108 protein-coding genes, 1 tRNA gene, 1 pseudogene and 1 riboswitch (2 of these 111 only partly in view) are annotated in these 110,459 nt (G+C 60.9%); of the genes and pseudogenes, 57 read left to right on the forward strand and 53 right to left on the reverse strand.

Features of this window, described 5'->3' with window-relative positions; translation table 11 throughout:
- Window positions 1-153 carry the beginning of a LysR substrate-binding domain-containing protein gene (locus ACA046_RS06735; protein WP_497676147.1) on the reverse strand. It extends 720 nt beyond the left edge of the window, so only the first 153 of its 873 coding nucleotides appear in the window; it begins with the start codon at window positions 151-153; its stop codon lies beyond the left edge, outside the window.
- Between the two features lie 51 nt (window positions 154-204).
- Here ACA046_RS06735 and ACA046_RS06740 point away from each other — a divergent pair, with 51 nt between their 5' ends.
- Together ACA046_RS06740 and ccoM are read left to right on the forward strand one after the other, a co-directional pair.
- Entirely contained in the window at window positions 205-447 is a 243-nt protein-coding gene (locus ACA046_RS06740; protein ID WP_143503642.1) for a hypothetical protein, read from the forward strand.
- A gap of 143 nt (window positions 448-590) precedes the next feature.
- Window positions 591-707, forward strand: coding sequence for a cytochrome c oxidase subunit CcoM (ccoM, locus tag ACA046_RS06745; protein WP_010176679.1), 117 nt, complete (start codon window positions 591-593; stop codon window positions 705-707).
- Window positions 708-1,666: 959 nt separating this feature from the next.
- Here ccoM and ACA046_RS06750 read toward each other — a convergent pair.
- Both ACA046_RS06750 and ACA046_RS06755 read right to left on the reverse strand, forming a co-directional pair.
- Window positions 1,667-3,142 carry an inorganic phosphate transporter gene (locus ACA046_RS06750; protein ID WP_076016552.1) on the reverse strand — a complete coding sequence of 492 codons (1,476 nt, stop codon included), beginning with the start codon at window positions 3,140-3,142 and terminating at the stop codon, window positions 1,667-1,669.
- A gap of 310 nt (window positions 3,143-3,452) precedes the next feature.
- Window positions 3,453-3,653 (reverse strand): hypothetical protein, encoded by a 201-nt coding sequence (locus ACA046_RS06755; RefSeq protein ID WP_201121955.1) that lies wholly within the window; start codon window positions 3,651-3,653, stop codon window positions 3,453-3,455.
- Window positions 3,654-4,272: 619 nt separating this feature from the next.
- Here ACA046_RS06755 and pcaR point away from each other — a divergent pair.
- The 11 genes from pcaR to pcaC all read left to right on the forward strand — a co-directional run bounded on the left by pcaR (window position 4,273) and on the right by pcaC (window position 15,285).
- Window positions 4,273-5,115 carry a pca regulon transcriptional regulator PcaR gene (pcaR, locus tag ACA046_RS06760; RefSeq protein WP_003219833.1) on the forward strand — a complete coding sequence of 281 codons (843 nt, stop codon included), beginning with the start codon at window positions 4,273-4,275 and terminating at the stop codon, window positions 5,113-5,115.
- Window positions 5,116-5,263: 148 nt separating this feature from the next.
- Window positions 5,264-6,610 carry a 4-hydroxybenzoate transporter PcaK gene (gene pcaK / locus ACA046_RS06765; RefSeq protein ID WP_076016554.1) on the forward strand — a complete coding sequence of 449 codons (1,347 nt, stop codon included), beginning with the start codon at window positions 5,264-5,266 and terminating at the stop codon, window positions 6,608-6,610.
- 256 nt (window positions 6,611-6,866) lie between these two features.
- Complete coding sequence (locus ACA046_RS06770; protein WP_003219830.1) at window positions 6,867-7,724, forward strand: CoA transferase subunit A; 858 nt, start codon at window positions 6,867-6,869, stop codon at window positions 7,722-7,724.
- Entirely contained in the window at window positions 7,721-8,503 is a 783-nt protein-coding gene (locus ACA046_RS06775) for a CoA-transferase subunit beta (protein ID WP_497677050.1), read from the forward strand. Before ACA046_RS06770 ends, ACA046_RS06775 begins: the two co-directional genes overlap by 4 nt.
- On the forward strand, window positions 8,500-9,705 hold the full coding sequence (pcaF, locus tag ACA046_RS06780; protein ID WP_173860403.1) for a 3-oxoadipyl-CoA thiolase: 1,206 nt from the start codon (window positions 8,500-8,502) through the stop codon (window positions 9,703-9,705). Before ACA046_RS06775 ends, pcaF begins: the two co-directional genes overlap by 4 nt.
- Before the next feature lie 28 nt (window positions 9,706-9,733).
- Complete coding sequence (gene pcaH / locus ACA046_RS06785) at window positions 9,734-10,438, forward strand: protocatechuate 3,4-dioxygenase subunit beta (RefSeq protein ID WP_076016558.1); 705 nt, start codon at window positions 9,734-9,736, stop codon at window positions 10,436-10,438.
- A 1-nt stretch (window position 10,439) separates the two neighbouring features.
- Complete coding sequence (gene pcaG / locus ACA046_RS06790) at window positions 10,440-11,006, forward strand: protocatechuate 3,4-dioxygenase subunit alpha (RefSeq protein WP_003219820.1); 567 nt, start codon at window positions 10,440-10,442, stop codon at window positions 11,004-11,006.
- 180 nt (window positions 11,007-11,186) lie between these two features.
- The gene (locus tag ACA046_RS06795; RefSeq protein ID WP_497676148.1) at window positions 11,187-12,482 is read left to right on the forward strand and encodes an MFS family transporter; all 1,296 of its coding nucleotides are present in this window, start codon (window positions 11,187-11,189) and stop codon (window positions 12,480-12,482) included.
- 49 nt (window positions 12,483-12,531) lie between these two features.
- Entirely contained in the window at window positions 12,532-13,896 is a 1,365-nt protein-coding gene (locus ACA046_RS06800) for a 3-carboxy-cis,cis-muconate cycloisomerase (RefSeq protein WP_497676149.1), read from the forward strand.
- A 10-nt stretch (window positions 13,897-13,906) separates the two neighbouring features.
- Complete coding sequence (gene pcaD, locus ACA046_RS06805; RefSeq protein ID WP_497676150.1) at window positions 13,907-14,698, forward strand: 3-oxoadipate enol-lactonase; 792 nt, start codon at window positions 13,907-13,909, stop codon at window positions 14,696-14,698.
- A 188-nt stretch (window positions 14,699-14,886) separates the two neighbouring features.
- Complete coding sequence (gene pcaC / locus ACA046_RS06810; protein ID WP_497676151.1) at window positions 14,887-15,285, forward strand: 4-carboxymuconolactone decarboxylase; 399 nt, start codon at window positions 14,887-14,889, stop codon at window positions 15,283-15,285.
- Here the strand turns inward: pcaC and ACA046_RS06815 are convergent.
- The 6 genes from ACA046_RS06815 to ACA046_RS06840 all read right to left on the reverse strand — a co-directional run bounded on the left by ACA046_RS06815 (window position 15,273) and on the right by ACA046_RS06840 (window position 25,164).
- Window positions 15,273-16,883, reverse strand: coding sequence for a M91 family zinc metallopeptidase (locus ACA046_RS06815; RefSeq protein WP_497676152.1), 1,611 nt, complete (start codon window positions 16,881-16,883; stop codon window positions 15,273-15,275). The two genes, pcaC and ACA046_RS06815, sit on opposite strands and share 13 nt — an antisense overlap.
- A 113-nt stretch (window positions 16,884-16,996) precedes the next feature.
- A complete protein-coding gene (locus ACA046_RS06820; RefSeq protein WP_497676153.1) occupies window positions 16,997-17,896 on the reverse strand; it encodes a polysaccharide deacetylase family protein in 900 nt (299 codons plus the stop codon).
- A 78-nt stretch (window positions 17,897-17,974) separates the two neighbouring features.
- Entirely contained in the window at window positions 17,975-19,225 is a 1,251-nt protein-coding gene (locus tag ACA046_RS06825; protein WP_497676154.1) for an OprD family porin, read from the reverse strand.
- 171 nt (window positions 19,226-19,396) lie between these two features.
- Window positions 19,397-20,854: an AdeC/AdeK/OprM family multidrug efflux complex outer membrane factor gene (gene adeC / locus ACA046_RS06830; RefSeq protein ID WP_497676155.1), complete on the reverse strand. Its 1,458-nt coding sequence runs from the start codon at window positions 20,852-20,854 to the stop codon at window positions 19,397-19,399.
- Window positions 20,851-24,012, reverse strand: a complete 3,162-nt coding sequence (locus tag ACA046_RS06835; RefSeq protein ID WP_167662794.1) for an efflux RND transporter permease subunit — start codon at window positions 24,010-24,012, stop codon at window positions 20,851-20,853. The genes adeC and ACA046_RS06835 overlap by 4 nt, the downstream gene beginning before the upstream one ends.
- A gap of 3 nt (window positions 24,013-24,015) precedes the next feature.
- Window positions 24,016-25,164 (reverse strand): efflux RND transporter periplasmic adaptor subunit, encoded by a 1,149-nt coding sequence (locus ACA046_RS06840; RefSeq protein ID WP_497676156.1) that lies wholly within the window; start codon window positions 25,162-25,164, stop codon window positions 24,016-24,018.
- Window positions 25,165-25,450: 286 nt separating this feature from the next.
- Here ACA046_RS06840 and ACA046_RS06845 point away from each other — a divergent pair, with 286 nt between their 5' ends.
- Complete coding sequence (locus ACA046_RS06845) at window positions 25,451-26,083, forward strand: TetR family transcriptional regulator (RefSeq protein ID WP_003219798.1); 633 nt, start codon at window positions 25,451-25,453, stop codon at window positions 26,081-26,083.
- Between the two features lie 352 nt (window positions 26,084-26,435).
- Here the strand turns inward: ACA046_RS06845 and ACA046_RS06850 are convergent, their stop codons facing one another.
- The 3 genes from ACA046_RS06850 to ACA046_RS06860 are packed head-to-tail and all read right to left on the reverse strand — an operon-like array spanning window position 26,436 to window position 29,012.
- Window positions 26,436-27,491, reverse strand: a complete 1,056-nt coding sequence (locus tag ACA046_RS06850) for an alkene reductase (protein WP_076016001.1) — start codon at window positions 27,489-27,491, stop codon at window positions 26,436-26,438.
- Window positions 27,492-27,517: 26 nt separating this feature from the next.
- Window positions 27,518-28,684: an MFS transporter gene (locus ACA046_RS06855; protein WP_076016000.1), complete on the reverse strand. Its 1,167-nt coding sequence runs from the start codon at window positions 28,682-28,684 to the stop codon at window positions 27,518-27,520.
- Window positions 28,685-28,697: 13 nt separating this feature from the next.
- Window positions 28,698-29,012: an ArsR/SmtB family transcription factor gene (locus tag ACA046_RS06860; RefSeq protein ID WP_003219793.1), complete on the reverse strand. Its 315-nt coding sequence runs from the start codon at window positions 29,010-29,012 to the stop codon at window positions 28,698-28,700.
- Window positions 29,013-29,168: 156 nt separating this feature from the next.
- Here ACA046_RS06860 and ACA046_RS06865 point away from each other — a divergent pair, with 156 nt between their 5' ends.
- On the forward strand, window positions 29,169-29,756 hold the full coding sequence (locus ACA046_RS06865) for an acyl carrier protein phosphodiesterase (protein WP_076015999.1): 588 nt from the start codon (window positions 29,169-29,171) through the stop codon (window positions 29,754-29,756).
- A gap of 77 nt (window positions 29,757-29,833) precedes the next feature.
- Here the strand turns inward: ACA046_RS06865 and ACA046_RS06870 are convergent, their stop codons facing one another.
- On the reverse strand, window positions 29,834-30,628 hold the full coding sequence (locus ACA046_RS06870; protein WP_076015998.1) for a lysophospholipid acyltransferase family protein: 795 nt from the start codon (window positions 30,626-30,628) through the stop codon (window positions 29,834-29,836).
- Window positions 30,628-31,383 (reverse strand): L-ornithine N(alpha)-acyltransferase, encoded by a 756-nt coding sequence (olsB, locus tag ACA046_RS06875; RefSeq protein ID WP_010176659.1) that lies wholly within the window; start codon window positions 31,381-31,383, stop codon window positions 30,628-30,630. Before olsB ends, ACA046_RS06870 begins: the two co-directional genes overlap by 1 nt.
- A 1,054-nt stretch (window positions 31,384-32,437) precedes the next feature.
- Here olsB and ACA046_RS06880 point away from each other — a divergent pair.
- The 8 genes from ACA046_RS06880 (at window position 32,438) to ACA046_RS06915 (ending at window position 40,857) form a co-directional block, all read left to right on the forward strand.
- Window positions 32,438-33,517 (forward strand): serine hydrolase domain-containing protein, encoded by a 1,080-nt coding sequence (locus tag ACA046_RS06880; protein ID WP_497676157.1) that lies wholly within the window; start codon window positions 32,438-32,440, stop codon window positions 33,515-33,517.
- Window positions 33,514-33,828, forward strand: coding sequence for an amidase (locus tag ACA046_RS06885; RefSeq protein WP_459026609.1), 315 nt, complete (start codon window positions 33,514-33,516; stop codon window positions 33,826-33,828). The genes ACA046_RS06880 and ACA046_RS06885 overlap by 4 nt, the downstream gene beginning before the upstream one ends.
- Window positions 33,829-34,137: 309 nt before the next feature.
- On the forward strand, window positions 34,138-35,313 hold the full coding sequence (locus tag ACA046_RS06890) for a M20 aminoacylase family protein (protein ID WP_497676158.1): 1,176 nt from the start codon (window positions 34,138-34,140) through the stop codon (window positions 35,311-35,313).
- Between the two features lie 58 nt (window positions 35,314-35,371).
- Window positions 35,372-36,682 carry a citrate-proton symporter gene (locus ACA046_RS06895; protein ID WP_497676159.1) on the forward strand — a complete coding sequence of 437 codons (1,311 nt, stop codon included), beginning with the start codon at window positions 35,372-35,374 and terminating at the stop codon, window positions 36,680-36,682.
- A complete protein-coding gene (locus ACA046_RS06900; RefSeq protein WP_497676160.1) occupies window positions 36,679-38,121 on the forward strand; it encodes an amidase in 1,443 nt (480 codons plus the stop codon). The genes ACA046_RS06895 and ACA046_RS06900 overlap by 4 nt, the downstream gene beginning before the upstream one ends.
- A gap of 64 nt (window positions 38,122-38,185) precedes the next feature.
- A complete protein-coding gene (locus ACA046_RS06905; RefSeq protein WP_497676161.1) occupies window positions 38,186-38,956 on the forward strand; it encodes a helix-turn-helix domain-containing protein in 771 nt (256 codons plus the stop codon).
- A 160-nt stretch (window positions 38,957-39,116) separates the two neighbouring features.
- A complete protein-coding gene (locus ACA046_RS06910) occupies window positions 39,117-39,698 on the forward strand; it encodes a YceI family protein (protein ID WP_459026617.1) in 582 nt (193 codons plus the stop codon).
- A gap of 1 nt (window position 39,699) precedes the next feature.
- Entirely contained in the window at window positions 39,700-40,857 is a 1,158-nt protein-coding gene (locus tag ACA046_RS06915) for a phospholipase D-like domain-containing protein (RefSeq protein WP_459026619.1), read from the forward strand.
- A gap of 127 nt (window positions 40,858-40,984) precedes the next feature.
- On the opposite strand, the gene bglX is transcribed toward ACA046_RS06915, so the two are convergent.
- Complete coding sequence (gene bglX, locus ACA046_RS06920) at window positions 40,985-43,276, reverse strand: beta-glucosidase BglX (protein ID WP_497676162.1); 2,292 nt, start codon at window positions 43,274-43,276, stop codon at window positions 40,985-40,987.
- Window positions 43,277-43,490: 214 nt separating this feature from the next.
- Between bglX and ACA046_RS06925 the strand changes: the two genes are divergently transcribed.
- Genes ACA046_RS06925 through ACA046_RS06940 form a run of 4 tightly spaced genes read left to right on the forward strand, consistent with a single transcriptional unit; the run spans window position 43,491 to window position 46,729 of the window.
- Complete coding sequence (locus ACA046_RS06925; protein WP_003209150.1) at window positions 43,491-44,099, forward strand: LemA family protein; 609 nt, start codon at window positions 43,491-43,493, stop codon at window positions 44,097-44,099.
- Window positions 44,099-44,824: a TPM domain-containing protein gene (locus ACA046_RS06930; protein WP_497676163.1), complete on the forward strand. Its 726-nt coding sequence runs from the start codon at window positions 44,099-44,101 to the stop codon at window positions 44,822-44,824. Before ACA046_RS06925 ends, ACA046_RS06930 begins: the two co-directional genes overlap by 1 nt.
- 28 nt (window positions 44,825-44,852) lie before the next feature.
- On the forward strand, window positions 44,853-45,470 hold the full coding sequence (locus ACA046_RS06935) for a TPM domain-containing protein (RefSeq protein WP_063032728.1): 618 nt from the start codon (window positions 44,853-44,855) through the stop codon (window positions 45,468-45,470).
- Window positions 45,471-45,511: 41 nt separating this feature from the next.
- On the forward strand, window positions 45,512-46,729 hold the full coding sequence (locus ACA046_RS06940; protein WP_459026624.1) for a class I SAM-dependent methyltransferase: 1,218 nt from the start codon (window positions 45,512-45,514) through the stop codon (window positions 46,727-46,729).
- A gap of 12 nt (window positions 46,730-46,741) precedes the next feature.
- Here the strand turns inward: ACA046_RS06940 and ACA046_RS06945 are convergent.
- Window positions 46,742-47,738: pseudogene (locus ACA046_RS06945) on the reverse strand (DMT family transporter).
- A gap of 210 nt (window positions 47,739-47,948) precedes the next feature.
- On the opposite strand from ACA046_RS06945, the gene ACA046_RS06950 reads away from it, so the two are divergent.
- Both ACA046_RS06950 and ACA046_RS06955 read left to right on the forward strand, forming a co-directional pair.
- Window positions 47,949-48,530: a DJ-1/PfpI family protein gene (locus ACA046_RS06950; protein WP_459026626.1), complete on the forward strand. Its 582-nt coding sequence runs from the start codon at window positions 47,949-47,951 to the stop codon at window positions 48,528-48,530.
- 16 nt (window positions 48,531-48,546) lie between these two features.
- Complete coding sequence (locus ACA046_RS06955) at window positions 48,547-48,864, forward strand: ribbon-helix-helix domain-containing protein (RefSeq protein WP_318301320.1); 318 nt, start codon at window positions 48,547-48,549, stop codon at window positions 48,862-48,864.
- Between the two features lie 105 nt (window positions 48,865-48,969).
- On the opposite strand, the gene ACA046_RS06960 is transcribed toward ACA046_RS06955, so the two are convergent.
- From ACA046_RS06960 to ACA046_RS06980, 5 genes are all read right to left on the reverse strand, one after another.
- A complete protein-coding gene (locus tag ACA046_RS06960; RefSeq protein ID WP_497676164.1) occupies window positions 48,970-51,528 on the reverse strand; it encodes a TonB-dependent receptor in 2,559 nt (852 codons plus the stop codon).
- Between the two features lie 128 nt (window positions 51,529-51,656).
- On the reverse strand, window positions 51,657-52,625 hold the full coding sequence (locus ACA046_RS06965; RefSeq protein WP_459026630.1) for a FecR family protein: 969 nt from the start codon (window positions 52,623-52,625) through the stop codon (window positions 51,657-51,659).
- Window positions 52,622-53,161 carry an RNA polymerase sigma factor gene (locus ACA046_RS06970; RefSeq protein WP_258344097.1) on the reverse strand — a complete coding sequence of 180 codons (540 nt, stop codon included), beginning with the start codon at window positions 53,159-53,161 and terminating at the stop codon, window positions 52,622-52,624. The genes ACA046_RS06965 and ACA046_RS06970 overlap by 4 nt, the downstream gene beginning before the upstream one ends.
- A 206-nt stretch (window positions 53,162-53,367) precedes the next feature.
- Window positions 53,368-54,255 (reverse strand): dihydrodipicolinate synthase family protein, encoded by an 888-nt coding sequence (locus ACA046_RS06975; RefSeq protein WP_497676165.1) that lies wholly within the window; start codon window positions 54,253-54,255, stop codon window positions 53,368-53,370.
- Between the two features lie 28 nt (window positions 54,256-54,283).
- Window positions 54,284-55,066 (reverse strand): aldolase, encoded by a 783-nt coding sequence (locus ACA046_RS06980; protein ID WP_258344099.1) that lies wholly within the window; start codon window positions 55,064-55,066, stop codon window positions 54,284-54,286.
- A gap of 104 nt (window positions 55,067-55,170) precedes the next feature.
- Between ACA046_RS06980 and ACA046_RS06985 the strand changes: the two genes are divergently transcribed.
- On the forward strand, window positions 55,171-55,713 hold the full coding sequence (locus tag ACA046_RS06985) for a helix-turn-helix domain-containing protein (RefSeq protein WP_003209127.1): 543 nt from the start codon (window positions 55,171-55,173) through the stop codon (window positions 55,711-55,713).
- An 880-nt stretch (window positions 55,714-56,593) separates the two neighbouring features.
- Here ACA046_RS06985 and ACA046_RS06990 read toward each other — a convergent pair.
- On the reverse strand, window positions 56,594-57,610 hold the full coding sequence (locus ACA046_RS06990; RefSeq protein WP_497676166.1) for a DUF4917 family protein: 1,017 nt from the start codon (window positions 57,608-57,610) through the stop codon (window positions 56,594-56,596).
- Between the two features lie 127 nt (window positions 57,611-57,737).
- Here ACA046_RS06990 and yiaY point away from each other — a divergent pair, with 127 nt between their 5' ends.
- Window positions 57,738-58,886, forward strand: a complete 1,149-nt coding sequence (yiaY, locus tag ACA046_RS06995; protein WP_497676167.1) for an L-threonine dehydrogenase — start codon at window positions 57,738-57,740, stop codon at window positions 58,884-58,886.
- Here yiaY and ACA046_RS07000 read toward each other — a convergent pair.
- Entirely contained in the window at window positions 58,853-60,040 is a 1,188-nt protein-coding gene (locus ACA046_RS07000) for an MFS transporter (protein ID WP_497676168.1), read from the reverse strand. The two genes, yiaY and ACA046_RS07000, sit on opposite strands and share 34 nt — an antisense overlap.
- Before the next feature lie 115 nt (window positions 60,041-60,155).
- Between ACA046_RS07000 and ACA046_RS07005 the strand changes: the two genes are divergently transcribed.
- From ACA046_RS07005 to ACA046_RS07025, 5 genes are all read left to right on the forward strand, one after another.
- The gene (locus ACA046_RS07005) at window positions 60,156-60,830 is read left to right on the forward strand and encodes an NAD(P)H-binding protein (RefSeq protein ID WP_459026641.1); all 675 of its coding nucleotides are present in this window, start codon (window positions 60,156-60,158) and stop codon (window positions 60,828-60,830) included.
- Window positions 60,831-61,742 (forward strand): LysR family transcriptional regulator, encoded by a 912-nt coding sequence (locus ACA046_RS07010; RefSeq protein ID WP_102604146.1) that lies wholly within the window; start codon window positions 60,831-60,833, stop codon window positions 61,740-61,742. It begins immediately after the preceding gene.
- A gap of 223 nt (window positions 61,743-61,965) precedes the next feature.
- Window positions 61,966-63,159, forward strand: coding sequence for a CaiB/BaiF CoA transferase family protein (locus ACA046_RS07015; RefSeq protein ID WP_497676169.1), 1,194 nt, complete (start codon window positions 61,966-61,968; stop codon window positions 63,157-63,159).
- A complete protein-coding gene (locus tag ACA046_RS07020; protein WP_497676170.1) occupies window positions 63,156-64,094 on the forward strand; it encodes a hydroxymethylglutaryl-CoA lyase in 939 nt (312 codons plus the stop codon). Before ACA046_RS07015 ends, ACA046_RS07020 begins: the two co-directional genes overlap by 4 nt.
- 59 nt (window positions 64,095-64,153) lie before the next feature.
- Window positions 64,154-65,485 carry an MFS transporter gene (locus ACA046_RS07025; protein WP_076015972.1) on the forward strand — a complete coding sequence of 444 codons (1,332 nt, stop codon included), beginning with the start codon at window positions 64,154-64,156 and terminating at the stop codon, window positions 65,483-65,485.
- Here ACA046_RS07025 and ACA046_RS07030 read toward each other — a convergent pair whose 3' ends face one another.
- The gene (locus tag ACA046_RS07030) at window positions 65,486-65,974 is read right to left on the reverse strand and encodes a DMT family transporter (RefSeq protein WP_497676171.1); all 489 of its coding nucleotides are present in this window, start codon (window positions 65,972-65,974) and stop codon (window positions 65,486-65,488) included.
- Between the two features lie 77 nt (window positions 65,975-66,051).
- Between ACA046_RS07030 and ACA046_RS07035 the strand changes: the two genes are divergently transcribed.
- Window positions 66,052-66,960: a LysR family transcriptional regulator gene (locus ACA046_RS07035; protein WP_497676172.1), complete on the forward strand. Its 909-nt coding sequence runs from the start codon at window positions 66,052-66,054 to the stop codon at window positions 66,958-66,960.
- Window positions 66,961-66,966: 6 nt separating this feature from the next.
- Here ACA046_RS07035 and ACA046_RS07040 read toward each other — a convergent pair whose 3' ends face one another.
- Together ACA046_RS07040 and ACA046_RS07045 are read right to left on the reverse strand one after the other, a co-directional pair.
- A complete protein-coding gene (locus ACA046_RS07040; RefSeq protein WP_497676173.1) occupies window positions 66,967-67,251 on the reverse strand; it encodes a type II toxin-antitoxin system RelE/ParE family toxin in 285 nt (94 codons plus the stop codon).
- On the reverse strand, window positions 67,241-67,480 hold the full coding sequence (locus ACA046_RS07045) for a CopG family ribbon-helix-helix protein (RefSeq protein ID WP_459026654.1): 240 nt from the start codon (window positions 67,478-67,480) through the stop codon (window positions 67,241-67,243). Before ACA046_RS07045 ends, ACA046_RS07040 begins: the two co-directional genes overlap by 11 nt.
- A 106-nt stretch (window positions 67,481-67,586) precedes the next feature.
- Between ACA046_RS07045 and fos the strand changes: the two genes are divergently transcribed.
- Together fos and ACA046_RS07055 are read left to right on the forward strand one after the other, a co-directional pair.
- Entirely contained in the window at window positions 67,587-67,991 is a 405-nt protein-coding gene (fos, locus tag ACA046_RS07050) for a fosfomycin resistance glutathione transferase (RefSeq protein WP_497676174.1), read from the forward strand.
- Between the two features lie 200 nt (window positions 67,992-68,191).
- Window positions 68,192-68,719 carry a DUF4142 domain-containing protein gene (locus ACA046_RS07055; protein WP_003212082.1) on the forward strand — a complete coding sequence of 176 codons (528 nt, stop codon included), beginning with the start codon at window positions 68,192-68,194 and terminating at the stop codon, window positions 68,717-68,719.
- 56 nt (window positions 68,720-68,775) lie between these two features.
- Here ACA046_RS07055 and ACA046_RS07060 read toward each other — a convergent pair whose 3' ends face one another.
- From ACA046_RS07060 to ACA046_RS07085, 6 genes are all read right to left on the reverse strand, one after another.
- Window positions 68,776-69,189, reverse strand: a complete 414-nt coding sequence (locus ACA046_RS07060) for a low affinity iron permease family protein (protein WP_459026658.1) — start codon at window positions 69,187-69,189, stop codon at window positions 68,776-68,778.
- Window positions 69,190-69,301: 112 nt separating this feature from the next.
- Window positions 69,302-69,784: a methylated-DNA--[protein]-cysteine S-methyltransferase gene (locus ACA046_RS07065; protein ID WP_459026660.1), complete on the reverse strand. Its 483-nt coding sequence runs from the start codon at window positions 69,782-69,784 to the stop codon at window positions 69,302-69,304.
- Between the two features lie 89 nt (window positions 69,785-69,873).
- Window positions 69,874-70,206 (reverse strand): hypothetical protein, encoded by a 333-nt coding sequence (locus ACA046_RS07070; RefSeq protein WP_459026662.1) that lies wholly within the window; start codon window positions 70,204-70,206, stop codon window positions 69,874-69,876.
- Between the two features lie 22 nt (window positions 70,207-70,228).
- Entirely contained in the window at window positions 70,229-70,639 is a 411-nt protein-coding gene (locus ACA046_RS07075; RefSeq protein WP_003212074.1) for a type II toxin-antitoxin system HicB family antitoxin, read from the reverse strand.
- A gap of 23 nt (window positions 70,640-70,662) precedes the next feature.
- Window positions 70,663-70,845 carry a type II toxin-antitoxin system HicA family toxin gene (locus tag ACA046_RS07080; protein ID WP_003189411.1) on the reverse strand — a complete coding sequence of 61 codons (183 nt, stop codon included), beginning with the start codon at window positions 70,843-70,845 and terminating at the stop codon, window positions 70,663-70,665.
- Between the two features lie 171 nt (window positions 70,846-71,016).
- On the reverse strand, window positions 71,017-71,925 hold the full coding sequence (locus ACA046_RS07085; RefSeq protein ID WP_459026665.1) for a LysR family transcriptional regulator: 909 nt from the start codon (window positions 71,923-71,925) through the stop codon (window positions 71,017-71,019).
- Window positions 71,926-72,020: 95 nt separating this feature from the next.
- Here ACA046_RS07085 and ACA046_RS07090 point away from each other — a divergent pair, with 95 nt between their 5' ends.
- The 4 genes from ACA046_RS07090 to ACA046_RS07105 all read left to right on the forward strand — a co-directional run bounded on the left by ACA046_RS07090 (window position 72,021) and on the right by ACA046_RS07105 (window position 75,617).
- Complete coding sequence (locus ACA046_RS07090; protein ID WP_459026667.1) at window positions 72,021-73,184, forward strand: MFS transporter; 1,164 nt, start codon at window positions 72,021-72,023, stop codon at window positions 73,182-73,184.
- Window positions 73,181-74,374 carry an MFS transporter gene (locus tag ACA046_RS07095; protein WP_497676175.1) on the forward strand — a complete coding sequence of 398 codons (1,194 nt, stop codon included), beginning with the start codon at window positions 73,181-73,183 and terminating at the stop codon, window positions 74,372-74,374. The genes ACA046_RS07090 and ACA046_RS07095 overlap by 4 nt, the downstream gene beginning before the upstream one ends.
- Window positions 74,375-74,845: 471 nt before the next feature.
- Window positions 74,846-75,085, forward strand: a complete 240-nt coding sequence (locus ACA046_RS07100; RefSeq protein WP_497676176.1) for a DUF6124 family protein — start codon at window positions 74,846-74,848, stop codon at window positions 75,083-75,085.
- A gap of 82 nt (window positions 75,086-75,167) precedes the next feature.
- On the forward strand, window positions 75,168-75,617 hold the full coding sequence (locus ACA046_RS07105) for a GNAT family N-acetyltransferase (protein ID WP_459026673.1): 450 nt from the start codon (window positions 75,168-75,170) through the stop codon (window positions 75,615-75,617).
- A 45-nt stretch (window positions 75,618-75,662) separates the two neighbouring features.
- Here the strand turns inward: ACA046_RS07105 and ACA046_RS07110 are convergent, their stop codons facing one another.
- Window positions 75,663-76,589, reverse strand: coding sequence for a LysR family transcriptional regulator (locus ACA046_RS07110; protein ID WP_459026675.1), 927 nt, complete (start codon window positions 76,587-76,589; stop codon window positions 75,663-75,665).
- A gap of 128 nt (window positions 76,590-76,717) precedes the next feature.
- Between ACA046_RS07110 and lysA the strand changes: the two genes are divergently transcribed.
- Window positions 76,718-77,956, forward strand: a complete 1,239-nt coding sequence (lysA, locus tag ACA046_RS07115; protein WP_497676177.1) for a diaminopimelate decarboxylase — start codon at window positions 76,718-76,720, stop codon at window positions 77,954-77,956.
- 88 nt (window positions 77,957-78,044) lie between these two features.
- Here lysA and ACA046_RS07120 read toward each other — a convergent pair.
- The 10 genes from ACA046_RS07120 to ACA046_RS07165 form a co-directional block, all read right to left on the reverse strand.
- Window positions 78,045-78,118 (reverse strand) — tRNA-Gly (locus ACA046_RS07120).
- Between the two features lie 137 nt (window positions 78,119-78,255).
- Entirely contained in the window at window positions 78,256-79,140 is an 885-nt protein-coding gene (locus tag ACA046_RS07125; protein ID WP_497676178.1) for an alpha/beta fold hydrolase, read from the reverse strand.
- A 305-nt stretch (window positions 79,141-79,445) separates the two neighbouring features.
- Window positions 79,446-80,138 carry a pseudouridine synthase gene (locus ACA046_RS07130; protein WP_497676179.1) on the reverse strand — a complete coding sequence of 231 codons (693 nt, stop codon included), beginning with the start codon at window positions 80,136-80,138 and terminating at the stop codon, window positions 79,446-79,448.
- Window positions 80,138-80,350, reverse strand: a complete 213-nt coding sequence (locus ACA046_RS07135; RefSeq protein ID WP_076015955.1) for a cysteine-rich CWC family protein — start codon at window positions 80,348-80,350, stop codon at window positions 80,138-80,140. The genes ACA046_RS07130 and ACA046_RS07135 overlap by 1 nt, the downstream gene beginning before the upstream one ends.
- 73 nt (window positions 80,351-80,423) lie before the next feature.
- The gene (gene uca, locus ACA046_RS07140) at window positions 80,424-84,053 is read right to left on the reverse strand and encodes an urea carboxylase (RefSeq protein WP_497676180.1); all 3,630 of its coding nucleotides are present in this window, start codon (window positions 84,051-84,053) and stop codon (window positions 80,424-80,426) included.
- A gap of 305 nt (window positions 84,054-84,358) precedes the next feature.
- Window positions 84,359-84,991 (reverse strand): urea amidolyase associated protein UAAP2, encoded by a 633-nt coding sequence (locus ACA046_RS07145; protein WP_318301278.1) that lies wholly within the window; start codon window positions 84,989-84,991, stop codon window positions 84,359-84,361.
- Between the two features lie 9 nt (window positions 84,992-85,000).
- On the reverse strand, window positions 85,001-85,726 hold the full coding sequence (locus ACA046_RS07150) for an urea amidolyase associated protein UAAP1 (RefSeq protein WP_497676181.1): 726 nt from the start codon (window positions 85,724-85,726) through the stop codon (window positions 85,001-85,003).
- Window positions 85,723-86,487, reverse strand: coding sequence for an ABC transporter ATP-binding protein (locus tag ACA046_RS07155; protein ID WP_497676182.1), 765 nt, complete (start codon window positions 86,485-86,487; stop codon window positions 85,723-85,725). The genes ACA046_RS07150 and ACA046_RS07155 overlap by 4 nt, the downstream gene beginning before the upstream one ends.
- Window positions 86,484-87,299 (reverse strand): ABC transporter permease, encoded by an 816-nt coding sequence (locus ACA046_RS07160; protein WP_017479272.1) that lies wholly within the window; start codon window positions 87,297-87,299, stop codon window positions 86,484-86,486. The genes ACA046_RS07155 and ACA046_RS07160 overlap by 4 nt, the downstream gene beginning before the upstream one ends.
- Before the next feature lie 12 nt (window positions 87,300-87,311).
- Window positions 87,312-88,379: a putative urea ABC transporter substrate-binding protein gene (locus ACA046_RS07165; RefSeq protein WP_459026693.1), complete on the reverse strand. Its 1,068-nt coding sequence runs from the start codon at window positions 88,377-88,379 to the stop codon at window positions 87,312-87,314.
- 61 nt (window positions 88,380-88,440) lie between these two features.
- Window positions 88,441-88,541, reverse strand: a riboswitch (guanidine-I (ykkC/yxkD leader).
- 302 nt (window positions 88,542-88,843) lie between these two features.
- Here ACA046_RS07165 and ACA046_RS07170 point away from each other — a divergent pair.
- Both ACA046_RS07170 and ACA046_RS07175 read left to right on the forward strand, forming a co-directional pair.
- On the forward strand, window positions 88,844-89,215 hold the full coding sequence (locus ACA046_RS07170; RefSeq protein WP_497676183.1) for a hypothetical protein: 372 nt from the start codon (window positions 88,844-88,846) through the stop codon (window positions 89,213-89,215).
- 159 nt (window positions 89,216-89,374) lie between these two features.
- Entirely contained in the window at window positions 89,375-89,809 is a 435-nt protein-coding gene (locus ACA046_RS07175; protein ID WP_459026695.1) for a DUF3757 domain-containing protein, read from the forward strand.
- A gap of 10 nt (window positions 89,810-89,819) precedes the next feature.
- Here ACA046_RS07175 and dspII read toward each other — a convergent pair whose 3' ends face one another.
- Window positions 89,820-90,932 carry an enoyl-CoA hydratase/isomerase DspII gene (dspII, locus tag ACA046_RS07180; protein WP_459029211.1) on the reverse strand — a complete coding sequence of 371 codons (1,113 nt, stop codon included), beginning with the start codon at window positions 90,930-90,932 and terminating at the stop codon, window positions 89,820-89,822.
- 132 nt (window positions 90,933-91,064) lie between these two features.
- Here dspII and ung point away from each other — a divergent pair, with 132 nt between their 5' ends.
- Window positions 91,065-91,757, forward strand: coding sequence for a uracil-DNA glycosylase (gene ung, locus ACA046_RS07185; RefSeq protein ID WP_167662762.1), 693 nt, complete (start codon window positions 91,065-91,067; stop codon window positions 91,755-91,757).
- Between the two features lie 140 nt (window positions 91,758-91,897).
- On the opposite strand, the gene ACA046_RS07190 is transcribed toward ung, so the two are convergent.
- The 5 genes from ACA046_RS07190 to ACA046_RS07210 all read right to left on the reverse strand — a co-directional run bounded on the left by ACA046_RS07190 (window position 91,898) and on the right by ACA046_RS07210 (window position 97,328).
- Window positions 91,898-92,935, reverse strand: a complete 1,038-nt coding sequence (locus tag ACA046_RS07190) for an AbrB family transcriptional regulator (protein ID WP_497676184.1) — start codon at window positions 92,933-92,935, stop codon at window positions 91,898-91,900.
- Window positions 92,928-94,442, reverse strand: coding sequence for a tripartite tricarboxylate transporter permease (locus tag ACA046_RS07195; protein WP_318301274.1), 1,515 nt, complete (start codon window positions 94,440-94,442; stop codon window positions 92,928-92,930). Before ACA046_RS07195 ends, ACA046_RS07190 begins: the two co-directional genes overlap by 8 nt.
- Before the next feature lies 1 nt (window position 94,443).
- On the reverse strand, window positions 94,444-94,902 hold the full coding sequence (locus tag ACA046_RS07200; protein WP_076015943.1) for a tripartite tricarboxylate transporter TctB family protein: 459 nt from the start codon (window positions 94,900-94,902) through the stop codon (window positions 94,444-94,446).
- Window positions 94,903-95,032: 130 nt separating this feature from the next.
- Window positions 95,033-96,019 carry a Bug family tripartite tricarboxylate transporter substrate binding protein gene (locus tag ACA046_RS07205; RefSeq protein WP_167662759.1) on the reverse strand — a complete coding sequence of 329 codons (987 nt, stop codon included), beginning with the start codon at window positions 96,017-96,019 and terminating at the stop codon, window positions 95,033-95,035.
- Window positions 96,020-96,047: 28 nt separating this feature from the next.
- Complete coding sequence (locus ACA046_RS07210) at window positions 96,048-97,328, reverse strand: OprD family porin (RefSeq protein WP_459026701.1); 1,281 nt, start codon at window positions 97,326-97,328, stop codon at window positions 96,048-96,050.
- Between the two features lie 238 nt (window positions 97,329-97,566).
- On the opposite strand from ACA046_RS07210, the gene ACA046_RS07215 reads away from it, so the two are divergent.
- Both ACA046_RS07215 and ACA046_RS07220 read left to right on the forward strand, forming a co-directional pair.
- Complete coding sequence (locus ACA046_RS07215; protein WP_003212008.1) at window positions 97,567-98,238, forward strand: response regulator; 672 nt, start codon at window positions 97,567-97,569, stop codon at window positions 98,236-98,238.
- Entirely contained in the window at window positions 98,231-99,616 is a 1,386-nt protein-coding gene (locus ACA046_RS07220) for a sensor histidine kinase (protein ID WP_076015940.1), read from the forward strand. The genes ACA046_RS07215 and ACA046_RS07220 overlap by 8 nt, the downstream gene beginning before the upstream one ends.
- On the opposite strand, the gene ACA046_RS07225 is transcribed toward ACA046_RS07220, so the two are convergent.
- Window positions 99,617-100,438: an HDOD domain-containing protein gene (locus ACA046_RS07225; RefSeq protein WP_497676185.1), complete on the reverse strand. Its 822-nt coding sequence runs from the start codon at window positions 100,436-100,438 to the stop codon at window positions 99,617-99,619.
- Window positions 100,439-100,474: 36 nt separating this feature from the next.
- On the reverse strand, window positions 100,475-101,416 hold the full coding sequence (gene ygfZ / locus ACA046_RS07230; protein WP_497676186.1) for a CAF17-like 4Fe-4S cluster assembly/insertion protein YgfZ: 942 nt from the start codon (window positions 101,414-101,416) through the stop codon (window positions 100,475-100,477).
- Window positions 101,417-101,555: 139 nt separating this feature from the next.
- Here ygfZ and ACA046_RS07235 point away from each other — a divergent pair, with 139 nt between their 5' ends.
- The gene (locus ACA046_RS07235) at window positions 101,556-101,810 is read left to right on the forward strand and encodes an FAD assembly factor SdhE (protein ID WP_003212000.1); all 255 of its coding nucleotides are present in this window, start codon (window positions 101,556-101,558) and stop codon (window positions 101,808-101,810) included.
- On the forward strand, window positions 101,794-102,246 hold the full coding sequence (locus ACA046_RS07240) for a protein YgfX (protein ID WP_497676187.1): 453 nt from the start codon (window positions 101,794-101,796) through the stop codon (window positions 102,244-102,246). The genes ACA046_RS07235 and ACA046_RS07240 overlap by 17 nt, the downstream gene beginning before the upstream one ends.
- Here the strand turns inward: ACA046_RS07240 and nadB are convergent.
- On the reverse strand, window positions 102,215-103,831 hold the full coding sequence (nadB, locus tag ACA046_RS07245; RefSeq protein ID WP_497676188.1) for an L-aspartate oxidase: 1,617 nt from the start codon (window positions 103,829-103,831) through the stop codon (window positions 102,215-102,217). The genes ACA046_RS07240 and nadB overlap by 32 nt on opposite strands.
- Before the next feature lie 467 nt (window positions 103,832-104,298).
- Here nadB and rpoE point away from each other — a divergent pair, with 467 nt between their 5' ends.
- The 4 genes from rpoE to ACA046_RS07265 all read left to right on the forward strand — a co-directional run bounded on the left by rpoE (window position 104,299) and on the right by ACA046_RS07265 (window position 108,156).
- Entirely contained in the window at window positions 104,299-104,880 is a 582-nt protein-coding gene (gene rpoE / locus ACA046_RS07250; RefSeq protein WP_003172477.1) for an RNA polymerase sigma factor RpoE/AlgU, read from the forward strand.
- 31 nt (window positions 104,881-104,911) lie between these two features.
- A complete protein-coding gene (locus ACA046_RS07255; RefSeq protein WP_003172479.1) occupies window positions 104,912-105,499 on the forward strand; it encodes a sigma-E factor negative regulatory protein in 588 nt (195 codons plus the stop codon).
- Between the two features lie 16 nt (window positions 105,500-105,515).
- Complete coding sequence (locus ACA046_RS07260) at window positions 105,516-106,472, forward strand: MucB/RseB C-terminal domain-containing protein (RefSeq protein WP_497676189.1); 957 nt, start codon at window positions 105,516-105,518, stop codon at window positions 106,470-106,472.
- A gap of 244 nt (window positions 106,473-106,716) precedes the next feature.
- Complete coding sequence (locus tag ACA046_RS07265; RefSeq protein WP_459026713.1) at window positions 106,717-108,156, forward strand: DegQ family serine endoprotease; 1,440 nt, start codon at window positions 106,717-106,719, stop codon at window positions 108,154-108,156.
- A 67-nt stretch (window positions 108,157-108,223) separates the two neighbouring features.
- Here the strand turns inward: ACA046_RS07265 and ACA046_RS07270 are convergent, their stop codons facing one another.
- Complete coding sequence (locus ACA046_RS07270; protein ID WP_459026715.1) at window positions 108,224-109,657, reverse strand: M48 family metalloprotease; 1,434 nt, start codon at window positions 109,655-109,657, stop codon at window positions 108,224-108,226.
- 95 nt (window positions 109,658-109,752) lie between these two features.
- Between ACA046_RS07270 and ACA046_RS07275 the strand changes: the two genes are divergently transcribed.
- Together ACA046_RS07275 and ACA046_RS07280 are read left to right on the forward strand one after the other, a co-directional pair.
- Entirely contained in the window at window positions 109,753-109,992 is a 240-nt protein-coding gene (locus ACA046_RS07275) for a sulfurtransferase TusA family protein (RefSeq protein WP_003211989.1), read from the forward strand.
- 40 nt (window positions 109,993-110,032) lie between these two features.
- On the forward strand, window positions 110,033-110,459 hold the 5' portion of the coding sequence (locus ACA046_RS07280) for an AI-2E family transporter (protein ID WP_003211986.1). It continues 644 nt past the right edge of the window; only the first 427 of its 1,071 coding nucleotides appear in the window; it begins with the start codon at window positions 110,033-110,035; its stop codon lies off the right edge, out of view.

Genomic DNA, 110,459 nt, shown 5'->3' on the forward strand with positions numbered 1-110,459 from the left:
GCCCAGATGCTGTTCGAGCTTCTGCACTTGATGGCTTAGGGCGCTTTGGGTCACCGACAGCTCGGCGGCGGCCTTGATAAAGCTCAGATGCCGGGCCACGGCTTCAAAGGCGCGCAGGGCCAGGAGTGGGGGAAGGTCCTTGTGCAGTGCCACGTCGAACGCTCTGTGTGAGGGTTTGGATCGGGGATTTTGCGGGCAAATGGGTTGGATGACACCGATTTTGTTTACGCGGGATTGGCGCAGGACGCATTATTGGGGCATCCAAGCCATTACGTAAGCCAAGCCATGAGTGACGATGACAAACTGATAGACCTGAATGCCGAACGGGCCAAACGTGTCCATGATCTGAATGACAAACGACTGAATGAAGTGCGCCAGGCGTTTGAGCAGGCGATGCCGTTGGGTAAGCCTAAGAAAAAGCCGAAAAACAAACCGAAAAAGCGTTGATATAGCCTGCATCGTTTGATGCAGGTCAGTTATTTCCCTTCTTTACGCTCCGTTGCGGGCGACATTGATCCTCGTCAATTTCTTCTCTCGTCTTCTTGGTTAACTTAGCCCTATCGCAACAGGGCAAGTGCAGGAGGCCGGTCATGTTTTTCGATAATGTGGTATTTGCCGGAGTGCTGACGGTTGGCCTCATGGTGATGTTCTTTGTAGGGTTTGGAATTTTTATCTGGAAAGACGCTAATAAGCGTAAGAAGCCTTAGGTCTTTTCGGGATACATGAGCACGCAAGGCATTTTGGGCGACTTCGGTCGCCTTTTTTTTGTTTTGGATTTGGTGGTGGGGTGTGGGGGTATATCCGTTATTTAGGTAACGGCTACTTATGGTTCCGCTCTTACAGCGGGTCACTTTTTTACAAACGCCTAAAAAAGTAACCAAAAAACGCTTTGCCCCACCACTCGGTGCCTCGCCTAGGCTCGGCATGCCCGCACTCCGGCCCGGTTCCGCGGGCCGCCGCGACGGGCCATCCATGGCCCGGCGCGGCTAAATCGGCTTCCCTGCCGATTTAGCCGCTCCACCGTGCCTACTTGCGGCCATCGTGGTTGACGGGGCCCGCAGATCAAAAGCAGAGCACAGCGGCCTACAGGCCGGCTTGAGTGGTAGAAGCGAAAGCAAAGCTGCTTTTCTGTAGGAGCGAGCTTGCTCGCGAAAAACCTGAGACCGCCGCGTTGAATCAGGATGCCCGCGTCATCGTTAACGACCTTCGCGAGCAAGCCCGCTCCCACATTTGGACCGTGCTCGCTTTTGATTTTGCTGTGCTGTTGCTGTTGCTTCACCACACTCAAGCCGGCCTGTAGGCCGCTGTGCCCTTGATCTGCTTGTGATCTTGATCTTAGGCGCCCCGTTAAACCACGCTGGCCGAACGTAGGCAGTACGGAGCGGGTAAACCGGCAGGACGCCGGTTTAGCCGCGACGGGGCAGGGACGCCCCGTCGCGGCGGCCCGCTTCGTGCTGCCGGAGCTGAGGGCACACCGAGCCTAGGCGAGGTGCCGAGTGGTGGGGCAAGAGCGTTTTGCTTACTTTTGCGCTCTTCAAAAGTGAGCCGCTGTAAGAGCGGAACCAATCGAAGCCATCACCCAAATAACGGATATTCACCCAAACCCCAGTCATAAAAAAAGGCGCAACCCTCACAGGTCGCACCTTCTTCACAAGCCAAAGATCTGTCAGCTACCCAAAGCCTTGGAAGCCAACCAGAACAACCCAGCCGAAAGGCCCACAGTCGCCGGCAGCGTCAACACCCAAGCCATCAAAATGGTCTTAACGGTGCCGCCTTGCAGCCCACTCTTGTTAGCCACCATGGTCCCGGCCACACCCGAAGACAACACATGGGTCGTGGATACCGGCAGGCTAAAGATGTTAGCCAAACCAATCATGCTGGCCGTGGTGATCTGCGCCGACATGCCCTGGGCATAGGTCATCCCTTGCTTGCCGATCTTCTCACCAATGGTCAACACCACACGCTTCCAGCCCACCATGGTGCCCAGGCCCAAGGCCAGCGCCACGGCCAGGATCACCCAGAACGGTGCATATTCGGTTGTAGCCGTCAGGTCCTTGCGCAACTTGTCCAGGTCCGACTTCTCACGCGCTTCCAGGCCAGGCAACTTGCCCACCTTCTTCGCGGTGTCATCCAGGCACAACAGATAACGACGCACTTCAATCCGGTGCTCGGCAGTCAACGAATGGTAGTCAGAGACACCTTTCAATGTACCCAGCAGGGCGTTGATAGTCGGTTCAGTCTGCTGCGGATTGCACTGGAACTTGCCCGGCAAATCGTCTTTCACACTCTTGCCCAGAGCAAGGAACTCACCGAGGGTTTCGTGATTACGCTGGTAGAACTGATTCAAGTGCAGCGTGGCGTCGCGGGTACGCTCGATCTGGTAAGTGGTGCTGCCCAGGTCCAGTACAAACTGCGCCGGCACGATACCGATCAACACCAGCATGATCAGGCCGATACCTTTCTGACCATCGTTGGAACCGTGCACAAAGCTCACGGCCATTGCCGAAATCACCAGTACCAGGCGGTTCCAGAACGGCGGGTGCTTCTTGTCGTCGAGTTTGCGACGCTGGTCCGGTGTCTTGTGCATCTTCGACAGCGGGCGCCACCATTTCAGGCCGAGCAGCACCAGGGCTGCCACCGCGAAACCAGCCATCGGCGAAAACACCAGCGAGGCGCCGATATCGATCGCTTTCTGCCAGTTCACGCCGTCAGCCAGCGGAATGTCGTTGATCAGGGCATTGGCCAGGCCGACACCGAGGATCGAACCGATCAGGGTGTGGGAGCTGGACGCCGGGATCCCGAAATACCAGGTGCCGAGGTTCCAGGTGATCGCCGCGGCCAATAACGAGAAGACCATGGCCAGACCGTGGCCGGTGTTCACATTGATCAGCAACTCCACCGGCAGCAAGTGCACGATGGCATATGCAACACCGACACCACCGAGCAACACGCCGAGGAAGTTGAACACCCCGGAGAAGAACACGGCCAGATGCGGAGGCATGGCTTTGGTATAGATGACTGTGGCAACCGCGTTAGCGGTGTCATGAAAGCCATTGATGAACTCGAAGGCGAGGACAAAGGCCAGGGCGAGCAACAGGCTCACGAGAACCCAAGCATCCAGTCCGCTGAATAAATCGATCATGAAGGTTTTCTGACCCGGTCGTAAGGGGGCGCGATTATGCCAGAAAACATCGGTAATCAATGCACTAGCTGCTCATCGGTAACATTCTTCAACGAAAAAAAATGAGGGGGAGGGGCGCGTCCCGGCGTTTTCGGGGCTTTGGCAAGTGTTTGATTTATAACGAAGATAGCGAAAATATGCGGGTTAAACCGCCAGAAGGGAACTTCTGAAACAATTGTATGAAATTTCGGTAAGACGCCATGAGGGAGCTTCTCCCTGCCAGTGCGGTGCTGGCAGAGAGATGGCACCGTGGATGCTCAACCCGAATCGCTTATGGCTCTCCGGCTTTGAGGTCCTGTTCAATCTTTTGGATTTCCTGGGCAAAGGCCTGGTCGAGCAGACTGGCTCGTTTGCGCCAGGGCTTGCGTTCAGGTTCTGGCTGGGCGGCGTAGGTGGTGACTTCCCCGCCGTAAACATCCTTGTAACGTTGTTCCTGGCGCTCAAGTTCCGCGCGCAGTTCGTCTTTCGTCACATTGTTACCTAATTGAGTTGAGTTTAATTCCAGTGAAGCGCGATGCAGGGAAGGATCAATCACTTCCTTATTGCATGCGGCCACGGCACCGGAAGAAGAACAGCTGTCGTAGCAACAGTTTCTTTTTACAGTCGCAAGCCATTGGCAGCATCTTGCATGAGTGTCAGGTACTTGCGGCGGGGCCTGCGCAAAGGCGATGGGTTGCCCGGTCAGGCTCGGATCGGCGTTTTGAAACGGAGCCGGCCTCGCACAGGATGCATTATAGCCATACGTTTGAGTAACACTATCACCATCAAGTTAAAAATCGTCAACTTTGTGTGAGGGTTTTGTTACTCAAGCACGTGAGGTAATTGCTCAACTATTGACGTCATAAATTGTGCCGTGTTCTACAGGCGGTAAATAAACCTTAAGTTCTCTCGTACATCAGAAGATTCTGAAAGTCGATTGAGAGGTGGACCAACCTGGGCCGACCGCCGGCGGGCGGTGACTAATTGCGATAATCGAATGACCGTCCGATAATCGCCCAATCTTGCCCGCCTTGCCTTGTGTATCGATTACACGGCGGCTTGTAATAGCGCTCCCCCCCCGCAGCGGTTAAAAATAAGAGAAAGGACCCCAAATGAACGATCAATTGCGCAACTCCTTCGCGTCAGTGGCGCCGCCGATCGTTGCGTCACCGGCCAAGCGCATCCAGGCGTTTACCGGTGATCCGGACTTCATGACCTCTCTGGCCCGTGGCCTGGCCGTGGTGCAGGCGTTCCAGGAGCGCAAGCGCCACCTGACCATCGCCCAGATCAGTCACCGCACGGAAATTCCCCGCGCCGCCGTACGCCGTTGCCTGCATACCCTGATCAAACTCGGCTACGCCACCACCGACGGGCGTACCTATTCACTGCTGCCCAAGGTGCTGACCCTCGGCCACGCCTATCTGTCGTCCACGCCCCTGGCGGTTTCCGCCCAGCCGTACCTGGACCGCATGAGCGAGCAACTCCACGAAGCCTGCAACATGGCGACCCTGGAAGGCGATGACATCCTCTACATCGCCCGTTCCGCCACCACCCAGCGCCTGATTTCCGTCGACCTTTCCGTGGGCGGCCGCTTGCCGGCCTATTGCACCTCCATGGGCCGTATCCTGCTGGCCGCGCTGGATGACGCTTCACTGCAGGACTATCTCGACCACGCCGACCTGCAAACCAAGACCAGCCGCACCCTCACCACCCCGCAAGCCTTGCTCGAATGCCTGCAGGAAGTGCGGCAACAAGGCTGGTGCATTGTCGACCAGGAACTGGAACAGGGCCTGCGTTCCATCGCCGTGCCGGTATACGACGCCTCGGGCCAGGTACTCGCCGCGCTGAACGTCAGCACCCATGCCGGGCGGGTCAGCCGCAGTGAGCTGGAGCAGCGTTTCCTGCCAAGCATGCTCAGCGCCAGCCAGGAGCTGAGTGCCCAGCTGTTTGCGTAAGCTGTTCGGTGACCGCACAGATCCCGGCTGGATGAATTGACGGTGTTTCCCAAGGCTTATTAATGTGCGGCAGCGCTTCAAGGCGCCGCCCCAATAATAATGACGACTCAAGGTCGTTCGCCGGCCCATCGGTGTGGAAATAAAAATAATGAATCAGCCTTCACCTGCTGTCGGTACTTGCCTGGACGTTCAGTCCTTCATCAACGCCCAGCCGCTGTCGCGGTATCAGTGGCGGGTGGTGATCCTGTGTTTTCTCATCGTCTTCCTCGACGGCCTCGACACCGCCGCCATGGGCTTTATCGCCCCTGCGCTGTCCCAGGACTGGGGCATCGACCGCGCCAGCCTCGGCCCGGTAATGAGCGCCGCGTTGATCGGCATGGTCTTTGGCGCCCTCGGCTCCGGTCCGCTCGCGGACCGCTTCGGACGCAAGGTGGTGCTGGTGGGGGCTGTGTTGGTGTTTGGTGCCTTCAGCCTGGCATCGGCCTACAGCAGTAACGTCGATCAACTGCTGATCCTGCGTTTCCTCACCGGCCTGGGCCTGGGCGCCGGGATGCCGAATGCCACGACGCTGCTCTCCGAATACACCCCGGAACGTCATAAGTCGCTGCTGGTTACCAGCATGTTCTGCGGCTTCAACCTGGGCATGGCCGGTGGCGGGTTTATCTCGGCCAAGTTGATCCCGGCTTTTGGCTGGCACAGCCTGCTGATGATCGGCGGCATCTTGCCGTTGATTCTCGCGGTGGTGTTGCTGTTCTGGCTGCCGGAGTCGGCGCGTTACCTGGTGGTGCGCAATCGCGGCACCGACAAGGTGCGCAAGACCCTCGCGCCCATCGAACCCAGCATCGTCGCCCAGGCCGCAAGCTTCAGCGTGCCCGAGCAAAAAACCGTCAAGGCGCGCAACGTGTTCGCGGTGATCTTCTCTGGCACCTACAGCGCCGGCACCTTGCTGTTGTGGCTGACCTACTTCATGGGCCTGGTGATTGTTTACCTGCTGACCAGTTGGCTGCCGACCCTGATGCGCGACAGCGGCGCCAGCATGGAACAGGCCGCGTTTATCGGCGCGTTGTTCCAGTTTGGCGGCGTATTGAGTGCGGTCGGCGTGGGCTGGGCGATGGACCGGTTCAATCCTCATAAGGTCATCGGCGCCTTCTACTTGCTGGCCGGGGTGTTTGCCTACGCGGTGGGGCAGAGCCTGGGCAATATCACGCTCCTGGCGACCCTGGTGCTGATCGCCGGCATGTGTGTCAACGGTGCGCAATCGGCGATGCCGTCGCTGGCCGCACGCTTCTACCCGACCCAAGGCCGTGCCACCGGTGTGTCGTGGATGCTCGGCATCGGCCGTTTTGGCGCGATCCTCGGTGCATGGATGGGCGCCACCCTGCTGGGCCTGGGCTGGAACTTCGAACAGGTGCTGACAGCCCTGGTGATTCCGGCGGCATTGGCCACCACGGCGGTGGTGATCAAGGGCATGGTCAGCCATGCGGACGCTACCTGAAGCGATTTTTTGTAGGAGCGAGCTTGCTCGCGAAAGTCTTCAGCGATGACGTTGGCATTCTGAATGAACGCGGCGTCTTCAAGTTTTCCGCGAGCAAGCTCGCTCCTACAGGGAAAGATAGCTTGCAAACAATTCGTTCGATAATCGAACACTCAGTCGATTATCGGATTGTTTGGCTTCAACCCCCGGCTTAATCTTCAAGCACTTCGGCGCTGCCTCCAGCGCCTTTTTCGATCGATACCGGGAGCCCAACCCCATGGCTGAAATCCTTTCGCTGGCTGATGCGGTCAAGCAGTTCGTGAATGACGGCGACACCGTTGCACTCGAAGGCTTTACTCACCTGATCCCTACGGCGGCAGGTCATGAAATCATCCGTCAGGGCAAGAAAGACCTGACGCTGGTGCGCATGACGCCCGACCTGATCTACGACCAGTTGATCGGCGCCGGCTGTGCACGCAAGCTGATTTTCTCCTGGGGTGGCAACCCGGGTGTGGGCTCCCTGCATCGCCTGCGGGACGCGGTTGAAAAGCAATGGCCGCAACCGCTGGAGATCGAAGAACACAGCCACGCCGACCTGGCCAATGCCTACGTCGCCGGGGCATCCGGCCTGCCATTCGCGGTGCTGCGCGCCTACGCCGGTTCCGACCTGCCCAAGGTCAACCCGCTGATCAAGACCGTGACGTGCCCCTTCACCGGCGAAGTGCTGGCTGCCGTGCCATCGGTGCGCCCGGACATCACCGTGATCCACGCACAAAAGGCTGACCGCAAGGGTAACGTGCTGCTCTGGGGCATCCTCGGTGTGCAGAAGGAGGCGGCCCTGGCAGCCAAGCGCTGCATCGTCACCGTCGAAGAAATCGTCGACGACCTCAACGCGCCGATGAACGCCTGCGTCCTGCCGACCTGGGCCCTGACCGCCGTGTGCCACGTGCCAGGCGGCGCGCACCCGTCCTACGCCCACGGTTACACCGAGCGTGACAACCGTTTCTACCAGGCGTGGGACCCGATCGCCCGGGACCGTGAGACGTTTACTGCGTGGATCAACGAATACATCCACGGCACTGCCAACTTCAGTGAATTCCAGGCCAAGCTGGCCACCGCGCAGGAGGCCAAATAATGGCTTACTCCACCAATGAAATGATGACCGTCGCCGCCGCGCGCCGCCTGAAGAACGGTTCGGTGTGCTTCGTCGGCATCGGCCTGCCCTCCAAGGCCGCCAACCTGGCGCGCCTGACGTCGTCGCCCGACGTCGTGCTGATCTACGAGTCTGGTCCGATTGGCGCCAAGCCATCCGTGCTGCCGCTGTCCATCGGTGACGGCGAGCTGGCGGAAACCGCTGACACCGTGGTGCCGACCGGCGAGATTTTTCGCTACTGGCTGCAGGGCGGGCGGATTGACGTCGGCTTCCTCGGTGCGGCTCAGGTCGACCGCTTCGGCAACATCAACACCACCGTGGTCGGTGATTATCACCTGCCCAAAGTGCGCCTGCCGGGTGCCGGTGGCGCGCCGGAGATTGCCGGTTCTGCCAAGAGCGTGCTGATCATCCTCAAGCAGTCGGCGCGTTCGTTTGTCGACAAGCTGGACTTCATCACCTCGGTCGGCCACGGCGAAGGCGGTGACTCGCGCAAACGCCTGGGTCTGCCAGGCGCCGGTCCCGTAGGCATCATTACCGACCTGTGCATCATGGAACCGGAGGAGGGCAGCCACGAATTTGTCGTCACCGCCCTGCACCCCGGCGTGACCCGTGAGCAAGTGGTGGCCGCCACCGGTTGGGCGATTCGTTTTGCCGACCAGGTGACCACCAGCGCCGAACCTACCGAGATTGAACTGACCGCCCTGCGCGACCTTGAGGCACGCACCGCTGCCGCCCACGGCCAAGCACCCGGAGAAGCCTGATGCGCGACGTATTTATCTGTGACGCCATTCGTACCCCCATCGGCCGTTTTGGCGGCGGCTTGTCCACCGTGCGCGCCGATGACCTGGCGGCACTGCCGATCAAGGCGCTGATGGAGCGCAACCCGTCGGTGGACTGGAACGCGGTGGATGAAGTGTTCCTCGGCTGCGCCAACCAGGCTGGCGAAGACAACCGCAACGTGGCCCGCATGGCAGCATTGCTGGCGGGCCTGCCGGAAAGCATTCCCGGCGTCACCCTGAACCGCCTGTGTGCCTCGGGCATGGACGCGATCGGCACGGCTTTCCGCGCCATCGCCAGCGGCGAAATGGAGCTGGCGATTGCCGGTGGCGTTGAGTCGATGTCCCGCGCACCGTTTGTGATGGGCAAGGCCGATGCGGCGTTCTCGCGCAATATGAAGCTGGAAGACACCACCATCGGCTGGCGTTTTATCAACCCGTTGATGAAGGCCCAGTACGGCGTCGATCCGATGCCGCAAACCGCCGACAACGTGGCCGACGATTACAAAGTCTCCCGCGCCGATCAGGACGCCTTCGCCCTGCGCAGCCAGCAACGTACTGCTGTTGCACAGGCTGCCGGCTTCTTTGCTGAAGAAATCGTGCCGGTGCGTGTCGCGCATAAAAAAGGCGAAACCGTGGTCGAGCACGACGAGCATCCACGGGCCGATACCACCCTGGAAGCCTTGACCAAGCTCAAGCCGGTCAACGGCCCGGACAAGACCGTCACTGCGGGCAACGCCTCGGGTGTGAACGACGGCGCCGCAGCGCTGATCCTGGCCTCCGCTGAAGCCGTCAAAAAACATGGCCTGACCGCTCGCGCTCGTGTGCTGGGCATGGCCAGCGCCGGTGTGGCACCTCGGGTCATGGGCATCGGCCCGGTGCCGGCCGTGCGCAAACTGGTGGAGCGCCTCGGCCTGGCGGTCACCGATTTTGATGTGATCGAGCTCAACGAAGCGTTCGCCAGCCAGGGCTTGGCCGTACTGCGCGAACTGGGGATTGCCGACGACGCACCGCAGGTCAACCCGAACGGTGGTGCCATTGCCCTTGGCCACCCGCTGGGCATGAGCGGCGCGCGTCTGGTACTGACTGCACTGCATCAGCTGGAAAAAACCGGTGGCAGCAAAGGCCTGGCGACCATGTGTGTCGGTGTTGGCCAAGGCCTGGCCCTGGCGATCGAACGCGTTTGAGACCCACAAGAATAAAGAGGATTGCTCCATGAGTGACAAGCCCGGATACCGGCGCCCGCAAGCGGGTACTCAGCCTGATTACCTGCACCCGGCCTACCAGTCGACGAACCTGCGTTCGCCGTCCAAGCCGTTGGTGTTCCTGCCCCATTCCTTGTCGGAAATCACCGGCCCGACCATCGGCGCCGAACGGATCGACGAGAAGGACAACGACCTGACCGCCCAGCATGAAGGCGAGCCCCAGGGCGAACGCATCATCATTCACGGGCGCGTGCTGGATGAAAACGGCTTGCCCGTGCCCGGCATCCTCGTGGAAATCTGGCAGGCCAACGCCGCCGGCCGCTACAACCACAAGCGCGACCAGCACGACGCGCCGCTGGACCCGAACTTCACCGGCACCGGGCGCACGGTCACCGACGCCGAGGGCTGGTACCAGTTCCAGACCATCAAGCCCGGCGCCTACCCGTGGGGTAACCACCACAACGCGTGGCGCCCGGCGCACATCCACTTCTCGCTGTTCGGCCCGAGTGTGCTGACGCGGTTGGTGACGCAGATGTATTTCCCCGGCGATCCGCTGCTGGCGTACGACCCGATCTACAACTGCGTCCCGGATACCTCCGCCAAGGAACGCCTGATCGCCAGTTTCGACCTGGAAAAAACCATTCCGCACTATGCCCTCGGCTACCGCTGGGACATCGTCCTGCGCGGCCGCGACGCCACGCCGATGGAGAAATAAGATGAGCCTCAACGCGACTACTTCCCACACCGTCGGGCCGTATTACCACATCGGCCTGACCTGGCTGAACCGCGAAGACCTGACCGTTGCCGCCACCCTCGGCGAGCGTGTGGCGATCACCGGGCAGGTGGTGGATGGCAATGGCGATGTGGTCAACGACGCCATGCTGGAAGTCTGGCAGGCCAATGCGGCCGGCAAGTACGACCATCCTGAGGATGAGCAGGACAAGCCGGTGGACCCGAACTTCGAAGGCTTTGGCCGGGTGCCGGTGGACGCCGAAGGGCGTTTTCGCTTTACCACTATCAAGCCGGGCAGTGTGCCGGGGTTGAAGGGCACGACCCAGGCGCCGCACCTGGTGGTGTTGGTGTTTGCCCGTGGGTTGGTGAAGCACCTGCTGACGCGGATTTACTTTGACGGTGAGGCAGCGAACGGCGATGACGCGCTGCTGGCGTGTGTGCCGCAGGAGCGCCGGCGCACGTTGATCGCCAAGGCGGATGCGGCGGGTGTGTATCAGTGGAATGTGATTTTGCAGGGGACAGACGAAGAGACGGTGTTCTTCGATTATTGAGTTGGCTGGGGATCTATCGCAGGCAAGCCAGCCCCCACAGGGGAATGCATTCCAAATGTGGGAGCCGGGTTTGCCCGCGATGAGGCCGGCACAGGCGACAAATATCCAAAAGTCTGCTTGCGGAACATGGTTGTTGCAAAGTATGTCTAGGCTATAACCGTTCCCACTGAGTGAAAAAACATGACAACAAAAACCAGCCACTACACCGGAGAAGAACGCAGCAAAAGGATTTTTGCGATTGTCGGTGCCTCTTCCGGCAACCTCGTCGAATGGTTCGACTTCTACGTCTATGCCTTCTGCGCCATCTATTTCGCCCCGGCGTTTTTCCCGTCGGACGACCCCACCGTGCAACTGCTCAACACCGCTGGTGTGTTTGCCGCCGGCTTCCTGATGCGTCCCATTGGCGGCTGGCTGTTCGGCCGGGTGGCGGATAAACACGGTCGCAAGAATTCGATGATGATCTCGGTGCTGATGATGTGCGCCGGCTCCCTGGTCATTGCCTTTTTGCCCACCTACAAAGACATCGGCGCCTGGGCCCCGGCCTTGCTGCTGGTGGCCCGGTTGTTCCAGGGCCTGTCGGTAGGCGGCGAATACGGCACCACCGCTACCTACATGAGTGAAGTGGCCCTCAAGGGCCAGCGCGGGTTCTTTGCCTCGTTCCAGTACGTGACCCTGATCGGCGGGCAACTGCTGGCGGTGTTGGTGGTGGTGATCCTGCAACAGATCCTCACCGAAGACGAACTGCGTGCCTGGGGCTGGCGGATTCCGTTTGTGATCGGCGCCATTGCGGCGGTGATCTCGCTGCTGCTGCGCCGCACCCTGAAAGAAACCACCAGCAAGGAAACGCGTGAAGACAAGGACGCCGGCAGCATTGCCGCGCTGTTCCGCGATCACAAGGCGGCGTTTATCACCGTGCTCGGCTACACCGCCGGCGGCTCGCTGATTTTCTACACGTTCACCACCTACATGCAGAAGTACCTGGTGAACACCGCCGGGATGCACGCCAAGACCGCCAGCTACATCATGACCGGCGCGCTGTTCTTCTACATGTGCATGCAGCCGGTGTTCGGCATGTTGGCGGACAAGATTGGCCGCCGTAACTCGATGCTGTGGTTCGGCGCGCTGGGCACGCTGTGCACCGTGCCGATCCTGCTGACCCTGAAAACCGTCAGCAGCCCGTTCCTGGCCTTTGTGTTGATCACCCTGGCGCTGGCCATCGTGAGCTTCTACACCTCCATCAGCGGCCTGGTGAAAGCCGAAATGTTCCCGCCACAAGTACGGGCATTGGGCGTGGGCCTGGCGTATGCGGTGGCTAACGCGATCTTCGGCGGTTCGGCGGAATACGTGGCCTTGGGGCTCAAGTCCATGGGCATGGAGAACACCTTCTACTGGTACGTCACGGCGATGATGGCGGTGGCGTTCCTGTTCAGCTTGCGTTTGCCCAAACAGGCGGCGTACTTGCACCACGATCTGTAACCGGCTGGCGCATGCCCCTCTTCGGGTATGCGCCACCTAGGGATGTTTTATGACGATGCGCACGAGCAACCAACTGTTCGACGCCTACTTCACCGCCAACAGCATGGCCGAAGTGTTCTGCGACCAGGGGCGCTTGCAGGGCATGCTGGATTTCGAAGCGGCACTGGCCCGGGCCGAGGCTCAGGTCGGGTTGATCCCGCAAGCGGCTGTCGCGCCCATTGCCCAGGCTTGCCTGGCTTCTCTCTACGACGTTGATGCCCTCGGCGAGGCAATTGCCACTGCGGGCAATTCGGCGATTCCGTTGGTCAAGGCCCTCGGCAAGTTGATCGCCAGCGAAGATGCCGGCGCCGAACGTTATGTGCATCTGGGTGCTACCAGCCAGGATGTGATGGACACCGGCCTGGTGCTGCAACTGCGCAGCGCTGTCGAGTTGATCGAACACGACCTGGCGCGGTTGGGTGGCATCCTGGCCGCGCAGGCTCAACGTTATGCGACAACTCCTTTGGCTGGCCGGACGTGGCTGCAGCATGCAACGCCGGTCACCCTGGGCATGAAAATCGCCGGCTGGCTCGGCGCGGTTACCCGGAGTCGGCAGCGCCTTCGTGAGCTCAAGCCGCGTTTGCTGGTGCTGCAATTTGGCGGTGCTTCCGGAACCCTGGCGGCCTTGGGCGAACAGGCGATGCCGGTGGCGCAAGCCTTGGCGGCCGAGTTGCAACTGGGCCTGCCGGAACAACCCTGGCACACCCAGCGCGACCGGCTGGTGGAGTTTGCCTCGGTGCTTGGTTTGATCGCCGGCAGCCTCGGTAAACTCGGCCGCGACATCAGCTTGCTGATGCAGACCGAAGCGGCGGAAGTGTTCGAACCCTCGGCTCCCGGCAAGGGTGGCTCTTCGACCATGCCCCACAAACGCAACCCAGTGGGCGCCGCCGTGCTGATCAGCGCCGCGACCCGCGTGCCCGGCCTGGTAGCGACAATGTTCAGCGCCATGCCCCAAGAGCACGAACGCAGCCTCGGCCTGTGGCACGCCGAGTGGGAAACCTTGCCGGAAATTTGCCGGCTGGTGTCCGGTGCGTTGCATCAGGCGCTGCTGGTGAGCGAAGGGCTGGAAGTTGACCCCGGGCGCATGTCCCGGAATCTGGATCTGACCCAGGGCCTGGTATTGGCCGAAGCGGTCAGCATCGTCCTTGCCCAGCGCCTGGGCCGCGAAACCGCGCACCATCTACTGGAACAATGCTGCAAGCGCGCCGTCGCCGATGGCCGCCACCTGCGGGCGGTGCTGGGTGACGAACCGCAAGTGACCGCCGAACTGTCGGCAGCCGAGCTCGATCGCCTGCTGGACCCGGCGCACTACCTGGGCCAGGCACACACCTGGGTCACCCGGGCCGTGGCCGAACATTTTGCTTTGACTGCCTGAGGAGGCCGCTGTGGGATTTGTACAACTCGCCGATGGCGAACTGAACTACCAACTCGATGGCCCCGAAGACGCACCGGTGTTGGTGCTGTCCAACTCCCTGGGCACCGACCTGCACATGTGGGACATCCAGATCGAGGCGTTCACGAAGTACTTCCGGGTGCTGCGTTTCGACACCCGTGGTCACGGCAAATCCCTGGTGACCGAAGGGCCCTACAGCATCGAGCAGTTGGGCCGTGACGTGTTGGCGCTGCTGGATGCTTTGCAGATCGAACGCGCGCATTTCTGCGGGCTGTCCATGGGCGGCCTGATCGGCCAGTGGCTGGGGATCAATGCGGGTGAGCGTTTGCGCCGGCTGGTGGTATGCAACACAGCAGCGAAAATCGGCACGCCCGAGATCTGGAATCCACGGATCGAGATGGTCCTGCGCGACGGTGCGGCAGCGATGGTGGCCCTGCGTGACGCGTCGATTGCCCGCTGGTTCACCGCCGACTTTGCCGAGGCTCATCCTGACCAGGCCAAGCTGATCACCGACATGCTGGCAGCGACCAATCCCCAAGGCTATGCCGCCAACTGCGCGGCCGTGCGCGATGCGGATTTCCGCGAGCAACTGCCGTTCATCAAGGTGCCGACCCTGGTGATTGCAGGCACTGAAGATGCGGTCACACCGCCGTCTGGCGGGCACTTTATCCAGGAACACGTGAAGGGCGCCGAGTACGCCGAGTTTTACGCCGCGCACCTGTCCAACGTGCAGGCTGGAGCCGCGTTCAGTGACCGCGTACTGGAATTTCTGTTAGCCCGCTGAGTATCGCTAACCTCTGTGGCGAGGGAGCTTGCTCCCGTTGGGCTGCGAAGCAGCCCTGAAAGCCGCAATAGAGACCTTTCAGCAAGTATGCGGTGACCTTATGGGGGGCCGCTGCGCGACCCAACGGGAGCAAGCTCCCTCGCCACAGGTTATGTGCCTGTCGTCAAAAATTGCATGAGGAGCTTTTTGTGGACGAGAAACAACGTTATGCCGACGGCCTGCAAGTGCGCCGTGAAGTGCTGGGCGACGCCCATGTCGACCGCAGCCTCAACGCCCTGACCGAATTCAACAGCGAATTCCAGGAAATGATCACCCGCCATGCCTGGGGTGATATCTGGACCCGCCCGGGCCTGCCGCGGCATACCCGCAGCCTGATCACCATCGCCATGCTGATCGGCATGAACCGCAGTGAAGAACTCAAGCTGCACCTGCGAGCTGCCGCGAGCAACGGCGTGACCCGCGCCGAGATCAAGGAAGTGCTGATGCAGAGCGCGATCTACTGCGGAATTCCGGCGGCCAATGCGACGTTTCATTTGGCTGAGTTGGTGTGGGATGAGTTGGGCGTGGAGTCCCGCTATCCGGCCTGATCGGTCATCGGCTTGGTCTTATCGTGGTACCTGGTACGTAATGGAATACGCATTTCTTCCAGGAGCGCATTTTCTGTAAAGGGCTTTGGATTGGTCGCAGTAGGGGGGGTTGCCCGGTGGTCGTCAAAATCAAAAGGCTGGGCGTTCGTTGGCAGACCGACGGCTTGGCGCTCGGCGTTGGGTTCGCCATCGGTAAATCCCTGTAGCTCGGTGCCTGTGGCGCCATTATAGGCGTGGGCCATTTCGTGATAGAGGATATTGACAGGGGTGGTTGCTTGTTCAGGTGCGAAGGAGGGGTTGTAGGTTATCTCGGCGCCTGTGGCCACGGCGCCGCGCTGATTATGCGCGATGCTGCCCCGGGCCTCTGGTACAAGCGTGTGTTGCGATTTACCCGCTGCCAGGTGCTCACGCACAGCCGTATTACTAAAAGCATAAGTCGCGCCATCGGCCATGCTTTCAACGACACGTACGGGTGAATCGTTTCGTCGCGCCATGGTGTCGGCAGCGCCTAGCATTCCCCTGCCTTGTGGAGACATTCTAAGCAGCTCCATATCCTCCTCTACGTTCTGTCTGAACTCGGGCGATCCTTCTACGAGATAGCCGCTTTTGCCTGACTCGTCAGGTATGGAGTGCACGAGAGAAGACCCTGACGTGCGATGAATCTCATCCGTAGGCTTGGCATAAATCACCGTCTCATGGCTATCAGATCGGACAATATTTTTATCTCGTCCGGTATAAATCGTAGCGGGGCCGTGCGCGACTACCAGGTTGTCACCTTTGCCTGCGTGCATGATCGTCGGGTGTTTGCTGTCGTTGCGGGTGGTTATCATGAAGTCGTGACCGTCACCACCGTCCATGAACAGGCGGCGACCAGGCAAGCCAGCGCCAGCTTGCAGGCGATCATTTCCGTTCCCGCCTTTGAGGATGCCATTACCGGAGCCCGCGATCAGCGTGTCATCCCCATCACCACCAAATGCGATGCCATTGCCGCTCCCGAGCTTGATCAGGTCATTACCTTTGCCGCCATATAGTCGGCTTGTACCCGAGCCGGCCTGGGCCAGATCGTTGCCGTCACCCAGTTCTACGCGAATGTCATTTTTGACATCCGGGGCGACCAATACGTGGTCGTCTCCCCCTTTGGTCCTGATGCGCAAAGGCAGAGGTTCATTTTCATATTGGGGAACAAGCTTCAGTTGATAGGGCTTCCCGTTGATGGTGGCTATCAGACTGTGATCCGGACCTTTTTTGATGAGCACCTTGTCGGCGCTATCGCCCGTCTCGATGACGAGTTCATTACCACCAGCGTTTACAGGATTCCCGTCCTTACTGGCGTAAGTGATCTCCTGATAAATCTTCACGTTCTGGTCGTGACGCAATATGTCGGTGTTGGTGTACACCTTGTAACTTTTGTCGTCCCTATTCTGCTCCGGGGTGAGCTTGGAGTGTGCAGAGAAATAAAGGAAATCAATGGGCCTGTCGGGCCCGTAATACCACGTTGCTTTGCTCGAGATAACAATGGGAGGTTGAGAGGCTGATGCGGTGGGCAGGGTATTCGCCGGGGATACAGGGGGTAGATTGGGCGTCGGCGTAATAGACATTGACGACATATCGGTTATCTCACTGCTGATTGATTTCCGTAGGTGGTCGTGCCTGTGTCTGAGTTCCTTATGTCGGGGTGTTTATGTGGTCAAAAATGCTACTGAGCGGGCGGCTAATGCGAGTCAGAATCCCACACCCAATTCCACACCCCCGGCAGATGCACCACTTCGTCGGCGCTCTTCACCGTGCGGGCCATGGCGGCGCGCTGCAAGGTTGCCCGGTCGGTATAGAACGGCTGCGTGGCGACGGGCACGCCGTTGATGCGCGCGCTGTCCATCAGGATTTGCAGGTATTCCTTCAAGTGCCAGGCGGTGTAGCGGTTGATATCGTGGAAGGTCACCACCACCGGGATCACGCCGTCCACCGTCGGTAATTCGCCTCGGGCAATGCGCTCGCGCACCACCGACAGTTGGCGTATCAGGTTCTCCCGTCGACGCGGGCTGCCATTGAACACCCAGATCACCCCATCGTTTGCACTCAGGTCTGTCAGCAGTACATGCATGCCGTGCTGCTGATAGGCGGCGAAGGTGCGCTTGTCGTAATTCCAGAACGGCGGGCGTACCAGCGTGGGCGGCTGGCCGGTGATTGATTCAAGGGTCGACGAGCCCAGGCTGAGGTAGTTTTCCAGATCAGCGGGATTCTGCGAGCGATGGTTGCTGTGCCATGGGGTCGCGGTGTGGAAGCCCAGGATATGACCCGCCGCGTGTTCGCGCTCCATGGTCTTGCGGCCTCGCGGGTTACCGCCGGAGCGGGGCGCCTCGGTCTGCAAAAAGAACACCGCTTTGATTCCCGGCTGTATCGGGTTGTTCGCCAGGTCCGCCATCACCGAACGGCTGGGATTCATAAATCCCGAGGCGCTGGGGCCGTCATCGAAGGTCAGCAAAAAACGGATCGGCGCTTCGGTTTGCAGGCGTTGTTCGGTTTGCGGTGTCAGCGCCAGGGGCGGACCGATGCAGCCGCTTAGACTCAGGGCCAAGGCTAATGCGGCCGATACGATGGCAAAGTGTTTCATGGAGGACTCGAAAGACATTGGCTGCTGGGGCGGGTCATCCATGACACGCGCGCACCATACAGCAAGTCTGTCGGGGCTTTACAGCAGGCTTATCGGGTAACTGACGATCAACCGGTTTTCATCAAACTCATTGTTGTTGTAATCCCTGCGCATGCTGGAATTGCGCAGGCGCACATTGAGGTTCTTCAATGTTCCGCTCTGCACAACGTAGGCCACTTCAGTTTCCCGTCCCCATTCCTTGCCGTCGGTCACCGTGCCGCTGTGTACGTTACTGCCGCTGATGTAGCGGTTCATCAGCGTCAGGCCCGGCACGCCAAGGGCGGCGAAGTTGTAGTCGTGGCGTACCTGCCAGGATTTTTCCTGGGCGTTGTCGTAGCTGGCGTTATAGCTGTCGTTGGCCAGGGTGCCGCCGCTGGTGCCGTTGACGCGCATCCAGGCGCTGTTGCCGGTGAGCTTTTGCAGGCCGACGTAGAAGGTGTTGCCGCCGTATCGGGCCGAGAACAATCCGGACCAGGTCTTGTTGTCGAGGTCACCGGCGCGGGCGCTGCCGTCGTCCTTGCCATAGAAGAACCCGAGGTTGGCGCCCAGAGTCCAGTCGCCTATGGGCTGGCTGTGGATCAGATTCAGGTATTGCTGGCTGTAGATGTCCTTGAGCTGCGCGTTCCACACGCCGATCTGGGTGCGTTTGTCGTTGAAGGCGTATTCGCCGCCCTGGAAGTTGAAGCGGTCGGAGGTAAACGCGGTTTTCCCGAACATCGACATGTCGGTCATGCTGCTGTCGTCCCGCGGGCTGTTGGCGCGGAACTGGCCGCCGTACAGGGTCAGGCCGTCGATTTCCTTGGAGGTGATTTGCCCGCCGCGCAGGGTTTGCGGCAAGGAGCGGCCATCGTCCGAACGCAGGATCGGCAGCACCGGCATCCATTCGCCGACCTTCACTTCCGTCTTCGAAATCCGCGCCTTGAACGCCACGCCCAAACGCCCGAATTCATCTGCAGGGCGGCCGTCGTGGTCCAGCGGCAACAGCTGGGTGCCACCGGTGCCGCGCCCGCCATCGAGCTTCAATGAGTACAGCCCCAGTACATCCACACCGAAACCTACGGTGCCCTGGGTAAAGCCCGACTTGGCGTCGAGGATGAAACTTTGCGTCCACTCCTGCGCGCCACCCTGGGTTTTGGTGGGGTTGGTGTAATTGCGGTTGAAGAAGAAATTACGCAGGTTGAGGTTGGCGCTGGCGTCTTCGAGAAAGCCGTGTTCTTCAGCGACAACGGGGAGGGCAAGGCTGGCGACAGCGGTTGCCAGCAGGAGCCGGCGCGGGGCGAAAGTGCTCATGGTGTTGGACCTGTTGTTATTGGGGTTATGCAGGTGGCGGCCATGGTGCGGGGCGATGCGGGGGCGATGAAAGTGGGGGAAGGCGGGTTGTGGGCGATGATCGAACGTAAAGTATGGGCGTAAAAAAACCGCTTCCGGTGAGGGAAGCGGTTTTTGTTTACTGCACCACTATCAGAACAACTTCAAGGCCGGTGCTTCTTCTTTCAGCGGCTCGTTCTTCGCGGTTTGCTCGTTCCAGCCACCACCGAGGGCCTTGTACAGGTTGACCTCGCTGTTGAGCTGCGCCAGGCGGTCGGTGATCAGCGATTGCTGGGCACTGAACAGTTGGCGTTGGGCATCTAGGAACGTCAGGTTGCTGTCGACACCAATGCGGTAGCGACGCTCGGCCAGGCGGTAGTAATCCTGGTTGGCCGCGACGAAGCCACGTTGGGCGTCCAGTTGCTGCTTGTAGGTCTCACGGGCGGCGAGGCCGTCGGAGACTTCCTGGAAGCCGGTCTGGATCGCTTTCTCGTAGTTGGCGACGTTGATCTCTTTCTGGATTTTCGAGTAATCCAGGCTGGCGCGCAGGCTGCCAGCGTTGAAAATCGGGATGTTGATCTGCGGTGCAAACGACCAGGTACCCGAACCGCCCTTGAACAGGCCGCCCAGGGTCGGGCTCGCGGTACCGGCGCTGGCGGTCAGGCTGATGCTCGGGAAGAACGCAGCCCGTGCCGCACCGATGTTGGCGTTGGCCGCCTTGAGGTTGTGCTCGGCCTGCAGGATGTCGGGTCGACGTTGCAGCAGGTCCGACGGCAGGCCGGCCGGTACTTCGCTCAACAGGTCATCAGCCAATGGCCGGCTGGCGATGTTCGCCGGCAGGCCGGTGCCCAGCAGCAGGGTCAGGCTGTTTTCGTCCTGAGCCACCTGGCGGGTATAGCGCGCCAGTGCAACCCGGGCGTTTTCCACCGAGGTACGGGCCTGGCTCAAGTCCAGGGCCGACGCCACGCCGACTTCATTGCTGCGCGAGGTGAGCTTGTAGCTCTGTTCGAACGCACCCAGGGTGTCCTGGGTGAGCTTGAGCAGTTCCTTGTCGGCCTGCCAGGTCAGGTAGGCGTTGGCCACGCTGGCCACCAGGCTGATCTGGGTGGTGCGACGCGCTTCTTCAGTGGCGAAGTATTGTTGCAGCGCTTGTTCGCTCAGGCTACGGACGCGGCCGAACAGGTCCAGCTCATAAGAACTGATCCCGAGACCCGCCGAATATTGGCTGGTGATGCCAGCTTCGCCGGTCTGCGACAGCTTGGCCGGGGTGCGCGAACGGCTGCCGCTACCCGTGGCCGAGATTGCCGGGAACAGGTCGGCACGCTGGATCTGGTACTGCGCGGCATACGCGTCGATGTTCAGGGCCGCGACACGCAGGTCGCGGTTGTTCACCAGTGCAGTCTGGATCAGCTGTTGCAGGGCAGGGTCATGGAAAAACTGCTTCCAGCCTTGCTCGGCAGCGGCCTGGCCCGGCGCCTGGGCCGACGAGTACGCCGGCCCCTGCGGGAACTGCGCGGCTACCGGCGCTTCGGGGCGCTGGTAGTCCGGGATCAGCGAGCAGCCACTGAGCACGAATGCCGTGACAGCTAAGGAAAGTAGCGACTTGCTCATTGGCCAGCCTCTTTAGGAGTTTGCTTGGTTTCAGTCTTTTTACGCTCGCCAGCGGAGGACACGGTTGCGAAGAACAGGGGGACCCAGAAGATCGCGAGGACCGTGGCGGTGATCATACCGCCAATTACGCCCGTACCGATGGCGTGCTGGCTACCTGAGCCTGCACCTGTGGAAATCGCCAGTGGCAGTACGCCGAGCATGAACGCCATGGACGTCATGATGATCGGTCGCAGACGCATGCGAGATGCCTCGATGGCCGACTCGACGATACCTTTGCCCTGTTCGTGGAGCTCTTTGGCGAACTCCACGATCAGGATGGCGTTTTTCGCTGCCAGACCCACCGTCACCAACAGACCTACCTGGAAGAACACGTCGTTGGACAGTCCCCGCAGGCTGGTGGCGATCAGGGCACCGATCACACCCAGCGGTACAACCAGAATCACCGCAATCGGGATCGACCAGCTTTCGTACAGTGCCGCGAGGCAGAGGAACACGACCAGCAGCGACAGGGCGTACAGCGCAGGTGCCTGAGAGCCGGACAGACGTTCTTCGTACGACAGGCCGGTCCACGCATAACCGACACCCGCCGGCAGGTCCTTGGCAATGCGCTCGACTTCTGTCATCGCGTCACCGGTACTGTAGCCAGGTGCCGGCGTACCGAGGATTTCCATCGCAGCTACACCGTTGTAGCGCGAGAGTTTCGGCGAACCGTAGATCCACTTGCCCGACGAGATGGCCGACATTGGCACCATCTTCCCGGAGGTGCTGCGCACGTACCATTTATCCAGGTCTTCCGGGGACATCCGGCTGGCGGCGTCGCCCTGCACGTACACTTTCTTCACACGACCACGGTCGATGAAGTCGTTGACGTAGCTGCCACCCAGAGCGATGGCCAAGGTCTGTTGGATGTCTGCCAGGCTAACGCCTAGGGCGCTGGCCTTCTCGTCGTCGACGCTGAGCTCGTACTGCGGTTCATCGTTCACGCCGTTGGGACGCACACCTGCCAGGATCTTGCTTTGTGCCGCTGCACCGAGGAACTGGTTGCGTGCAGCCATCAGCTTGTCGTGACCGACGCCGCCCTGGTCTTGCAGGAACACGTCGAAACCGGTGGCGTTACCCAATTCCAGAACCGAAGGCGGCACGATGGCAAATACCATGGCGTCCTTGAACGTCTGGGAGAAGTAACCCTGGGCGCGCTTGGCAATCTCGAATACCGAGTTGGATGCGTCGCGCTCCTCCCATGACTTGAGCATCACGAAGGCCAGGCCAGAGCTCTGACCACGACCTGCGAAGTTGAAGCCGTTTACGGTAAACACCGATTTTACGCCTTTGCCTTCGCCTGGCTCGCCTTCCTTGTCGTTCAGCAGGTAGGCACGCATATCGTCGATGACGGTCTGCGTGCGCTCCGCCGAAGAACCGACCGGCGTCTGTACCTGAGCGAAGATCACGCCCTGGTCTTCATCGGGCAGGAACGCGGCAGGGATGCGCATGAACAGCCAAATCATGCCGGCGAGGATCAGCGCATAGACCAGGAATGCTGGAATCTTGTGCTTGATCATGTTGCCGACGCCGCGTTCGTAGCTCAATACGCCACGGTCGAAGGTACGGTTGAACCAGCCGAAGAAACCGCGCTTGGGTTGGCCGTGTGTTTCCGGGTCGACCGGCTTGAGCATGGTGGCGCACAGGGCCGGGGTGAAGATCAGGGCAACCAGTACCGACAACGCCATCGCCGAAACAATGGTGATGGAGAACTGTTTGTAGATCACACCGGTGGAGCCGCCGAAGAATGCCATCGGCAGCAGTACCGCCGACAGCACCAGGGCAATACCCACCAGGGCGCCCTGGATCTGGCCCATCGACTTGACCGTCGCCTCTTTAGGCGACAAGTGCTCCTCGGCCATTACCCGTTCGACGTTTTCCACCACTACGATGGCATCGTCCACCAGCAAGCCGATGGCCAGGATCATGCCGAACATGGTCAGGGTGTTGATGGTGAAGCCGAACGCAGCCAGGATCCCGAAGGTACCCAGCAACACCACCGGCACCGTCATGGTGGTGATGATGGTGGCGCGGAAGTTCTGCAGGAACAGGAACATCACCAGGAACACCAGCACGATCGCTTCGACCAGGGTGTCAACCACACCGGAGATCGATTCGGTCACTACCGGCGTGGTGTCATACGGCACCACAGCCTTCATGCCAGGCGGGAAGAACGGTTCCAGGGACGCTACGGTGGCGCGGATGGCCTTGCCGGTGTCCAGCGCGTTAGCACCGGCCGCCAGCTTGATCGCCATACCGGATGCCGGCTTGCCGTTGAACTGCGCAGCGATGCTGTAGTTCTGACCGCCCAACTCAATACGGGCGACATCCTTCAGGCGTACCTGTGAGCCGTCAGTATTGACCTTCATCAGGATATTGCCGAACTGCTCTGCAGACTGCAGGCGAGTCTTGCCGATGATGGTCGCGTTCAACTGGGTGCCGGGCACGGCAGGCAGGCCGCCGAGTTGGCCGGTAGCTACCTGCACGTTCTGTGCGGAGATCGCTGTGCTCACATCCACCGGCGTGAGCTGGTAGTTGTTCAGCTTGGCCGGGTCGAGCCAGATACGCATGGCGTACTGCGAGCCGAACACCTGGAAGTCACCTACACCGGCGGTCCGGGAAATCGGGTCCTGGATGTTGGATACGATGTAGTTGGACAGGTCGTCCTTGGTCATGCTGCCGTCTTCCGACACCAGACCAATCACCATCAGGAAGTTCTTCACCGACTTGGTCACGCGGATACCCTGCTGCTGCACTTCTTGCGGCAGCAGTGGGGTAGCCAGGTTCAACTTGTTCTGCACCTGAACCTGGGCGATATCCGGGTTGGTACCCTGGTTGAACGTCACGGTGATGGTCATGCTGCCGTCGGAGTTACTGTCCGAGGAAACATAACGCAGGTTGTCGATACCGTTGAGCTGTTGCTCGATAACCTGCACCACGGTGTCCTGCACGGTTTGTGCGGACGCGCCTGGGTAGGTCACCTGGATATCAATGGCGGTTGGCGCAATGGCCGGGTACTGGTTGATGGGCAACTTCAGGATCGACAGTGCCCCGACCAGCATGATCACCAGGGCAATTACCCAGGCGAAAATGGGACGGTCGATAAAAAATTTCGACATGGATTACTCCCCTTTACCAGCATCGGCAGCAGGCGCTGCAGCAGTGCCGGCGGGTTTAGCGTTGTCAGCGTCCTTGACCTTGACTTCGATGCCCGGCTTGATGAATTGCAGGCCTTCGGTGATCACGCGGTCACCAGCGTCCAGGCCTTTTTCCACCAGCCAATAGGCGCCGGAAGTACGGTTGGCCACCAGGACACGTTGCTCGACCTTGTTGTCCTTGTTCACGATCAGCGCCGTCGGTACACCCTTGAGGTCACGAGTGACGCCTTGTTGCGGAGCCAGGATGGCCTTGCTGTTCACGCCAGCTTGCAGCTGGGCGTGTACGAACATGCCTGGCAGCAGGGTGTGATCCGGGTTCGGGAATACGGCACGCAGGGTCACGGAACCGGTGGTCTGGTCGACCGTTACTTCGGAGAACTCCAGCTTGCCGTCCAGCTTGTAGTCGCTGCCGTCTTCCAGGGTCAGCTTGACCTTGGCAGCGTTATCGCCGGCTTTTTCCAGCTGGCCGCTTTCCAGGTCACGACGCAGCTTCAGCATCTCGGCGGAGGACTGCGTGACGTCGACGTAGATCGGGTCCAGTTGCTGGATCACCGCCATCGCGTCGGTCTGGCCATTGCTGACCAGCGCGCCTTCGGTGACCGAGGAGCGGCCGATACGCCCGGAGATCGGGGCGAAGACCTTGGTGTAGCGCACGTTGATCTGGGCCGTTTGCACATTGGCTTCAGAGGTCATGCGGTTGGACACCGCGGTGTCGTATTCCTGACGGCTGACCGCTTGCTCATCGACCAATTGCTTGTAGCGATCGGCGATCGACTTGGTCTGGGCCAGGTTGGCCTGGGCGCTTTTCAGGGATGCGTCGTACACCGACGGATCGATCTGATAGAGCTGCTGGCCTTCCTTGACGTCGCCCCCTTCCTTGAACAGACGCTTGAGAATGATGCCGTTGACCTGAGGGCGAACCTCGGCAATGCGGTAGGCCGTGGTGCGGCCTGGCAGCTCGGATGTCAGGGTAAAGGCTTGAGGTTGAATAGTGACCACGCCGACCTGAGGGGTTTGAGCGGGCGGAGCCGCTTCTTCCTTTTTACATCCGCTGAGCAGCGATGCCAGGGCGACGGCAGTAACCAGGGCGGTAACAGCTGGCTTAAGTTGCATGAAGATCCTCGGGTCAGGCGCGCAGAGTGCGCACAAGAAGTGTGGAAGGGTAAAAAACAGGCACTGAGTGGATAAGTAGCTTGCTACGCAATATACTTACGTTCATGGTTGTTTGTAAACTCTTGACAGGCTTCGCGGAATGTTGACAAAGCACTGCCCAAAGCCTCGATTCTAGTACGTTCGGCGCCCATGAAGGCGTCGTCCCACAATTATTCAGATGGTCGTTAGCGGCGGTTACGGCTGCGTTACCGATCACCCCAAGTCTCCTGATTGAGGTTTTACTGCCATGGTTCGTCGTACCAAAGAGGAAGCTCAGGAAACGCGCAGCCAGATTCTTGAAGCGGCCGAGCAGGCCTTTTACGAGCGCGGGGTTGCGCGTACCACGCTGGCGGATATTGCCGCGCTGGCAGGCGTGACGCGTGGTGCCATCTATTGGCATTTCAGCAACAAGGCCGACCTGGTGCAGGCGATGCTCGACACGCTGCACGAGCCGCTGGATGAATTGGCCAGGGCCAGTGAGAGCGAGGACGAGGTCGATCCGCTGGGTTGCATGCGCAAGCTGCTGATTCATCTGTTCCATCAAGTGGCCCTGGACCCGAAGACCCGGCGCATCAATGAGATTTTGTTTCATAAGTGCGAATTCACCGATGAAATGTGTGATCTGCGCCGTCAGCGCCAGACCGCCAGCCTTGAATGCAACCTTCGCATCGGGCTGACCCTGCGTAATGCGGTCCATCGCGGGCAGCTTCCGGAGAATCTCGACACCGTACGTGCAGCGGTGTGCATGCACGCCTATATCGACGGAATACTCGGTCAATGGCTGCTGGTGCCCGACAGCTTTCAGTTGGCCCAGGATGCAGAGCGATGGGTCGATATCGCGTTGGACATGCTGCGCTTGAGCCCTGGCCTGCGCAATTAAGACAAAATGCGTAATTGCGACCAGTTGTGTCAACAATAAAGACCAAGGGAGATCAACCAGACTGTTCCCTGATTTTGTGGGGTGACTTTATATACGGGCTGGCGGGCGGTTGATAGGTAGTTTGCTAAGTATTTTGTAGCAATATTGTTGCAAGGCTGTGAAGGAATGTTTCCCGCGCCCTCTGTAGGAACGAGCTTGCTCGCGAAGATCGTCAACGATAACGCAGGCATTCTGGATTAACGCGTCACCTGGGCGTTTTTCGCGAGCAAGCTCGCTCCTACAGGGGAATGTTTCCCGCACCCCATAAAAAAGCCCCGGCTCTCGCAAGCCGGGGCTTTTTCGTTTCAGCAGATCAGAGGGCCAGGGTCGGATAGTCGATGTAGCCGACCGGGCCTTTGGCGTAGAACGTCTCTGGGTGTGCTTCGTTCAGCGGCGCATCGGCCTTCAGGCGAGCGGGCAGGTCCGGGTTGGCGATGAACGGCACGCCAAACGCTACGGCGTCAGCTTTGCCGGAGGCCAGCCAGGCGTTGGCGCTGTCCTTGGTGAAGCGTTCGTTGGCGATGTACGGGCCGCCGAAAGCTGCTTTCAGTTGTGGGCCCAGGCTGTCGCCGGCTTCCTTTTCACGGGAGCAGATGAACGCGATGCCGCGCTTGCCCAGCTCTTTGGCGACGTAGGTGAAGGTTTCCGACAGGTTGGCGTCGCCCATGTCGTGTGCGTCGGCGCGTGGTGCGAGGTGCACACCGACACGACCGGCGCCCCAGACTTCAATCACTGCGTCAGTGACTTCGAGCAGCAAGCGTGCACGGTTTTCCAGGGAGCCACCGTAGTTGTCGGTGCGCTGGTTGGTGCTGCTTTGCAGGAACTGGTCAAGCAGGTAGCCGTTCGCACCGTGGACTTCCACGCCGTCAAAGCCGGCGGCCTTGGCGTTCTCGGCGCCTACGCGGTAAGCGTCGACGATGTCGGCGATTTCAGCGATTTCCAGGGCGCGCGGAGTAGGGTAGTCGGCCAGTGGACGCACCAGGCTGACGTGGCCCTTGGCCGGGATGGCGCTTGGGGCGACCGGTGCTTCGCCGTCCAGGTACGACTCGTGGGAGATCCGGCCTACGTGCCACAGTTGCAGGAAGATCTTGCCGCCCGCGCCGTGTACGGCCTTGGTTACATTGGCCCAGCCGCGCACCTGGTCGTTGGACCAGATGCCCGGGGTGTCCGGGTAACCCACGCCCATTGGCGTGACGGAAGTCGCTTCGCTGAGGATCAGGCCGGCGGAAGCGCGTTGTACGTAGTATTCAGCCATCAGCGCATTGGGTACGCGACCGGCGTCGGCACGGCAGCGGGTCAGCGGCGCCATGATGATGCGGTTCGACAGTTCCAGGTCGCCCAGTTTGATCGGATCGAAAATAGTCGTCATGGGATAACACCCTTCTCTTTAGTTGATCAGTTAGTCGCGGGGGCCAGGTCGGCATCGCCGCTCTGACGGAAAGTAATCAGGGTCACCAGCAGCGCGAGCACCGCCAGTGCCGCAGCAGCCAGGGGCACGCTGGTCAGGCCGAAACCGTGGGCAATCACGCTGCCGCCCACCCAGGCGCCGAGGGCGTTGCCGATGTTGAAGGCGCCGATGTTCAAGGTGGAGACCAGGTTCGGTGCCGCTTTACCGAAGGTCACCACGTTGATTTGCAGCGCCGGTACGGCGGCAAACGAGGCGGTGGCCCAGAGGAACAGGGTGATTTCAGTCGGGATTACTGCGACGCTGGTCCAGGTCAGTACCGTGGACACCACCGCCATGCTGATGAATACACCGATCAAGGTGGCGGCCAGGCGCTTGTCTGCCAGCTTGCCGCCGATGATGTTGCCGACGGTCAGGCCCAGGCCGATCAGCAGCAGGGTCCAGGTCACGCCTTTGGGCGAGACGCCAGTGACATCCCCCAGCAGCGGCGCGACGTAGGTAAAGAGGGTGAACATCGAGGCGGCGAATAGCGCGGTCATGCTCAGCGACAGCCAGATCCCGGCACCTTTGAGCGCTCTCAGTTCGGCGCGCATGTCGAGTTTTTCCTCGTCACGCTTGGCCGGCAGGAAGCGGATCAGGCCGATCAACGCAATCACACCTATGACTGTCACGGCCCAGAAGGTCGAGCGCCAGCCGGCTTCCTGACCCAGCGCGGTACCCAGCGGCACGCCGAGCACGTTGGCCAGGGTCAAGCCGGTGAACATCAGTGCCACGGCCGAAGCACGCTTGTTGGCCGGCACCAGGTTGGCGGCGACCACCGAACCGATACCAAAGAAGGCACCGTGGCACAGCGCGGTGACCACACGGGCAAACATCAGCACGTTGTAGTCGCTGGCCAGGGCGCAGAGCAGGTTGCCGACGATGAAGATGCCCATCAACGCTACCAGGGCGGCCTTGCGCGGCAGCTTGGCGGTGGCCAGTGCCATGAACGGCGCACCGATGGCCACGCCCAGGGCGTAACCGGTCACCAGCCAGCCGGCGCCGGGAATCGATACACCGAGGTCGGCCGCCACATCGGGCAACAGGCCCATGATGACGAACTCGGTGGTACCGATGGCGAAGGCGCTTAAGGCCAGGATGAGTAGCGAGAGAGGCATGGGTGAGTCCTTGTTACAGCGGTGCGCTGAGTTCTTCGGTGAGCGCTTTGAGGAAGGCTTGGATCACGTCCTCATTGCGTTTGAAAAAGTGCCATTGGCCGGCCTTCTGGCTGCTGATCAGCCCCGCCCGTTGCAGGTTCGCCAGGTGCGCCGAAACGGTGGACTGGGACAGTCCGCAGCGTTGGTCGATCTGTCCGGCGCAAATGCCGTATTCGTGGTTGTGCAACTGCTCGGGGAATTGCACTTTCGGGTCTTTCAGCCAGTTGAGGATGTCTCGCCGTACTGGGTGCGCCAGGGCTTTTATTATTTCGTCGAGGTCGATGGACATGGCAGTGATGCTCAAGTTTGTAAAACGTTATATCGCGATGAGGCGAACTTTAAATCGTTATATCCCGATATACCAATATGATTTTGGTCTTAAGCCAGATTAAATCGGTATATCGGGTTATAACGATACGTTGACGGCAGTGCTAAACTGCGCGCCATGAATTATCTCGCACATCTGCACCTTGGCGGCCAACTTCCTGCTCAATTGCTCGGCAGCCTGTATGGCGACTTTGTTAAAGGTCGCCTGCAAGGGCAGTTCAGCCCGCAAATCGAGTCGGCGATTCAGTTGCACCGCTCAATCGATCGCTACACCGACAGCCATCCACTGATAGGGGAGGCGCTGTCGCGCTTCACACTGACCCGACGCCGCTACGCCGGGATCGTCCTCGATGTGTTTTTCGACCACTGCCTGGCGCGGGATTGGGCGTTGTACGCCGATCAGCCACTCGAGCGTTTTACTTCCCGGGTATACCGAGTGCTCGCCGAAGAGCCGGCGCTGCCGGGGCGGCTGGCGCAGATTGCGCCGTACATGGCGGCGGATGACTGGCTGGGTTCTTATCGGGAATTTGCGGTGATGGAACAGGTACTGCGGGGAATCGGGCGGCGCCTGACACGGCCCGAAGAACTGGGCCATGCCATGCAGGAGTTGCGAGCGCTGTATGAGCCGTTGAGTGAGGACTTCCGGATGTTTTATCCGATCTTGCAGACATTCTGTAGGAGCGAGCTTGCTCGCGAAGATCGTTAACGATAACGCAGTGCTCCCGGTCGCCCGTGTCGCCTATTAGCTTTTCGCGAGCAAGCTCGCTCCTACAGGGTATGCATTCAGGCGGCGGCCAGGGTTCCGGCTCGGCGCGGTTCTGCCGGCTGCACCACTTCACCAAACAACGCCTTCTGCACCGCTTGCTGCGCCTGGAACGCCAGCGCCGCACGTTCCTGCCCGGCGCAGGCAATCGGCTTGAGCAGATGAATTTCCACATCGCCCTGGTCATTGCCAAACAAGCGCATCAGGTGCGAGAGCAAATCATCGTCGCCAATGAACGGTGCCAGCGGGTCGATTTTGCCGTCGCGCAGGTAACGAATCGCCACCGGTTGCAGCGACACGTCGGCATCAATTGCACTGGCCAATAACCGCCCATGGAACGTACGCAGGGTGCGGCCGTCGGTGGTGGTGCCTTCCGGGAACATCAACAGCGGGTGTTTTTGTTCCAGGTGACGCGTCATCTGTTTGCGGATCAACTGACTGTCACCCGAACCGCGGCGGATAAACAGGCTGCCGGCCTTGGCTGCCAACCAGCCCGCCACCGGCCAGGTGCGCACCTCAGCCTTGGACAGGAACGACATCGGCGCCACCATCCCCAGCAGCGGAATGTCGGTCCACGACACATGGTTGCTGACCCACAGCATCGACTGTTGCGGCAACTCACCGTGAACGGTTACGCGAAAGGGCAGGGCGTTGGTCAACCGCGCCATGAAAAACCGCGACCAGCGCTGCCGGCGCACCATCGAGTTGGCCACGCCCAAACGCTCAAATACGCCAAACACACTGGCCATGGTCAAACCCAGGGCCACCACCACCAGCACGCGGGCAATTCGCCCGTACACCCGAAGGCGGCTCATCACATGGCTGCCTTGAAGTGGCGGGCATAACGCGGGCACAACTCGTCGCGCTTGAGCAGGATGAAGACGTCGGCCACCTGGAAGTCTTCGTCCCAGCACGGTTCGCCGCAAATCTTCGCGCCCAGGCGCATGTAGGCCTTGAGCAGGGGCGGCATTTCAGCGATGACGTTGGACGGCAGGTCCAGCGCTGGCAGCGGTTTTTTCGGCTCGGCCCGCAGGTGTTCGTTGCACAGGTAGCGTTCGCGCAGGCGCTGCATGATCGCGTGGGCCTGGATGCCGCCGTCGTGCATCGGGATGCTCGCGCAGCCCATCAGGTAGCTGTAGCCGCCCTGGTTGAGGACTTCGGCCAACTCGCCCCACAACACGGCGATGGTGCCGCCGTTGCGGTAGGCGGGGTCGACGCAGGTGCGACCGATTTCCAGGATCGGGCCCTTGAGGTGCAGCAGGCCGTGGAGGCTGAATTCTTCTTCACTGTAGAAGCGGCCCAGGGTGCTGGCGGCTTGGTGGTCCAGCAAACGGGTGGTGGCGACGAGTCGACCGCTGTTCAAATCCCGCACGCCGATGTGGCTGCAGTGAACATCATAGTCATCCATGTCCAGGCCCAGTTCAGCGCCTTTCAGCTTGGCGTTGAATTCGCCGCTGAACACGTTGAAGCGCAGGGCCTGGGCTTCCTGCAAAGCCTGAGCGCCGATCAGGCGTTCGGCTTGCAGGCGGCGTTCATTGCCGGTGTCGCTGATGCGGGCGATCTGAGTCATGGCGAGTCTCCGAGTGCCGGCCAGGGTTGCGGCCGGTCGACTTGTTTGTGCCATGTCAGGCTATGTAGGGCCGGTGTCATCTCCATGAAGTTACGGTGACGCTTAGATGACAGGCGTCTGGCTGGTTTGGGATTTTTGTGTACATATCCGTTGCTGCGGTAACGGCCACCTATGGTTCCGCTCTTACAGCGGGTCACTTTTGGCAAACGCCCGGAATGCCGGCCCAGCCAAAAGTAACCAAAAGGTCTTTGCCCCACCACTCGGTGCCTCGCCTGGGCTCGGCATGCCCGCACTCCGGCCCGATTCCGCGGGCCGCCGCGACGGGCCATCCATGGCCCGGCGCGGCTAAATCGGCTTCCCTGCCGATTTACCCGCTCCACCGTGCCTACTTGCGGCCATCGTGGTTGACGGGGCCCGCAGATCAAGATCACAAGCAGATCAAAAGCAAGAGCACAGCGGCCTACAGGCCGGCTTGAGTGGTAAAAGCAAAAACAAAGCTGCTTTTCTGTAGGAGCGAGCTTGCTCGCGAAAAACCTGAGGGCGCCGTGTTGAATCAGGATGCCAGCGTCATCGTTAACGACCTTCGCGAGCAAGCCCGCTCCCACATTTGGACCGTGCCCGCTTTAGCTTTTGATTTGGCTGTTGCTGTTGCTTCACCACACTCAAGCCGGCCTGTAGGCCGCTGTGCTGTTGATCTGCTTTTGATCTTGATCTTAGGCGCCCCGTTAAACCACGCTGGCCGAACGTAGGCAGTACGGAGCGGGTAAACCGGCAGGACGCCGGTTTAGCCGCGACGGGGCAGGGACGCCCCGTCGCGGCGGCCCGCTTCGTGCTGCCGGAGCTGAGGGCACACCGAGCCTAGGCGAGGTGCCGAGTGGTGGGGCAAGAGCGTTTTGCTTACTTTTGCGCTGTTCAAAAGTGAGCCGCTGTAAGAGCGGAACCCATATCAGCCATCACCCCAATAACGGATATGTACTCACCCCAGGGCCCGTAACAAAACCGTCATCCCCCTGGGCTAGCCTCGCGGGCTTGAATGCCCTGAGTCTCAAAGTCCATGTTCAAAGGCCTGCTCTACGCCGCGCTGCTGTTCACCCTGACGGCCCACGCCGAAACCTGGCCGTCCAAAGACTGGTCCCAAGGCCAGCAACTAACCGGCCCGGCCACGCAGGCCCTGGATGACTACGCGTTCCCACCCCGCGACGACACCACCCGCAAAGGCATCCGCACCGATGCCCTGCTGGTCATCCGCGACGGCCAAATCATCTACGAACGCTACGCCGCCCCCACCACCGCCAATACCCCGCACCTCACCTGGTCCATCAGCAAAAGCCTGATGGCCACCGTACTCGGCGTGGCATTCGGCGAAAACCGCTTCAAACTCTCCGACCCCGCCGCACGCTTTTACCCACCCATGAAACAACACCCCAGCGTGACCATGGCCGATCTCCTGCACTGGGCCTCAGGCCTCGACTGGCAGGAAGACTACGAATTCGCTCCACTGAAATCCTCGGTGGTCGCAATGCTCTATACTCGCGGCCGCCACGACATGGCCGAATTCACCGCCGACACCGCCACCTTCAGCCCCCCCGGCCAGGCCTTCCGCTATTCCAGCGGCGATAGCAATATTTTGTCCGCCACCCTCAAAGGCATGCTCGGCCACAAGGCCTACGTCGACTACCCATGGACCGCCCTGTTCCAGCCACTGGGTATTCGCAACGCCACCTGGGAAAGCGACGCCGACGAAACCTTCGTCGCGTCCTCATACGCCTACCTCACCGCCCGCGACCTGGCGCGCGTAGGCCTTCTGATGCAGCGTGATGGCCGCTGGGGCGATCGCCAACTGCTGCCCAAAGAGTGGGTCACGTTCAACCGCCAACCCTTCGACCGCTACAAGCCCGGCCAGGACGAAGCCGTCCCCGGCGGCCAATGGTGGCTCAACCGCGAAGTGCAAGGCGCCGCCAAACCCTGGCCAGACGCGCCCGCCGACACCTTCGCCGCCCTCGGCCATTGGGGCCAGGCGCTCTACGTGATGCCCGATGAACACCTGGTGATCGTGCGCTACGGCGACGACCGAGACGGTAGTTATCGCCACAATGAACTCCTCAAACGCGTCCTCGCGGCGGTGCAACCATGATCCGCCGTCGTCCCTTTACCAGCCTGTTGATCCTGCTGGTACTCGTGTTGCTCGGCTGGGTCTGGCACGAGCGGGTCAACCTGCAAGCCTTCCCTGACATCATTGCCGCCTACACCGCCAAGGAGTACTGCTCCTGCCGGTACGTGGAAGGCAATCCCGCTGATTATTGCGCGGGTTATGTGAAGCAATACGTGCCCACCAGCGCCTTCACCGACAACCCGGAAAAACACCGGGTGACCGCCAGCGGCCTGGGCCGCACCCACAGTGCCCAATGGCTGGGCCAACGCGAGGGGTGCCGACTCACACCCTGATACGCGGATTTACAGGCTGTCGCGCTTTCTGTGGCAAGGGGGCTTGTCCCCCGTGGGGTTGCGCAGCGGCCCAAAAACCTGTCGCCGCGTCTTACCTGAAAAAGTGAGTCGCTTTGATGGGGGCTGCTTCGCAGCCCAACGGGGGGCAAGCCCCCTCGCCACAAGGGGCTCACCGGCTGCAGGTCTAATGCTCCGTGCTGAGGTTCCACAGGGTGGAACCACCTTTGATTGTCCTCCTGCGCACATCGCGGTTATCTGGCGGTGTGCAACGAAAAAGAACGGGAACACCCGCCTGCGAGGAGAATCACCATGAGCCCACACCAGCACATCCTGGATTGGCTGAGCGATGTCGCCAGCGACCTGCATGCCGTGCGTCAGGACATTCACGCCCACCCCGAACTGGGCTTTGAAGAAAACCGCACTTCCGCCCTCGTGGCGCAATCTCTCAGAAGCTGGGGCTATGAAGTCCACACCGGCATCGGCCAGACCGGCGTGGTCGGCGTGCTGCGCAATGGCAGCAGCGCGCGCAAGCTGGGGATTCGCGCCGACATGGATGCTTTGCCGATTATCGAAAACACCGGTGCCACCTACAGCAGCCAACACGCCGGCTGCATGCACGCCTGCGGCCATGACGGCCACACCACCATGCTGCTGGGCGCCGCCCGTTACCTGGCCGCGACCCGGCAGTTCGACGGCACCCTGAACTTGATTTTCCAGCCCGCCGAAGAAGGCCAGGGCGGCGCCGAGGCCATGCTCGCCGACGGCTTGCTGGAGCGCTTTCCCTGCGATGCACTGTTCGGCATGCACAACATGCCGGGCTTGCCCGCCGACCATCTGGGCCTGCGGGTCGGGCCGATGATGGCCTCCCAGGACCTGCTTACCGTGACCCTCGAAGGTGTCGGCGGCCATGGCTCCATGCCGCACCTGACGGTGGACCCGCTGGTGGCCGCCGCCAGTATGGTCATGGCGTTGCAGACCGTGGTTGCGCGCAATATCAATGCCCAGGAAGCCGCCGTGGTGACTGTCGGTGCGCTGCAAGCGGGCCAGGCGGCCAACGTGATTCCCCAACAAGCACTGTTGCGCCTGAGCCTGCGTGCCCTGGATGCGAGCGTGCGCGAACTGATGCTGGAGCGGGTCAAGGCGATCATCCTGACCCAGGCCGCGAGTTTCGGCTGCACCGCGCAGATCGAACATCGGCCGGCCTATCCGGTGCTGGTCAACCATCCCGAAGAAACCGAATTCGCTCGCCAGGTCGGTGTCGCCTTGCTCGGCGAAGATGCTGTCGATGGCAACACCAACAAGCTGATGGGCAGCGAAGACTTCGCCTGGATGCTGCAACGCTGCCCCGGCAGCTACCTGTTTATCGGCAACGGCGTCTCGCGGCCGATGGTTCACAACCCCGCCTATGACTTCAACGACGACATCCTGTTGACCGGCGCCGCCTATTGGGGCGCGCTGGCCGAGAGCTGGCTCAAGCCCGCCTGACGACCTCTCTTTTTCTGCCGCTGAACCCTTTCCCAACAGGTTGAATGGAGTGTTCCTCATGCAGACTGCAAAACAGGGCGTATCCCGCACCCGCCAGGTGGTCGCGGCGGTGATCGGCAATGCGCTCGAATGGTATGACTTCATCGTCTACGGCTTTCTCGCCAGCATCATCGCCCGGCAGTTTTTCCCGTCGGAGGATGAATACGCCTCGCTGCTGATGGCCTTGGCCACGTTTGGCGTCGGCTTCTTCATGCGCCCGGTGGGTGGAATTTTGCTGGGCATGTATTCGGACCGCAAAGGCCGCAAGGCTGCGATGCAACTGATCATCCGGTTGATGACCATTTCCATCGCGCTGATCGCTTTCGCCCCCAGCTACGCCGCCATCGGCATGGGCGCGCCGATGCTGATCGTGGTCGCGCGCATGCTCCAGGGCTTTGCCACCGGCGGCGAATACGCCAGTGCCACGGCGTTCCTGGTGGAAAGCGCGCCGGCCCATCGCAAGGGGTTGTACGGTTCGTGGCAGTTGGTGGGGCAGTGCCTGGCGGTGTTCGGCGGCGCGGCGATGGTGGCGTTGGTGACGCACTTTTTCGAGCCGCATACCCTCGAGGTCTGGGGCTGGCGCCTGCCGTTCATCTTTGGCTTGCTGATCGGTCCGGTGGGTTTGTGGATGCGCCGGCACATGGAAGATCCCGAGGAATTTATCGAGGCGCGCAAACAGGCCAAGGGTGCGGCACCGAGCTTGATGGACGTTATCCGCGATCACCGCCGCAGCATCCTGGTATCGATGGGCCTGGCGTGTGGGGCAACGGTGTCGTTCTACGTGGTGCTGGTGAATATGCCGACCTTCGCCCACAAGAACCTCGGCCTGCCGCTGGACCAGGTGTTGATGGTGCAGATGTTCGCGGTGGCGCTGATGACCGTGGTGATTCCGCTGTCCGGCCTGTTGTCGGATCGGCTGGGTCGGCGCCCGGTATTGATGGCGTTCACCCTGGCGTTTTTCGTGATGGTGTACCCGCTGTATGTGTGGGTCGCCACGGCGCCGTCCATCGAGCGTTTGCTGGTGATGCAGGTGATGCTGTGCACCGCCATCGGCGGCTTTTTCGGCCCGGCGCCGACGGCCCTGGCCGAGCAGTTTCCCATCGAGGTACGTTCCACTGGCGTGTCGGTGGCCTACAACGTGGCGGTGATGGTGTTCGGGGGCTTTGCGCCGCTGATCGTCACCTGGCTGAGCAAGGTGTTGGGCACGCCGGTAGCCCCGGCATTTTATGTGCTGTTCGCTTGCGTCCTGACGCTGCTGGGCACTTACTGCATGCATGAGGCGCCACGGGCGAAACGACCGGCGCCGTTTTCCAGCGAGGTGAAACCTTGAGTATTGTTGAACTGGATGCCATCGAACTGTCACGGGCGATCCACGCGCGGCAGGTGTCTTGCCATGAGGTGATGCAGGCGTATCTGGCCCAGGTTGAACGCTTCAACCCGACGATGAATGCGCTGGTCTCGCTGCGCTCCCATGAGGACGTGCTGGCCGAAGCGGCGCAGCGTGATCGCGAGTTGGATCAAGGCCAATCCCGTGGCTGGATGCACGGCATGCCCCAGGCGATAAAGGACCTGGCGGCGACACAGGGCCTGCGCACCACCCTGGGTTCGCCGCTGTTCGCCGAGCATATTCCTCAAGAAGATGCGATCAGCGTGGCGCGGGTTCGGGCCAGTGGCGCGGTTATCATCGGCAAGACCAACGTACCGGAATTCGGCCTGGGCTCGCAGACCTACAACAGCGTGTTCGGCACCACCGGCAATGCCTATGACCCGCGCCTCGTGGCCGGTGGCAGCAGCGGCGGCGCGGCAGTGGCGCTGGCGTTGCGCATGCTGCCGGTGGCCGATGGCAGCGACATGATGGGTTCGCTGCGAAACCCGGCGGCGTTCAATAACGTATTTGGCCTGCGCCCGTCCCAGGGCCGGGTGCCTCACGGGCCGGCGCCGGAGCTGTTCGTCCAGCAACTGGCCACGGAAGGCCCAATGGGTCGCAGCGTGGCGGATGTGGCGCAGTTGCTGAGTGTGCAGGCGGGGTACGACCCTCGGGTGCCGATGTCGCTCAAGGCGGATCCGGCGGTGTTGGGTGAGCCGTTGCAGCGCGACTTCAAGGGCGTGCGCCTCGGCTGGCTGGGGGATTACAACGGTTATCTGCCGATGGAAGACGGCGTGATGAGCCTGTGCGAATCGGCCCTCAAGGACTTCGCTGCGCTGGGGTGCGAAGTCGAGAACTGCCAACCGGATTTCTCCCTGGAGCGCCTGTGGCAGACCTGGCTGGTGCACCGCCATTGGCTGATCCAGGGCTCCCTCGGCGCGGCCTACGCCGACCCGCAAAAACGCGCGTTGCTCAAGCCCGAAGCCCAATGGGAAGTGCAGGGTGGTTTGCAGTTGAGTGCGGCGGACGTCTACCAGGCGTCGGTCAGTCGCAGCGACTGGTACCGCGCCCTCGGCAAGCTGTTCGAACGTTACGATTTCCTGTTGCTGCCCACCGCCCAAGTGTTCCCTTTCGATGCACAACAACCTTGGCCGCGCCTCGTCGCAGGGCGTGAGATGGACACCTACCACCGCTGGATGGAAGTGGTGATCGGCCCCACGCTGGCCGGTCTGCCGAGCATGAGCGTGCCGGTGGGTTTCAACCCCCAGGGCTTGCCCATGGGCCTGCAAATCATCGGCCCGGCCCAGGCGGACAGGGCGGTGTTGCAACTGGCGTACGCGCACGAACAGCTGACTCGCTGGGTGCAGCGGCGGCCGCCCGCTTGCCTCTCGCCGACCGGCTGAGTCGCGACAGGCCTGTATCTTGCTGTGAAATCAGATCATCCATCGGCATCAAGGAGATCGACACATGGGCAGCGACGCCGAGACGGGAACCGTACGCTCAGTGGGGCGCGCACTGGCGATCATTGAATTGCTCAGCGAGCATCAGGCGCTGGGGCTGGAAGAGTTGCACTACCTGACTCACCTGCCCAAGGCCACCGTCTCGCGGATGCTGCTGACCTTGCAGGAACAGGGCTGGATCTACCGTGGCCTCAGCGACCGCCGTTACCGCCTGCGGGCCCGGCGCCTGTTCGGTGATACCCAGCAACGTTTCAAGCGCCAGTTGGTGGAAAGCGCTGCGCCGTGGCTGCTGGACCTCAGCGAGCGCACCGGCCTAGTGGTGGACTTGTCGAGCTTCGACGGCGAACGCCTGGAAGTGATGGAAAGCGCGATTCCCACGGTGTTGCGCAAGCTCTACCCGAACAACTGCCAGATCGTCGGCCAACACGCCAGCCTGTTTCACTCGGCCATGGGCAAGGCGTGCCTGTCGCAATTGTCGGCGGATGAAGTACAGCGCCTGGCCGGCCGTGAGCGAGTGGCGGAGGACGATCAATACCGGGCGTGTGAACAATCCCAGCACCAGGGTTTCGGGCAGCGCACCGAAGGCTACTGGGAATACCCGGTGCGCCTGCCGTTCCTGATTCGCGCAGTGGCTTTGCCAGTGCGGGCCAACGGGCGGTTGGTAGGCAGCATGGCGCTGCATTGGCCGATGGATCAGGCACCGGTGGAACGAGTGCTGAGCCTGCACCTGGCCAGCCTGGAATCGACCATTCGCGATGTGCAGCAGGCGTTGGCCTGACCACCGTTCCCCTGTAGGAGCGAGCTTGCTCGCGAAGAACTCACAGGCACCGCGTTCATTCAGAATGCCCGCGTCATCGTTGGCAACCTTCGCGAGCAAGCTCGCTCCTACAGGAGGTCTTTGTTACTGTTCGCCCAGGTTTTTTGCCCCAAGAGTCTTTATGTCCCTGCTCAAACCCCTGGCCTTCCTGTTGCTGGCCGCTGCCGCCGTGCCTGCCCACGCCGACTGGTACCTGGACAACGAGTCCTCGCGCCTGTCGTTCGTCACCACCAAAAACACCGACATCGCCGAAGTGCAGCGCTTCCTGGTGCTGCACGGCAAGGTCGACAGCAAAGGCGCGGCGCAGTTGGAAGTCGAGCTGGAGTCGATCAACAGCGGTATTCCGCTGCGCGACGAGCGCATGCGCAATGAGCTGTTCGAGATCAAGACCTTCCCGGACGCGGTGATCAGCGCGCAGATCAACCTGCAACCGATCAACGACCTGGCCCCCGGTGCGCAATACGAGCTGCGCCTGCCGCTGTCGGTGACGCTGCACGGCAAGACCCAGACCTACAGCGCCGAGTTGCTGGCGACCCGTCTGGATGACCGGCGCTTTCAAGTGGTCACCCTGGAACCGTTGGTGGTGCACGCCGAGGATTTCGATTTGCTGCCGGGTGTGGCCGCGTTGCGCAAGGCCGCCGGGCTGTCGCAGATCAGCCTGTCGGTACCGGTGGGTGCGGTACTGATTTTCACGGCGCGCTGACATGAGCGGCGCAGTGTTCCCGTGGCGTAGCGCCAACCGTTTCGAGTTGATGATCGACGGTCCGAGTTTCTTTCCGCGCATGTTGGAAGCTATCGCCCAGGCCGAGCAGCAAGTCGCGCTGGAGCTGTATCTGGTGGAGGCGGGCGCGTGTGCCGAGGCGATGGTTCAGGCCTTGGTCGGGGCGGCCGAGCGTGGCGTGCGGGTGCGTTGCCTGTTCGATGACTATGGCAGCCTGGCGTTTACCCTGGGCCTGCGTCGACGGTTGATCGACGCCGGAGTGGACCTGCGTTTCTACAACCGCCTGAGCTGGCGCCGCTGGATGCGCAACCTCTACCGGGACCACCGCAAGCTGTTGCTGATCGACCAGACCTTCGCTGTGGTCGGCGGCACGGGTGTGACGGATGAATTCTGGACGCCCGGGGAAGACGCCGCCGACTGGCACGAAGTGATGGTGCAAGTCCGCGGCCCGTTGGTGCTGGATTGGCAGGCATTGTTTGATCGCCAATGGCTGGCCAACGACGATCGTAGAGCCTGGAAACCGGCCACGCATTTTGGCCTGCCACGCTTGCCCAAGGTGCCGGCGACAGGGCCGGGGCTGGGGCGTGTGGCCTATGCCGACGCTCGTCAGCATCGGGATATTCTGCAGTCACTGATCCGCGCGCTGAACAGCGGCCACCGGCGTATCTGGCTGGCCACCCCGTATTTCCTGCCGACCTGGGGCGTACGGCGAGCCTTGCGCCGGGCGGCGGGGCGCGGAGTAGATGTGCGCTTGCTGTTGACCGGGCCGCGTACCGATCACCCGTCAGTGCGGTATGCCGGGCACCGTTACTACCCGCGTCTGCTCAAGTCCGGGGTGCAGATCTTTGAATACCAGCCGTGCTTCCTGCACCTGAAAATGGTGTTGGTGGACGATTGGGTGAGTATCGGCTCGTGCAACTTCGACCACTGGAATCTGCGCTTCAACCTGGAGGCGAATCTTGAGGCGCTGGACCCGGAACTGACGTTGGCGGTAGCGGGGAGTTTCGAGAGGGATTTTGCCCAGAGCCAGGCGGTGAGCCTGGAGGCGTGGCGGTCGCGGCCATTGTGGCGACGGGTGAAGCAACGGGTGTGGGGGTGGATTGATCGGTTGGTGGTTAACCTGCTGGACCGAAGAGGTTAAGGACTACGCAGGTCACTGTAGGAGCGAGCTTGCTCGCGAAGAACTTGACGACGCCGCGTTCATTCAGAACGCCAACGTCATCGTTAACGACCTTCGCGAGCAAGCTCGCTCCTACAGGGGTGTGTATTTAGAGCAGTTCGAAGCTCTGCTGCTTCACATCCTGCGAATCCAACCCGATCTGCACATTGAACTCGCCCGGCTCAGCCGCGAACTTCAGTTGGGTGTTGTAGAACTTCAAGTCTTCCTCGGTGATGGTGAAGTGCACTGCGCGCTCTTCGCCAGCCTTGAGCATGATCTTCTGGAAGTTCTTCAATTCCTTCACCGGGCGGATCATCGAGCCGGCCACGTCCTGGATGTACAGCTGCACCACGGTTTCGCCATCGACCTTGCCGGTGTTTTTCACCACCACGGTGGCGTCGAGCTTGCCGGTCTTGTTCAGGGTGGTGGACGACAGCGCCATGTCCGACAGGCTGAAGCTGGTGTAGCTCAAGCCATAACCAAACGGAAACAGCGGCCCGGTGGTGTCATCGAAGTACTGCGAGGTGTAGTTGCCCGGCTTGCCCGGCGTGAACGGCCGGCCAATGCTCAGGTGGTTGTAGTAGGTCGGAATCTGCCCCACCGAACGCGGGAAGGTGATCGGCAGTTTGCCCGACGGGTTGTAGTTGCCGAACAGCACGTCAGCGATCGCGTTGCCGCCTTCGGTACCGGCGAACCAGGTTTCCAGGATCGCATCAGCCTGTTCGTTCTCTTCCACAATCGACAGCGGACGGCCGTTCATCAATACCAGCACCAGCGGTTTGCCGGTGGCTTTCAAGGCCTTGATCAGGTCGCGCTGGCTTTGCGGAATGTTCAGGTCGGTGCGGCTCGACGACTCGTGGGACATGCCACGGGATTCGCCCACGGCGGCAACCACTACGTCGGCGTCTTTGGCTGCCTTGACCGCTTCGTCGATCATCGCCTGGGACGAGCGTGGGTCATCCACCACTTCCGGGGCATCGAAGTTCAGGAAGTTGAGGTAGTCGACGACTTTCTTGTCATTGGTGATGTTGGCGCCACGGGCATAGATCACTTTGCCTTTTTCGCCGATCACGGCATTCATGCCGTCCAGCAGGGTCACCGATTGCGCAGGTTTACCGGCAGCAGCCCAGCTGCCCATCATGTCGATTGGCGCCTTGGACAGCGGGCCGACCAAGGCGATGGTCGCGCCCTTTTTCAGCGGCAGGGCGTTGTTCTGGTTTTTCAGCAGCACCAGGCTGCGGCGTGCCACGTCACGTGCGTCGGCGCGGTGCAGGCGGCTTTCGGCGTAGGTGTCGACCGGGTCATCCTCGGCCTTGCCGATGCGCAGGTACGGGTCGGCGAACAGGCCCATGTCGTACTTGGCGCCAAGCACTTCGCGCACGGCGTTGTCGATGTCGCTCTGTTCGATCTCGCCGGATTTCAGCAGGCCGGGCAATTCCTTGCCGTAAAGCGAGTCGTTCATGCTCATGTCGATGCCGGCCTTGATCGCCAGCTTGGCGGCTTCACGCCCGTCCTTGGCCACGCCGTGCTTGATCAGCTCGAAGATCGCGCCATGGTCGCTCACGGCCAGGCCCTTGAAGCCCCAGTCCTTGCGCAGCAAATCGTTCATCAGCCAGGTGTTGGCGGTGGCGGGTACGCCGTTGATCGAGTTCAGCGCAACCATCACGCCACCGGCACCGGCCTTGATCGCGGCGTGGTAGGGCGGCAGGTAGTCCTGGTACATCTTGACCGGGCTCATGTCGACCACGTTGTAGTCGCGACCGCCTTCCACCGCGCCATACAGGGCGAAGTGCTTGACGCTGGCCATGATGCTGTCGGCCTTGGCGGAGCTGGTGCCCTGGAAGGCCTTGACCATGACTTCGGCAATGCGCGAAGTCAGGTAGGTGTCTTCGCCAAAACCTTCGGAGGTACGGCCCCAGCGCGGGTCGCGGGAGATGTCGACCATCGGCGCAAAAGTGATGTCGAGGCTGTCGGCGGCGGCTTCCTGGGCGGCGACGCGCCCGGAGCGGCCGATGGCGTCCATGTCCCAGCTGGAGGCCAGGGCCAGGCTGATCGGGAAAATCGTGCGGTGGCCGTGGATCACGTCATAGGCGAAGAACATCGGGATCTTCAACCGGCTGCGCATGGCCGCGTCCTGCATCGGACGGTTTTCCGGGCGGGTGATGGAGTTGAAGGTGCCACCGATGCGACCGGCGGCGATTTCCTTGCGGATCAGCTCGCGGGGCATTTCAGGGCCGATGCTGATCAGGCGCAATTGGCCGATCTTTTCATCGAGGGTCATTTGCTTGAGCAGGTCACTGACGAAGGCGTCTTTGTCCTTGAGTACTGCGGGCTTTGTTTCGGCAAATACGGAATGAGTGGCCAAACTGACAACAAGGCCCAGCAAACACAGCTTCTTCATGAAAATCCTTTCTCGCAGCCTTGGGACCGGAGAGCGTCTATTGTTGTTCGGGTGTTGTTCAGATAAATGCAGCACACTTCTGAACTCTTATTGGCGCTGGGCATCTTTTAGCTGATTGGCTCGATGCAATCCAGTGGGTGGTGGCGGATTATGCCCTAAGCCCGTAGCTAACGCGTCAGTCGGTACATTTCATAGGTTTGGCAGGAGAAACACCATGCAAGCAGCACAAGGTTACCGTTGGGGCTGGAAGGCCGTGGCATTGATACTGGTGAGCACCGTGCTGAGCGGTTGCGGCATCAACAAGATCCCGACCCTGGACGAACAGGCCAAGGCGGCCTGGGCCCAGGTGCAGAACCAGTACCAGCGGCGCGCCGACCTGATCCCCAACCTGGTGGAAGTGGTCAAGGGCTATGCCGCCCATGAACAGGACACCCTGACCGCCGTGATCGAAGCGCGGGCCAAGGCCACTTCGATCCAGGTGGACGCCAGCACCCTCGACAATCCGGAAAAACTCAAGCAGTTCCAGCAAGCCCAGGACGGCTTGAGCGGTGCACTCAGCCGCTTGATGGTGGTGTCCGAGCGTTACCCGGACCTGAAGGCCAACCAGAACTTCCTGGCCCTGCAATCGCAGCTTGAAGGCACCGAAAACCGCATCGCGGTGGCCCGTCGCGACTTTATCCAGGCGGTACAGGCCTACAACACCGAGATTCGCACCTTCCCGGGCCGCCTGTGGCACAGCGTGATGTACAGCGACTTGCCGGTCCGCGCCAACTTCGAGGCCACCAGTGCCGATGCCGATAAAGCGCCGCAAGTGAAATTCTGATGGGCAAGCGCGCTTGGCTGCTGGCGGCGGTGCTGCTGGCCTTTAGCCTGACCGCCCAGGCCGCCCTTAACTTTCCGGCCCTGACCGGACGGGTGGTCGACAACGCCCAGATGATCGACCCGGCCGTGCGCGAGCAACTGACCCAGCAATTGCAGGCGCTGGAGCAGACCAGCGGTGACCAGATCGTGGTGGTCACCGTGCCGGACCTGCAAGGCGTGCCCATTGAAGACTTCGGTTATCAACTGGGCCGCGCGTGGGGCATCGGCCAGAAGGGCAAGGACAACGGCGCACTGCTGATCGTCGCCCGGGATGAGCACAAGATCCGTATCGAAGTGGGTTATGGCCTGGAAGGCGTACTCACCGATGCGCAGTCCTGGGTGATCATCAACCAGGTGATCGCCCCGGCATTCAAAGCGGGCAACTACAGCAAGGGCATCAGCGACGGCGTGGCGGCGATGCTGCAAGTGGTGGGCGGCGATCCGCTGGCGGTGCCGGCGCATGTGTCCGAGGCCAACTTCGCCAAGCAAAACCCGGGCATTTCCATTGGTCTGTTCATCCTGTTGCTGGCGGTGCTGTGGCTGTGCAATCGCATGGGCCTGCCCGTTGGCGCTATCCTGCTGGCGATTCTCAGCAGCAGCGGTCGCGGCGGCGGCGGCGGCGGCGGTGGTGGCTTCAGGGGCGGCGGCGGTGGTTTCGGTGGCGGTGGCGCCTCGGGCGGCTGGTAATGACAATAACGAGAGAGCATCAACAACCATGGCATTACTGAGTCAACACGAGCAACGCCAGGTCGCCGAGGCGATCGCCCGGGTCGAGCAACAAACCGACGCCGAACTGGTGACCGTGCTCGCGGCCCGTGCCGACGACTACGCCTACATCCCGCTGTTGTGGGCCAGCCTGTTGGCGCTGGTGGTGCCGGGGATCATTCACTATCTGTCGGGCTGGCTGACCATGTACACCTTGCTGCTGGCGCAGTGGGGCACGTTCGTCGTGCTGTGCCTGGTGTTCCGGTTGCCCAAGGTGACTACGCGGCTGATCCCGCGCTCGGTGCGCCACTGGCGCGCGTCCAACCTGGCGCGGCGGCAGTTTCTGGAGCAACACCTGCACCACACGCTGGGCAGTACCGGGGTGCTGATTTTTGTCAGTGAGGCGGAGCGGTATGTGGAAATCCTGGTGGACAAGGGCATTTCCAGTCGCCTGGATGACAGCAGTTGGGATGCGATCGTCAAGCAGTTCACCCAGCAGGTGAAGCAAGGCCAGACGTTGGCCGGGTTTATCAGCTGCATTGAAGCCTGCGGGGTGTTGCTCAAGGAGCATGTGCCGGTGACCCACGCGCGCAATGAGTTGCCGAATCGGTTGGTGGTGTTGGAGTAGTGTAAAATTCCCGGCATTCCCTGCCCGAGGCGTTTTTGTTCATGTCTGCCACCGCTAAACCTGCCAGCCCCGCGCCGGATCATCACGCGCAGTTCCTTGAACTGCTGAGCGCGAGCCTTGAGCAAAACGCCTTTATCAAGCTGGTGCTGGCCAAGTACGTTGGCACCGAGCCTGATCTTCAGAAGCTGATCATCAAGCAGTTGACCGTCAAGGATCAGCCTTGCCTGTCCTTCGTCTACCGCTACAAGACCCGCGACATCACCAAGAACTTCTCGCTGGAAGACGGCGTAGCGGCGATTGCCGAGCTGTTGCCGGCCTCGTTCAAGAACGCGCACCTGCTCTCGGTGACCGACGAAGCCCAGCTGGAATACAGCAAGAAGAACAAAAGCTCGCTGTTCAAAAGCAAGCCGCAACAACTGCGCGAGGCACCATCTGCCGAGCACAACCGCGAGAAAAATCGCTTCCTGGACCTGACGCGACCATTCCTCGCTGACCTTGGCGTGACCAACGCCAGGCACGAGCTGATCCCGGCGATGTCGCGCAAGTGGAAGCAGATCAACAAGTTCATCGAAGTGTTCAGCCATGCGCTGACCACGTCACCGCTGAAGCTGGACCAGCCGGTGCGCGTCGCGGACTTTGGTTCGGGCAAGGGCTACCTGACGTTTGCCATCCACGACTACCTGCGCAACACCCTCAACGCCGAGGGTGAAGTGACCGGTGTGGAACTGCGCGAAGACATGGTGACCCTGTGCAACAACGCCGCCGCCCGCCTGGACCACCCGGGGCTGGTGTTCAAGTGCGGTGATGTGCGCAGCGTCGCGCCCAGCGAACTGGACGTGATGATCGCCCTGCATGCCTGCGACATCGCCACCGACTACGCGATTCATACCGGTATCCGCTCCGGGGCGTCGATCATCATGTGCTCGCCGTGCTGCCATAAGCAGATTCGCCTGCAGATCCAGAGCCCGGCGCTGCTCAAGCCGATGCTGCAATACGGCCTGCACCTGGGCCAGCAGGCGGAAATGGTCACCGACAGCCTGCGTGCGTTGTTCCTCGAAGCCTGCGGCTATGAGACCAAGGTGTTTGAGTTCATCTCGTTGGAGCACACCAACAAGAACAAAATGATTCTTGCCGTGAAGCGTGCCGAGCCGGTGGATAACGCTCAGCTCCTGGTGAAGATCCAGGAGCTCAAGGCGTTCTACAACATTACCGAACATTGCCTGGAAACCCTGCTGCGGGCGGATGGTTTCCTGGCCTGAGTACGACGCAAATCAAAAATGTGGGAGCGGGCTTGCTCGCGAAAGCGGTGTGTCAGTCACCTGATGTATCAACTGATCCACCGCATTCGCGAGCAAGCCCGCTCCCACATTAGACTGCGCTGGGCTTGGGAGCTGGCGCAGGCTTCACACTGGTCTTGCGCCCCAACATCACCGTCACAATCACCCCGCAGGCAAACAGCCAGGTAATCGGCTCGATGTGCTCACCAAAAAACAGCGCGGAAAACGCGATGGTGAAAAAGATCTGCAACAGCTGAATCTGGCTGACCCGAGCGATGCCGCCCATGGCCAAGCCGGCGTACCACGCAAAGAACCCCAGGAACTGCGAAAACAGCGACACATAACCAAACGCCCACCAGGTGCGCATGGAAATCGCCCCTTCGTGTTGCAGTGCCAGGTACGCCACAGGCCCGATCAATACCGGCGTCGACAGCACCAGCGCCCAGCAGATCACCTGCCAGCCGCCCATCTCCTTGGCCAACCGGCCGCCTTCGGCGTAACCCAGGCCACCCACGGCAATCGCCCCGAGCATCAACAGGTCGCCTGCCTGGATGCTGCCGGCCCCGGTGATCAACGCATAACTCAGCACCAGCGCACTGCCCAGCGCCGCGCAGGCCCAGAACGCCTTTGATGGCCGCTCATGGGACAACCACGCGGCATACAGCGCTACGCACAGCGGCTGCAAACCGTTGACCAGCGCACCATGGGATGCGGGCAAGGTTTGCATGGCCCAGGCCGACAGCACCGGGAACCCCAGGATTACCCCGGCAATCACCAGCGTCAGCCCGCGCACCTGGCGCCAGGTGGGCCAGCGCTCGCGGCGCCACAGCAACAACGCCGCCGCCGGCACCGCCGCAAACAACGCCCGGCCCAGGCCATTGAGCAGCGGGTGGATTTCCTGCACCACGATACGGGTGAAGGGCAGGGTGAGGCTGAAGATGACGACGCCCAGCAGGCCGAGGGCCATGCCGGTATTTTCGCGGGAGCTCATGGAAGGAACCAGAATCGAATGGGCCGGAAGTGGACGTTCATCTAGCCACAAAGCCCCGTAAAGGCTCGGTTACAGCTGGGTGCAGATTGATCCGTACAGTTTCGTGTCGGCGTGATCCTCGATGTAGTAGCGGGCCATTACCCGGCTCATCGGCACAGGTCTATCTTGGCTACTCCTGTCTGCCCAACCGTTCAACCGGAGGAATGTTCCATGGCCGCGAAGAAAATCCTGATGCTGGTCGGCGATTACGTCGAAGACTATGAAGTGATGGTGCCGTTCCAGGCGCTGCTGATGGTGGGGCATACCGTGCACGCCGTGTGCCCGGACAAGTCCGCCGGCCAGACCGTACGCACGGCGATCCACGACTTCGAAGGCGACCAGACCTACAGCGAAAAGCCTGGGCACCTGTTTGCCCTGAACGCGGATTTTGCCAAGGTCGACGCTGCCGACTACGACGCGTTGCTGGTGCCTGGCGGCCGTGCGCCCGAGTACCTGCGCCTGAACGAGAAAGTCCTGCAACTGGTCAAGGCCTTCGATAAGGCCGGCAAGCCCATCGCTGCGGTATGCCATGGTGCGCAACTGCTGGCGGCTGCCGGGATTCTGGAAGGCCGTGAGTGCAGCGCTTACCCGGCGTGCGGGCCGGAAGTGCGATTGGCGGGTGGCACGTTCATCGATATCCCGGTGACCGACAGCCATGTTCAAGGCAATCTGGTGACGGCACCGGCGTGGCCGGCGCACCCAAGCTGGCTGGCGGGTTTCCTTGGCCTGCTGGGCACCCAAATCATCCTGTAAAGCGGAGGTCATCACCATGTGCGAGCTGTACGTCAAGGCCGACCCGATTCTCTACGAATCCCGCTCGCGCTCCCTGCGCATCTGCGGCGTGGTGACCACCGTGCGCCTGGAAAACCAGTTCTGGGACATCCTTAGCGAAATCGCCGAGGTGGATGGCATGACCACCAATCAGCTGATCGCCAAGCTGTACGAAGAAGTGATGGATTACCGCGGCGAAGTGGTGAATTTTGCTTCATTTTTGCGGGTGAGTTGCACGCGGTATCTGAGCAAGCAGCGGGTTCACGCCCCAGAGCTCAGCCTTGTGAATACAAGAAATGGCGCGCTGAAGATCTAAATGTGGGAGCGGGCTTGCTCGCGAAAGCGGTGTGTCAGGTAACTCATGTACCGACTGATCCACCGCTTTCGCGAGCAAGCCCGCTCCCACATTGATCAGGTGGGGTCAGAAGAACCGCGTCACGCTGATCTTGGCATCCCGGCCCTTGGTGTAGGCGCGGTCGCCGCTCAGGGCCGGGCGGAAGTTGTTGTTGAACAGGTTGTCCACGGTGAAGTTGACTTCGGTGCCCTTGAGGTAAGCCTGCTGAGGCTTCCAGCTGGCGAACAGGCCCTGGGTGTTATAGCGCTTGTTGCCGTACTGATCGTAGAACAGGTCGCCGATGCTGGTGCCCGGACCGCCGGAGTACTTGTCGCTCGGCAAACGGCTGGTGGCGCCGATGAACTGCCCTTGCCAGCCCACCTGCGCATCCAGGCTCGGGATCTTGGTGCCGAGCACGATCACCCATTTGGTCGGCGGAATGTCCCGTGCCCAGACGTCCGGGCCCCACGGGTTGGTGTAGGCGCCTTCGTGTTTGCCGGTGGTGTAGGCGAAGGAAACCGAGCCAAACACGTAAGTGGAGTCGTAGAAACTCTCGGCCTCAAAGCCCTTGATGGTCATGCCGCCGATGTTGCGGTAGTTGGACATCGCCCCCGGCGGGCAGGCGCTGGAAATCGTCCCGCCATTGACCGCCTGGTTCTGGCAGCCCACCCCCGTGTTCTTGAAGATCTCGTCTTCGACCTTGTTGTGGAACAGCGTGGTACGCAGTTGCAGGTTGTCGCCGTGGGTAAACACGTCGGCGAAGCTGGTGACGTTGCCGAAGGTGATCGAGGTGATGCGCTCCGGGTCCAGGTCCAGGCTGGTGGCGGTGCGGCTGCCCAGGCCCTGGACTTCATACTGCTCGTCGATCACCGGGGCGCGCCAGGTGCGGCTCCAGTTGGCAAACAGCGCCACGTTCGGGGTGATGGTCCAGTAGGCCGCGAGGCGTGGTGACCAGCCGGTGTAGGTGCGGTCGCTGTAGTCGTGGCCGATGGCCGGGTCCGGGTTGCTGTAGTACGGCGCGTCGTTGGCTTCGCCGCGGTTGCGTACGTGGTCATAGCGCATCGACGGGGTGATGGTGACATCGCCCAGCGTCACCGCATCCTGGATAAAGAAGCTGTTGGTGTCGACCTTGCCATGGGGCATGAAGCCCGGCTGGAAGTGCCCGTAGTTGTATTTCGGGGTGTTGTAGGTGGCGCCGGGCATCCACATTTCGGTTTCCCGGGTGTGCTTGCGGACCTGCACCCCGGTGGTCACCGCGTGTTGCAACACACCGGTGGAAAACAGGCTGACGTTGCGTACATCGAGGTTTTTGTCGTTGTAGGCGGTGTCCATCTTGCGCCCGCCAGTGGCCAGCTGGAAAAACGCTGTGGCGTCACGCTCGTCGGTCTGGTCGGTGTTGGATTCGGAATACTTGATGGTCAAGTCCACCAGCGGATTATTCATCGGCTGGTATTCGTACTTGCTGGACCAGGTGGTGTCGACGGTGTTGCGGTTGGCCAGGAAGCGTTTCAGCGCGGCTTCGTAGCCATAGCGGTCGATGTTGGCCTGGGTCGGCGGTGTCGGGTAGCTGGCGGCAGAGAAGGGCGTCCAGCGCTGGCTGTTGGAACGCGAATACGACAGGCCAAGGCTTTGCTCATCGGTGAAGTGAGCATTGAATTTGAACAGTTTGCCGTCCACATTCTGGGCGCTGTTGGGCAGGCGCTTGGGGTTGATCGGGTACTGGTTGTTGTCGTTGGGCAGGGTGGCGGCCAGTTTCATGTCGCCGCCGTCGCGTTGGGTCAGGTAGGCCAGGGCGTCGAAGCGCCCGTCATCGGTACGCCCGTAGACCGCGCTGCTGTAGACCTGTTCATGGTCGTTGCTGGAGTAACCGTACTTGAGCATGGCGCCGCTGTTGCGGCCGTCCTTGAGCAGGTCCGGGGCATCCTTGGTGGTCATGTTGACCGTACCGCCAAAGCCGCCGTTGCCGCTGAAGGGCGAGTTGGGGCCTTTCTCCACTTCGATGCTCTTGATCAGTTCGGGCTCGATAAACACAGTGCCCTGCTGATAACGCTCAAACCCGCTTTTGGTGGCGCCATCGACGGTCAGCGGCACGTCTTCGGCGTCGCCGAAACCCCGGATGTTGATGGTCTGGCCGCCGGGCTTCAGCGAGCCGCCCTGGCTGATACCGGGCAAGGTTTGCAGCAGGCTGGGGATGTTATTGGACTGGTAGCGGTCGATGTCGGCCTGGCTCAGGGTGGAACGGCCGACGGTGGTGGAGTCCACCTCGTTGCCGGTGCCGATCACGCTCAGGGCCTCCAGCTGGATCGCGCTGCTGTTGGTGGTTTTGCCTTCTTCGGGGCGTACCACGTAGGTGCTGCCGACCTTGAGCAACACGAACTCGCCGTCCTTGAGCAAGGTGCGAATCGCCACTTCCGGTGTGAAGTCGCCATTGAGGGCCGGCGCCTGGACGTTTTTCAGCAGCGCTTCATCGAACAGCAGCTGGATTTTCGCCTGCTGCGCCACCTGGCTCAAGGACGTGGCCAGGGACTGGGCCGGCAATTGCAGTTTGAACGACTCGGCCTGGGCACTCAGGCTGAAGGCCAGGCAGGCGGCAATGGCGGTGGGACGAAGAAACAGGTGCTGAACGTGGCAAGGCGCGCGAAACATGTAATCCCCCGGAGTAGCCAAATGGCCAAAAAGGTGTGCGTATCAAACGCAGACCCGAGGAAGACGCGGCAGGAAAAATAATCCTCACATGCGAATGCAAAATATTCTCAAGTGAGCGTATCGAGGGATTATTTTCGAGGCTCAATCCTGATATTGCCGTCGGCCAGGGCCACGGTTTTCACTGGTAGCAGGGCGGGGAGGGCGGTGAGCAGGGCGTCCGGATCATTCACGTCCAGATTGCCTGAGACCTTCAACTGCGCCACCGCGCTGTCCACCAGCAACGGCGCCTGTGGCCGGTACAGGCTTAACTCGTCCATCAGGCTGGCCAGCTCGCGATTACGAAACGACACGTGCCCGCCGCGCCAATCGGCGACCTCGCCGGCAGTGAGGGTTTGCTGCTGCAGCGTGCCCTTGGCATAACTGAACGTAGCGCGCTGATCGGCGCCGAGCAGGGTGGCGGGCAGCTTGGCATCCGGATCGAACGCCACTTGCCCGTGGGCCACACTGACCACCAGTTGCTGCTTGCTGCGCCGCACATCAAAGCCGGTGCCGACCACTCGCACGTTGGCTTCGCCGGCCTGCACGTAAAGTGGTCGTTCCTTGTCGGGTGCCACCTCGATATACAGCTGGCCCTGATCCAGATGCACGATGCGCTGGTGACTGTTGAAGTCCACCCGCAGGCGCGTGTTGGCGTTGACGTACAAGGTGCTGCCATCGGGCAGATGCAAGGTGCGCGTGCCTTTGGCATGGGCCGCGACCTGGGTGTGGAACACTTCACGCGGGGCGCCGAGATTGCTTGCCAACAGGGCACATACCAGGGCGGCAGCTACCGCCAGGGCCGGGCGCCAGGCGGGTGTCTTGCGCACGGGCAGCGGTGTGGGTTTGTTCAGTTGCTGCAACTGGGCCAGGTCGGCCCACAGCTGCTCGAATTCGGCGTAGGCACGGGCATGGGCCGGCTCGGATTGCCAGGCGGCAAACGCCTTGCGGTCGGCGCGGCCCGTGTCATTGCGGTTGCGCGCAAACCAGCTGGCGGCCTGGGCATCGATGGAGTCGCTGGCCTCGATGTCACAGGTGTCGATATCGCTCAGGCGGGTCATTCTGGCTGCTCCTTGCCCTGGTCTTGTTGAAGTCGCTGCTTGCAATGCAGCAAGGCAAAAGCGATGTGCTTTTCCACCATGCTGACCGAAACGCCCATGCGCTCTGCGATCTGTGCCTGGCTCAGGCCTTCGAAGCGATGCAGCATAAGGGCTTCTCGTCTTCTGGGCGAGAGTTCAGAGAGGACTTCTTTCAACTGTTCCAGGCGTTGCAGGCGTTGCGCGGCGGCCATGGGATCGTCTCGCGAGTCGCTGACAGGCTCGGCATCCAGTTCGGCCTGTTGCTGATGGACGGTGTGCCGCACCTTTTGTTTGCGCCAGTGATCGCGCAGTAGATTGCGCGCCATCTGGAACAGAAACGCCCGTGGCTGCTCGACCTGAGCCCGGTCGCGGTAGTCCAGCCATTGGGTAAAGACATCCTGGGTCATGTCTGCCGCGTCGCTGGCGTTGTCCGTACGCTTGCGCAGGAAATGCAGGATATCTGCATAAAACCCGCGAAAGGCATCGGCCGACAGCGGGTCGGGCTTGAGACGAGACATGGATATCCTTCTTGACGAAGCACGACTTGGAAAAGTCGCGAATGATATCGAGAATTATTGTCATTTGTCTCTATTGAAATTCTACGCAGGGGTGCGGACTCAATGTGGGAGCGGGCTTGCTCGCGAAGGCGGTGAATCAGTCGACATATCAATTGACTGACCCACCGCCTTCGCGAGCAAGCCCGCTCCCACATTTGGATCGCGTTTCAGCGCAACAGGGTCAGTAGCGCTTGCAACTGAACACGGCCAGCCTCACCCAACGGGAACACCGGCAACCGTGGATCACCCGACTCCAGCCCCGTCAGCCGCAAACCGGCCTTGATCGTCGCTGGCAAGCCACCTTTGAGGATGAAGTCCAGCAGCGGCAACTGGCGATAGAACAGCTCCCGCGCTTTCTCCAAATCATTGGCCAAAACGGCTTCATACAAATCCAGGTTGAGCTGCGGAATCAGGTTCGGCGCCGCCGTGCACCAACCCTTCGCCCCTGCGGCAAACGCCTCCAGTGCCAGCGGATTGCAGCCGTTATAGAACGGCACCTCGCCCTCGCTGCGCAGATGCAACTGGTGCATGCGCTGAATATCCCCGGTGCTTTCCTTGACCATGGTCACGTTGTCGACGCTGTTGACGATGCGCAGGATCAAGTCCACCGACATATCGGTGCCGCTGGTGGCCGGGTTGTTGTAGAGCATGATCGGCACACCGATGCTGTCGCCGATAGCCGCATAGTGCGCGAGGATTTCCGCCTCGCTGAGTTTCCAGTACGAGGCCGGCAACACCATCACCACGTCGGCACCGTGGGCTTCGGCAAACTGCGCGCGACGCACGGCCTTGGCGGTGGTCAGGTCGGAGACGCTGACGATGGTCGGCACGCGTTTGCCCACTTTCTGGAGGCTGTAGGCAGCGACTTCATCCCACTCCGTATCGCTGAGGTATGCGCCTTCGCCGGTGCTGCCCAGCGGGGCGATAGCGTGCACGCCGCTGTCGATCAAACGGTCGATCGAAAGCCCCAGTGCGTCCAGGTCAATGCGCTGGCCGTCTGTGCTGAACGGGGTGATGGTGTAGCCGATAATGCCGTGAATAGAAGGGCTGGACATGGAAAAGTCTCCGGTCGAAAAAATGGGTTCAGTTCAGGCAATCGGCGTGTTGACGCAGGTTCTGCCGAGCGTAGTAGTTGAACGCGGCGCCGTGGCGCTTGGGCTTGGAAATCCAGTCATGGGCTTCGCGGCCCAGCTCCGGCAGGATCGGTTTGATCGTGCCGGCGGCCATCGCCAGCAGCTGCAACTTGGCGGCACGTTCGATCAACTGTGCGATCACACACGCTTCCTCGATGCTCGCCCCGGTGGACAGTTGGCCGTGGTGAGAAAGCAGAATCGCGCGCTTATCCCCCAGGGCGGCGGTGATGATTTCGCCTTCTTCGTTGCCCACCGGCACGCCGGGCCAGGCTTCGAGGAATGCACAGTCTTCGTACAGCGGGCAGAGGTCCATGTGGGACACCTGCAGCGGCACTTCCAGCATCGACAGCGCAGCGATATGAGTCGGGTGAGTGTGGATGATGCAGTTCACATCCGGGCGACCGCGGTACACCCAGCTGTGAAAACGGTTGGCCGGGTTGGGCATGCCGTGGCCTTCCAGCACCTCCAGGTCTTCGTTGACCAGCAGCAGGTTACTGGCGGTGATTTCATCGAAACCCAGGCCGAGTTGTTGGGTGTAATAAGTGCCAGGTGCCGGGCCACGAGCGGTGATCTGCCCGGCGAGGCCGGAGTCGTGGCCGTTTTCGAACAGGATCCGGCAGGTGAGTGCCAGCTTTTGCCGGTCGGTCCACGTATTATCCGCCAGGGTGTTTTGCATCTGGCTCAGCGCTTGCTTGACCAGTTGGTCTTTCGGGAGTGCTAATGTCTTGGCCATATCAGTGTCCTTGTTCGTCGCAAATGACACTAAAGAGACTATATGACACAAAGTGTCATTGGCAAGCATTCATCATCGCCTCTTTAATGGATTAACCGCTGCACATGTCTATCCGTTTGAAAATACTGAGAAAAAAACTTGGCGTGACCTTGGAGTCGCTCGCGGAAAAATCCGGGATGACCAAGAGTTACCTGTCGAAGGTTGAGCGCGGGCTGAATACGCCGTCGATTGCTGCGGCGCTGAAGTTGGCCAAGGCGTTGAACGTGAAGGTTGAAGAGCTGTTCAGTGAAGACAACGTCAGTCTCGACAGTTACAGCCTGGTGCGTAGTCATGAACGGCAGGCGTTGTCGGGCACCGACGCGTCACCGGGTTATGCGGTGCTGGCCCATCAGGTCAGTGAGCGCAGTTTGTTGCCGTTCATCATTTATCCGCCGGCGGAGTTCACCGACAAGACCTTCAAGGAGCATCTGGGGGAGGAGTTTTTGTTTGTGCATGAAGGCCAGGTGGAGGTGGATTTCATGAGTGAGCGGGTGGTGTTGAATCGCGGGGATGCGTTGCATTTCAATGCGCAGAAGCCGCACCGGATTCGGTCGGTGGGGGAGGTTCAGGCGCAGCTTTTGGTGGTGGTGCATAGTGCTGAGGGGTGATTGTGGGGGTGGGGGCATATCCGTTATTTGGGTAACGGCCGCCTATGGTTCCGCTCTTACAGCGGCTCACTTTTGAACAGCGCAAAAGTAAGCAAAACGCTCTTGCCCCACCACTCGGCACCTCGCTTGGGCTCGGTGTGCCCTCACTCCGGCTTTGGAGCGTGGGCCGCCGCGATGGGCCATCCTTGGCCCAGCGCGGCTAACCCGGCGTCCTGCCGGGTTACCCACGCTCCAAAGCCTGCGTTCGGCCAGCGTGGTTTAACGGGGCGCCTAAGATCAAGATCAAAAGCAGATCAACATCACAGCGGCCTACCGGCCGGCTTGAGTGTGGTGAAGCAACAGCAAAATCAGAAGCTAAAGCGGGCACGGTCCAAATGTGGGAGCGGGCTTGCTCGCGAAGGTCGTTAACGATGACGATGGCATCCTGGTTCAACGCGGCGTTCTCAGGTTTTTCGCGAGCAAGCCCGCTCCCACAGAAAAGCAGCTCTGCTTTCGCTCTGGATCTTGCCTCTGCTTCTAACACTCAAGCCGGCCGGTAGGCCGCTGTGCTCTGCTTTTGATCTGCTTGTGATTTTGATCTGCGGGCCCCGTTAACCACGATGGCCGCAAGCAGGCACGGTGGAGCGGTAAATCGGCAGGGAAGCCGATTTAGCCGCGCCGGGCCATGGATGGCCCGTCGCGGCGGCCCGCGGAATCGGGCCGGAGTGCGGGCATGCCGAGCCTAGGCGAGGCACCGAGTGGTGGGGCAAAGACCTTTTGGTTACTTTTGGCTGGGCCGGCATTCCGGGCGTTTGCCAAAAGTGACCCGCTGTAAGAGCGGAACCATAAGCGGCCGTTACCGCAGCAACGGATATGTCCCCTCAACCCACCCAACCACCAATCATCGTTCTACGGGCACCGAAAGCCCCGAATCCCCAAGCGCATGACTACGCGCATCAAAAAACCGCAACTCCACATCCACCCCTTCAAACAACTCCGCAAAACGCCGCTTCTGCTGCTGAATAAACCCCGCACTGCGCCCAAACACCGAAATCGCCAACATCTTGATCTTCGCCTGCCGAATCGCCTGCACCAGATGCACATCCTGCGCGCCGAGGTGATGCCCGAAAATGCAAAGCGCGCCCTCATGGCTCAACAACTGCTCATAACAGAACGACAAATAGTCAGAACTGCGAATAGTCTTCAGCTTCTCCTCAACCTTGCCCTCGCTGACAAACAACGGCACATCATCCAGCGTCTTGATCGTATTGTTGATCGCAAAACTGCTAAGCAAGGTACTGTCAGTGGTCGGCAATTTACGCGCCGTACCGTCAAGGTTACGCACCAGGTGCAAACCACCATGCAAATACAAAATGCGCGTGCTGTCGGTGGCGGTATTACGCAGGTCAAAGCTCGCATCCGCACTGCGAAACAGGTCGTCGATACCCGGCGCCTGCAGGATCGCCCAGTAGTTGAGCAAGTCGTAATTGCTGGTGAATACCGTCGGATAACTCGCCAGCTCCTGATGAATCGTCGACAGCGTCGAAGGCGTCACCAAGCGCCACGGAATGTGCACGCTGTGGATCGTGTTGATCAGCGCTTCCTTGATCGCGTAGTAGCGATTACGCGGCGCCGCCGAGCTGACCGCCAAGGCCTTGTTGACCCGGCTGGTGGTTTTCAGCGCGCCCAGCACCTGTTCGAAACTGCGGGTCTGCATCGCGTCAAACACGCTGAGTTCGGACTGGCTCAGAGGTTTTTCTTCCACGGTGCGAGCGTTTTCGAACAGTGAGTCGTAGGCAAAGTCTTCCCACACTGCGCGGCTGGCGCCGTTGCCGATCAGGATCCCGCTGAAGGCGGTACTGCTGCGCAAGGCGTTCCAGTCTTCAAGGTGGGCGTCAAAATCCTGGGAATCCTTCATTGCGGCGGGTCTACTCAAAATCGGCTGGGCGGTGACTTTATCACGAGCGGGCGTTGATCCTGGTCAAGATGCCGCAGGCAATCGAGGTCGATGCTGTAGGCATAACGACTTTAAAGGATTAGCCACCATGAGCAGCACCTTCTTCATTCCCGCCGTCAACATCATGGGCATCGACTGCCTCGACGAAGCCATGACCGCGATTCGCAACTATGGCTTTCGCAAGGCGCTGATCGTCACTGACGCCGGGATGGCCAAGGCAGGTGTCGCCAGCATGATCGCCGAGAAACTCGCGATGCAGGACATCGACTCGGTGATCTACGACGGCGCCAAGCCCAACCCGAACGTCGAGAACGTCGAAAAAGGCCTGGCGCTCCTGCAACAGAGTGCCTGTGATTTCGTGGTGTCCCTGGGCGGCGGCTCACCCCATGACTGCGCCAAGGGCATTGCCCTGTGTGCGACCAACGGCGGGCACATCGGCGACTACGAAGGCGTCGACCAGTCGGCCAAGCCGCAACTGCCGCTGGTGGCCATCAACACCACCGCCGGCACCGCCAGCGAGATGACCCGCTTCTGCATCATCACCGATGAAACCCGCCATGTGAAAATGGCCATCGTCGACCGCAACGTCACGCCGCTGTTGTCGGTCAACGACCCGGCGCTGATGGTCGGCATGCCCAAGGGCCTGACCGCCGCCACCGGCATGGACGCGCTGACCCACGCGATCGAAGCCTACGTGTCCACCGCCGCCAATCCGATCACCGATGCCTGCGCGATCAAGGCCATCGAACTGATCAGCGCCAACCTGCGGATTGCGGTGCGCGACGGCCAAGACATGGCCGCCCGGGAGAACATGGCGTATGCGCAGTTCCTTGCCGGCATGGCCTTCAACAACGCGTCCCTGGGGTTTGTGCACGCCATGGCGCACCAGTTGGGCGGGCTCTATGACTTGCCCCACGGCGTGTGCAATGCGGTGCTGTTGCCCCACGTGCAAAGCTTCAACGCCAGCGTCAGCGCCGAGCGCCTGAGCCATGTGGCACGGGCCCTTGGCGCAGACATCAAAGGTACCTCAGTGGAAGAGGGCGCCCAGGCGGCCATCGCGGCAATTCGCAGCCTGTCCCAGGACGTGGAAATTCCTGCCGGGCTGCGGGAGCTGGGCGCCAAGTTGCAGGACATCCCGCTGCTGGCGTCCAACGCCCTGAAGGACGCCTGCGGCCTGACCAACCCACGGCGCGCGGATCAGCGTCAGATTGAAGAGATCTTCCGCAGCGCGTTCTGATCAGCCCTGGCCATGGCGACGCACAGCAGTGCGCCGCCCGCCAGCACCACGCACAACACCGCCAACGGCCAGGCCTGCGGACTCGCCAACAGGCTGGCCACGCCGCCGATCGCCGCCGCCATCAACTGATGCATGAAACCGCTCAAGGCCATGGCGTAGGACCCGCTCACCGGCGACTCATCATTGGCCAGCGACAGGCTGATGGGATAACTCATCGACTGCCCGAACACCGCCAGGCAATACGGCAGCCACAGCAGGATCGCCAGACCATTGGCAAACAGGCTGCCCAGCAACATCGTCGCGCTGCCGCACATCACCAACGCCACGCCCCAACTCATCATCGACAGGCGCCCAGTGCGGGCGACCAGGCGATTGACCATCAACGCCCCCGCCAGATACGCCCCGCTGATTGGCCAACCGAGCCAGCCATACTGCGCCGCGCTCCATTCGAAATGGCCCTGCAAGATCAAGGGTGCGCAGGTGTTGAAAGCGATGATCACCCCGTAACCCAAACCGCCCGCCAATGCAGGGCGCAGGAACGCCGGATGGCGCAGGATCGTGCCGTAGATGCGCCAGGCCGAGATGTGCCCGGCGGCTTTTTCCAGTGTCGGAAACACCACCCGTTGCAGCGCAATCATCAAGCCGGCAGCCGCCATCGCCAGCCCATAAAAGATCGCTTCCCAACCAAACGCCACTTGCAACAGCGAGCCCACAAACTGTCCGATGCCCAAGGCGATCACGAACGTCATGCCCAGCCACGACAACCCTTTAGCCAACAGCGCACCGCTGAAACTGTCGCGAACCAACACACGCGCCATCACCGACACACCGCCCGCGCCGAGGCCTTGAACCAGCCGCAGGCCGAGGAACGATTCGAGGCTGTAGGCGGACGGAATCGCCGCACTGGCCAGCGCGTACAGCGTCAACGCGGCCAGGAGCACCGGCTTTCTACCCAGGCGCTCACCGAGGCTGCCCCAGAGCAGCATCGGCAACGCCATGCCGATCAAGTACACCGCCAGGGCCAGTGCCACCTGATCCTCGGCGGCTGGCAACGCGTGGGCAATCGCGGGCACGGCAGGTAAATAGCTGCTGATGCCAACCTGGGACAGAAAGGCCGCGCTGCAGGCGATGGCGAGGGTCGTGGTGCTTTTCAAGGGGCAAAAGATCCTGTTGAGCAGTAAGCTGCAAGCCGCAAGCTACAAGCTGCTAGTGTGTTTGTCTCTACCTGGCAGCTTGAAGCTAACCGCTTGTCGCTTAGGAACCAACCTTATGAGAGTTCTATTATTCGGCGCCACCGGCATGGTCGGCCAGGGCGTATTGCGTGAGTGCCTGCTGGCCGGTGACGTGCAGGAAGTGGTCGCCGTCGGCCGTACCGCACTGGCCCAGGAACACGGCAAGCTGCATCAGGTGCTGCATGCCGATATGTTCGATTTCCAGCCCCTGGAGCATCTGCTGCAAGGCTTCGATGCCTGCTTCTTTTGCCTGGGCGTTTCCTCGGTGGGCATGGACGAAGTCAAGTACACCCATTTGACCTACGACCTGACCCTGGTGGCCGCCAGCACCCTGGCCCGGCTCAATCCGCAGATGACCTTCATCTACGTGTCCGGCGCCGGTACCGACAGCAGCGAAGCCGGCAAAACCATGTGGGCGCGGATCAAGGGCAAGACCGAGAATGCCCTGCTGCGCCTGCCGTTCAAGGCGGTGTACCTGTTCCGTCCCGGGGTGATCCAGCCGTTGCACGGTGTGCGTTCGAAGACCCCGCTCTACCAATCCCTCTACACCGTCACCGGCCCGCTGTTGTCGCTGCTGCGCCATGTGCGGCCGGCCTGGGTGGTGAGCACTGAAACCGTTGGCCGCGCGATGCTCTCGGCCGTCCGGCACGGTGCACCTCTGCCGGTGGTAGAGCAGGCCGATATCAATCGCCTGGCCACCGAGCGCGCCTAGATGCTGCACAAAAGTCTGGTTCGCCGCCTGGACCTGATCACCCTGCAACTGTTTGTGGCGGTGCATGAAGAAGGCACGCTGACCCGCGCCGCCGCCCGTGAAGCCATCGCCGTCTCGGCGGCCAGCAAGCGCTTGATGGAGCTGGAACAGGTGCTGGGCGTGAGCCTGTTTGTGCGCCAGGCCAAGGGCATGCAGCTGACGGCTGCCGGCGAGACCTTGCTGCACCATGCGCGGCAGATGCTGTTCAACGTCGAGAAGATGGGCCTGGAACTGGGCGAACACAGCCACGGCGTGCGCGGTTATGTGCGGATGCTGGCGAACCTCTCGGCGATCATTCAGTTCCTGCCTGAAGACTTGCGCGACTTTTCCGCGCTGCACCCGCAGGTCAAAGCCGACCTGGAAGAGCGGCCCAGCAATGGCGTGGTCCAGGGCGTGATCGATGGGGTGGCGGACCTGGGTATCTGCTCCAGCGACACCGACACCAAAGGCCTGCCCGGCGTGACCTATCGCCGGGACAAACTGGTGGTGCTGATGCCGGCGGATCACCCGTTGGCGTCGCGCAAGACACTGGCGTTCGCCGAGACACTGGACAGCGACTACGTGGGTCTGCATTCCGCCAGCTCGATCAACATGCGCACCCACGCGGCGGCGCGGGAGGCGGGCAAGGTGTTGCGCCTGCGGATCCATGTGCCGGGCTTTGATGCCATGTGCCGAATGGTCCAGGCCAACATGGGCATCGGCATCCTGCCGCAAAAGGCCTACGAGTTGTTTGGCCGGGCACTTGGGTTGCACGCGGTGCCGCTGACGGATGCCTGGTCGGATCGCAGCCTGATCCTGGTGGTGCGTGATGAGGCGCAGCTGTCACCGGTGAGCCGGTTGTTGTTCGATTACCTGCGGCGGGAGCAGGCGTAAGCAAATACCCTGTGGCGAGGGAGCTTGCTCCCGCTGGGGCGCGAAGCGGCCCCAAAAATCCAGGGAGCGCTACGCATTCCAGCGGGAGCAAGCTCCCTCGCCACAACCAACTCTGACTCAAGCGTTCTCCTTTGGCGAACGCTCGTTGCCAACTGACGGTTGGATTTCTACTGCCTGCGTCCTCTAGCCTTGGCCCACATTCCAAGAACAAGAGGTACACCCCATGACGGCTCCCCTGAGCGGTATCAAGGTGATCGAGATCGGCACCCTGATTGCCGCGCCCTTCGCCGCCCGCCTGATGGCCGAGTTTGGCGCCGAGGTGATCAAGATCGAAGCCATGGGCCAGGGCGATCCGCTTCGCAAATGGCGAAAGCTGCACGAAGGCACGTCGCTATGGTGGTACCTGCAATCGCGTAACAAGAAGTCCCTGGCCCTGGACCTCAAGTCGGCAGAAGGCCTGGACCTGGTCAAGCAATTGCTGGGCGATGCCGACGTGCTGATCGAAAACCTGCGCCCCGGCGGCCTGGAAAAACTCGGCCTGGGCTGGGACGTGCTGCACGCCCTCAACCCCAAGCTGACCCTGGTGCGCATCTCCGGCTACGGCCAGACCGGCCCTTACCGCGACCGCCCGGGCTTCGGTGCCATCGGCGAGGCCATGGGCGGGATTCGCTACACCACTGGCAACCCGGATTCACCACCGGCGCGGGTCGGCGTGAGCCTCGGTGATTCCCTGGCGTCACTGCACGGCGTGATCGGCGCGCTGATGTCGCTGCTGCGGGTCAAGACCGGCCAGGGCGACGGCCAGATTGTCGACGTGTCCCTGGCTGAAAGCGTGTTCAACCTGATGGAAAGCCTGGTGCCGGAATACGACATGCTCGGCCATGTGCGCGAACGCAGCGGCGGCGCCTTGCCGGGCATTGCACCGTCCAATACCTACCTGACCGCCGACGGCGCCTACGTGGTGATCGCCGGCAACAGCGACCCGATCTACAAGCGCCTGATGCTCGCCATCGGCCGCGCCGACCTGGCCGAAGCGCCGGAGTTTGCCCACAACGATGGCCGCGCCGCCAAGAGCAGCCTGCTCGACGCCGCCATCACCCACTGGACCAGCAGCCTGCCCATCGACCAGGTGCTCAGCGCCCTGGAAGCCGCCGAAGTACCGGCGGGGCGCATCTATTCAGTGGCCGACATCGTCGCCGACCCGCACTACCAGGCCCGGGACATGCTGCTCAGTGCCGACCTGCCCGGCGGCCTCACGGTGAAGATGCCCGGCATCGTGCCCAAGCTGTCAGAAACCCCCGGCGCGGTGAACTGGCAGGGTCCAAGCCTGGGCCAGCACACCGATGCAATCCTCGGCGACCTGGGCTTGAGCGGGGCCGATATTCAACGCCTGAAAACTTCGGGAGTGGTGCAATGAAAAGCTATTCCGATGCCTTGATCGTGCAGGAAGTTTCGCCCCGGGATGGGCTGCAAATCGAGCCGACCTGGGTCGAGACCGTCGATAAGATCGCGCTGATCGACCAACTGTCCCTGGCGGGATTTTCCCGAATTGAAGCCGGTTCGTTTGTTTCACCCAAGGCCATTCCCGCGTTGCGCGATGGCGAGCAAGTGTTCCAGGGCATCACCCGTCATCCCGGGATTATCTACGTGGCGTTGATCCCCAATCTCAAGGGCGCCCAGCGCGCCGTCGAGTCCCGGGCCGATGAGTTGAACCTGGTGATGTCCGCCAGCCAGACCCACAACCTGGCGAATATGCGCATGCGCTGCGAGGCCTCGTTGGCGGCGTTCGGCGACATCGTGAGTTTCGCTGCCGACTATCCGGTGCGCCTCAACGGCAGCATCGCCACCACTTTCGGCTGCCCGTTCGAGGGCAAGATTGATGAAGACCACGTGCTGCAATGGGTCGACGCCTACCGCGAGTTGGGCATCCAGGGCATCAGCCTGGCGGACACCACCGGCATGGCCAATCCCCGTCAGGTCGAGCGCCTGGTAAAACGCGTTCTGGAACGTGTTCCGGCGAGCGACCTGACCCTGCATTTCCACAACACCCGCGGCCTGGGTTTGTGCAATGTGCTGGCCGCCTACGAGGCCGGGGCGCGACGGTTTGATGCAGCATTGGGCGGCCTCGGCGGCTGCCCGTTTGCTCCCGGCGCGTCGGGCAATATCTGCACCGAAGACCTAGTCAACCTGTGCGACGAAGTCGGGATCCACACCGGCATCGACCTGCCGCACCTGCTGCACATGTCGCGGCAATTGCCGGCCCTGCTCGGCCATGAACTGCCGGGCCAGGTGGCCAAGGCCGGGCGCAATTGCGACCTGCATCCGCCACCGGCCTACATCGCCACCTTGTAAGCCGCCACCAGACAACAAAAACAATCGGACGCCTGCGAGCAGTCCGCTGGAGAGAAACAATGAGCCTTAATACGTTGGAGGCCGGCGTGCGCCCGGCCGCTGAGCACGATGCCGAAAAAGCCCTGGTCAGCAAGGTCGCCTGGCGCCTGATGCCGCTGATCATGGTCTGCTACCTGTTCGCATTTTTTGACCGCATCAACATCAGCTTCGCCAAGTTCCAGCTGCAGGCTGACCTGAGTTTGAGCGACACCGCCTACGGCCTCGGCGCCGGGCTGTTTGTGGTCGGCTATGTGATCTTCGAAGTGCCGAGCAACATGATGCTGTACAAGGTCGGCGCCCGGCGCTGGATCGCGCGCATCATGATGTCGTGGGGGCTGGCGACGGCAGCCATGGTGTTCGTCACGGCCGAATGGCAGTTCTACGGCCTGCGTTTCATCATCGGTGCGATGGAGGCCGGGTTTGCCCCAGGCGTGTTGTATTACCTGACGTTATGGTTCCCGCAGCACTACCGTGGGCGCATCACGTCGATGCTGTTCCTGGCGTCGGCGTTTGCCGGGCTGGTGGGCGCGCCGTTCTCCGGGCTGGTGCTGGAACACCTCGACGGTGTGCTGCAGATGCGCGGCTGGCATTGGTTGTTCCTGCTCGGTGGCTTGCCCTGCGTTGGCCTCGGTTTCCTGGTGCTCAAGCTGCTCAAGGACCGCATCGAGGATGCCCACTGGTTGACCTCGGCGGAGAAGACTTTGTTGGCCAGCCGCATTGCCGTGCATGAACCCCACAAGAGTGGCGGCTCATTGCTGGCAGCACTCAGGATTCCCGGCTTCCTGATGTTGGGCTTTATCTACTTCCTGATCCAGGTGGCGTCCTACGGCCTGAACTTCTGGGCGCCGCAGTTGATCCGCAGCGCGGGCACCCAGAGCCCGGTGATGATCGGCCTGCTGACGGCGATTCCCTACGTCTGCGGTGCCATCAGCATGGTGGTGATCGGGCGTTTGTCCGACGCTACCGGTGAACGTCGCAAGTTCGTCAGTGGCCTGGTGGCGCTGGGCGCGGTGGGGTTCTTCTGTGCGGGGATCTTTGCGGACCACACCACGTTCTTGATCGTCGCTCTGAGCTTGCTGGGCGCGGGCATCATTGCTTCGATTCCGACCTTCTGGACCTTGCCGCCTAAGCTGTTGGCCGGTGCCGGGGCGGGTGCGGCGGGCGGGATTGCGGTGATCAACACCCTGGGCCAGTTTGGCGGCATCGTCAGCCCGGTGATGGTCGGCCGTATCAAGGACCTGACCGGCAGCACCACGCCGGCGCTGTATGTCATCGGCGTGTGTGCGCTGCTGGCGGCGGCGCTGTTGCTGTGGGGCTTGCCGCAGAAACTGCGCACCCTCGACAAGCACTGATCAGCCCGCGGTTACCAGCGATCGGGTGGGCGTGGCGCTGAACTGAATCAGTGCCACGCCACCGATCAACATCAACGCCCCGATCAACCGGGGCGCGGTAAGTTGGCGTTCCACCAGCCCGAACAGGCCGAAGTGATCCAGCATCAACGAAGCGATGATCTGCCCGGCCATCGCCAGGGCGATAAACCCTGAAGCACCGAGCTTGGGCATCAGGATCAGTGCCAGCGAAATAAAGCACACGCCGAACGCACCGCCGCTCCACATCCACAGCGGCGCCTTGGTGATAAAGCCAAGGTTGGGCAGCGGCAGGCGCAGGGCCAGGATCACCGGCAGCAGCACGATAATGCTCACCAGCAGCGAGGCGAGGGTGGCCCACAACGGATGGCCCAGGCTGCGTCCCAGGTTGGCGTTGATCGCACTTTGAAACGGCACCACCGCCCCGGCGAACGCGGCCAACAGCAACAAACCTACCCAATGCATCGTCGTCATCATCAATCTCCCAGAGGTTTTGCTGGACTCTAGGCTATTCGTCGCGCAAATTTAAATTCCAAGTTCTTATGCAGAACATGCAGCTGATGAATGATCTTCGACGCATCGACCTTAACCTGCTGGTGATCCTCGACGCCTTGCTGAGTGAGCAGCACGTCACCCGTGCCGCCGAGCGCTTGCACTTGAGCCAGCCGGCGGTAAGCCACGCCCTGGCGCGGTTGCGGGATTTGCTCGGGGACCCGTTATTGGTGCGCCAGGGCAGTTCGTTGGTGCCCACTGCGCGCGCCCTGGAACTGGCGATGCCACTGGCGGAGGCGTTGGCCCAGGTGCAGGCGTTGCTGGCGCCCAATCGCTTCGATCCAGCCTCGGCCAAACGTACTTTTCGGGTGGCGATGTCGGACTACGGCGCGGCGATTTTCTTGCCGGAGCTGGTACGCACTTTGCGCCGGGAAGCGCCGGGGATTGATTTGCAGATTATCCAGGCCAGTCGCGAAGGCATGCTGGATGGCGTGCTCAATGGCGATATCGACCTGGCTGCCGGGGTGTTTCCCGACATGCCTGCCGAACTGCGCAGCACGCCGTTGTTTGAAGAGCATTACGTGTGCCTGGTGGACCGTGACAGCCTGCCTGACAACGGCGTGCTTGACCTGCCCACCTACCTGGCGCGGCCCCACGTTTTACTGGAAATGCGCGGCAGTGGTACACCGGAAATCGAACGGGCGCTGACGGCGATTCGTGAGCGCCGGCACGTGGCTATCAGCTTGCCTCATTGGGGTGTCGCGCCGCAGTTGATCCAGGGCACGGACCTGATTCTTACCGTGTCGTCTCGCGGGCTGCTCAACATTGATCACGAACGGCTACTGGCCGTGCCGCCGCCGTTTCATATCCCGTCGTTTGCGTTTGTGCTGGCATGGCATTCGCGGCGGGGTGGAGACCCGGCGTTGCAGTGGTTGAATGGGCAAGTGCAGGGTGTGATACGGAGTTGATCGGCGTTACCAACTGTTCGGTGGCTGGCGCCGTGTGTGAAATATTCGGAGAACCTGTAGCCGTCCCTCGCGAATACGGTATGGCACGAGATAGGGCCAACGCGGCATTACCCACTCACGTGTTCCTGGAACGCGTCCTTCCCGACCCATTGCCGGAAACTCAGCAACATGGTCAAGCCCTGTCCGGACGGCCTGAACAAACTCATACGCTGCATTGGGGTTTTCCTGGGCGATGTAAGTCGCTTGGTCATCGAGATTTTTGAGTGCCGTCTTCAGCCACTCAACGCGCATTGGCACGCCATTTGTTCGCCACAGCGTCTACTTCGGCGGCAGTTGCAAAATCGCCCGCATCGGCCTCTTTCAAGGCCTTTTGAATTTCCTCGATTTGCCATGCTTCACGCGTCAGGTATTCGCGCAACGCGTCGACGGCGAGGAACGATTTGCTGCGCCCGGTGGCCTTGGCGAGACTGGCGAGTGTTTCGGCGATGTCTTCAGGTAGGCGTAATGACATTACCGACATAGGTGCCTCGGTGTAGTGATGTGTAATACAACATACTACATTGTCACCGCCGCATCTTTGTGTCCCATTCGTCAGGACAGCGCCTCGTAATAAGAAGGAGTTTCACATGCTCTCAGGCTTTAACCACCTGACACTCTCCATCACCGACTTGAACCGCAGCATCAGCTTTTATAATGAGCTGCTGCAACTGCGCCTCGACGCCACTTGGGACAACGGCGCGTACCTTTCGCTGCCTGGGCTCTGGTTGTGCCTGTCGCTGGACCCATTACGCACACCTGCTGCCGAATACACCCACTACGCGTTCACCGTTGCATCCGATGACTTTATGCCTGCTGTAGCCCGTCTACGAGCCGCAGATGTAAAGGAATGGCGAGAGAACCGCAGTGAAGGCGCATCGTTCTATTTCCTTGATCCCGACGGTCACAAACTCGAAGTCCACGTCGGTGATCTGGACGCGCGCTTGCAAGCCTGTCGCGACAAGCCTTACGCAGGAATGAAGTTTTATCCGTAGCAACCGAACAGGCAGAAGCGACCGCTCCGTCCACCGCCATCAATGCCCTGGCCCCTGCGTTACCGGGCCTGTTTGGCAGCAATACTTGACGACCGTTCGTCGCACTGACAAGTTTTTTCTAAACCTTTACCGCCCTGAAAATTCAGATTCAGGGCGGGGTTCGTTTCCCTGCACCTGTTTATTACCTGGAGGAACCCATCATGAGCCGCATGGCTATCCGGTTACGCACCGCCAGTTTCGCGATGCTGCTGGGCCTCGGCGCCAGCAATGCTTTCGCCCAGTCGCCTGCCGATTTCATCGAGCAGGCTTCGGCCAAGGGCATGGCCGATATCGAGACCAGCCGCATGGCACACGCCAAGACTTCGTCCCAAGAGATCAAGGACTACACCATCGAAGTCATCAATGAACGCACCCTGGCCAATCAGCACTTGGCGGCCATCGCCAAGAAGCTCGATTTGCCGGTGGCCCCACGGGACAAGATCGTCGACAAGGCCGAATCGCTGATGCCCGAGCTCAAGGACGGCGATTCGTTTGACGCCGCCTACACCGCCCAGCAGATCAAGGCCAATGAAGACGCGATCGCCTTGTTCAAGCAGGAAGGTGCCGAGTCGGACATTCCGGAAATAAAGGCTCTGGTGGATGAGACCCTGCCCAAGTTGGAGGAACGCCTGGAGAAAGCCCGGGCGCTGGCGTCGACTTACGGTAAAGGTCACCAAGGCGACGGTTGATTGCCTTGAGTCGTTCATAAAAAACGGCGGTTGGATAAGGTCCAACCGCCGTTTTTTTATGCTTGATTCAGGTCGGTCTTGGGCTGTTCGCGTTCAGACGTCAGCGTGGTGACGGTGATGGTTTCGCTGTCGCCCATGGTCTTGTATTCCTTGCGTAATTTCTCAAGCTGCTTGCGATCAAGGCCATCGAGGCTCAGCACCGCGTTTTGCGCGTCCTTGGTGGCGCGCAGCAGTTCGTCGATCTTGATATGCAAAATGTCGTTGTCGCGGTTTTGCGTGTTCTGGATCAGGAACACCATCAGGAAGGTGATGATGGTGGTGGAGGTGTTGATGATCAGCTGCCATGTGTCGTTGTAGTGGAAATAAGGCCCGCTCAAACTCCACAGGAAGATCAACGCTACCGCCGCGTAGAACGTGCGGGCACTGCCTGCCCAACGGGACAGGGACTGTGAGACAGCGGAGAATTTCATGACCGTTTTCCTTTAAGGGTGGGTGATGAAAATACTGACCGCAGGCGTGCGCTGAAATTTCTTTTTACAATTGAGAGTTTGAACAAATTTATACATTTTTTTTGCCGGGCTTTCAGACGTGTTCCTCCAGCTCCAACAGATACTGCTTGGCCTCAAGCCCACCCGCGAACCCGGTCAAGCCGCCTGACGCACCAATCACCCGATGGCACGGCGCAACAATCGAAATCGGATTGCGCCCGTTGGCTGCGCCTACGGCACGCACGGCCTTGGGGCTACCAATCTGCGCGGCGATCTGGCTGTAGCTGCGGGTTTCCCCGAACGGGATGGTCAGCAGCGCCTGCCAGACTTTTTTCTGGAAGTCGGTGCCGGCAAAGTCCAGTTCCAGCTCGAAACGGTTGCGGGTACCGGCGAAGTATTCTTTCAACTGCCGCTCGGTTTCCCGCAACACCGGGCTGTTGTTGGCCTCTTGCAGGACCCCCAGCCGAACACGGTTGGGGCGCTCTTTTTCCCAGAGGATGGCGGTGAGTTTTCCGTCACGGGCCACGAGGGTCAGTTGGCCGACGGGGGAGGGCATGTATTGGTATTCATAGGACATTGTTGGGCTCCTTGAGGGTGTAAGGCTCTACTGTAGGTGGGCCGGTCCAGGGTGGAACTACGTTTCTTGCGGTCGAATTCGCGAAAGACTTAGAAGTTCCAGTAAACCCAATCGGCGTAATACGGATACCCGTAAAGCCACGAGAACCAGTACAGCGCCTTGAGTACCGATGCCGTGCCAATGACAAAAAATGAAGCGATGTTGAGCAGCGTGATGATCACGGCAAATACGGTTACACGTCGGCTGGCATGCAGTTGGGCAAACCGGGCGCCATAAACGGAGGCTGCGATGGACGCCAGCGCCAAGACGAGTCCCAACGGAAAGGGCAGCCTGAGAAACGAGAGCAGCAGAGGCGCAATCAGCACCCAGCCCAGTACCTTGCGCAGTATGGGTTTTGGAGTGCGTTGTGCGGGAGGGAGCATTGCGCGGTTCCTTGAAGTGCTGTTACCGGTCTTGTTGCAACACTTTGAGCGCAGCAGACGCAAGAAAGCCCGAACGGCTTTTTTCTTCCGGATGATGCAGGACGTATTCGTCAATGCGGTTCAGCAGATAGCCGGGCAACGTGATATTGAGTTTCTGTGCCTTGCCCAGGTACTTGGTGACATCAATATCCACCACCGCCCAAGTGCAGCCGGCATATTGCGGGTTAGCGGCATGGAGGGTGACTTTCTGTGCTGTAGGAATGGGCGCACCGTCTTCTGCGAGGATCTCGAAGTGGCCTTCGATCGCTTCGCGGGCCATGGCCATGGCGTCGTCCAGATCATCTCCAGCTGAGAAGCAACCGGGAATGTCCGGGACTTCCACACCCCAGGCATGGTCCTCGTCACCGGTTGAAATTGCGATTGGGTACAGCATGTTTGTTGTCCTCCACGAACGTATTAGCTGAGCAGCGCCTGTTTCAAAATGCTCTTTGCGGTCTTGTCCAGCAGGTCCTTTTTAGGATGGGGAATCGTCACCAGCCCCGGCTTTGTCGGGTGCTTGAAATGGTGATGGCTACCTCTGATTCGCACCAGATACCAGCCATCCGCAACGATGTGACCTATCAAATATCGGCTGTCCACATCACCTCCTTGTGGTGTGTGTTGGTGGTGACTATAACCACTGAAGATAAATTATCAACACTCTACCTACCAGCGGTCGACGACCGATGTTTCTGTAGGTGGCGTATGCAGTGTATGAGCGTGTGGGGACTGCGCCCGGCGGAGGTATTGCGAGGTTTTTCGGCAGAGCAATCAGGCTTGCTGACGAGCCTGTAGCAACTCATCAATCACGCTCAAAAATGCCCTAACCATCAAGCTGCTTACATCGTTGCGCGTCAGAACAAGTAAACGGGCATACGCATCCGCGTCCACCAACGGCCGATACGTCACGCCCTTATTCATCAAACTCTGAGTGCATTCCGGCACCAGTGCCACACCTTGGCCCGCCGCCACCAGCGCAATGATCGAGGTGATTTGCCGCCCCGAAGGCCCGGCTCGCAGTGGCAAACCCTTATGCCGATAAAGCTGCTCGATGGACTGGTTGAGGCCCGAGCCGTAATCGGCTGGAAACAGAATCAGTGGATACACGCTCAGCTGCGCCAGGCTGACCTCGGCCTGGCTCGCCAACGGGCTGTCGCTGGACACCGCAGCGACCAGCCGCTCCTCCCCCAACGACAATGCTTGCACCTCAGTTTGACCTTCCCGGGGCAGTAACCGGCTGAGGCCAATATCCATGCGCCCATCAGCCACCTGTGCGCCCAGGCTCCCGGAGGCGCATTCCACCAGCGTCAATTGCACATCGGGAAAGCGTTGGGCGAAGGCCTGAATCGCCTGGCTGAACAAATCCGACAGGGCTATGGAACTGACATAACCCAGCGCCAGTTGCCCGGCGGCACCTGCAGCTAGTTTGCCGGCAATGACCTCGGCGAGGTCGACCTGCTCCAGCACCGCCCGTGCATAGGGCAGAAACGAGCGCCCTTGGGCGGTGAGCGAAACCGTGCGACTGGTGCGGTCGAACAGGCGAAACCCCAGTTCAGCCTCAAGCGCGGAAATCTGCCGGGTCAACGGTGGCTGGGCCAGGTGCAGGCGCAGGGCGGCGCGGCCGAAGTGCAATTCTTCGGCGACGGTCAGAAAGTAACGCAGCTTGCGTAGGTCGAGCATCCTGGCCCCAGGGTATTGATCGGTCCGAAATCGGTATTGGTCTCGGGTGTGCGGGTCATTCTATAAAGGCCTCTGATAATAAAACGAGAGGTTTCATGAAACCGCGCCTGCATTGTGCCCGTCTTGCCCTGTTCCTGTGTGGCTGCGCGGCGTTTCTCAACCTCTACGCCACCCAGAGCATTTTGCAGACGTTTGCCGCCAACTTTGAGGTGAGCGCCAAGGCCGCCGGTTGGAGCATTACTGTCACTACGTTGGCGGTGGCGCTGACTGCGCCGTTTGTCAGCCGCCTGACCGGGCGGTTTGAGCAACGCACCGTGATCTCGGTTGCCGCGCTGTTGCTGGCGCTGCCGGCGCTGATGACCGCCTATGCCAGCAGCTTTGCCGAGTTGCTGGTGTGGCGCTTTATCGAAGGGATGCTGATTCCGGTAGTGTTTGCCACCAGCGTGGCCTACATCGGCGATCGCTGGCGCGGCGGCACCGTGACCGAAGTCACCAGCCTCTACGTGGCCGGCACTGTGCTGGGCGGGTTTGCCGGACGCTTCGTCACCGGCGTGATGACCGAGTATGTCGGCTGGCGTGAAGCCTTTGAACTGTTGGCGGTGTTGAGCCTGATGGTGGGCGGGTTTATCCAGTTTCTGCTGCCGGACAATCCTCCCCGTGTTGCCCAACCTGCAACTACTTGGAGCGATGTGCTCAGCACTCCGCTGTTGGCAGCCTACGCAGTAGGATTTTGCGTGCTGTTCTCCCAAGTGGCGACCTTTACCTACGCCGGGCTTTACCTCAGCCAAGCTCCCTTCGACCTCGGCCCGGCGGCGCTGGGCACTATCTACATGGTGTTCCTGCTGGCCCTGGTGGTGATCCCCATCGCCGGGCGCCTGAGCAAATCCCGCCCGCAATCCGAGCTGCTGACCGCCGCTGCGGCACTCGGCGTCTGCGGCTCGGCCCTGACCTTATTGCCGTCCCTGTGGAGCATCGTACTGGGCCTGGCCCTCAGCTCCACCGGCGTATTCCTCGCCCAGGCCGCCGCCAGCGCCTTCACCACCGCCACCGCCCGCCACAACAAGGCCGGCGCCGTGGGCCTGTACCTCACCTGCTATTACCTGGGCGGCAGCTTCGGCGCCATTGCCCCCGCGCTGATCTGGGGACGCTGGGGCTGGACGGGATGCGTAGCGCTGATCATCGGTTTCCAGTTGCTGTCACTGTTGATCGCCCTGGCGGGCTGGAAGCCCCTCCAACCTGAACTGAGCAAGACCTCATGAACGACGCCGTTGCCTTGCCCGTGCCCGAGACTTCCGCCCGTCGCCGCTCATTGATCGCAGGGTGCAGCGCCCACGCCATTCATGATGGCCTGACCGATGTGATCTACGTGCTGCTGCCGATCTGGCAAGCGCAGTTCGGCTTGACCTACGCCCAGATCGGCCTGTTGCGCGGGGCGTACTCCGGGATGATGGCAGTGTTCCAACTGATGGCCAGCCGCGCCGCCAAACGTTGGGGGCGCACGCCGATGCTGGTGGGCGGCACGGCGCTTGCCGGTGTTGCTTATCTGTTGGTGGGACAGGCGACCGGGTTGGGCATGTTATTGCTGGCGCTGCTGTTGGGCGGGCTGGGGGCGAGTACTCAGCATCCGCTGGCTTCTTCAATGATCACCGATACCTACGAGAACGGTGGTGGGGTCAAGGAAGCGCTGTCTCAATACAACTTCTCCGGGGATATTGGCAAAACCCTTGTTCCTGGGCTGGTCGGCCTGTTGCTGACCGTCATCAGTTGGCGCGCGAGCGTTACGCTGCTTGGATTGCTGGGGTTGGCGGCGGCGGGGTTGCTGTGGTGGTTGATACCCGTGCAGGCAGCGGCGTCCGCTTCCGGGAAAACCGCCAAGACACTGGTAGGAAGTGGCTCGGTTAGCGGCCTGCGTGCGCTGATCGTTACGGGCACACTCGACAGCGCCGTGCGCATGGGCTTTCTCACGTTTTTGCCCTTTCTTCTGCAAGCTAAAGGCGCTGGTACTGCGGGCATTGGCCTGGCGCTGACCATGCTGTTTATCGGCGGCGCCTTCGGCAAATTGCTTTGCGGCTACCTCGGCGCACGTATCGGCATGATGAAAACCGTATGGCTGACGGAGGCCAGCACAGCGCTGTTGATCGTCGCGGCGGTGTATCTGCCATTGACCGGTTTGATGGTGATGTTGCCGGTGTTGGGGCTGGCGCTGAACGGCACGTCGTCGGTGCTGTACGGCGCCGTGCCGGACCTGGCCAGCGCGGGTAAACGCGAGCAGGCGTTTGCGGTGTTCTATACCGGCACCATCGGCGGCGGCGCGTTGGCGCCTGTGTTGTTCGGCGGGCTGGGGGACTCGATGGGCGTGCCGGTGGCGGTGATGGTGTTGGCGGGGATGTTGCTGCTGACGTTGCCGTTGGCGTGGGTGGTGCAGCGGGGAGTGGTGCTCGAGAAATAGCCGTCTTTTCTGATGGTGAATTCAGTTCCTTGTGGGAGCTGTCGAGCTTTGGCGAGGTTGCGATGGCCTTGTCTGAGTACCACGAAAATTCACTGCCCATCCAGAGGAATAAGCGCTTCATGATCAATCTTGTTGCCAGAGATTACGGGCTGATTTGGGCGGGCAAGCAGTGATGAATCTTGCGGCTTTGCCTACACAACCATCAGAATCCTCCCGGTTGTGCGCCTTGGGCGACCTCTTTAAGGTTCGTCAGCCGCTGCCCATCAGCGGTCGGGTTTAGTAGCCCGATTTGATCAACGGCGTATGGCTGTGCCATTTCTCAGACGTTTCAATGTCTGGTCTTGATGGTGGCTGTACGCGGGGCGCCTTTGGGCGCGCCGGTTTCGTTGATCAACCGGTCTACTAACCCGCGTATAGCCGCCACCCTTTGTTTAGTAGCTCTGGAAGGTGGTCCTAACCGAGGATCAACAGATGTGTACTGACTCGTATAATTCACCCGTAAAAATATTCAGCGTACGTCCCGAAATCGGTACCGATGCATTGCTCGCCAACGCCTACGAAACCATTGCCGGCGCTGGCGCAATGACCAACGAATTTGCCGATAACCTGCCAGACGAGCATCGCTGTCTGGCCTTGGCGATTCAGCAAATGATTGAGTTGGGGCTTTTACTGGTAGAAGCCGTGCAGGACCGAGTGGATAGCGTTTCTTGATTCTATAAAAAGGCTTTCCCTTCCAGGCCGCACATACCAAGGGAAGGGCAGCCGATTTTTGATGCGTTGGGAGTCAGCAACGATGACCTGGAACAGCGAAGCAAAAACAGCCCCGTTCACCCGAGAGGCAACGCTTGAAGACGTGAGTGCCTTGGTTGAGCTCGACGCCTTCGCGAAATCGAATGTCAGCCGTGGCGAGCTTATTCTCGAGGCCGTTGAGAAGGGTCAATGCCTGGTTGCGGTGGACGCTGGCTGCGTTGTCGGCTATCTCGTACTTACCCATGATTTTTTCGGGAATGGCTTTGTTTCACTGGTGGTTATCTCTCCCGCACACCAGCGCAAAGGCATCGCGCTTCTACTGCTTGTTGCTGCTGAATCCGCGTGTAAGACGAACAAGCTTTTTACCTCAACGAACCGCTCAAACGTCGCTTCACAGCAACTCATATCCAAGGCTGGATTCTTGCGCAGTGGCGTTATTGAGAATCTGGATGAGGGTGATCCGGAGCTTGTCTATTTCAAGTTTGTTCGGTGAACCTTTTAGTTCGCAGTACATGAGTCCTGTCTCCTTTGCCATTCGTTAGCTCGAACGCTCCCGCCTAAAATCCAAACTGTTCGCCAGACTCGCCGCCTCATCCGTCAGCGCGTTGCAGAAGGCATCGACGAAAATTGAGGAAGGTCGATAATCAGGTCGGATCAACATGACCCGATACGGGATGGATACGTTGATCGGCCGAATGGCCAGCCCGTTACCGGCCTCCGCCACTGCAGTCAGCGGGTTGATAATCGCCACCCCCAGGTGCTGCCTGACCATGGCACACACCGACGCAGCGTTGGTTGTTTCGACCACAATGTGCCTATCGACGCCGGCCCGGCGGAAGTGCTCATCAAGGGTTTGGCGATAGATGTCCAGGCCCGACAGGTTGATGAAATTCACACCCTGAAAGTCTTCCAGTGTCAGCAACGGTTTAGCCAGCAAAGGATCGCCCTCTGGCAGTACGCAAACCATGTCGGAACAAAAGAGCAGCTCCCCTTGGGTACCTTGAGGTGCATGTTCGCCTTCGGTTAACCCGAGGTCGTAACGCTGGGCGCTGAGTGATTCTTCCAGCAGGGGCGTTTCCTGTGCCGCAATGCTCAAGCCGATGCCGACATGCTGTTGCTGAAAGCGCTTGTAGACCTTGGGCAAAAGCGTCTGGGAAAACAGTGGAAGGCACGTAACGCTTAGCTGGCCATGTTCAAAGCGACGAATTGACTGCGCAACGCTGTTGATTCTTTCCAGGCCGATGTAGGAGCGTTCAACCTCTTCGAACAGCATGATCGCCTGGGCCGTCGGTATCAGCCTCCCTCCTGTGCGATCAAAGAGTCGCAGGCCAGAAAGCTTTTCCAGTCGCGCAAGCTCGCGGCTGACCGTCGGTTGCGAGGTAAAAAGCAGCAGGGCCGCTCCCGTGACGCTGCCTGCCTGCATGATGGCCCGGAACACCTCGATATGCCGTATGGATATCTCCATCCTTGATCCCCCACCCGTTTAACGAAGTCCATATCAAAACTGAATCGAGTGGAAAAGAATAGGTATTTTATTGAATCAAGAACGCTGGTCATGATGGTTGCTCACCCTATTTCAGAAGAAATACTGTCATGCCGAACCATTCCGTGTTTCAGCCGTTGACCGAGTCTGCAAAACAGCACGGCACCCCGCTCTGGTGTTATGAGGCCGAGACCATCAGGGCCCGCATCAATCAACTGCAGGGTTTCGATGTGATTCGATACGCGCAGAAAGCCTGTTCCAACCTGCATATTCTTCGGTTGATGCGCGAACAAGGCGTGCGGATTGATGCGGTATCGCTGGGTGAAATCGAGCGGGCACTGCTGGCGGGGTTCAGCCCTGACGGCGACCCGGCGGGCATTGTATTTACCTGTGATTTATTCGATGAAGCGACGTTGCGCCGTGTCGTGGAACTGCAACTGGAAGTGAACACCGGCTCGATTGATATGCTGCGCCAACTGGGGCAGCGGTCGCCCGGCCATCGCGTCTGGCTGCGGATCAATCCAGGGTTTGGTCACGGTCACAGCCGCAAGACGAATACGGGTGGCGAAAACAGCAAACATGGAATCTGGCACGAGCAGGTGCAAGAAGCGCTCAACGTGATCCGGCAATTCGGCCTGAAACTGGTGGGCGTGCACATGCATATCGGTTCAGGTGTGGATTACGCGCACCTTGAGCAAGTGGGCTGTGCGATGGTCTCGGTGGTGAAGGCACTCGACCACGATATCGAAGCGTTTTCCATCGGCGGAGGGCTTGCCACGCCTTATCGTGGGGAAGATGAACCGGTGGACATCCAGAGTTATGCGAGCACATGGCGCCAGGCCAAACAGGCGATTGAGGCCTGGCTTGGTCATCCGGTACGCATGGAAATCGAGCCGGGCCGCTTCCTGGTCGCGGAGTCTGGGTATCTGGTCACCGAAGTTCGCGCGATAAAAAAAGTTGGCAGCAGGCATTTCATTCTGGTGGATGCCGGGTTCAATGACCTGATGCGGCCAGTGCTCTATGGCGCCTATCACCACATGACATTGCTGGATGCACAAGGTTTGCCCGTCAGCCGCCCGGAGCACCTGTGCGTAGTGGGCGGCCCGCTGTGCGAGGCCGGCGATATCTTCACGCAGGACGAACAGGGCGTCACACCCCGTAGGTTGCCGGAAGCGCAGGTGGGTGATTTGTTGGTGATTCACGATACCGGCGCGTATGGCGCCGCCATGTCGTCCAATTACAACAGCCGCCCGCTGTTGCCGGAGGTACTGATCGAGCAAGGGCACGCCAAATTGATTCGACGCCCGCAACCGCTCTCGGACTTGCTGGCGTTGGAGTTGGGGCTTTAACGCCAGCCATAAAAAAACCGGCCACCAAGGACCGGTTTTTTTATGCATCCCCGTCAACAACCATCCTGACGCAGGACCAAAATCTGAGTGGAGCGGGTAGAGGGAATCGAACCCTCATCTAAAGCTTGGGAAGCTTTCGTTCTACCACTAAACTATACCCGCTCAGAGCGGCTGACTTTGTACCAGATGTGCTCGCGGATTTGAAGTTTTTCTTCGAAAATTCTGTGTTTTACGTGCCAACGGTCGGTCGTGGGCAGGCGGACCCCTACGGAAATCCAGCCCACCCACAACCCCACCGCTCATACGGCAAATGCATGCTGTGGCTGCGACGCGTGGTACCGCAGCCGGCTCGGTTGCTGCTCCGGCCTCAAAAAAACCATCAACGCCTCCCGGCTATCCCGGCACGCGGCCTTGTGCTCCATATCCAAAAAGTGCCCGGTCGCTTGAATCGTCCCGAAGCTGCTTTTCGCAATATGCTGTCCAAACAACTTGGCATCCTGGGCGCTGGTGTACTCGTCCCATTCGCCGTTCAAAAACAACACCGGAATATCAATCTGCTTCGCCGCCTTGAGGTAGCAAAGCCGGTCGCTGTTGAGCACGTGGCTGATGTGAAAGTGCATCTGCCCATACTCATGCTCGGCCAGGCTGCTCACGTGTTTGTAGTTGAAGCGTTTGAACAGCGACGGCAGGTGTTTGCCGATGGTGCTGTTGACCAGGTTGCCCACGCGGTCGCGGTCGAGACTGCCGAGGTAGTCGACGCCGCGCTCCAGGTAGTCGCGCATGGGTGCGTTGATCACCGGGGAGAACGAGCTGATCACGGCCTTTTCCACACGGCGCGGGCGGTGGGCGAGGGCGACGAGGGTCGCGGCGCCGCCCCAGGAAAAGGACAGCACGTGTTCGGCGGCGAAGTGGTCGATGAGTTCCAGAAGGATCTGGCCCTCGACTTCTTTCGTCAGCATATGCTCGTGGCGGTTGTGGATTTTTGAGCGGCCGGCGTAGGGCTGGTCGTACAAAACCACGTTGAACGTCGGGTGCAGGCTTTTCACGGTCTGGGCGAAAGACGCAGTGGTGGCCATTGAGCCGTTGACCAGAATGATGGTCTTGGCAGCTGCGTCCGCGCGATAGAACTCCGTGTAAACCCGATACTGCCCCTGTATATCCAGCACAGCGATTTCTGGCCTCATGTCGTAAGACTCCTGGCAAGCGGGTAATGCGCGCAGATCACTCTGCACGAGCTTTGTGACAGGTAGGCATACGCCTGGAAGTGAGGGCCCATGTCGATCCGATACTGGCTGGCCGACGGGTGTTGTTATGGCGGGCAATTTGCCGTGAGATGCCCGCAGATCAAGCGTGCGAACGGGCAAAGTGTTTCTTGTAGGTAGGGGTGACTCGCCAGTCAGTTTGCGGCTGGCTCGGTTGATTCAAGCATCAGGGATGCCAGTTCGCCAGTCGACGGCGTGGTTTTTTGCCATCATCGGCTGAACGGTCATCAGACCTGTTGGATTTCAGCGTCCGTAAGCGCCCGGTAATGGCCTGGGGCAAGGGCTGAGTCCAATTCCAAAGGCCCCATGCGCTCGCGGTGCAACCGGGTCACTTTATTGTCGAAGTGCCCGAACATGCGCTTCACCTGGTGATAACGCCCTTCAATGATGCTCAGGCGCGCCGTTCTGGGGCCCAATAGCTCAAGTTCTGCTGGTTGCGTGGTGAGGTCTTCAAACGCGAAGTACAGGCCGGCGGCAAAGGTGGCTGCGTATTCCGGGCCAATGTTTTGCTCGGTCTCGACGTAGTAGACCTTGGGCAGTTTGGTTTGCGGCTGGGTCAGGCGGCGCGACCACTGGCCGTCGTTGGTGATCAGTAGCAGGCCGGTGGTGTTGAAATCCAGGCGGCCGGCAATGTGCAGCTCTTGCTTGTCCGGTTCGTCCAGCAGGTCGAGCACGGTGGGGTGTTGCGGGTCGACGGTGGCGCTCACGCAACCCTTTGGTTTGTGCAGCATGAAGTAGCGCGCGGGTTTGCCCGCTTGCAGCACTTCGCCATCCAGCAGCACACGGCTGAACTCGCTCACCGGGTGATGTGGATCGCTGACTGCCTGGCCGTCGACGGTGATCCGCCGCTCCACCAGCAACAGGCGTACTTGCTTGCGGTTGAAACGGGGCAGGTTGCTGAGGAAACGGTCGACACGCATTACGTGGGCTCGGCGCCGCGCAGTTGCTCGTCCACCTGGGCACAGCGCGGGCACAGGCAGGCTTTATTGCGCAGTTCCGGCGGCAAGGCTTCAAGCACCGCAGGGTCGATGCTGACGCTGTAGCACCAGCAGGCTTGGTCGGCAGTGCGCGGGTCGGCCAGGGCGCAATCGTTGCGGGCGCCGCAGGCGGGACAGAGGGTTGGCGTGGTCATCGGTCGGTTCAGGCTGTATCGGACAAGGTCCCGGTGAAACCCGGTGTGCCTTGCACGATACAGCCCCGAGGCGTTATTGCAAATCACGCTCCAGCACGACCACCCGTTGTCCGGCGCCAATGCCGCTGCCCGGTTGCACAGGGATTTCCCTGACAGTGCCGGCAAACGGCGCGAGTACCGGGATTTCCATTTTCATCGACTCCAGGATCACCAGCACATCGCCCGCCGCCACGCGTTCACCCGCGCTCACCTGTACTTGCCAGAGATTGCCGGCGATATGGCTGTCGATGCTGCATTCGTTGGCCTGCAACGGCGTGTCTTCGCCCAATGGCGCTGCGAGTTCTTCGCTGTCGAAATGCGCCTGGCCGCTGGCGATCCAGCGTTCGCGTTCGGCGTTGAACGCGCGCTGCTGTTGCCCGCGAAACTCGCCAATGCTCTCGGCTTCCTGCGCGAGAAAGGCCTGGTAATCCGTCAGGTTCAACTGGCTGTGTTCGATGCTCAGTTCAAACCGCCCAAGGGGGAAATCCCGGCGGATCTGCACCAGCTCATCCGCACTCACTGGGTAAAAGCGGATCTGGTCGAAGAAGCGCAGCAACCACGGTTTGCCATCGAACGCCGCGACTTCGCGGTAGCGGTTCCACATCTGCAAGGTGCGCCCGACGAACTGATAGCCGCCGGGGCCTTCCATGCCGTACACGCACAGGTAGGCGCCGCCGATGCCCACGGAGTTTTCTGCGGTCCAGGTGCGCGCCGGGTTGTACTTGGTGGTGACCAGACGGTGGCGCGGGTCCAGCGGCGTGGCCACGGGCGCGCCGAGGTAGACGTCGCCCAGGCCCATCACCAGGTAGCTCGCGTCGAACACGGTGTGGCGCACTTCGTCGAGGTTGGCCAGGTCGTTGATGCGGCGGATGAACTCCAGGTTGCTCGGGCACCACGGGGCGTCCTTGCGCACGGTGGTCATGTATTTTTCGATGGCCAGTTGGCAGGCGGGGTCGTCCCAGGAGAGTGGCAGGTGGACGATGCGCGACGGCACTTGCAGGTTTTGGCTGGCGCAGACGGCGTGCCATTCGGTGGTGATCAACGCCAGGATGTCGGCGAGGGGCAGTTGTTCGGGCTGGTAGTGGATTTGCAGGGAACGGATGCCGGGTGTCAGGTCGATGACGCCGTGCAGGGCTCGGGTTTCGAAGGCCTGCATCAGGGCGTGGGCGCGAAAGCGCAGGACCAGGTCGAGCTCCGGGGCGCCGATTTCCAGGAGCAGGTGGGTGTCGCCGGCGAGGCGGGCGACCAGGCGGGTGTCGGCTTGGCCGATGTCCAGAACAACAGGCGACTCAATCAAATGTGGGAGCGGGCTTGCTCGCGAAAGCATCACCTCGGTTTGCCTGTCGGACCGAGTTGCCTGCATCGCGCGCAAGCCCGGCTCCCACACTTGATCCCATTTCAGGGCTAGGTTTCGGGCAGTCTTGATGTCGACTGGAGTGAAGCAGATTTTGTCACCCGCCTTGAGCTGGCCCAACTGCCACAAGTCCGCCTCGATCACCGTCACCGGGCACACAAACCCACCCAGGCTCGGGCCGTCGGGGCCGAGGATCACCGGCATATCCCCGGTAAAATCCACCGCGCCAATCGCATAGGGATTGTCGTGAATGTTGGACGGATGCAGTCCCGCTTCACCCCCATCCGTACGCGCCCACAATGGCTTTGGCCCGATCAACCTCACGCCGGTGCGGCTGGAGTTGAAATGCACTTCCCACTGAGTGGCGAAGAACGTCTCGATGTACTCAGGCTTGAAGTATTCCGGCGCGCCGTGAGGGCCGTAGATCACCCGCAGTGTTCGCACCTCGGCAAGCGATTCAGGCGCTAACGTGTTGCCGCAACTGACATCTTCCAACGGCAACAAATGCAACACGTCACCCGCCCGTAACGCCCGCCCGCCATGCCCGCCAAACTGGCCAAGGGTGAAGGTGCTTTTGCTGCCCAGATAATCCGGAACCTGCAGCCCGCCGCGCAGGCAAAGGTAGCTGCGCGCACCGGCCCCGGCGATGGTGCCGAGGCTCAGGGTCGCACCCGTCGGCACCAGCAGCGCGGTGTTCATTGGTACCACTTCATCATTCAACCGCAGCGCAATGTCCGCCCCGGTCACCGCCACCACTGCCGCGCAATTGAAGCGCAGCATTGGCCCGCTCATGGTGATTTCCAGCGCGGCAGTACCATCGGCATTGCCCAGCAAGCGGTTACCCAGACGCAGCGCGCGACTGTCCATCGGCCCCGACGGCGGCACGCCCACAGCCCAGTAACCCAGGCGCCCCGGATAGTCCTGAACACTGGTTTGTGTCCCGGCGCTGAGTACCTCAAACGTGTCTGCGCGGTAGACCAAATCCTCAAGGCAGCGGGTCCACGGCCGGCCAATGGCGAACGGTGCGGCGAGCAGGATCTGCCGCAGGTAATCGCGATTGGTTTCCACGCCGTACAGCTGGCTGTTGCTCAAAGCCTGATGCAGATCCAGACGCGCCTGTTCGCGGCTCGGCGCCCAAGTGATGAGCTTGGCGATCATCGGGTCGAAGTAGGGCGGGATCTCGCAGCCGGCCTCCACCCAGGTGTCGACACGCAGGCCTTCAGCGATCGGAAAATCCACGCAGGTCAGAAGCCCCGGGCTCGGCTGAAAATCCCGCCCCGGATCTTCGGCATACAGGCGTGCTTGAATCGCGTGGCCGTGGGGCTTCAATTCCAGATCCCGCAGCGGCGGCATTTCTCCGGCGGCCAGTTGCACCATCCAGCGCACCAGGTCCACGCCCCACACTTGCTCGGTGACGCCGTGTTCCACCTGCAATCGGGTGTTCACTTCCAGAAAATAGAAGCGGCCGTCGGCGCTATCAAAGATAAATTCCACGGTGCCGGCGCTGCGATAATTCACGGCCTTGGCCAGGGTGATTGCGGCGTGGCACAGCTCATCCGCCATCCCGTCGGGCAAGTTCGGCGCAGGGGTTTCCTCGAGCACTTTCTGGTTGCGCCGCTGCACCGAACAATCGCGCACACCGAGAGCAATCACCTCGCCACACCCATCACCAAACACCTGTACTTCCAGGTGCCGGGCGTGCTGGATGTACTTCTCGATAAACACGCCGGCGTCGCTGAAGTTGTTCTGGCCCAGGCGTTTGACTGCCTCGAAACAGTCGCGCAATTCATCGGCGCTGTTGCACACGCGCATGCCGATACCGCCACCGCCCGCCGTGCTTTTGAGCATGATCGGATAGCCCACGCTTTCGCCGGCCAGCAGTGCAGCGTCAAGGCTGTTGAGCAGCTCGGTGCCTTCCAGCAGCGGGATGTTGTGCTGCTTGGCCAACGCGCGCGCGGTGTGCTTGAGGCCGAACACTCGCAACTGCTCTGGCGTCGGGCCGACGAAGGCGATGCCCGCTGTTTCGCAGGCTTCGGCGAAGGCGGCGTTTTCCGAAAGAAAGCCATAACCGGGATGGATCGCGGTGGCGCCACAAGCCTTGGCCGTGGCGAGGATTTTCTCGACCGACAAATAGGTGCCGGCCGCCGCGCCTTCACCCAGGCTGTAGGCCTCGTCGGCTTGCTGGATGTGCAGGCTGGCGGCATCGGCTTCGGAATACACCGCCACGCCCTTGACCGAAAGCTCACGCAAGGTGCGCAGGATGCGGCAGGCGATGGCGCCACGGTTGGCGATCAACAGTTTTTCGAACATGGCAAAACCCCGCAGGCCGATGCATGTTCGGCCTTGTCCTGGGATGCGGGCCGTCCCGCAAATGTGGATGGCGCTACGGTCGTCCGGAGCGCAAATTTCAATACCCATGAAGATCAACTGTGGGAGCCGGGCTTGCCCGCGATGGCGGTGGGTCAGTCACCCCATATGTTGGCTGATCCACCGCTATCGCAGGCAAGCCAGCTCCCACAGGTCATCTTCCACAGTTGATCTTCAGCGTTTTCGGAGGCACTGCCCGGCGCGGGCCTGGCACAGTGCGAACAACCACTGACGCAACCGCTTCATTTTCAGTTCCATACCAGTAACTCCGCAGGGGTGGGGTTGTAGCCGTTGCACGGGTTGTTCAGTTGCGGGCAGTTGGAGATCAGCACGATCACGTCCATCTCGGCCCGCAGGTCGACGTATTTGCCGGGGGCGGAAATCCCGTCTTCAAACGTCAGCCCGCCATCGGCGGTCACCGGCACATTCATGAAGAAATTGATGTTCGGCCCAATGTCGCTTTTACCCAGCCGGCCATCGTGGGCGCAGGCCCGCAGGTAGTTGTCGCGGCAGCTGTGCATGTAGCGTTTTTCCAGGGCGTAGCGCACGGTGTTGCTCTCTTGGGCGCAGGCGCCGCCGAGGGTGTCGTGGCGCCCGCAGGTGTCGTCGACGATGGTCAGCATCGGCTGGCCAAGGTTGGAATACAGCACGCTGCCGGTGCTCAGGTACACGCTGTTTTGCCGGCGCAAGGTGCGCTGCACGTCGTAGCGTTCCTTGGGGTTTTTCAGGCTGTAGAACAGCGTGTCGACCGCCTGGTTGCCTTCAAGGTCAAGGATGCGCAAGGTCTGGCCGGCCTTGACTTCCATCAGCCAGGGTTCGCCGGCGGGGATGGTCGCGCGGTACACGGCCGCGTCCGGTTGGTTGGCGAGTGCGATAGACATGGCAGGTCCTCAGGCGAACAGACGGTCAGTGTTGATAAAGCCGCGCTCGTTTTCCGGGCGCGAGGTGCGGCAGTGTTCGGCGACGCTGGGGTCGGCGTTCATCCAGCGGAGTTTCAGCGGCTGCGGCGCGTATTCGGGATTGGGGTCCATGGGGTGTTGCAGGGCGGTGAGCACCACCAGCGTGTCCATCGGTGCGTAGAGTTCGATGTAGTCGCCGGCCTTGGAATGGCCTTTGGCAAAGTGCAGCGTGCCGGCGTCATCCACGGTGATTTTGCTGAACAGGTTGAGGGTCATCAGCAGGTCGGACAGCCCCAGGCCCCACTTGCCCAACTCCACCAACAGGTTGTCGGTGCCGTTGCGGTAGAAGCCGTTGCGCAGCTCTTGATAGCGGCCCTGGCCATATTTTTCCGCGACTTCGGAGGCGCATAACACGCCGCCGATGCTGTCACTCCAGCCGCAGGTGTCGGCGGTGATCGCGGCCAGCACGCGGCCCATGTCCGAGTACAGGCAATGGCCGCGGGTGAGCTTGGCGGTGTGTTGGCATTTGAGGCTGTCGGGCAGGTTCAGGCGCTCGGTTTTTTCATTGGCGTTGAGCAGGGTCAGGCTGACGTTGGCGCCGCCGCGAATGTCGGTGAGGCGCAGCAGCTGGCCGCGCTTGAGCACAAAGGAGCGGTGGCCGCCGCCGGGGAGCATTTCCTCGGCGAAGGGTGGGAATAATTGGGTTGAGTCGGTCATTTGGAAGTGGCTCCAAGTTCGGCGGCGATCGCCTTGCGGCGCTCGCTGTTCAAAGGGATGTCGTAGGTGATGCGGGCGCCATAAGCGCCGGGGGCGTGCGGGTCGAGGCGCACTTTGTCGAACACCAGCAGGCGGGTGCCGAGGCTGAAGCCTTCGCTCAGGTCGTGGGTGACCATGAACACTGTCAGCCTGGTTTCGCGCCACAGCTCCAGCAACAGCAGGTGCATGTCTTTGCGAATGCCCGGGTCGAGGGCGCCGAAGGGTTCGTCCAGCAGCAGCACGCGGGGCTTCATGATCAGCGCCTGGGCGATGGCCAGCCGCTGTTGCATGCCGCCGGAAAGCTGTGCCGGGTACTTGTCCAGAGCATGGCCCAAACCGACTTTGTGCAGCAGGGCCGCCGCCTGTTCCCGCGCTTGTTTTTTCGCGCTGCCAAACAGGCGGCCGAGCAACGGTGAACGCGGCAGTTCAAGGCCGAGTGCAACGTTGTTCAGCACCGTCAGATGCGGGAACACCGAGTAGCGCTGGAACACCACGCCACGGCTGGCATCGGGTTCGGCGGCCAGAGGTTTACCGTCCAGCAGGATCTCGCCATGGCTGGCGCTTTCCTGCCCCAGCAACAGGCGCAGGAAGGTCGATTTGCCGCAACCCGAAGTGCCGACCAACGTGCAGAATTCGCCTTCGGCCACGTGCAGGTTCAGGCGCTCCAACACCACCTGGTCGCCATAGCGCTGCCACACATTGTTGACGCTGATAAAACTCATGCCCGCGCTCCTTCGTACCAGGGGAACGCACGCCGGGTCAGGGCCTTGAGGCCCCAGTCCATCAGCCAGGCGAGCAGGGTGATCCACACCACGTAGGGCAGGATCACGTCCATCGCCAGGTAGCGGCGCACCAGGAAGATCCGGTAGCCCAAACCGTCGGTGGAGGCGATGGCCTCGGCCGCGATCAGGAACAGCCACGCCGAACCCAGCATCAAGCGCAGGGAGATCAGCAAGCGCGGCAGCAACTGCGGCAGCACCACCCGCAGCATCAGGGTCCAGGTCGAGGCGCCGAGGGTCTGCGCTTTCACCAGTAACTCGACGGGAATTTCCCGCGCCCGCTGTTCCAGGTCACGCGCCAGGGCCGGGGTGATGCCGATCACGATCAGCATCACTTTCGACAATTCCCCCAGCCCGAACACGATGAACAGGATCGGCAGGATCGCCAGCGGCGGCACCATCGACAGCACCGTCAGTAACGGCGACAACGGTGCGCCAAACAACGGCAAGGTCCCGGCAGCGATGCCCAGGCACAAGCCGGCGAGGGCGCTGATACCAAGCCCTATCGCCAGGCGACGCAGGCTTGAGGCGCTGTCTTGCCACAGCACATATTCACCGGTGCGCGCGTCGGCACTGAAGGCCAGGCGTTTCACCGCGTCGCCCATTTGTGCGGCGCTGGGCAGCAGCTTGTCGTTGGGGTTGTCTGCCAGGCGCTCGGCCGAGCCCACGAAGTAGGCGAACAGCAATAAAGCGAAGGGCAGCAGCACCAACAGCAGGCGACTGGAGCGTTCCGGGTGACGGTTGATCAGGCGCATGGCCGGGTCCTCTTACAGCGTGCCGTCGGCGGCCATCTGTACGTAGCTGGGGTCGAAATGCAGCTTGAGGTTGGCGGTGTCGCCGCGGGTCACGCCGTTGGCGAAGCTCATGCCCACGGCGTTGGTGTCTTTGGCACCTTCACCGAGCAGTCCGTGTTTAAACGAGAACTCGGCGACCTTGCCCATGGTGGCGGGCAACTGCGCACTGGTGGCGAAGGCCAGGGCTTCCTTGGGCGTGGCGAACAGCTTGGTGGTGTCCAGTTGCGACTGGAAGCCCTTGAGGTCGGTGCCTGAAGCCTTGGCCATGTGTTCCAGGGCGTCGGTGCTGGCGGCGTTTTTTGCGTTCATCAGCGCGACCACTTCAAACCAGGCGCCGGTAAGTGCTTTGCCCAGCTTGGGGTTGTCTTTGAGGGTTTGGGTGTTGACCACCATCATGTCCATGATTTCGCCGGGCACTTTGCTGGAATCGAACACTTCAGTGACGCCGGGCTTGGCCTTGATCTCCGAGAGCATCGGGTTCCAGGTGGTGACGGCCTCGACCTGGTCGGTGTTGAAGGCGGCGGCGATGTCGGCGTCGGAGGTGTTGACCACTTTCAGGTCTTTTTCGGTGAGGCTGGCTGACTCCAGGGCGCGTGCCAGCAGGTAGTGGGACACGGAAAGTTCCACCAGGTTGACGTTCATGCCCTTGAGGTCGGCAACGGTCTTGCCTTCGCCCTTGATGACCACGCCATCGTTGCCGTTGGAGAAGTCGCTGACCACCAGCGCGGTGCTGTCCACGCCACCGGCGGCGGGGATGGTCAGGGCGTCCATGTTGGTCATGGTGCAGCCGTCGAACTGGCCGGCGGTGTACTGGTTGATGGATTCGACGTAGTCGTTGAGCTGCACCATGTCGATCTTGATGCCGTACTTCTTGGCCCACTTGTCGAGGATGCCTTGGCTGCCGGCGTACTCCCACGGCATCCAGCCGGCATAAATCGTCCAGCACACGCTGAAGTGGTCTTTGGGGGCGGCTTGGGCGGAAAAACTCACCACGGCGGCAAAGGCGGCGGCGAGCAGGGCGGGTAAACGTATCGAGGGCATGGATGCTTCTCCAGTTGATCAGGGGCGAGCAGGAGCAACGCGGCACCGTAAACGGTGGCTTGTCTCCCGGGCTTTTATCCCGCCGTGTAACCTCAACTGGAGGTCGCCAACTCTCGGACCAGCCACTCGCCTTAGCGAGCCGGAACCCTAGTCAGCCATTGCAAATTGTGGTGCCGCGAACCTGTGATGACTCTTGCACGGGAGAGGTAAAGCGAGAGTCGTGCCAAGTGGCATGGGCGCAGTAGCGGCGCGGGTTGGCGAGAGGAGGAGGGCGCAGGGCGCGCTGAAGGTGCGTTGTGCTGGTGCAAGGTTGCACTGCAATGAGGCGGTGAGCAGATGTATCAATCTATGTCTGAATCGCACCAGATTCCGATTTTGATGTCAGATATTTCGTCAGGCAGTGAAAGCTGTTTGCCGCCCCCCAGCGTCGCTGGGTGTGCTCTTCCGCGGTCCAGGAGGCCGCCATGTATCGTCGACTGCTTCTTATCGCTTTGCTCGGCTTGACCCTATCTGCGTGCGCGCCTTATTACGGTGGCGGCCAGGCGTACTACGGTTCCGAGGTCTACACGGCGCCTGCGCCGTCGTATTACTACGGCGGCGGACCCTACTACCATTACCGTCAGGGTTACTACCCGCCACCGCAACGCTATTACCCGTCGCCGCGTTATTACCCGTCGCCGCGTTATTACCAGCCGGCGCCTCGCTATTACCCCGCGGGGCCGCGAGCCGGTTACCGGCCTTACCCGAACCAGGGTTGGGGCAACGGCCACTGGGGTAATGGTGGCGGACGTGGCCAGGGTGGCGGTCACGGTGGAGGCCGTGGCGGGCATCGCTGATCGTATTAATTGGAAAAACGGCGCTCAGGCGCCGTTTTTGCTGACCGCTGGTCGGTACTGTCATATTTGACAGCTATCCTATGGGCTATGAGTGTAGTTAATTGGGAGCAGGCGCTATCTGGCGTGTCGTTTCCTGCATCGACTGACGGAGCCCATACCATGCGAGTCGGCCCGCTTTACTTGTTCTGTTTTGTGATTTCAGGCTTCAGCACGTTGGCGGCGGCGCAAGGCTGTCCTTACCCGAGTGCCGTACGGTACGTTGATGGCCATTTTCAGGGAACTGACAAAGAGTCTCCATGGATAAGCCAGGCAATGAACGGCCAGGACCTTTTGGAAACATTTGTGGGCGCGATTTTTATTCCGAGGGAGTCGGAGGAGCGCAAGCATGGCTATCTGGAAAAGTGCGTGTACAAAACGGTGAGGGGCAATACGGTCGCCTTGAGGTACGGCCCGGCCAGGGGCGGGGGGACGATGTCACTGGCAGAAACCACGCACTGGCATCCGGGCACCGATGTTTTCGGGCAACCCACCTTCCAATGCGATGACCGTCAGCCCGATAACTGCGCCTTCACTTTCGAGGCAGCAAAGCGCTGACGGCGCTCACTCAATAGTCAGACAAGTCCGCCAGCGGATGCCGACCTTCCCACACCTTGTGGAAGTGCGCTTGCACCACCGCCTCAGGGATCAGGTTGATATCCGGCCAATGCCAGTGGGGCTGTTGATCCTTGTCGATCAACCGCGCCCGCACCCCTTCACTGAACTCCGGGTGGCGGCAGCAGTTCAGGCTCAAGGTGTATTCCATCTGAAACACTTGGGCCAGGGACAGGTGCCGCGCTCGATGGATCTGCTCCCACACCAGTTGGGCGGTCAGCGGGCAGCCTTCGCTCAGGGTCTTGCCAGCGCGGCTGAACAGCGGGTCGGCGTGGTCGCGCAACTGGCTCAAGGCACGCCACGCGCAGCGCACATCGCCGACGTCCAGCCACTCGTCGATCTGCGCCCGGCGCGGCAGCCATTGGGCGTCAGGCAACTGACCGGTGGCTTCCTGGGCCAGGGCCTTGAGCAGGCTATTGAGCTGCATGTCGGTCTGTTCCTGCCAGTTCAGTTGCAGCAGGCCTTCGAGCAGTTCGTCTTGTTGTTCATCCAGCAGGAAGCGGTCGGCCAGGCCCAGGTCCAGAGCGTCGCGGCCATTCATGTGGGCGCCGGTCAGGCCGAGGAACAAACCCAACTTGCCGGGCAGGCGGGACAGGAACCAACTGGCGCCCACGTCCGGATACAGGCCGATGCTGATTTCCGGCATGGCCAGGCGGCTGCTCGGGGTGACGATGCGCACCGCGGCACTTTGCAGCAAGCCCATGCCGCCGCCCAGCACATAGCCGTGACCCCAGCAGATCAGCGGTTTCGGGTAGGTGTGCAGGCGGTAGTCGAGACGGTATTCAGCGGCGAAAAATTGCGCGGCCAGCGCCGGTACTTCCCCGGGGTGTTCACGGCAGGCCTGGGCCAGGCTGCGCACTTCACCGCCAGCGCAAAACGCCTTGGGGCCATTGCCACGCAGCAGCACGCAGACGATTTGCGGGTCTTTGGCCCAGGCATCCAGGCGCTCGCTCAGGGCCAGGATCATCGGCAACGACAGGGCGTTGAGGGATTTTTCCGCGTCCAGGCTGGCGATGCCAATGCGGGCGCCGTCGGTGCCAATCAGCTCTTCGAAGTGCAGGTTCATCATGACCTCAATCGAGAAAGTGAAGGTTCAGTATGATCGCTTCACGGGAAAGTGCCGGTTCTGCGTCAGATCAATTGACAAGCAGGGTGGGCTTTCCTAGGGTTCGCACCATTGTTTTTTCTGGATGCAACCATGACCACCGACGACCGTATCAAACTCGAACCCAGCTGGAAACACGCCCTGCGTGACGAGTTCGACCAGCCGTACATGGCCCAGCTCCGTGAATTCCTGCGCCAGGAGCACGCGGCCGGCAAGGAGATCTACCCGCCGGGCCCGATGATCTTCAACGCGCTCAACTCAACGCCGCTGGACAAGGTCAAGGTGGTGATCCTCGGTCAGGACCCATACCACGGCCCCGGCCAGGCCCATGGCCTGTGCTTCTCGGTACAACCGGGGGTGCCGGCGCCGCCGTCGCTGGTCAATATCTACAAAGAACTCAAGCGCGACCTGAACATCGACATCCCCAACCACGGCTACCTGCAAAGCTGGGCTGACCAGGGCGTGCTGATGATCAACACCACCATGACCGTGGAGCGCGCGAATGCCAATGCTCATGCGGGCAAGGGCTGGCAGTTCTTTACCGATCGGATTATCGAAATTGTCAGCGCGCACCAGCCGCATCTGGTGTTCCTGCTGTGGGGCGCCCATGCGCAGGGCAAGCAGAAGCTGATCGACGCCACCAAGCACCTGGTGCTGACGTCGGTGCATCCGTCGCCGCTGTCGGCGTATCGAGGATTTATTGGCTGCGGGCACTTCAGCCGCACCAACAAGTTTCTTGAGCAGAATGGCGAAACGCCGATCGAGTGGCGATTGCCGCCGGTTTGACATAGATCCAATGTAGGAGCTGTCGAGCTTTAGCGAGGCTGCGAAGACGGCGGCACAGTCAGCATTAATGCTGCCTGACCCACCGCTATCGCAGCCTCGCTTGGGCTCGACAGCTCCCACAATTGAACGTCTCTTAGGCTTTAGATGTTGTCTGGTTGCCGGTTCCAATGCCGAAACAATGGCTCCGCCAGAAACAACACAAACAACAAGCGCATCACCTGCATCGCCGTCACCAACGGCACCGACAGTTGCAGGGTTTCTGCCGTCAGACTCATCTCGGCGATCCCGCCGGGCATCATGCCCAGTGTCAGTGAGCGCAGATCCAGATGCGTCAGGGCACTCAAGCCCACCGCCGCCAGCGTTGCGATCAACATGGTCAATGCGGTACCGATCAAGGTACGGCCCATGAACAATGGCGCGCGCCGGAAGAACTGCCGGTTGAAGTGGCAGCCCAGGCCGCTGCCGATCAGCCACTGGCCGATCTGGCTGCCGCCATCGGGCAGGCCGATGTGCAGGTCCCAGGTGATACTGACGGCGGCACTGACCAGCAGCGGCCCGAACAGCCAAGGGTTTGGCTGCCGCAAACGCTGCCAACCCCAAGCCACCAAAGCACCGACGGGAAACAGCACCGCCAGCCAGGCCCAATCGACGGTCGCGGGATGAAACTGCGGAGCACCTTCGCCGAGCAAGTACTTGAACGCCGCCGGCACACACAGCACCACCACCAACACCCGCAAACTCTGGCCCGCCGCGACACGGCTGAGCACCGCGCCATTGCGTGCGCCAAGGTTGACCATCTCCCCCGACCCACCCGGCATGCTCGAGAAAAACGCCGTGGCGCGGTCTTCACCGCTACGCCGCATCAACCACACCCCCACAATGCTGGAGAGGCTGGTGACCAGCGCGCCGAAAAAGATCAGGCCGAAGTGGCTCATCACCTGCTCCATCACCACCGGGGTGAAGTGCAGGCCGATGCCGATGCCCACCACCCATTGGCCGCATTTGCGGCCGCCGGGAATCTCTGCCAACTGCCAGGGTGTGAGGCAGCGCACGAGGATGATCGCCAGCAACGAGCCGACCATGTACGGCAGTGGCCAGCCGACCTGGCTGGCGAGGTACCCGCCCAGCAAACCGACCAGCGGTGTTGCCCACCAGTTTTTAAACGTGGCCTCAGACATCGGCCACGGCGCGACGCTGCAAGGCACGCTTGCGCCAGATGCGCAGGAGCGGGAACAACAGCATCAACGCGGTCAGGACCCAGACGCCGAAGGTGATCGGGCTCGACCAGAGGATCTGCAACTCACCGTTGGAAATCGACAGCGCACGACGCAGGTTCTGCTCCATCAAACCGCCGAGGATAAAGCCCAGCAGTACCGGCGACAGCGGGAAATCCAGCTTGCGCAGGATGTAGCCGAAGATGCCGATGCCGACCATCAGGAACAGGTCGAAAGTGGTGGCGTGAACCGCGTACACGCCAATCGCGGTAATGATGGCGATCACCGGCACCAGTGCCCAGTTCGGCACGGCGAGAATGCGGGTGAAGATGCGGATCATCGGGATGTTGAGGATCACCAGCATGATGTTGGCGACAAACAACGACGCGATCAGGCCCCAGACGATGTCCGGTTGCTGTTGGAACAGCAGCGGGCCGGGGGTGATGTTGTACAGCGACAGCGCGCCGATCATCACCGCCGTGGTGCCCGAACCGGGTACGCCGAGGGTCAGCATCGGCACCAGGGCGCCGCAGGCGGAAGCACCAATCGCGGTTTCCGGCGCTGCCAGGCCGCGCATGTCACCCTGGCCGAATTTACCGCTGGCACCGGCCAGGCGTTTTTCGGTCATGTAGGCCACCGCGGAAGCCAGTGTTGCACCCGCGCCCGGCAGTACGCCCATGATGAAACCCAGCAGGCCGCAGCGAATATTCACGACGAATACCGAGGAAGCTTCCTTCAGGTTAAACATCATCCGTCCGGTGGCTTTCACGGCTTCCTGGCCCCGGTGGGTTTTTTCCAGCAGCAACAGGATTTCGCTGATGGAGAACAGGCCCAGCACCAGCACCACGAATTGAATGCCGTCGGTCAGGTGGATGTTATCGCCGGTGAAGCGGTACACACCGCTGTTGGCATCGATACCCACCGCAGACAGAAACAGGCCGATCAACGCCGCGACAAAGGTCTTCAGCGGTTTGTCACCGGCCATTCCACCCAGGCAGACGATGGCAAATACCATCAGTACGAAATATTCCGCCGGGCCGAAGGCAATCGCCCATTTGGCCAGCAGCGGGGCGAACAGCACCATGCCGCAGGTGGCGATAAACGCACCGATGAACGAACTCCATGCCGACAGCGACAACGCCACGCCCGCCAGGCCTTTACGGGCCATCGGGTAGCCGTCGAGGGTGGTCATCACGGTGGAGGCTTCACCCGGGATGTTCAGCAGGATCGAGCTGATGCGCCCGCCGTATTCGCAGCCCAGGTACACGGCGGCCAACAGGATCAATGCCGACTCAGGCGGCAGCCCGAGGGCAAATGCGATGGGGATCAACAGCGCCACGCCGTTGATCGGCCCGAGGCCCGGCAACAGGCCAACGACGGTGCCGATCAAGGTCCCGCACAGTGCGGTGATCAGGTTGTAAGGGGTCAGTGCAACGCCGAAGCCCTGGCCCAAATAGCTGAACGTATCCATATCAGTTCTCCAGAACTTCAAGCAGGCCGAGCGGCAGCGGTACATCCATGGCTTTGTCGAACAACAGGTAAAGACCGATGCTCATCAAGGTCACGATCACCACGCTGGGCTTCCAGCGGCCGCCATACAAGCGGGCCATCGGAATGCCGATCAGCATGCTGCTGAGGATGAAACCCAGGGATTCGAAGGTGCCGGCAAACACCAGCAACAGCGCGACGCACGCGCCGATCTTGATCAGGGTTTCGCGGTCCAGTGCCGGTTCTTCTTCAGTGTGCTTGGTGGGCTGTGGGCGAAACAGCATGTAGAGCAAGCCCAGGCCCATCAGCCCGAGCATCAACAGCGGGTAGGCCCGAGGCCCTACCGGTTCGTAGGAAAACGACGCCTGATACGGCCAGGCCATCAGTGCGAGGCCGGCGCAGACCAACAACATCACTGAGGCGAAAATGCGTTGTAAGAGCATGGGGAACTCCTTGGAGACTCTTGTAGGCGCGAGCTTGCTCACGAAGAACGCCAGGACGTCGCGTTTATACAGGCAGCACGCGTCATCGTTGAAGTTTTTCGCGAGCAAGCCCGCTCCCACAGAGGGGCGATTACTGGATCAGGCCGAACTCTTTGGCCAGTACTTTGTAGTCGGCTACCTGTTTCTTCACGTAGGTGTCCAGCTCCGGGCCGGTCATGGCGAACGGGAACAGCTCGCGCTGGTCACGCAGCTTGGCGAACTCGTCGGAGGCCAGCAGTTTGTCGAAGGCGTCTTTCCACCAGGCGTAGTCTTCGTCGCTGACTTTTGGCCCGAGGTAGAAGCCGCGTACCACCGGCCAGACGATGTCGTAGCCTTGTTCCTTGGCGGTCGGAATGTTCTTCATTTCCGGCTCGTCCAGGCGCTCGTCGGAGAACACCGCCAGCAGGCGCATGTCGCCGCTGAGGATGTGCGGCATGGAGTCGGAGATGTCCGTACTGCCCACCTGGATGTGGCCGCCAAGCAACGCGGTGGCGATTTCACCGCCGCCTTCCAGTGCCACATAACGCAGGTCACGCGGGTTGATCCCGGCGGCCTTGGCGATCAGTGCGGTTTGCATCCAGTCCTGGCTGCCGACGGTGCCGCCGGAACCGATGACTACGCTGCCCGGATCTTTCTTCAGGGCCTTGACCAGATCGTCGAGGTTTTTGTAGGGCGAATCGTTTTTCACCGCGATGGCCCCGTAGCTTGTGCCAACGGCGGCCAGCCAGCGCACGGCGCTTTCATCGAAACGGCCAAACTTGCCCTGGGCCAGGTTCAGCAGCGAGCCGCTGGACCACGCCACCAACGTGCCGGCGTCGCCCGGGCGCTGGGCCACGACGGCGTTATAGGCCACCGCGCCCACGCCGCCAGGCATGTAGGTCACACGCATCGGCTTGCTCAGCAGCTTCTGGTTGACCAGCGCGCTTTGCGCCAGTTTGCAGGTCAGGTCAAAACCACCGCCCGGGGACGCCGGGGCGATGCATTCCGGGCGCTTGGGTTCGGCGGCCATCAATTGGCTGGCGAACAGCATGCAGCTGGCCGTCAGGGCAAATTTACGCAGTGAAAGGGTCATGTTCATCTCCATCGTTGTTGTTATGAGGTGGCGACTACCAAAGCGCGACGCTGTAGCTCACCAGCAAACGCACTTCATCCGCATCACGGGCCGAATAGTTGGAACGGTAGGTGGCATTACGCAGGCGCACGGCCACGTCCTTTAAGGTGCCGCTTTGCACCACGTAGCGAATCTCGCTGTTGCGTTCCCACTCCTTGCCGGTCTCGCCGTTCTTGAGCTTGATGTTGTCACCCGACAGGTAACGGCTCATGAAACTCAGGCCGGGAATCCCCAGCTTGGCGAAGTCGTAGTCGTAGCGTGCCTGCCACGAGCGTTCTTCGGCGCCGGCAAAGTCGTTGATCTGCACGAAGTTGACAAGGTAAGGATCGCTACCGTCCACGTAGGGAAAGGCGCTATCGCCGGACATGTGCTGATAGCCGGCGCTGAGCTTATGGCCATTGAGGGCATAGCTGAAGAGACCGTTGAGGGAGGTGTTGTCGATCTTGCCGCCGCGGGCTGCGCCGGTGTCATCACTGACGGCCAGGCGCAGGTCGGCGCCGAAGGTGCCGGGGCCCATCGGGCGCGAGGCGACCAGTCCGAGGAAATGCTGGCGGTACACGTCGTCGAGTTGGGCAAAGTGGTAGCTGCCGGTGATCTTGTCGGCGAACTTGTAGTCCACGCCGCCGAAATCGAAATGCTTGCCGGTGGCGCCGCTGAGAAAGCGGCTGTTCTTGTTGTTGAGGCCGATGTCTTCGTAGTTGGTGTCGTCGCGGTCCTTGGCCTTGTTCAGGCGGCCACCGGTGAACACCAGGTTCTTGAATTCCTTGGAACTCAGCAAGCCGCCCTCGAAGGTCTGCGGCAGGATGCGCCCGTCGTTGGGCTTGAGGATAGGCAGCTCGGGGATCAGCGCGCCGATCTTCAGCTCGGTGGCGGAGATCTTCACTTTGCCGGTCAGGCCGAGTTTGGAGTATTCGTTGGCGGCGCGCCCGTCATCGTGGGTGGGCAGCAGGCCGGTGCCGGTGCGGTCGGGGCTGGAGTCGAGCTTGACCCCAAGCATGCCCAGGGCATCCACGCCAAAGCCGACGGTGCCATCGGTGTAGCCCGACTGCAGGTTGAGCATGAAGCCCTGGGCCCACTCGTCACGTTTGGATTGTTGCGCGCTGGTGCCGTCGCGAAAGTCGCGATTGAAGTACATGTTGCGCGTTTCGAGGGTGGCGGTGCTGTCCTCGAAAAAGGCGGCTTGGCCTACGGGCGAAAAGCCGGCAAAGGCGGCGGCACTGGCAAGGGCGGTCTGGGTGAGACGAGAAGAACGAGCGGGCGGCTGAGTGCGCAGCATCGTGGGTGTACTCCGTTTTATTGTTCTTATTTTGGCGAAAACGCTTCGAGGCGTTTTTCGGGCGCTACAGGTGAAATAGCTCGGCAGGCGAAACCCACCGTGGCTGGATGCTAAAGGGCGAAGCTTTCACTAACCTTTCAGTCGCCTTTCAATGTTTTCGGGCTTCACAGCACAGGTGGCGCCTGTAAACTCCCCGGCAAAGCGTGGCGCCGACCACTCCCGAACGAGGTAAAAACCCATGCGTGTCCTTCTGGTTGAAGACCATTTGCAGCTCGCCGAAAGTGTCGCCCAGGCGCTCAAGAGCACGGGTTTGACCGTCGATGTGTTGCACGATGGCGTGGCCGCGGACCTGGCCTTGAGCAGCGAGGAATACGCGGTGGCAATCCTCGATGTAGGGCTGCCGCGCATGGACGGTTTCGAGGTATTGGCACGGTTGCGGGCGCGTGGGAAAAATCTGCCGGTACTGATGTTGACCGCCCGCAGTGACGTGAAAGACCGGGTGCACGGCCTCAACCTGGGGGCGGATGACTACCTGGCCAAGCCATTCGAACTGACGGAACTGGAAGCCCGAGTCAAAGCCCTGCTGCGCCGTAGCGTGCTGGGCGGTGAGCGCCAGCAGGCGTGTGGCGTGCTGATTTACGACCTGGACACGCGGCGCTTCACCCTGGGCGGCGAACTGCTGACCCTGACCTCCCGCGAGCAGGCGGTGCTTGAGGCGCTCATTGCACGTCCGGGCCGGGTGATGAGCAAGGAGCAACTGGCCTCCCAGGTGTTCGGCCTGGATGAAGAGGCCAGCCCCGACGCCATCGAAATCTACGTGCACCGCCTGCGCAAGAAACTCGATGGACAGCCGGTGGCCATCGTCACCTTCCGTGGTTTGGGGTACTTGCTGGAAGCCCGCGATGCATAAGCCCAGCAGCCTGCGCTGGCGCCTGCTGTGGAACCTCGCGCTGTTGCTGGTGGTATTGATGCTCGCCAGCGGCTTGAGCGCTTACTGGAATGGGCGCGAGGCGGCGGACACGGCTTACGACCGCACGCTGCTGGCCTCGGCGCGGACCATTGCGGCCGGCGTGTCTCATCGCGACGGGACCTTGAGTGCCGACGTGCCGTACGTGGCCCTGGATACATTCGCCTATGACAGCGCCGGGCGGATTTACTACCAGGTCAACGATATTCACCAGAAGCTGATTTCCGGCTACGAGAACCTGCCGGGCCCACCGCCGGGTACGCCGCGCACTGATGACTATCCGGCGCTGGCGCGCTTTTATAACGCCAAGTACCAGGGCCAGAACGTGCGGGTGGTCAGCTTGCTCAAGGCGGTGTCCGAGCCGAACATGAACGGCATGGCGGAAATCCGCGTGGCCGAAACCGACGAGGCGCGGGTTGCGATGGCCCGCAGCCTGATGGCCGATACCTTGCTGCGCTTAGGGATGCTGGCCATCGGTGCGTTGTTTTTGGTGTTCTTTGCCGTGAGTGCGGCGTTGCGCCCGCTGGAGCGTTTGCGCACGGCGGTAGAGGAGCGTCAGCCGGATGATCTGCGGCCGTTGCCCTTGGTGGAGGTGCAGCATGAGCTGGGCCCGCTGGTGCGTGCGCTCAACCATTTCACCGAACGCTTGCGCGGGCAGTTCGAGCGCCAGGCGCAGTTTATTGCCGATGCCGCCCATGAGCTGCGTACCCCGCTGGCGGCCCTCAAAGCCCGGCTGGAACTCGGCCTGCGCGCCGAAGACCCGGCCACCTGGCGCACCACTCTGGAAACCGCGGCCCAGGGCACCGATCGCCTGACTCATCTGGCCAATCAATTGCTCTCACTGGCCCGCATCGAAAACGGTGCCCGGGCGATTGCCGAGGGCGGGGCGCAGTTGCTGGACTTGAGCCAGTTGGCCCGCGAATTGGGCATGGCCATGGCACCGCTGGCCCATGCACGTGGCGTGGCCCTGGCGCTGGAAGCGGATGAGCCGGTGTGGCTGCGAGGCGAGCCGACCTTGTTGAACGAGTTGTTGAGCAACCTGGTGGACAACGCTTTGGCTCACACGCCACCGGGCGGTAACGTGATCCTGCGGGTTACGGCGCCAGCGGTACTTGAGGTGGAAGACGACGGCCCGGGTATCCCGCTGGATGAGCGGGACCGAGTGTTCGAGCGGTTCTATCGGCGCAGCCAACAGGGCTTGGGTTCGGGCTTGGGGCTGGCGATTGTCGGTGAGATCTGCCGGGCACATCTGGCGCAGATCAGCTTGCATGACGGTGAACTGGCGGGGTTGAAGGTGCGGGTCAGTTTTATTGCGGGGTAATCAGTAAAACATCGACCGCGCTTCATCCAGCTCGGCACGCAAGGCGTCGCTGCAGGGATCGAGGCGCAGTTTGTTGATTGCAGGCAGCGTCGCTATCGGCACGCTGGCCAGCGGGTGATTGGTGTTGCGGTGGCAATACAGCACAGCGATCTGCACCAGGTCGATATAGTCCAGGCGCTCGGAGTCGCGCTCCAGGTCGAGGTATTGCCCTGGCAGATTCACCAGCATTTCCGGGAAGTCCCAACGTCGCAGCAGTTTGTCCCCCAGCAGCGGGTGGATGCTTTCAATCACGTGGTTGAGGCTGACGGGGTCAGCCAGCAGTTCATAGTGATCTTCGGCGTAGGTCAGGATCGGCAGCACGCCAATCTGGTGCACCAAGCCTCCGAGGGCCGCCTGATCAGGCTTCAACTGGCTGTGGTTGCGGCACAGCGCGTAGCTCACGCCGGCCACTTCCAGGCTGCGTCGCCACACATCGCGCATCTTCTGTTCGACTACATCGGAGCGGGCGTGAAAGATCTGTTCCATCACCAGCCCGATCGACAGGTTACTGCTGTAGTTGGTGCCCAGCCGGGTGATGGCGGTGTGCAGGTCGGTGACTTCCTGGGTCGCGCGCAACAGCGGGCTGTTGACCACTTTGATCAGCCGCGCCGACAAGGCGGTATCGCGGCCGATCACTTTGCTCAGACGGCTGATGCTGATGTCCGGGTCTTCGGCGGCCTGACGAATCTTCAGGGCCACTTCCGGTAGCGTTGGCAGAACCAGGTCATCGTTATCGATGGCCACAACCAAAGCCTGTTGGACTTTTTCCGCCAGCTTGTTCATTCATGATCTCTAGGGTGTTGCAAAAAGGTACGACGATCAGCGCTGGATCTCGCGATCACGGTCCAGCTGGTAGGGGAGGTCGAGCAACTGCAGGCTCGGGCCTTCCAGTGTGCCTACATGCACATCGCCACTCTCTGCTGCTTCGGCTTGCAGCACCGCTAGAAGTTCAATCGCCTCGCCGGCCCGGGCGGCAATCACCACCTCGCCGATGGCGCTGTTGTGAGTCGGGGAAAACAGGGGGGTGCCAGGCTCCGGCAATTCGCTGGCATTCAAGCTCAGCCGGTACAGGCGACGCTTGAGCTTGCCCAAGTACTGCATGCGCGCGACGATTTCCTGGCCGGTGTAGCAGCCTTTCTTGAAGCTGACGCCGCCGACGGCTTGCAGGTTGAGCATCTGCGGGATGAACAGTTCGCGGGTCTGAGGCATGACCTGGCCGATGCCGGCACGGATCTGGCCCAGCAACCACTGGTTCAGTTCACCTTCGTTCAATCGCGCGGCGAGTTGGCTGTGCAGGGTCTCGGCTTGAGCGGCAGGGGCCCAGAGTTCGGCGCGGCCCGGCGATACGCGGATGGCGATCAGATCGTCGCTTCGCACCACGCTGTCGGTCTCGGTGGGTAGCTCGAGGCCGAGGCTGGCCAGTACCTGATCTGCATCCGACACACCGAAGCGCACCCAGGCGGCGCTTTCGTCGGTGAGTTTGGATTTAGAGAATACGGCGTACTTCTTCAGGTCCTCCAGTTGCGGCTCCAGCAACTCGGTGGCCATTGCCAGCAGCACGCCATCGCCTTGCAGCAGGATGCGGAAGCTCGACTGCATGCGCCCTTTTTGGGTGCAGCGCGCGCCCAGGCTGGCCTGGGTGTCACTCAGGTAGTTGAGGTTGCAGGTCAGTTGTCCCTGGAGGAACTTGGCAGCGTCGGAACCGCGGACGGCGAGAACGCCTTCGTGGGACAGGGAGCAGAAGAAAGCAGAGTCAGCCATGGGTCATCGCAGGTTAAAAAGTCATGAGTGCATCATAGAGGGGCGCCCGGCAAATGGATAGTTTCGGTATGGCCGACCAAAGCCGACTGTTCCAGGCAGCGTCGGCCTGTATACTTGCGCTCTATTTGAGGAGCGCTCCATGGTCGAAGATGTAGAACTCAATCGCCTCTACTGGCACAGCCGCCGCGGCATGCTTGAGCTGGACGTGTTGCTGGTACCGTTCGTCAGGGAGGTCTATCCGCACCTCAACGACGTCGACCGCGACTGCTACCGCAAGCTGCTGGAATGCGAAGATCAGGACATGTTCGGCTGGTTCATGGAACGCGCCGAATCGGAAGACCCGGAGCTGCAGCGCATGGTTCGGATGATTCTGGATCGTGTCCAGCCCAAGTAATACGTTCGAATGCCGCTGGCATGCCTCCGGGCAGTTGCTGGCGGTTTATCTTTTCGCCCAGGCGTTCGCATTGGGTGCGTTGTGGTTTCTCGATGTGTCCCCCTGGTATGCAGCCGTTGGCGCCTTGGTGTGCCTGGCCCACGCTGGTTGGGTGATGCCGCGTTATATCCTGTTGACTCACCGTTCGTCGATTCGTGGCCTGCGTCGCGATGAGGATGGCTGGCACCTGTGGAGCGCTGCACGTGGCTGGCACAGCGTGCAACTGCGCCCCGACAGCCTGGCGTTGCCGTTGATCGTGGTGCTGCGCTTTCGGGTGCAGGGTGACTGGCGGGTGCGTTCGATATGTGTGCCGCGGGATTCGCAGGCCACCGATGTGCATCGGCGCCTGCGGGTACGTTTGAAGTTCAGCCGCCGTAGGTGGTTGGCACCAGAATAGTGTCGCGCGCTTCGGGCAGCATCTGCGGGTAGTCGAGTGTGTAATGCAGGCCCCGGCTCTCCTTGCGTTCCATGGCCGAGCGGATCATCAGTTCCGCCACCTGGGCCAGGTTGCGCAGCTCGATCAGGTCGCGGCTGACTTTATAGTTGCTGTAGAACTCGTCGATCTCATCCAACAGCAGCCGAACCCGGTGTTGCGCCCGCGCCAGGCGCTTGTTGGTGCGCACGATGCCCACGTAGTCCCACATGAAGCGCCGCAACTCGTCCCAGTTGTGGGCGATGATCACGTCTTCGTCCGAATCGGTGACCTGGCTGGCATCCCAGTGGGGCAGGGCGGCCGGCACCGGGATGCGTGGCAGCTGTTCAAGGATGTCGGCGGCGGCGGAGCGGGCGTATACGAAACATTCCAGCAGCGAGTTGCTGGCCATGCGGTTGGCACCGTGCAGGCCGGTGAAGCTGGTTTCGCCGATGGCGTACAGGCCGGGCACGTCGGTACGGCCGTGTTGGTCGACCATCACGCCGCCGCAGGTGTAGTGCGCCGCCGGCACGACCGGAATCGGGCCTTTGGTGATGTCGATGTTGAACGCCAGGCAGCGTTCGTAGACCGTCGGGAAGTGAGTCTTGATGAAAGCTTCGGGCTTGTGGCTGATGTCCAGGTAGACGCAGTCGATGCCCAGGCGTTTCATTTCATGGTCGATGGCCCGGGCGACGATGTCTCGCGGGGCCAGCTCGGCCCGTGGGTCGAAGCGCTGCATGAAGCGTTCGCCGTTGGGCAGTTTAAGGTGCGCGCCTTCGCCCCGCAGGGCTTCGGTGATCAGGAAACTCTTGGCTTGCGGGTGATACAGGCAGGTGGGGTGGAACTGGTTGAATTCCAGGTTCGCCACCCGGCAGCCGGAACGCCAGGCCATGGCGATGCCATCACCGCAGGCGCCGTCGGGGTTGCTGGTATAGAGGTAGACCTTTGCTGCGCCGCCCGAGGCGAGAATCGTGAAGCGTGCGCCGTAGGTGTCGACTTCGCCGCTGGCGCGGTTGAGCACGTAGGCGCCGAGGCAGCGTTCGCCCGACAGGCCCAGGCGTTTTTCGGTGATCAGGTCGACGGCGACTCGCTGCTCCAGCAGTTCAATGTTGGGGCGTTGTCGGGCCTGGTCGAGCAGGGTCTTGAAGATCGCAGCACCGGTGGCGTCGGCGGCATGGATGATGCGCCGATGGCTGTGGCCGCCTTCGCGGGTCAGATGAAACTCGAAGCCGCCGTCGTCGGTGCCTGAGTGTTCATCGCGGGTGAAGGGCACGCCCTGGTCGATCAGCCATTGGATGGCTTCGCGGCTGTGCTCGACGGTGAATCGCACCGCCTCTTCATTGCACAGGCCGCCACCGGCATTCAAGGTGTCTTCGACGTGGGATTGCACGGTGTCGGTGTCATCCAACACGGCGGCGACACCGCCTTGGGCCCAGAATGTCGAACCATTGGCCAGGTCACCCTTGCTCAGAACGGCTATGCGCAGGTGGCTCGGCAGGGTCAATGCAAGGCTCAAGCCCGCAGCGCCGCTGCCAATCACCAGGACATCGTGTTGAAACTGTTGGCTCATTTGAAGGATTCCGCAAAAAGCGATCCGGAGGGGGCGCAAACAGGACGCCTGGATCGGCGAATCAAAGGGTCACACGGCCCACTAGTATATAGAGGGGGGGAGCGGCACAATAGCCGGGCATTCGTGGCATTGTGAGACTACGGTCGACGAACTGCACGGCTTTCGTGAAACTGACAGCGATTGGGATGGGAACTTTTTGCATAAGCCCAGACTCAATAGCAGGATGCCCGAAAGCTGGGAACACGCTGGATTTGCTGAGCGGCGCCTGTGTCAGGTGCGTCAGGAAACTGGCGACAGATTATTCGCGCAGCCGGCATAGCCCGCGCTGCGTTTTTCGTGTGTGCCAAATCAGTGCGTACCGGAAACTTGCTTGGAGGGGGAGAACTTTTGCGAAAAGCCCGAGTCTATGTTTGCAAGCCTGATCGATTAGTTATGCAAGCCTCCTTCAAGTACAACGAGGAGTGTTCATGCTAACCCAGGAAGAGGATCAGCAGCTGGTTGAGCGCGTTCAACGCGGCGACAAGCGGGCATTTGATCTGCTAGTGCTGAAATACCAGCACAAAATTCTCGGGTTGATCGTGCGGTTTGTGCACGACACCCATGAAGCGCAGGACGTTGCACAGGAAGCCTTTATCAAGGCGTACCGTGCACTCGGTAATTTTCGCGGTGATAGTGCGTTTTATACGTGGCTTTATCGCATCGCCATTAACACGGCGAAGAACTATCTGGTTTCTCGCGGTCGCCGCCCACCGGATAGTGATGTTAGTTCGGAAGATGCTGAATTTTATGATGGTGATCACGGCCTCAAAGATCTCGAGTCGCCGGAGCGTGCATTGCTGCGCGACGAGATTGAAGGAACCGTCCATCGCACTATTCAACAACTGCCAGAAGATTTGCGTACCGCGTTAACTTTACGTGAATTCGATGGTCTGAGTTACGAAGACATTGCGAGCGTCATGCAATGTCCGGTGGGTACCGTACGTTCCCGGATTTTCCGGGCTCGGGAAGCCATCGATAAAGCCCTGCAGCCGTTGTTGCAGGAAAACTGAGACAGCGGCTACAGCCAAGAGAGGAACCGCCATGAGTCGTGATGCCCTGCAGGAATCGCTGTCCGCAGTGATGGATAACGAAGCGGATGAACTGGAACTTCGTCGAGTGCTTAATGCATTTGATGATGCCGAAACCCGTGATACCTGGTCTCGTTACCAAGTCGCTCGGGCGGTGATGCACAAGGATCTTCTAATCCCTCGTCTGGATATTGCTGCGGCCGTTTCTGCTGCGCTGGCTGATGAAGCCGTTCCGGCAAAAGCTGCTCGCGGTCCTTGGCGTAGCCTGGGTCGTCTGGCAGTCGCTGCTTCGGTGACCGTCGCTGTACTGGCAGGTGTTCGCCTGTATAACCAGGACGAAATCGCCGGTGCCGAACTGGCCCAGCAGACCCAGCAACCGGTCATGGCCGGTCCACAGGTCAAGGGTCCAGCTGTGCTGGCCGGCTACAAGGAAAGCTCCGATACCACCGGGCCTATGGCCAACGGGGTACTTCAAGGGCAATCCGGCTGGCAAGATCAGCGTCTTCCAGGCTACCTGCGCCAACACGCACAGGAATCGGCCTTGAAAGGCACTGAAAGCGCCCTGCCATACGCTCGTGCTGCAAGCCTGGAAAACCGCTAGTCCGCCAAGGAGCTTTATGCGCGCCATACCGCTCCTTGCGCTTTTGCTCAGTGGCTGGTTTGTAGTCCCCGCCCATGCCGACGAAGCCCAAGACTGGCTGACGCGTCTTGGGCGGGCGGAGCAGCAGCAAAGCTTTCAGGGCACGTTCATCTACGAGCGTAATGGTAGTTTTTCTACCCATGACATCTGGCATCGTGTCCAGAATGGTCAGGTCCGTGAGCGGCTTTTGCAGCTCGATGGTTCCGCCCAGGAAGTCCTGCGCGTTGATGGCCGTACCCAATGCGTGAGTGGCACGCTGGTTGCCGGGCTGGGGGGCTCCCCCAACGCCGCAGCACGCGCCCTTGATCCGCAAAAACTCAAAGCTTTCTACGACCTTGCCGTCATCGGCAAATCGCGCGTGGCTGGTCGAAATGCGGTAATCGTCTCAATTACGCCTCGTGATGCATACCGTTATGGTTTTGAGTTGCATCTGGACCGCGAAACCGCTTTGCCGCTGAAGTCCTTGTTGCTTAACGATCAGGGCCAGTTGCTGGAGCGATTCCAGTTTACTGACCTCAGTACGTCGGTGCCTGACGATCGCGAGTTGCAACCCAGTGGCGAATGTACGCCGGTCTCGGTAACCAGCGCCAAGGCTCCGGAAGTCGAACTCCCTCAGGATTGGCGTCTCGATTGGTTGCCGCCAGGCTTCCAGTTAGTCAACCGCAGTGCCCATAAAGACTCCCATACCAAGGTAACTGTCAGCAGTTTGATGTATGACGACGGCCTGGCGCGTTTTTCGGTATTCCTGGAGCCGCTCAACGGCGGGGCCGTGACCGAGACCCGTACCCAACTTGGTCCTACAGTCGCAGTTTCACGGCGTCTGAATACCCCGGAGGGTGAAGTAATGGTGACTGTCGTCGGTGAAATTCCGATCGGCACTGCCGAGCGAATTGCGTTGTCTCTCCGCAGCGGCACCACGCCCGCCAAGCCGTGAGTTGTTAATCCTATGTTCATCCTGATATTTCAATGTTGCGCAGCAGATAGTCGATGCCTGCCTCTGTCGAGAGACATGAAATGTCTGGATCATTTTTTTCACTTGCTAATATCCCCTATGTTTTTTATAGGTCAGGGCTTAACGGCCTTGGCCTTGTTTTGTTCGCGGAACAAAAATGTCGGTCGCAGTTTTCGACGTTTATTGAACCCTGTCGCTCAACCCTGCTCGTCGTAACGGGAGCTGTATGTCGATACCACGTTTGAAGTCTTACCTTTCCATAGTCGCCACGGTGCTGGTGCTGGGTCAGGCCGTTACCGCGCAAGCGGCCGAGCTGCCTGATTTCACCCAACTGGTGGAGCAGGCGTCGCCTGCCGTGGTGAACATCAGCACTACGCAGAAGCTGCCGGATCGCAAAGTCTCCAACCAGCAGATGCCTGACCTTGAAGGCCTGCCGCCGATGCTGCGGGAGTTCTTTGAACGTGGCATGCCCCAGCCGCGCACGCCGCGTGGCGGTGGTGGTGGCCAGCGTGAGGCACAGTCCCTGGGCTCGGGTTTCATCATCTCGCCTGACGGCTACATCCTCACCAACAACCACGTGATTGCCGACGCCGACGAGATTCTGGTGCGCCTGGCTGACCGCAGTGAGCTGAAAGCCAAGCTGGTGGGCACGGACCCACGTTCCGACGTGGCCCTGCTGAAAATCGAAGGCAAGGACCTGCCAGTGCTGAAACTGGGCAAATCCCAGGACCTGAAAGCCGGGCAATGGGTAGTCGCCATCGGTTCGCCGTTTGGTTTTGACCACACTGTGACCCAAGGTATCGTCAGCGCCATCGGCCGCAGCCTGCCGAACGAAAACTACGTGCCGTTCATCCAGACCGACGTGCCGATCAACCCGGGCAACTCCGGTGGTCCGCTGTTCAACCTGGCGGGCGAAGTGGTTGGCATCAACTCGCAGATCTACACCCGCTCCGGTGGTTTCATGGGCGTGTCGTTCGCGATTCCAATCGACGTGGCCATGGATGTTTCCAACCAGCTGAAAACCGGTGGCAAAGTCAGCCGCGGCTGGCTGGGCGTAGTGATCCAGGAAGTGAACAAGGACCTGGCTGAATCCTTCGGCCTCGACAAGCCGGCAGGTGCCTTGGTCGCGCAGATCCAGGACGATGGCCCTGCAGCCAAAGGTGGCCTGCAAGTCGGCGACGTGATCCTGAGCATGAACGGCCAGCCGATCGTCATGTCCGCAGACTTGCCACACCTGGTGGGCGCACTCAAGGCCGGCAGCAAAGCCAAGCTGGAAGTGATCCGTGATGGCAAGCGCCAGAACGTTGAACTGACCGTCGGCGCGATTCCGGAAGAAGGCGCGGCGCTTGATGCGCTGGGCAACAGTAAGCCGGGTGCCGAACGCAGCAGCAACCGCCTGGGCATTGCCGTAGCCGAGTTGACCGACGAGCAAAAGAAGAGCTTCGACCTCAAGAGCGGTGTAGTGATCAAGGAAGTCCAGGACGGTCCTGCCTCCCTGATCGGCTTGCAACCGGGTGATGTCATCACTCACCTGAACAACCAGGCCATCAACTCCACCAAAGAGTTCACCGACATCGCCAAGGCGCTGCCGAAGAACCGCTCGGTTTCGATGCGTGTCCTGCGTCAAGGCCGTGCCAGCTTCATTACCTTCAAGTTGGCCGAGTAATCCGCTAGCCCAATAAAAAGCCCCGCTCTCGAGCATCGAGAGCGGGGCTTTTTTGTGGCCGTAAGGTTCAGCTCATCATGCCTTTGACCAGGCGTTCCTGTTCAATCAGCTCACGCTGGCGTGCATCGATGCGCGAGGAGAGCGGGAAGTTGCTGCCTGCACGGCGCTTGGCGAAATCCAATTGCTGGATAGCCTGCTGGAAATCACCCACCAGCGCGAAATACTCGGCGCGGGCCTGATGCAGGCCGATGATATTGCCCGACAAACCACGGGTTTCTGCGACCTGATACCAGACATCCGGATCGTCCGAGCGTGATTTAAGCAGGCCTTCGAGGGCTTTTTCCGCGTCTGCGGTGCGGTTCTGCTTGAGCAGCAGATCCACCCGCACCTGATTCAGCGGATAGTTGCCAGGATATTGCGTCAACATCCGGTCTGTACGCTGTTGTGCGTCCGGCAGGCGGTTGTTGGTCATGTCCAGCTCGATCTGCGCCAGGTTGTAGGTAATGTCGTTGGGCGCCTTGGCCAGCAGCAGCTTGAGGTTTTCCCGGGCGAGGTTGAACTGGGTACCTTTGATCTGGGCGATGGCGAGGCCATAACGTGCCACATCGTTTTTCGGGTTTTCATCCAGCTGGGCCTGGAAGCGTTTGGCTGCCAGTCCGGGAGTGTCTTCGTAATACAGCTGCACGCGAGCGCGGATCAGCTGATAGCGCAGGCTGTCCTCTATACCGCCTTGCTTGGCTTGCTCTGCACGGTTGCGGGTGTCGGCGATCCGCGATTCGGTCACCGGGTGAGTCAGCAGGAATTCTGGCGGCTTGGCGTCGAAACGGTACTGGCGCATCAGGCGTTCAAACATGGTCGGCATGGAGCGCGGGTCGTAGCCAGCTTTCTCCAGGTTGAGAATGCCGATGCGGTCAGCCTCTTGCTCGTTTTGCCGGGAAAAGCGGCGTTGCTCCTGGATCGCGGCGGCCTGGCTGCCGGCAATCGCCGCAATGCCGGCATCACCTGCGCCAGCGGCAGCGGCGATGATGCCGCCGAGCAGTGCAGCCATCATCGGGATCTGCATGCGTTGCTGCGCTTCCACGCCTCGGGCGAAGTGGCGTTGGGACAAGTGAGCCAATTCGTGGGCCAATACCGAGGCATATTCGCCTTCGGTCTGGGCGTTTAGGAACAGGCCGCCGTTGACCCCGACGATGCCGCCCGGTGCAGCAAAGGCGTTCAACTGCGGGCTGTTGATCAGAATGAATTCCAGGCGCCGGTCGTTGACCTGGCTGGTCTCCACCAGTTTGTACACGCTGGTTTCGACGTAGTCCTTGAGCTGCGGGTCGTTGAGTTGCGAGACCTGGCCACGCAGGTAGGCCAGCCAGGCCCGGCCCAAATCGTATTCCTGTTTTGGCGAGACAATGGCAGAACTGGCGTCGCCAAGTGACGGCAGGTCGTCGGCGAAGCCTGGAGAGGCCAGCAGGCAAGCCAGCGTCAGCAGGGTAGGGCGCAAAAAAGTCATGCACAAAGCCTTTCGACAAAGACCTTACTGTAGCCGGACACTGAGCTTCGGACCAGATATTCTAAGCGCCCCCGATGCCCACCCGGAGCAAAACCATGACCGACGCTGTAGCCTTCGATGCCGAACTGGATGCCAGTGGCCTTAACTGCCCGCTGCCATTGCTCAAGGCCAAGCTGGAACTCAATCGGCTGGCCAGCGGCGCGGTGCTCAAGGTGATCGCCACGGACGCGGGCTCCCAGCGGGATTTCCGTACGTTTGCCAAGCTGGCCGGGCACACCTTGCTGCATGAAGAAGACGAAGCAGGCGTCTATCGTTACTGGTTGCGCAAGGCCTGAATCGCTTGAATGTGCTGTCCTTATCGCCTGAGGTTTATTGATGTTCAAAGTGTTACGTGACTGGATTCAGCGCTACTTCTCAGACGAAGAAGCCGTGGTGCTGGCCGTCCTGCTGTTTCTCGCCTTTACCGCCGTGCTCACCCTGGGTGGCATGTTGGCGCCAGTATTGGCGGGGATGGTGCTGGCGTACCTGATGCAAGGCCTGGTCTCCATCCTGGAGCGTTTACGCTTGCCGGGTGGGGCGGCGGTGGGCTTGGTGTTCGCCTTGTTCATGGGGCTGCTGCTGGTGTTTATCGTGATCGTGGTGCCTTTGTTGTGGCATCAGTTGATCACCTTGTTCAACGAACTGCCGGGAATGCTCGCCAAGTGGCAGTCGCTGTTGTTGCTGTTGCCCGAGCGCTATCCGCACTTGGTGTCGGACGAGCAGGTACTCCAGGCGATTGAAGTAGCCCGCGGTGAAATCGGAA

It is taken from the genome of Pseudomonas sp. LBUM1641 (assembly GCF_059716235.1).

What these genes read in the sequence shown, in the direction of transcription:
- ccoM (WP_010176679.1), top strand. Translation starts at nt 591, where the DNA reads ATGTTTTTCGATAATGTGGTATTTGCCGGAGTGCTGACGGTTGGCCTC.
- ACA046_RS06750 (WP_076016552.1), bottom strand. Translation starts at nt 3,142, where the DNA reads ATGATCGATTTATTCAGCGGACTGGATGCTTGGGTTCTCGTGAGCCTG.
- pcaR (WP_003219833.1), top strand. Translation starts at nt 4,273, where the DNA reads ATGAACGATCAATTGCGCAACTCCTTCGCGTCAGTGGCGCCGCCGATC.
- pcaK (WP_076016554.1), top strand. Translation starts at nt 5,264, where the DNA reads ATGAATCAGCCTTCACCTGCTGTCGGTACTTGCCTGGACGTTCAGTCC.
- ACA046_RS06770 (WP_003219830.1), top strand. Translation starts at nt 6,867, where the DNA reads ATGGCTGAAATCCTTTCGCTGGCTGATGCGGTCAAGCAGTTCGTGAAT.
- pcaH (WP_076016558.1), top strand. Translation starts at nt 9,734, where the DNA reads ATGAGTGACAAGCCCGGATACCGGCGCCCGCAAGCGGGTACTCAGCCT.
- pcaG (WP_003219820.1), top strand. Translation starts at nt 10,440, where the DNA reads ATGAGCCTCAACGCGACTACTTCCCACACCGTCGGGCCGTATTACCAC.
- ACA046_RS06795 (WP_497676148.1), top strand. Translation starts at nt 11,187, where the DNA reads ATGACAACAAAAACCAGCCACTACACCGGAGAAGAACGCAGCAAAAGG.
- ACA046_RS06800 (WP_497676149.1), top strand. Translation starts at nt 12,532, where the DNA reads ATGACGATGCGCACGAGCAACCAACTGTTCGACGCCTACTTCACCGCC.
- ACA046_RS06815 (WP_497676152.1), bottom strand. Translation starts at nt 16,883, where the DNA reads ATGTCTATTACGCCGACGCCCAATCTACCCCCTGTATCCCCGGCGAAT.
- ACA046_RS06820 (WP_497676153.1), bottom strand. Translation starts at nt 17,896, where the DNA reads ATGAAACACTTTGCCATCGTATCGGCCGCATTAGCCTTGGCCCTGAGT.
- ACA046_RS06825 (WP_497676154.1), bottom strand. Translation starts at nt 19,225, where the DNA reads ATGAGCACTTTCGCCCCGCGCCGGCTCCTGCTGGCAACCGCTGTCGCC.
- adeC (WP_497676155.1), bottom strand. Translation starts at nt 20,854, where the DNA reads ATGAGCAAGTCGCTACTTTCCTTAGCTGTCACGGCATTCGTGCTCAGT.
- ACA046_RS06835 (WP_167662794.1), bottom strand. Translation starts at nt 24,012, where the DNA reads ATGTCGAAATTTTTTATCGACCGTCCCATTTTCGCCTGGGTAATTGCC.
- ACA046_RS06840 (WP_497676156.1), bottom strand. Translation starts at nt 25,164, where the DNA reads ATGCAACTTAAGCCAGCTGTTACCGCCCTGGTTACTGCCGTCGCCCTG.
- ACA046_RS06845 (WP_003219798.1), top strand. Translation starts at nt 25,451, where the DNA reads ATGGTTCGTCGTACCAAAGAGGAAGCTCAGGAAACGCGCAGCCAGATT.
- ACA046_RS06850 (WP_076016001.1), bottom strand. Translation starts at nt 27,491, where the DNA reads ATGACGACTATTTTCGATCCGATCAAACTGGGCGACCTGGAACTGTCG.
- ACA046_RS06855 (WP_076016000.1), bottom strand. Translation starts at nt 28,684, where the DNA reads ATGCCTCTCTCGCTACTCATCCTGGCCTTAAGCGCCTTCGCCATCGGT.
- ACA046_RS06860 (WP_003219793.1), bottom strand. Translation starts at nt 29,012, where the DNA reads ATGTCCATCGACCTCGACGAAATAATAAAAGCCCTGGCGCACCCAGTA.
- ACA046_RS06865 (WP_076015999.1), top strand. Translation starts at nt 29,169, where the DNA reads ATGAATTATCTCGCACATCTGCACCTTGGCGGCCAACTTCCTGCTCAA.
- ACA046_RS06870 (WP_076015998.1), bottom strand. Translation starts at nt 30,628, where the DNA reads ATGAGCCGCCTTCGGGTGTACGGGCGAATTGCCCGCGTGCTGGTGGTG.
- olsB (WP_010176659.1), bottom strand. Translation starts at nt 31,383, where the DNA reads ATGACTCAGATCGCCCGCATCAGCGACACCGGCAATGAACGCCGCCTG.
- ACA046_RS06880 (WP_497676157.1), top strand. Translation starts at nt 32,438, where the DNA reads ATGTTCAAAGGCCTGCTCTACGCCGCGCTGCTGTTCACCCTGACGGCC.
- ACA046_RS06885 (WP_459026609.1), top strand. Translation starts at nt 33,514, where the DNA reads ATGATCCGCCGTCGTCCCTTTACCAGCCTGTTGATCCTGCTGGTACTC.
- ACA046_RS06890 (WP_497676158.1), top strand. Translation starts at nt 34,138, where the DNA reads ATGAGCCCACACCAGCACATCCTGGATTGGCTGAGCGATGTCGCCAGC.
- ACA046_RS06895 (WP_497676159.1), top strand. Translation starts at nt 35,372, where the DNA reads ATGCAGACTGCAAAACAGGGCGTATCCCGCACCCGCCAGGTGGTCGCG.
- ACA046_RS06905 (WP_497676161.1), top strand. Translation starts at nt 38,186, where the DNA reads ATGGGCAGCGACGCCGAGACGGGAACCGTACGCTCAGTGGGGCGCGCA.
- ACA046_RS06910 (WP_459026617.1), top strand. Translation starts at nt 39,117, where the DNA reads ATGTCCCTGCTCAAACCCCTGGCCTTCCTGTTGCTGGCCGCTGCCGCC.
- ACA046_RS06915 (WP_459026619.1), top strand. Translation starts at nt 39,700, where the DNA reads ATGAGCGGCGCAGTGTTCCCGTGGCGTAGCGCCAACCGTTTCGAGTTG.
- bglX (WP_497676162.1), bottom strand. Translation starts at nt 43,276, where the DNA reads ATGAAGAAGCTGTGTTTGCTGGGCCTTGTTGTCAGTTTGGCCACTCAT.
- ACA046_RS06925 (WP_003209150.1), top strand. Translation starts at nt 43,491, where the DNA reads ATGCAAGCAGCACAAGGTTACCGTTGGGGCTGGAAGGCCGTGGCATTG.
- ACA046_RS06930 (WP_497676163.1), top strand. Translation starts at nt 44,099, where the DNA reads ATGGGCAAGCGCGCTTGGCTGCTGGCGGCGGTGCTGCTGGCCTTTAGC.
- ACA046_RS06935 (WP_063032728.1), top strand. Translation starts at nt 44,853, where the DNA reads ATGGCATTACTGAGTCAACACGAGCAACGCCAGGTCGCCGAGGCGATC.
- ACA046_RS06940 (WP_459026624.1), top strand. Translation starts at nt 45,512, where the DNA reads ATGTCTGCCACCGCTAAACCTGCCAGCCCCGCGCCGGATCATCACGCG.
- ACA046_RS06950 (WP_459026626.1), top strand. Translation starts at nt 47,949, where the DNA reads ATGGCCGCGAAGAAAATCCTGATGCTGGTCGGCGATTACGTCGAAGAC.
- ACA046_RS06955 (WP_318301320.1), top strand. Translation starts at nt 48,547, where the DNA reads ATGTGCGAGCTGTACGTCAAGGCCGACCCGATTCTCTACGAATCCCGC.
- ACA046_RS06960 (WP_497676164.1), bottom strand. Translation starts at nt 51,528, where the DNA reads ATGTTTCGCGCGCCTTGCCACGTTCAGCACCTGTTTCTTCGTCCCACC.
- ACA046_RS06965 (WP_459026630.1), bottom strand. Translation starts at nt 52,625, where the DNA reads ATGACCCGCCTGAGCGATATCGACACCTGTGACATCGAGGCCAGCGAC.
- ACA046_RS06970 (WP_258344097.1), bottom strand. Translation starts at nt 53,161, where the DNA reads ATGTCTCGTCTCAAGCCCGACCCGCTGTCGGCCGATGCCTTTCGCGGG.
- ACA046_RS06975 (WP_497676165.1), bottom strand. Translation starts at nt 54,255, where the DNA reads ATGTCCAGCCCTTCTATTCACGGCATTATCGGCTACACCATCACCCCG.
- ACA046_RS06980 (WP_258344099.1), bottom strand. Translation starts at nt 55,066, where the DNA reads ATGGCCAAGACATTAGCACTCCCGAAAGACCAACTGGTCAAGCAAGCG.
- ACA046_RS06985 (WP_003209127.1), top strand. Translation starts at nt 55,171, where the DNA reads ATGTCTATCCGTTTGAAAATACTGAGAAAAAAACTTGGCGTGACCTTG.
- ACA046_RS06990 (WP_497676166.1), bottom strand. Translation starts at nt 57,610, where the DNA reads ATGAAGGATTCCCAGGATTTTGACGCCCACCTTGAAGACTGGAACGCC.
- yiaY (WP_497676167.1), top strand. Translation starts at nt 57,738, where the DNA reads ATGAGCAGCACCTTCTTCATTCCCGCCGTCAACATCATGGGCATCGAC.
- ACA046_RS07005 (WP_459026641.1), top strand. Translation starts at nt 60,156, where the DNA reads ATGAGAGTTCTATTATTCGGCGCCACCGGCATGGTCGGCCAGGGCGTA.
- ACA046_RS07010 (WP_102604146.1), top strand. Translation starts at nt 60,831, where the DNA reads ATGCTGCACAAAAGTCTGGTTCGCCGCCTGGACCTGATCACCCTGCAA.
- ACA046_RS07015 (WP_497676169.1), top strand. Translation starts at nt 61,966, where the DNA reads ATGACGGCTCCCCTGAGCGGTATCAAGGTGATCGAGATCGGCACCCTG.
- ACA046_RS07020 (WP_497676170.1), top strand. Translation starts at nt 63,156, where the DNA reads ATGAAAAGCTATTCCGATGCCTTGATCGTGCAGGAAGTTTCGCCCCGG.
- ACA046_RS07025 (WP_076015972.1), top strand. Translation starts at nt 64,154, where the DNA reads ATGAGCCTTAATACGTTGGAGGCCGGCGTGCGCCCGGCCGCTGAGCAC.
- ACA046_RS07030 (WP_497676171.1), bottom strand. Translation starts at nt 65,974, where the DNA reads ATGACGACGATGCATTGGGTAGGTTTGTTGCTGTTGGCCGCGTTCGCC.
- ACA046_RS07035 (WP_497676172.1), top strand. Translation starts at nt 66,052, where the DNA reads ATGCAGCTGATGAATGATCTTCGACGCATCGACCTTAACCTGCTGGTG.
- ACA046_RS07040 (WP_497676173.1), bottom strand. Translation starts at nt 67,251, where the DNA reads ATGCGCGTTGAGTGGCTGAAGACGGCACTCAAAAATCTCGATGACCAA.
- ACA046_RS07045 (WP_459026654.1), bottom strand. Translation starts at nt 67,480, where the DNA reads ATGTCGGTAATGTCATTACGCCTACCTGAAGACATCGCCGAAACACTC.
- fos (WP_497676174.1), top strand. Translation starts at nt 67,587, where the DNA reads ATGCTCTCAGGCTTTAACCACCTGACACTCTCCATCACCGACTTGAAC.
- ACA046_RS07055 (WP_003212082.1), top strand. Translation starts at nt 68,192, where the DNA reads ATGAGCCGCATGGCTATCCGGTTACGCACCGCCAGTTTCGCGATGCTG.
- ACA046_RS07060 (WP_459026658.1), bottom strand. Translation starts at nt 69,189, where the DNA reads ATGAAATTCTCCGCTGTCTCACAGTCCCTGTCCCGTTGGGCAGGCAGT.
- ACA046_RS07065 (WP_459026660.1), bottom strand. Translation starts at nt 69,784, where the DNA reads ATGTCCTATGAATACCAATACATGCCCTCCCCCGTCGGCCAACTGACC.
- ACA046_RS07070 (WP_459026662.1), bottom strand. Translation starts at nt 70,206, where the DNA reads ATGCTCCCTCCCGCACAACGCACTCCAAAACCCATACTGCGCAAGGTA.
- ACA046_RS07075 (WP_003212074.1), bottom strand. Translation starts at nt 70,639, where the DNA reads ATGCTGTACCCAATCGCAATTTCAACCGGTGACGAGGACCATGCCTGG.
- ACA046_RS07085 (WP_459026665.1), bottom strand. Translation starts at nt 71,925, where the DNA reads ATGCTCGACCTACGCAAGCTGCGTTACTTTCTGACCGTCGCCGAAGAA.
- ACA046_RS07090 (WP_459026667.1), top strand. Translation starts at nt 72,021, where the DNA reads ATGAAACCGCGCCTGCATTGTGCCCGTCTTGCCCTGTTCCTGTGTGGC.
- ACA046_RS07095 (WP_497676175.1), top strand. Translation starts at nt 73,181, where the DNA reads ATGAACGACGCCGTTGCCTTGCCCGTGCCCGAGACTTCCGCCCGTCGC.
- ACA046_RS07100 (WP_497676176.1), top strand. Translation starts at nt 74,846, where the DNA reads ATGTGTACTGACTCGTATAATTCACCCGTAAAAATATTCAGCGTACGT.
- ACA046_RS07105 (WP_459026673.1), top strand. Translation starts at nt 75,168, where the DNA reads ATGACCTGGAACAGCGAAGCAAAAACAGCCCCGTTCACCCGAGAGGCA.
- ACA046_RS07110 (WP_459026675.1), bottom strand. Translation starts at nt 76,589, where the DNA reads ATGGAGATATCCATACGGCATATCGAGGTGTTCCGGGCCATCATGCAG.
- lysA (WP_497676177.1), top strand. Translation starts at nt 76,718, where the DNA reads ATGCCGAACCATTCCGTGTTTCAGCCGTTGACCGAGTCTGCAAAACAG.
- ACA046_RS07125 (WP_497676178.1), bottom strand. Translation starts at nt 79,140, where the DNA reads ATGAGGCCAGAAATCGCTGTGCTGGATATACAGGGGCAGTATCGGGTT.
- ACA046_RS07130 (WP_497676179.1), bottom strand. Translation starts at nt 80,138, where the DNA reads ATGCGTGTCGACCGTTTCCTCAGCAACCTGCCCCGTTTCAACCGCAAG.
- ACA046_RS07135 (WP_076015955.1), bottom strand. Translation starts at nt 80,350, where the DNA reads ATGACCACGCCAACCCTCTGTCCCGCCTGCGGCGCCCGCAACGATTGC.
- uca (WP_497676180.1), bottom strand. Translation starts at nt 84,053, where the DNA reads ATGTTCGAAAAACTGTTGATCGCCAACCGTGGCGCCATCGCCTGCCGC.
- ACA046_RS07145 (WP_318301278.1), bottom strand. Translation starts at nt 84,991, where the DNA reads ATGTCTATCGCACTCGCCAACCAACCGGACGCGGCCGTGTACCGCGCG.
- ACA046_RS07150 (WP_497676181.1), bottom strand. Translation starts at nt 85,726, where the DNA reads ATGACCGACTCAACCCAATTATTCCCACCCTTCGCCGAGGAAATGCTC.
- ACA046_RS07155 (WP_497676182.1), bottom strand. Translation starts at nt 86,487, where the DNA reads ATGAGTTTTATCAGCGTCAACAATGTGTGGCAGCGCTATGGCGACCAG.
- ACA046_RS07160 (WP_017479272.1), bottom strand. Translation starts at nt 87,299, where the DNA reads ATGCGCCTGATCAACCGTCACCCGGAACGCTCCAGTCGCCTGCTGTTG.
- ACA046_RS07165 (WP_459026693.1), bottom strand. Translation starts at nt 88,379, where the DNA reads ATGCCCTCGATACGTTTACCCGCCCTGCTCGCCGCCGCCTTTGCCGCC.
- ACA046_RS07170 (WP_497676183.1), top strand. Translation starts at nt 88,844, where the DNA reads ATGTATCGTCGACTGCTTCTTATCGCTTTGCTCGGCTTGACCCTATCT.
- ACA046_RS07175 (WP_459026695.1), top strand. Translation starts at nt 89,375, where the DNA reads ATGCGAGTCGGCCCGCTTTACTTGTTCTGTTTTGTGATTTCAGGCTTC.
- dspII (WP_459029211.1), bottom strand. Translation starts at nt 90,932, where the DNA reads ATGAACCTGCACTTCGAAGAGCTGATTGGCACCGACGGCGCCCGCATT.
- ung (WP_167662762.1), top strand. Translation starts at nt 91,065, where the DNA reads ATGACCACCGACGACCGTATCAAACTCGAACCCAGCTGGAAACACGCC.
- ACA046_RS07190 (WP_497676184.1), bottom strand. Translation starts at nt 92,935, where the DNA reads ATGTCTGAGGCCACGTTTAAAAACTGGTGGGCAACACCGCTGGTCGGT.
- ACA046_RS07195 (WP_318301274.1), bottom strand. Translation starts at nt 94,442, where the DNA reads ATGGATACGTTCAGCTATTTGGGCCAGGGCTTCGGCGTTGCACTGACC.
- ACA046_RS07200 (WP_076015943.1), bottom strand. Translation starts at nt 94,902, where the DNA reads ATGCTCTTACAACGCATTTTCGCCTCAGTGATGTTGTTGGTCTGCGCC.
- ACA046_RS07205 (WP_167662759.1), bottom strand. Translation starts at nt 96,019, where the DNA reads ATGAACATGACCCTTTCACTGCGTAAATTTGCCCTGACGGCCAGCTGC.
- ACA046_RS07210 (WP_459026701.1), bottom strand. Translation starts at nt 97,328, where the DNA reads ATGCTGCGCACTCAGCCGCCCGCTCGTTCTTCTCGTCTCACCCAGACC.
- ACA046_RS07215 (WP_003212008.1), top strand. Translation starts at nt 97,567, where the DNA reads ATGCGTGTCCTTCTGGTTGAAGACCATTTGCAGCTCGCCGAAAGTGTC.
- ACA046_RS07220 (WP_076015940.1), top strand. Translation starts at nt 98,231, where the DNA reads ATGCATAAGCCCAGCAGCCTGCGCTGGCGCCTGCTGTGGAACCTCGCG.
- ACA046_RS07225 (WP_497676185.1), bottom strand. Translation starts at nt 100,438, where the DNA reads ATGAACAAGCTGGCGGAAAAAGTCCAACAGGCTTTGGTTGTGGCCATC.
- ygfZ (WP_497676186.1), bottom strand. Translation starts at nt 101,416, where the DNA reads ATGGCTGACTCTGCTTTCTTCTGCTCCCTGTCCCACGAAGGCGTTCTC.
- ACA046_RS07235 (WP_003212000.1), top strand. Translation starts at nt 101,556, where the DNA reads ATGGTCGAAGATGTAGAACTCAATCGCCTCTACTGGCACAGCCGCCGC.
- nadB (WP_497676188.1), bottom strand. Translation starts at nt 103,831, where the DNA reads ATGAGCCAACAGTTTCAACACGATGTCCTGGTGATTGGCAGCGGCGCT.
- rpoE (WP_003172477.1), top strand. Translation starts at nt 104,299, where the DNA reads ATGCTAACCCAGGAAGAGGATCAGCAGCTGGTTGAGCGCGTTCAACGC.
- ACA046_RS07255 (WP_003172479.1), top strand. Translation starts at nt 104,912, where the DNA reads ATGAGTCGTGATGCCCTGCAGGAATCGCTGTCCGCAGTGATGGATAAC.
- ACA046_RS07260 (WP_497676189.1), top strand. Translation starts at nt 105,516, where the DNA reads ATGCGCGCCATACCGCTCCTTGCGCTTTTGCTCAGTGGCTGGTTTGTA.
- ACA046_RS07265 (WP_459026713.1), top strand. Translation starts at nt 106,717, where the DNA reads ATGTCGATACCACGTTTGAAGTCTTACCTTTCCATAGTCGCCACGGTG.
- ACA046_RS07270 (WP_459026715.1), bottom strand. Translation starts at nt 109,657, where the DNA reads ATGACTTTTTTGCGCCCTACCCTGCTGACGCTGGCTTGCCTGCTGGCC.
- ACA046_RS07275 (WP_003211989.1), top strand. Translation starts at nt 109,753, where the DNA reads ATGACCGACGCTGTAGCCTTCGATGCCGAACTGGATGCCAGTGGCCTT.